Annotated in this window: 100 protein-coding genes and 1 pseudogene (1 of these 101 cut by a window edge); 39 read left to right on the forward strand and 62 right to left on the reverse strand. The window is 58.7% G+C overall.

What is annotated here, in order from left to right; all coding sequences use genetic code 11:
- The 3 genes from AC3WK5_RS10755 to AC3WK5_RS10765 all read right to left on the reverse strand — a co-directional run.
- Window positions 1–232, reverse strand: partial view of an ABC transporter permease subunit gene (locus AC3WK5_RS10755; protein WP_103314793.1) — the 5' end (the start) only. 2,051 nt of this gene lie to the left of the window's left edge; the window shows 232 of its 2,283 coding nt (coding positions 1–232); the start codon lies at window positions 230–232; its stop codon lies off the left edge, out of view.
- Window positions 233–515: 283 nt separating this feature from the next.
- Window positions 516–1,520 carry a phosphate ABC transporter substrate-binding protein PstS gene (locus AC3WK5_RS10760; RefSeq protein WP_054594764.1) on the reverse strand — a complete coding sequence of 335 codons (1,005 nt, stop codon included), beginning with the start codon at window positions 1,518–1,520 and terminating at the stop codon, window positions 516–518.
- A gap of 248 nt (window positions 1,521–1,768) precedes the next feature.
- Window positions 1,769–3,067, reverse strand: a complete 1,299-nt coding sequence (locus AC3WK5_RS10765; protein ID WP_103314794.1) for an MFS transporter — start codon at window positions 3,065–3,067, stop codon at window positions 1,769–1,771.
- Between the two features lie 366 nt (window positions 3,068–3,433).
- Here AC3WK5_RS10765 and AC3WK5_RS10770 point away from each other — a divergent pair, with 366 nt between their 5' ends.
- Complete coding sequence (locus AC3WK5_RS10770) at window positions 3,434–3,838, forward strand: acyl-CoA thioesterase (protein ID WP_019694314.1); 405 nt, start codon at window positions 3,434–3,436, stop codon at window positions 3,836–3,838.
- 73 nt (window positions 3,839–3,911) lie between these two features.
- Entirely contained in the window at window positions 3,912–4,811 is a 900-nt protein-coding gene (locus AC3WK5_RS10775) for a D-hexose-6-phosphate mutarotase (protein ID WP_103314929.1), read from the forward strand.
- Window positions 4,812–4,984: 173 nt separating this feature from the next.
- Here the strand turns inward: AC3WK5_RS10775 and AC3WK5_RS10780 are convergent, their stop codons facing one another.
- From AC3WK5_RS10780 to AC3WK5_RS10800, 5 genes are all read right to left on the reverse strand, one after another.
- Entirely contained in the window at window positions 4,985–5,521 is a 537-nt protein-coding gene (locus tag AC3WK5_RS10780; protein ID WP_019694316.1) for a DUF3299 domain-containing protein, read from the reverse strand.
- An 88-nt stretch (window positions 5,522–5,609) separates the two neighbouring features.
- Entirely contained in the window at window positions 5,610–5,858 is a 249-nt protein-coding gene (locus AC3WK5_RS10785) for a GlsB/YeaQ/YmgE family stress response membrane protein (protein WP_103314795.1), read from the reverse strand.
- Window positions 5,859–5,964: 106 nt separating this feature from the next.
- Window positions 5,965–7,047 (reverse strand): 5-(carboxyamino)imidazole ribonucleotide synthase, encoded by a 1,083-nt coding sequence (locus tag AC3WK5_RS10790; protein WP_103314796.1) that lies wholly within the window; start codon window positions 7,045–7,047, stop codon window positions 5,965–5,967.
- 11 nt (window positions 7,048–7,058) lie between these two features.
- A complete protein-coding gene (gene purE / locus AC3WK5_RS10795) occupies window positions 7,059–7,550 on the reverse strand; it encodes a 5-(carboxyamino)imidazole ribonucleotide mutase (RefSeq protein ID WP_019694319.1) in 492 nt (163 codons plus the stop codon).
- Between the two features lie 240 nt (window positions 7,551–7,790).
- On the reverse strand, window positions 7,791–8,699 hold the full coding sequence (locus AC3WK5_RS10800; protein ID WP_054594768.1) for a LysR substrate-binding domain-containing protein: 909 nt from the start codon (window positions 8,697–8,699) through the stop codon (window positions 7,791–7,793).
- 180 nt (window positions 8,700–8,879) lie between these two features.
- Here AC3WK5_RS10800 and AC3WK5_RS10805 point away from each other — a divergent pair, with 180 nt between their 5' ends.
- The 7 genes from AC3WK5_RS10805 to AC3WK5_RS10835 all read left to right on the forward strand — a co-directional run bounded on the left by AC3WK5_RS10805 (window position 8,880) and on the right by AC3WK5_RS10835 (window position 21,596).
- Window positions 8,880–10,304, forward strand: a complete 1,425-nt coding sequence (locus AC3WK5_RS10805) for an aspartate ammonia-lyase (RefSeq protein WP_103314797.1) — start codon at window positions 8,880–8,882, stop codon at window positions 10,302–10,304.
- 475 nt (window positions 10,305–10,779) lie between these two features.
- Complete coding sequence (locus tag AC3WK5_RS10810) at window positions 10,780–12,231, forward strand: alanine/glycine:cation symporter family protein (RefSeq protein WP_054594770.1); 1,452 nt, start codon at window positions 10,780–10,782, stop codon at window positions 12,229–12,231.
- A 97-nt stretch (window positions 12,232–12,328) separates the two neighbouring features.
- On the forward strand, window positions 12,329–13,333 hold the full coding sequence (locus AC3WK5_RS10815; RefSeq protein WP_103314798.1) for an asparaginase: 1,005 nt from the start codon (window positions 12,329–12,331) through the stop codon (window positions 13,331–13,333).
- A gap of 163 nt (window positions 13,334–13,496) precedes the next feature.
- Complete coding sequence (locus AC3WK5_RS10820) at window positions 13,497–14,489, forward strand: AraC family transcriptional regulator (protein WP_103314799.1); 993 nt, start codon at window positions 13,497–13,499, stop codon at window positions 14,487–14,489.
- Window positions 14,490–14,753: 264 nt separating this feature from the next.
- Window positions 14,754–15,785 carry a histone deacetylase family protein gene (locus AC3WK5_RS10825; protein WP_103314800.1) on the forward strand — a complete coding sequence of 344 codons (1,032 nt, stop codon included), beginning with the start codon at window positions 14,754–14,756 and terminating at the stop codon, window positions 15,783–15,785.
- A 12-nt stretch (window positions 15,786–15,797) separates the two neighbouring features.
- On the forward strand, window positions 15,798–16,898 hold the full coding sequence (locus tag AC3WK5_RS10830) for a polyamine ABC transporter substrate-binding protein (protein WP_054594775.1): 1,101 nt from the start codon (window positions 15,798–15,800) through the stop codon (window positions 16,896–16,898).
- A gap of 159 nt (window positions 16,899–17,057) precedes the next feature.
- Complete coding sequence (locus AC3WK5_RS10835) at window positions 17,058–21,596, forward strand: dermonecrotic toxin domain-containing protein (protein WP_103314801.1); 4,539 nt, start codon at window positions 17,058–17,060, stop codon at window positions 21,594–21,596.
- Window positions 21,597–21,637: 41 nt separating this feature from the next.
- Here the strand turns inward: AC3WK5_RS10835 and pdxR are convergent, their stop codons facing one another.
- A complete protein-coding gene (gene pdxR, locus AC3WK5_RS10840) occupies window positions 21,638–23,182 on the reverse strand; it encodes a MocR-like pyridoxine biosynthesis transcription factor PdxR (protein WP_103314802.1) in 1,545 nt (514 codons plus the stop codon).
- A 104-nt stretch (window positions 23,183–23,286) separates the two neighbouring features.
- Between pdxR and AC3WK5_RS10845 the strand changes: the two genes are divergently transcribed.
- The 3 genes from AC3WK5_RS10845 to AC3WK5_RS10855 are packed head-to-tail and all read left to right on the forward strand — an operon-like array spanning window position 23,287 to window position 25,054.
- Complete coding sequence (locus AC3WK5_RS10845) at window positions 23,287–23,916, forward strand: FMN-binding negative transcriptional regulator (protein ID WP_103314803.1); 630 nt, start codon at window positions 23,287–23,289, stop codon at window positions 23,914–23,916.
- Between the two features lie 2 nt (window positions 23,917–23,918).
- Entirely contained in the window at window positions 23,919–24,365 is a 447-nt protein-coding gene (locus tag AC3WK5_RS10850) for a GNAT family N-acetyltransferase (RefSeq protein ID WP_103314804.1), read from the forward strand.
- A gap of 17 nt (window positions 24,366–24,382) precedes the next feature.
- Window positions 24,383–25,054 (forward strand): GNAT family N-acetyltransferase, encoded by a 672-nt coding sequence (locus AC3WK5_RS10855; RefSeq protein WP_103314805.1) that lies wholly within the window; start codon window positions 24,383–24,385, stop codon window positions 25,052–25,054.
- A gap of 108 nt (window positions 25,055–25,162) precedes the next feature.
- Here AC3WK5_RS10855 and AC3WK5_RS10860 read toward each other — a convergent pair whose 3' ends face one another.
- Complete coding sequence (locus tag AC3WK5_RS10860; protein WP_103314806.1) at window positions 25,163–26,062, reverse strand: homocysteine S-methyltransferase family protein; 900 nt, start codon at window positions 26,060–26,062, stop codon at window positions 25,163–25,165.
- Between the two features lie 113 nt (window positions 26,063–26,175).
- Here AC3WK5_RS10860 and AC3WK5_RS10865 point away from each other — a divergent pair, with 113 nt between their 5' ends.
- Both AC3WK5_RS10865 and AC3WK5_RS10870 read left to right on the forward strand, forming a co-directional pair.
- Window positions 26,176–26,997, forward strand: coding sequence for an ABC transporter substrate-binding protein (locus AC3WK5_RS10865; RefSeq protein WP_103314807.1), 822 nt, complete (start codon window positions 26,176–26,178; stop codon window positions 26,995–26,997).
- A complete protein-coding gene (locus tag AC3WK5_RS10870) occupies window positions 26,994–27,830 on the forward strand; it encodes an amino acid ABC transporter permease (RefSeq protein WP_103314808.1) in 837 nt (278 codons plus the stop codon). Before AC3WK5_RS10865 ends, AC3WK5_RS10870 begins: the two co-directional genes overlap by 4 nt.
- Before the next feature lie 146 nt (window positions 27,831–27,976).
- Here AC3WK5_RS10870 and AC3WK5_RS10875 read toward each other — a convergent pair whose 3' ends face one another.
- Together AC3WK5_RS10875 and AC3WK5_RS10880 are read right to left on the reverse strand one after the other, a co-directional pair.
- Entirely contained in the window at window positions 27,977–28,282 is a 306-nt protein-coding gene (locus tag AC3WK5_RS10875; protein WP_103314809.1) for a hypothetical protein, read from the reverse strand.
- Between the two features lie 422 nt (window positions 28,283–28,704).
- Window positions 28,705–28,989, reverse strand: a complete 285-nt coding sequence (locus AC3WK5_RS10880; protein WP_103314810.1) for a helix-turn-helix domain-containing protein — start codon at window positions 28,987–28,989, stop codon at window positions 28,705–28,707.
- A gap of 345 nt (window positions 28,990–29,334) precedes the next feature.
- Between AC3WK5_RS10880 and AC3WK5_RS10885 the strand changes: the two genes are divergently transcribed.
- Window positions 29,335–31,530 (forward strand): autotransporter outer membrane beta-barrel domain-containing protein, encoded by a 2,196-nt coding sequence (locus AC3WK5_RS10885; protein WP_103314811.1) that lies wholly within the window; start codon window positions 29,335–29,337, stop codon window positions 31,528–31,530.
- Between the two features lie 499 nt (window positions 31,531–32,029).
- Here the strand turns inward: AC3WK5_RS10885 and oadA are convergent, their stop codons facing one another.
- Both oadA and AC3WK5_RS10895 read right to left on the reverse strand, forming a co-directional pair.
- The gene (oadA, locus tag AC3WK5_RS10890; protein WP_103314812.1) at window positions 32,030–33,838 is read right to left on the reverse strand and encodes a sodium-extruding oxaloacetate decarboxylase subunit alpha; all 1,809 of its coding nucleotides are present in this window, start codon (window positions 33,836–33,838) and stop codon (window positions 32,030–32,032) included.
- An 11-nt stretch (window positions 33,839–33,849) separates the two neighbouring features.
- Window positions 33,850–35,265 (reverse strand): acetyl-CoA carboxylase biotin carboxylase subunit, encoded by a 1,416-nt coding sequence (locus AC3WK5_RS10895; RefSeq protein ID WP_019694334.1) that lies wholly within the window; start codon window positions 35,263–35,265, stop codon window positions 33,850–33,852.
- A gap of 189 nt (window positions 35,266–35,454) precedes the next feature.
- On the opposite strand from AC3WK5_RS10895, the gene AC3WK5_RS10900 reads away from it, so the two are divergent.
- Entirely contained in the window at window positions 35,455–36,417 is a 963-nt protein-coding gene (locus AC3WK5_RS10900) for a LysR family transcriptional regulator (protein ID WP_054594786.1), read from the forward strand.
- Here the strand turns inward: AC3WK5_RS10900 and AC3WK5_RS10905 are convergent.
- Both AC3WK5_RS10905 and hexR read right to left on the reverse strand, forming a co-directional pair.
- Complete coding sequence (locus tag AC3WK5_RS10905) at window positions 36,359–36,568, reverse strand: PA3496 family putative envelope integrity protein (protein WP_081013719.1); 210 nt, start codon at window positions 36,566–36,568, stop codon at window positions 36,359–36,361. The genes AC3WK5_RS10900 and AC3WK5_RS10905 overlap by 59 nt on opposite strands.
- Window positions 36,569–36,791: 223 nt before the next feature.
- Window positions 36,792–37,658, reverse strand: a complete 867-nt coding sequence (gene hexR, locus AC3WK5_RS10910; RefSeq protein WP_007954250.1) for a transcriptional regulator HexR — start codon at window positions 37,656–37,658, stop codon at window positions 36,792–36,794.
- Between the two features lie 425 nt (window positions 37,659–38,083).
- Here hexR and AC3WK5_RS10915 point away from each other — a divergent pair, with 425 nt between their 5' ends.
- A complete protein-coding gene (locus tag AC3WK5_RS10915; RefSeq protein ID WP_103314814.1) occupies window positions 38,084–38,398 on the forward strand; it encodes a hypothetical protein in 315 nt (104 codons plus the stop codon).
- Window positions 38,399–38,482: 84 nt separating this feature from the next.
- Here AC3WK5_RS10915 and AC3WK5_RS10920 read toward each other — a convergent pair whose 3' ends face one another.
- Window positions 38,483–41,350 (reverse strand): putative bifunctional diguanylate cyclase/phosphodiesterase, encoded by a 2,868-nt coding sequence (locus AC3WK5_RS10920; protein ID WP_103314815.1) that lies wholly within the window; start codon window positions 41,348–41,350, stop codon window positions 38,483–38,485.
- Window positions 41,351–41,611: 261 nt separating this feature from the next.
- Between AC3WK5_RS10920 and uvrD the strand changes: the two genes are divergently transcribed.
- The 4 genes from uvrD (at window position 41,612) to AC3WK5_RS10940 (ending at window position 46,107) form a co-directional block, all read left to right on the forward strand.
- Entirely contained in the window at window positions 41,612–43,795 is a 2,184-nt protein-coding gene (uvrD, locus tag AC3WK5_RS10925; protein ID WP_054594789.1) for a DNA helicase II, read from the forward strand.
- 141 nt (window positions 43,796–43,936) lie between these two features.
- Entirely contained in the window at window positions 43,937–44,377 is a 441-nt protein-coding gene (locus AC3WK5_RS10930) for an EamA family transporter (protein ID WP_071552707.1), read from the forward strand.
- Between the two features lie 178 nt (window positions 44,378–44,555).
- Window positions 44,556–45,428 (forward strand): Tim44 domain-containing protein, encoded by an 873-nt coding sequence (locus AC3WK5_RS10935; RefSeq protein WP_103314816.1) that lies wholly within the window; start codon window positions 44,556–44,558, stop codon window positions 45,426–45,428.
- Between the two features lie 271 nt (window positions 45,429–45,699).
- Window positions 45,700–46,107 (forward strand): SMI1/KNR4 family protein, encoded by a 408-nt coding sequence (locus AC3WK5_RS10940; protein ID WP_019694340.1) that lies wholly within the window; start codon window positions 45,700–45,702, stop codon window positions 46,105–46,107.
- Between the two features lie 160 nt (window positions 46,108–46,267).
- Here the strand turns inward: AC3WK5_RS10940 and AC3WK5_RS10945 are convergent, their stop codons facing one another.
- On the reverse strand, window positions 46,268–48,031 hold the full coding sequence (locus AC3WK5_RS10945) for a cation:proton antiporter (protein WP_103314817.1): 1,764 nt from the start codon (window positions 48,029–48,031) through the stop codon (window positions 46,268–46,270).
- A 259-nt stretch (window positions 48,032–48,290) separates the two neighbouring features.
- Between AC3WK5_RS10945 and AC3WK5_RS10950 the strand changes: the two genes are divergently transcribed.
- Complete coding sequence (locus AC3WK5_RS10950) at window positions 48,291–48,773, forward strand: acyl-CoA thioesterase (RefSeq protein WP_019694342.1); 483 nt, start codon at window positions 48,291–48,293, stop codon at window positions 48,771–48,773.
- Between the two features lie 65 nt (window positions 48,774–48,838).
- Here the strand turns inward: AC3WK5_RS10950 and pdxY are convergent, their stop codons facing one another.
- On the reverse strand, window positions 48,839–49,711 hold the full coding sequence (gene pdxY, locus AC3WK5_RS10955) for a pyridoxal kinase PdxY (RefSeq protein ID WP_103314818.1): 873 nt from the start codon (window positions 49,709–49,711) through the stop codon (window positions 48,839–48,841).
- Between the two features lie 115 nt (window positions 49,712–49,826).
- On the opposite strand from pdxY, the gene AC3WK5_RS10960 reads away from it, so the two are divergent.
- On the forward strand, window positions 49,827–50,225 hold the full coding sequence (locus AC3WK5_RS10960) for a DUF3301 domain-containing protein (RefSeq protein WP_103314819.1): 399 nt from the start codon (window positions 49,827–49,829) through the stop codon (window positions 50,223–50,225).
- Between the two features lie 13 nt (window positions 50,226–50,238).
- Here AC3WK5_RS10960 and AC3WK5_RS10965 read toward each other — a convergent pair whose 3' ends face one another.
- Complete coding sequence (locus AC3WK5_RS10965) at window positions 50,239–51,210, reverse strand: CobW family GTP-binding protein (RefSeq protein ID WP_103314820.1); 972 nt, start codon at window positions 51,208–51,210, stop codon at window positions 50,239–50,241.
- A 27-nt stretch (window positions 51,211–51,237) separates the two neighbouring features.
- Here AC3WK5_RS10965 and AC3WK5_RS10970 point away from each other — a divergent pair, with 27 nt between their 5' ends.
- The gene (locus AC3WK5_RS10970) at window positions 51,238–51,594 is read left to right on the forward strand and encodes an NADH:ubiquinone oxidoreductase (RefSeq protein ID WP_103314821.1); all 357 of its coding nucleotides are present in this window, start codon (window positions 51,238–51,240) and stop codon (window positions 51,592–51,594) included.
- A 1-nt stretch (window position 51,595) separates the two neighbouring features.
- Here the strand turns inward: AC3WK5_RS10970 and AC3WK5_RS10975 are convergent, their stop codons facing one another.
- On the reverse strand, window positions 51,596–52,237 hold the full coding sequence (locus AC3WK5_RS10975) for a DUF1826 domain-containing protein (protein WP_103314822.1): 642 nt from the start codon (window positions 52,235–52,237) through the stop codon (window positions 51,596–51,598).
- Complete coding sequence (gene zigA, locus AC3WK5_RS10980) at window positions 52,237–53,445, reverse strand: zinc metallochaperone GTPase ZigA (RefSeq protein WP_103314823.1); 1,209 nt, start codon at window positions 53,443–53,445, stop codon at window positions 52,237–52,239. The genes AC3WK5_RS10975 and zigA overlap by 1 nt, the downstream gene beginning before the upstream one ends.
- A gap of 137 nt (window positions 53,446–53,582) precedes the next feature.
- Between zigA and AC3WK5_RS10985 the strand changes: the two genes are divergently transcribed.
- On the forward strand, window positions 53,583–53,960 hold the full coding sequence (locus AC3WK5_RS10985) for a glutamine synthetase (protein WP_103314824.1): 378 nt from the start codon (window positions 53,583–53,585) through the stop codon (window positions 53,958–53,960).
- On the opposite strand, the gene AC3WK5_RS10990 is transcribed toward AC3WK5_RS10985, so the two are convergent.
- Complete coding sequence (locus AC3WK5_RS10990) at window positions 53,957–55,168, reverse strand: N-acetylmuramoyl-L-alanine amidase (RefSeq protein ID WP_103314825.1); 1,212 nt, start codon at window positions 55,166–55,168, stop codon at window positions 53,957–53,959. The genes AC3WK5_RS10985 and AC3WK5_RS10990 overlap by 4 nt on opposite strands.
- 86 nt (window positions 55,169–55,254) lie before the next feature.
- On the opposite strand from AC3WK5_RS10990, the gene folE2 reads away from it, so the two are divergent.
- The 6 genes from folE2 to AC3WK5_RS11020 are packed head-to-tail and all read left to right on the forward strand — an operon-like array spanning window position 55,255 to window position 60,475.
- Window positions 55,255–56,151: a GTP cyclohydrolase FolE2 gene (gene folE2, locus AC3WK5_RS10995; RefSeq protein ID WP_103314826.1), complete on the forward strand. Its 897-nt coding sequence runs from the start codon at window positions 55,255–55,257 to the stop codon at window positions 56,149–56,151.
- Window positions 56,148–56,816, forward strand: coding sequence for a metal ABC transporter ATP-binding protein (locus AC3WK5_RS11000; RefSeq protein WP_103314827.1), 669 nt, complete (start codon window positions 56,148–56,150; stop codon window positions 56,814–56,816). The genes folE2 and AC3WK5_RS11000 overlap by 4 nt, the downstream gene beginning before the upstream one ends.
- The gene (locus tag AC3WK5_RS11005) at window positions 56,816–57,682 is read left to right on the forward strand and encodes a metal ABC transporter permease (RefSeq protein WP_054594803.1); all 867 of its coding nucleotides are present in this window, start codon (window positions 56,816–56,818) and stop codon (window positions 57,680–57,682) included. The genes AC3WK5_RS11000 and AC3WK5_RS11005 overlap by 1 nt, the downstream gene beginning before the upstream one ends.
- An 11-nt stretch (window positions 57,683–57,693) precedes the next feature.
- Window positions 57,694–58,578 (forward strand): metal ABC transporter substrate-binding protein, encoded by an 885-nt coding sequence (locus AC3WK5_RS11010; RefSeq protein ID WP_103314828.1) that lies wholly within the window; start codon window positions 57,694–57,696, stop codon window positions 58,576–58,578.
- Window positions 58,575–59,135, forward strand: coding sequence for a gamma carbonic anhydrase family protein (locus AC3WK5_RS11015; protein ID WP_103314829.1), 561 nt, complete (start codon window positions 58,575–58,577; stop codon window positions 59,133–59,135). Before AC3WK5_RS11010 ends, AC3WK5_RS11015 begins: the two co-directional genes overlap by 4 nt.
- 2 nt (window positions 59,136–59,137) lie before the next feature.
- Window positions 59,138–60,475 carry a dihydroorotase gene (locus AC3WK5_RS11020; protein WP_103314830.1) on the forward strand — a complete coding sequence of 446 codons (1,338 nt, stop codon included), beginning with the start codon at window positions 59,138–59,140 and terminating at the stop codon, window positions 60,473–60,475.
- Window positions 60,476–60,496: 21 nt separating this feature from the next.
- On the opposite strand, the gene AC3WK5_RS11025 is transcribed toward AC3WK5_RS11020, so the two are convergent.
- Entirely contained in the window at window positions 60,497–61,018 is a 522-nt protein-coding gene (locus AC3WK5_RS11025; protein ID WP_054594808.1) for a DUF3617 domain-containing protein, read from the reverse strand.
- 131 nt (window positions 61,019–61,149) lie between these two features.
- Here AC3WK5_RS11025 and cls point away from each other — a divergent pair, with 131 nt between their 5' ends.
- Window positions 61,150–62,589: a cardiolipin synthase gene (gene cls / locus AC3WK5_RS11030; RefSeq protein WP_054594809.1), complete on the forward strand. Its 1,440-nt coding sequence runs from the start codon at window positions 61,150–61,152 to the stop codon at window positions 62,587–62,589.
- Here cls and cfaB read toward each other — a convergent pair.
- From cfaB to AC3WK5_RS11065, 7 genes and pseudogenes are all read right to left on the reverse strand, one after another.
- The gene (gene cfaB, locus AC3WK5_RS11035; RefSeq protein ID WP_103314831.1) at window positions 62,586–63,773 is read right to left on the reverse strand and encodes a C17 cyclopropane fatty acid synthase CfaB; all 1,188 of its coding nucleotides are present in this window, start codon (window positions 63,771–63,773) and stop codon (window positions 62,586–62,588) included. The two genes, cls and cfaB, sit on opposite strands and share 4 nt — an antisense overlap.
- An 84-nt stretch (window positions 63,774–63,857) precedes the next feature.
- Window positions 63,858–63,968, reverse strand: a pseudogene (locus tag AC3WK5_RS11040) (HvfC/BufC N-terminal domain-containing protein); the annotation flags it as partial.
- Window positions 63,969–64,010: 42 nt separating this feature from the next.
- Window positions 64,011–65,921: a cation-translocating P-type ATPase gene (locus tag AC3WK5_RS11045; RefSeq protein WP_103314832.1), complete on the reverse strand. Its 1,911-nt coding sequence runs from the start codon at window positions 65,919–65,921 to the stop codon at window positions 64,011–64,013.
- Window positions 65,918–66,976 carry a protease modulator HflK gene (hflK, locus tag AC3WK5_RS11050; protein WP_103314833.1) on the reverse strand — a complete coding sequence of 353 codons (1,059 nt, stop codon included), beginning with the start codon at window positions 66,974–66,976 and terminating at the stop codon, window positions 65,918–65,920. Before hflK (AC3WK5_RS11050) ends, AC3WK5_RS11045 begins: the two co-directional genes overlap by 4 nt.
- Window positions 66,973–68,022 (reverse strand): protease modulator HflC, encoded by a 1,050-nt coding sequence (hflC, locus tag AC3WK5_RS11055; RefSeq protein ID WP_019694358.1) that lies wholly within the window; start codon window positions 68,020–68,022, stop codon window positions 66,973–66,975. Before hflC ends, hflK (AC3WK5_RS11050) begins: the two co-directional genes overlap by 4 nt.
- Complete coding sequence (hflK, locus tag AC3WK5_RS11060) at window positions 68,019–69,992, reverse strand: protease modulator HflK (protein WP_103314834.1); 1,974 nt, start codon at window positions 69,990–69,992, stop codon at window positions 68,019–68,021. Before hflK (AC3WK5_RS11060) ends, hflC begins: the two co-directional genes overlap by 4 nt.
- 170 nt (window positions 69,993–70,162) lie before the next feature.
- A complete protein-coding gene (locus AC3WK5_RS11065) occupies window positions 70,163–70,636 on the reverse strand; it encodes an Lrp/AsnC family transcriptional regulator (protein WP_054594814.1) in 474 nt (157 codons plus the stop codon).
- 144 nt (window positions 70,637–70,780) lie between these two features.
- Between AC3WK5_RS11065 and AC3WK5_RS11070 the strand changes: the two genes are divergently transcribed.
- Entirely contained in the window at window positions 70,781–71,410 is a 630-nt protein-coding gene (locus tag AC3WK5_RS11070) for a LysE family translocator (protein ID WP_103314835.1), read from the forward strand.
- Here AC3WK5_RS11070 and AC3WK5_RS11075 read toward each other — a convergent pair.
- The 6 genes from AC3WK5_RS11075 to AC3WK5_RS11100 form a co-directional block, all read right to left on the reverse strand.
- Window positions 71,407–73,554, reverse strand: coding sequence for a hypothetical protein (locus AC3WK5_RS11075; protein WP_103314836.1), 2,148 nt, complete (start codon window positions 73,552–73,554; stop codon window positions 71,407–71,409). The genes AC3WK5_RS11070 and AC3WK5_RS11075 overlap by 4 nt on opposite strands.
- The gene (locus tag AC3WK5_RS11080) at window positions 73,541–74,740 is read right to left on the reverse strand and encodes a DUF3142 domain-containing protein (protein ID WP_103314837.1); all 1,200 of its coding nucleotides are present in this window, start codon (window positions 74,738–74,740) and stop codon (window positions 73,541–73,543) included. The genes AC3WK5_RS11075 and AC3WK5_RS11080 overlap by 14 nt, the downstream gene beginning before the upstream one ends.
- Before the next feature lie 73 nt (window positions 74,741–74,813).
- Window positions 74,814–75,647: a class I SAM-dependent methyltransferase gene (locus AC3WK5_RS11085; RefSeq protein ID WP_103314838.1), complete on the reverse strand. Its 834-nt coding sequence runs from the start codon at window positions 75,645–75,647 to the stop codon at window positions 74,814–74,816.
- The gene (locus AC3WK5_RS11090) at window positions 75,641–76,795 is read right to left on the reverse strand and encodes an acyltransferase family protein (RefSeq protein WP_103314839.1); all 1,155 of its coding nucleotides are present in this window, start codon (window positions 76,793–76,795) and stop codon (window positions 75,641–75,643) included. The genes AC3WK5_RS11085 and AC3WK5_RS11090 overlap by 7 nt, the downstream gene beginning before the upstream one ends.
- Entirely contained in the window at window positions 76,792–78,096 is a 1,305-nt protein-coding gene (locus AC3WK5_RS11095) for a glycosyltransferase (protein ID WP_103314840.1), read from the reverse strand. The genes AC3WK5_RS11090 and AC3WK5_RS11095 overlap by 4 nt, the downstream gene beginning before the upstream one ends.
- Window positions 78,090–79,664 (reverse strand): glycosyltransferase, encoded by a 1,575-nt coding sequence (locus AC3WK5_RS11100; protein ID WP_256585107.1) that lies wholly within the window; start codon window positions 79,662–79,664, stop codon window positions 78,090–78,092. Before AC3WK5_RS11100 ends, AC3WK5_RS11095 begins: the two co-directional genes overlap by 7 nt.
- A 594-nt stretch (window positions 79,665–80,258) precedes the next feature.
- Here AC3WK5_RS11100 and AC3WK5_RS11105 point away from each other — a divergent pair.
- The 3 genes from AC3WK5_RS11105 to AC3WK5_RS11115 are packed head-to-tail and all read left to right on the forward strand — an operon-like array spanning window position 80,259 to window position 83,694.
- Window positions 80,259–81,056, forward strand: coding sequence for an ABC transporter permease (locus AC3WK5_RS11105; protein WP_103314842.1), 798 nt, complete (start codon window positions 80,259–80,261; stop codon window positions 81,054–81,056).
- Window positions 81,056–82,321 carry an ABC transporter ATP-binding protein gene (locus AC3WK5_RS11110; RefSeq protein ID WP_103314843.1) on the forward strand — a complete coding sequence of 422 codons (1,266 nt, stop codon included), beginning with the start codon at window positions 81,056–81,058 and terminating at the stop codon, window positions 82,319–82,321. The genes AC3WK5_RS11105 and AC3WK5_RS11110 overlap by 1 nt, the downstream gene beginning before the upstream one ends.
- Entirely contained in the window at window positions 82,318–83,694 is a 1,377-nt protein-coding gene (locus AC3WK5_RS11115; RefSeq protein ID WP_103314844.1) for a glycosyltransferase family 4 protein, read from the forward strand. Before AC3WK5_RS11110 ends, AC3WK5_RS11115 begins: the two co-directional genes overlap by 4 nt.
- 58 nt (window positions 83,695–83,752) lie before the next feature.
- Here AC3WK5_RS11115 and AC3WK5_RS11120 read toward each other — a convergent pair whose 3' ends face one another.
- The 5 genes from AC3WK5_RS11120 to AC3WK5_RS11140 all read right to left on the reverse strand — a co-directional run bounded on the left by AC3WK5_RS11120 (window position 83,753) and on the right by AC3WK5_RS11140 (window position 90,626).
- Window positions 83,753–85,783 (reverse strand): 2Fe-2S iron-sulfur cluster-binding protein, encoded by a 2,031-nt coding sequence (locus AC3WK5_RS11120; RefSeq protein ID WP_103314845.1) that lies wholly within the window; start codon window positions 85,781–85,783, stop codon window positions 83,753–83,755.
- Window positions 85,784–85,846: 63 nt separating this feature from the next.
- Window positions 85,847–86,470, reverse strand: coding sequence for a glutathione S-transferase family protein (locus tag AC3WK5_RS11125; protein WP_054594832.1), 624 nt, complete (start codon window positions 86,468–86,470; stop codon window positions 85,847–85,849).
- Window positions 86,471–86,600: 130 nt separating this feature from the next.
- A complete protein-coding gene (locus AC3WK5_RS11130) occupies window positions 86,601–87,503 on the reverse strand; it encodes a LysR family transcriptional regulator (protein ID WP_054594833.1) in 903 nt (300 codons plus the stop codon).
- A gap of 43 nt (window positions 87,504–87,546) precedes the next feature.
- On the reverse strand, window positions 87,547–88,869 hold the full coding sequence (locus tag AC3WK5_RS11135) for an ABC transporter ATP-binding protein (RefSeq protein ID WP_103314846.1): 1,323 nt from the start codon (window positions 88,867–88,869) through the stop codon (window positions 87,547–87,549).
- A gap of 14 nt (window positions 88,870–88,883) precedes the next feature.
- Window positions 88,884–90,626, reverse strand: a complete 1,743-nt coding sequence (locus tag AC3WK5_RS11140) for an ABC transporter permease (RefSeq protein ID WP_103314847.1) — start codon at window positions 90,624–90,626, stop codon at window positions 88,884–88,886.
- 1,315 nt (window positions 90,627–91,941) lie between these two features.
- Here AC3WK5_RS11140 and AC3WK5_RS11145 point away from each other — a divergent pair.
- Window positions 91,942–93,582, forward strand: coding sequence for an Nramp family divalent metal transporter (locus AC3WK5_RS11145; protein ID WP_103314848.1), 1,641 nt, complete (start codon window positions 91,942–91,944; stop codon window positions 93,580–93,582).
- Window positions 93,583–93,836: 254 nt separating this feature from the next.
- Window positions 93,837–94,022 carry a ribbon-helix-helix protein, CopG family gene (locus AC3WK5_RS11150; protein WP_103314849.1) on the forward strand — a complete coding sequence of 62 codons (186 nt, stop codon included), beginning with the start codon at window positions 93,837–93,839 and terminating at the stop codon, window positions 94,020–94,022.
- A 63-nt stretch (window positions 94,023–94,085) separates the two neighbouring features.
- On the opposite strand, the gene AC3WK5_RS11155 is transcribed toward AC3WK5_RS11150, so the two are convergent.
- Window positions 94,086–95,744, reverse strand: coding sequence for a SulP family inorganic anion transporter (locus AC3WK5_RS11155; protein WP_103314850.1), 1,659 nt, complete (start codon window positions 95,742–95,744; stop codon window positions 94,086–94,088).
- Window positions 95,745–95,906: 162 nt separating this feature from the next.
- On the opposite strand from AC3WK5_RS11155, the gene AC3WK5_RS11160 reads away from it, so the two are divergent.
- A complete protein-coding gene (locus tag AC3WK5_RS11160) occupies window positions 95,907–96,137 on the forward strand; it encodes a hypothetical protein (protein ID WP_054598207.1) in 231 nt (76 codons plus the stop codon).
- Here the strand turns inward: AC3WK5_RS11160 and AC3WK5_RS11165 are convergent.
- The 19 genes from AC3WK5_RS11165 to atpE all read right to left on the reverse strand — a co-directional run bounded on the left by AC3WK5_RS11165 (window position 96,128) and on the right by atpE (window position 115,338).
- A complete protein-coding gene (locus AC3WK5_RS11165; protein ID WP_103314851.1) occupies window positions 96,128–96,718 on the reverse strand; it encodes a metal-dependent hydrolase in 591 nt (196 codons plus the stop codon). The two genes, AC3WK5_RS11160 and AC3WK5_RS11165, sit on opposite strands and share 10 nt — an antisense overlap.
- Before the next feature lie 54 nt (window positions 96,719–96,772).
- Window positions 96,773–97,807 (reverse strand): fatty acid desaturase family protein, encoded by a 1,035-nt coding sequence (locus tag AC3WK5_RS11170; RefSeq protein WP_256585108.1) that lies wholly within the window; start codon window positions 97,805–97,807, stop codon window positions 96,773–96,775.
- 50 nt (window positions 97,808–97,857) lie between these two features.
- The gene (locus tag AC3WK5_RS11175) at window positions 97,858–98,964 is read right to left on the reverse strand and encodes a fatty acid desaturase family protein (protein WP_103314853.1); all 1,107 of its coding nucleotides are present in this window, start codon (window positions 98,962–98,964) and stop codon (window positions 97,858–97,860) included.
- Window positions 98,957–100,096, reverse strand: a complete 1,140-nt coding sequence (locus tag AC3WK5_RS11180; RefSeq protein ID WP_103314854.1) for a sterol desaturase family protein — start codon at window positions 100,094–100,096, stop codon at window positions 98,957–98,959. Before AC3WK5_RS11180 ends, AC3WK5_RS11175 begins: the two co-directional genes overlap by 8 nt.
- Window positions 100,096–100,713 (reverse strand): phosphatase PAP2 family protein, encoded by a 618-nt coding sequence (locus AC3WK5_RS11185; RefSeq protein WP_054594843.1) that lies wholly within the window; start codon window positions 100,711–100,713, stop codon window positions 100,096–100,098. Before AC3WK5_RS11185 ends, AC3WK5_RS11180 begins: the two co-directional genes overlap by 1 nt.
- The gene (locus AC3WK5_RS11190; protein WP_103314855.1) at window positions 100,710–101,993 is read right to left on the reverse strand and encodes a F390 synthetase-related protein; all 1,284 of its coding nucleotides are present in this window, start codon (window positions 101,991–101,993) and stop codon (window positions 100,710–100,712) included. The genes AC3WK5_RS11185 and AC3WK5_RS11190 overlap by 4 nt, the downstream gene beginning before the upstream one ends.
- Window positions 101,990–102,796: an MBL fold metallo-hydrolase gene (locus tag AC3WK5_RS11195; RefSeq protein WP_054594845.1), complete on the reverse strand. Its 807-nt coding sequence runs from the start codon at window positions 102,794–102,796 to the stop codon at window positions 101,990–101,992. Before AC3WK5_RS11195 ends, AC3WK5_RS11190 begins: the two co-directional genes overlap by 4 nt.
- Window positions 102,789–103,805, reverse strand: coding sequence for an NAD-dependent epimerase/dehydratase family protein (locus AC3WK5_RS11200; protein WP_103314856.1), 1,017 nt, complete (start codon window positions 103,803–103,805; stop codon window positions 102,789–102,791). Before AC3WK5_RS11200 ends, AC3WK5_RS11195 begins: the two co-directional genes overlap by 8 nt.
- Entirely contained in the window at window positions 103,802–104,809 is a 1,008-nt protein-coding gene (locus AC3WK5_RS11205) for a 3-oxoacyl-[acyl-carrier-protein] synthase III C-terminal domain-containing protein (protein ID WP_103314857.1), read from the reverse strand. Before AC3WK5_RS11205 ends, AC3WK5_RS11200 begins: the two co-directional genes overlap by 4 nt.
- A gap of 529 nt (window positions 104,810–105,338) precedes the next feature.
- A complete protein-coding gene (glmS, locus tag AC3WK5_RS11210; protein WP_103314858.1) occupies window positions 105,339–107,171 on the reverse strand; it encodes a glutamine--fructose-6-phosphate transaminase (isomerizing) in 1,833 nt (610 codons plus the stop codon).
- Window position 107,172: 1 nt separating this feature from the next.
- Complete coding sequence (locus AC3WK5_RS11215) at window positions 107,173–107,949, reverse strand: DeoR/GlpR family DNA-binding transcription regulator (RefSeq protein ID WP_103314859.1); 777 nt, start codon at window positions 107,947–107,949, stop codon at window positions 107,173–107,175.
- A gap of 213 nt (window positions 107,950–108,162) precedes the next feature.
- Window positions 108,163–109,530, reverse strand: a complete 1,368-nt coding sequence (gene glmU / locus AC3WK5_RS11220) for a bifunctional UDP-N-acetylglucosamine diphosphorylase/glucosamine-1-phosphate N-acetyltransferase GlmU (protein WP_103314860.1) — start codon at window positions 109,528–109,530, stop codon at window positions 108,163–108,165.
- A gap of 117 nt (window positions 109,531–109,647) precedes the next feature.
- Window positions 109,648–110,073 (reverse strand): F0F1 ATP synthase subunit epsilon, encoded by a 426-nt coding sequence (locus tag AC3WK5_RS11225; RefSeq protein ID WP_054594851.1) that lies wholly within the window; start codon window positions 110,071–110,073, stop codon window positions 109,648–109,650.
- Window positions 110,074–110,118: 45 nt separating this feature from the next.
- A complete protein-coding gene (atpD, locus tag AC3WK5_RS11230) occupies window positions 110,119–111,498 on the reverse strand; it encodes a F0F1 ATP synthase subunit beta (RefSeq protein WP_019694391.1) in 1,380 nt (459 codons plus the stop codon).
- A 27-nt stretch (window positions 111,499–111,525) separates the two neighbouring features.
- Window positions 111,526–112,386 carry a F0F1 ATP synthase subunit gamma gene (gene atpG, locus AC3WK5_RS11235; protein ID WP_054594852.1) on the reverse strand — a complete coding sequence of 287 codons (861 nt, stop codon included), beginning with the start codon at window positions 112,384–112,386 and terminating at the stop codon, window positions 111,526–111,528.
- A 50-nt stretch (window positions 112,387–112,436) separates the two neighbouring features.
- Complete coding sequence (gene atpA, locus AC3WK5_RS11240) at window positions 112,437–113,981, reverse strand: F0F1 ATP synthase subunit alpha (protein WP_054594853.1); 1,545 nt, start codon at window positions 113,979–113,981, stop codon at window positions 112,437–112,439.
- Window positions 113,982–114,002: 21 nt separating this feature from the next.
- Window positions 114,003–114,539: a F0F1 ATP synthase subunit delta gene (locus tag AC3WK5_RS11245; RefSeq protein WP_054594854.1), complete on the reverse strand. Its 537-nt coding sequence runs from the start codon at window positions 114,537–114,539 to the stop codon at window positions 114,003–114,005.
- A 12-nt stretch (window positions 114,540–114,551) separates the two neighbouring features.
- Window positions 114,552–115,022, reverse strand: a complete 471-nt coding sequence (locus AC3WK5_RS11250; protein ID WP_054594855.1) for a F0F1 ATP synthase subunit B — start codon at window positions 115,020–115,022, stop codon at window positions 114,552–114,554.
- Between the two features lie 58 nt (window positions 115,023–115,080).
- Window positions 115,081–115,338, reverse strand: coding sequence for a F0F1 ATP synthase subunit C (gene atpE / locus AC3WK5_RS11255; RefSeq protein ID WP_019694395.1), 258 nt, complete (start codon window positions 115,336–115,338; stop codon window positions 115,081–115,083).
- Window positions 115,339–115,343: the final 5 nt, after the last annotated feature.

Raw genomic sequence — 115,343 nt, forward strand, 5'->3', positions numbered from 1 at the left:
CGTCTTTGGCGGTCAGGTTGGCGCCCTGAAACAGTGGCGCAACGACGTAGCCAAGGAAGAAGAAGATCAGCGTGATCGCGCCGAGTACGGCGAGGCCGCCGACGAGGACGTACCAGCGGGTCAGGCGGTCTTTGAGCGCGCGGATGCGGCGCTTGCGTTGGAGCTCAGGCGTATTGAAGTCAATTCGCTTGGGGGGATTGGTAGTCATGGTGGAATTGGCCAGATCATTCATGCGCACACCCTAGCGATCCTGTATGACAGAAAGATGACAATGCAGTGACGCAACAAATCCGCCGCCCGTGTGAACTGGCAGCGGACTGGAAAATTGGGAGGTAGGAGCAATCTGTGGCGAGGGGGCTTGCCCCCGTTGGGGAGCGAAGCTCCCCCCCTAAAATCAGTCACCGCATTCTAAGCATCGACCGATTTACGACTGCTTCGCAGTCGAACGGGGGCAAGCCCCCTCGCCACACCAGCCTTGCTCCTACGGGTCCGGGGCGAACCCCGGACCTACGGTTTTACTTTTTTGCGACTTCAGCGCCGCCCTCTTGCAAACCCAGGTCAGCCAGTGCCTTGGCGGCAACTTTGGCTGGCAGTGGGATGTAGCCGTCTTTCACGACAACTTCCTGACCCTGTTTGGACAGAACCAGTTTCACGAACTCGGCTTCCAGCGGGGCCAGAGGCTTGTTTGGAGCTTTGTTGACGTAAACGTAGAGGAAACGCGACAGCGGGTATTTGCCGTTCAGGGCGTTTTCTTCGCTGTCTGCGATGTAGTCGGTGCTGCCTTTCTTGGCCAGAGCCACAGTCTTCACGCTAGCAGTTTTGTAGCCGATGCCCGAGTAACCGATACCGTTCAGCGAAGAGCTGATCGATTGCACGACCGAAGCCGAGCCTGGTTGTTCGTTGACGTTTGGCTTGTAGTCGCCTTTGCACAGGGCTTCTTCTTTGAAGTAGCCATACGTGCCGGATACCGAGTTACGGCCGAACAGTTGAACCGGCTTGTTGGCCAGGTCGCCGGTCACGCCCAGGTCGCCCCAGGTTTTGACTTCTGCTTTAGCGCCGCACAGACGAGTCGAGGAGAAGATCGCGTCGACTTGCTCCATGGTCAGGTGCTGGATCGGGTTGTCTTTGTGCACGAACACGGCCAAGGCATCCACGGCAACCGGGATAGCGGTTGGCTTGTAGCCGTACTTCTGCTCGAAGGCTGCCAGTTCGGTGTCCTTCATCTTGCGGCTCATCGGGCCCAGGTTGGAGGTGCCTTCAGTCAACGCAGGTGGCGCGGTGGCGGAGCCAGCGGCCTGAATCTGGATGTTTACGTTCGGGTATTCTTTTTTGTAGTTCTCAGCCCACAGGGTCATGAGGTTAGCCAGGGTATCGGAACCGACGCTGGACAGGTTGCCCGAAACACCAGTGGCTTTGGTATAAGCCGGGATGGCTGGGTCTACACCAGCGGCTACCGCGTTGGCAGTTGCAACGCCAGCAGCGACAAACGTCATTGCCGCCATCAAACGCTTCAGTTTCATGCCTTACTCCTAGCAAATAGGGTGTGTTAAGTCGGGGCCAAGTATCGGCAGGCCGTGTGAACACTCTATGACCTGAATATGACAATTAGATGAAAGGCCAGCATTCGACTTTTTACAGGATGATTCGCGTCGCCCCCATCGCGAGCAAGCTCGCTCCCACATTGACCGCATTCTTCTGAAAGAACTCGGTTAAAGGTGGGAGCGGGCTTGCCCGCGAAGGGGCAGGTGCAGTCGATAAAGAAGTCGGCTTAGCGGTTGTTCTTCCAGAGGTAACCACCCACCAGGATGCCGATGCTGCAAATGATCGCCACATAGTAGGCAGGCCCCATCGGGCTTTCCTTAAGCAGCAGGGTGACGACCATCGGGGTCAGGCCGCCGAAGATCGCGTAGGCCAGGTTGTAGGAAAACGACAGGCCGCTGAAGCGCACCACGGCCGGGAACGCCTTGACCATCACGAATGGCACCGCGCCGATCGTGCCGACGAACAGGCCGGTCAGCGCGTACAGCGGGAATAGCCAGTCGGGGTGATTGAACAGGCTGTGGTAGAAAGTCCAGGACGTCGCCAGCAGCGCTGCGCTGCCAAACACGAACACCCGGCCAGCGCCGAAGCGATCCGCCAGCGCGCCGGAGATCACACAGCCCAGGCTCAGGCACACGATAGCCACGCTATTGGCTTGCAGCGCAGTCGTGGCCGAGAAGTGATAAATGGTTTGCAGCACGGTCGGGGTCATCAGAATCACCACGATGATCCCGGCCGACAGCAGCCAGGTCAGCAGCATCGAGATGGCGATGGCGCCGCGATGGTCACGCAGTACCGCACGCAGCGGCACCTCTTCGGCCAGCGCCTTGCGCAGTTGCAGCTCGGCGAACACCGGGGTTTCGTGCAGCCAGCGGCGCAGGTAGACCGAGAACAGGCCAAACACACCGCCGAGCAGGAACGGGATCCGCCAGGCGTAATCAGCCACTTGTTCAGCGGAATAGAGGCTGTTGATTGCGGTGGCGACCAGCGAGCCGAGCAGGATGCCGGCAGTCAGGCCGCACGTCAGCGTGCCGCAAGCGTAGCCGATGTGTCGCTGCGGCACGTGTTCGGAAACGAATACCCAGGCCCCCGGCACTTCACCGCCAATCGCCGCGCCCTGGATCACTCGCATCAGCAGCAACAGGATCGGCGCCCACAGGCCGATCTGCGCGTATGTCGGCAGCAAGCCCATGATCAGCGTCGGTACGGCCATCATGAAAATGCTCAGGGTGAACATTTTCTTGCGCCCCAGCAGGTCGCCGAAGTGCGCCATGACGATGCCGCCCAGTGGCCGCGCCAGGTAACCGGCGGCAAAGATGCCGAAGGTCTGCATCAGCCGCAGCCACTCGGGCATGTCCGCCGGGAAGAACAACTTGCCAACCACCGTGGCGAAGAACACGAAGATGATGAAGTCGTAAAACTCCAGCGCGCCGCCCAAGGCGGAAAGCGACAGTGTCTTATAGTCGTTACCGGTCAAGGGGCGCGCAGGTTGCGCGGGTGTCGCGATGCTCGATGGCGCTGTGGTCATGGCAAGGGCTTCTCTTATAGTCAGATCCGCAACCCCAACAACGCTGGCAGGGGCTTGGGCAGGTTCGGCACGATAGCAAATTGTTCGAAAAAGCACAGGAAAGCGCGTATTTGGCAGTCAAAATGAGAACCCGATGGTCGTCTCGGAGTCTACCGATCGATATACTCGCAACCGTGCAACACTTTGTAAGGGGTTGCTGTGCGAAAACGTCGTTGGCCTTTGTCAGCCGGTTTCGCAGAGTTTCCCTTTAGCGCGCCTTATGGAAAACGTGACGAACGTAGTATGTTCGGGGCTGAATCGTTTTTCCCAAGACGGCTATTCACCCGCTACATATTCCAAGAGTCACGGCTCAGAGGCACCCTCGGCATGATAGAGCTCGAACAAGAAGATCCTATTCCGCAAGGCGATCTGGCCCTGCAAATCACCGCGCTTCCCCGCGAAACCAACGGCTTTGGCGATATTTTCGGCGGCTGGCTGGTGTCTCAGATGGATTTGGCCGGTACGGCGATGGCCAGCAAGGTCGCGGGCGGACGCGTCGCCACCGTGGCGATCGATCGCATGGCCTTCCTGGTGCCGGTCGCCGTGGGCGCGCAGCTGTCCTTCTATACTCAGGCAACGGAAATCGGCCGCAGCTCGATCAAGATGATGGTCGAGGTCTGGAGCGACGATCCACTGTCCAGCGAATGGCGTAAAGTCACTGAGGCGGTGTTCGTGTTCGTCGCCATCGATGGCAGCGGCCGCACCCGCTCGGTTCCGCCCAGAGCTCGTTAAACCGGGCGAGCGTTAAACCCGGCGGCCGTTTTACGGTCCATTGACGTCATTGATCCTGAACGAGATGTGCAACATGCCGACTCCCAACGTTGAAGCCGTGAAACTGGATGAACTGAACTGCTGGCGTATCCGCCACGGCCAGGCCGAATTGCTGGTGGCCCAGCAAGGCGCGCACATCCTCAGTTATCAACTGGCCGGGCAACCGCCGCTGATCTGGCTCAACGATGAGGCGGTGTTCAAAACCGGCAAAAGCATCCGCGCCGGTGTTCCGGTTTGCTGGCCGTGGTTCGGCAATCTGGACCGCAATCCGCCGAGCGTTCAGGCGATGCGCGTCAGCAACGAACCGCCAACCGCCCACGGTTTAGTGCGGGCGATGGATTGGGAACTGGGCGCCATTGAAGCCGAAGGCGAAAGCCTGAAGGTCGAGTTCGTCCTGCCCTACCTCGAAGGCGGCTTGCCGGGTTGGCCGTATGCGGTGGACCTGAAACTGAGCATTCGCCTGGATGAGCAACTGCATATCAACCTGACCAGCCAAAACCAGGGCAGTATCCCCGTCACCATCAGTCAGGCGCTGCACAGCTATTACGCGGTCAGCGATGTACGCAATGTGCACGTCGAAGGCCTGGACGGGCTGAGCTACATCGAAACCCTGGATAACTGGAAAACCGTGACTCAGACCGGCGATTTGCGTTTTGCCGGGGAAACCGACCGGATCTACCTGAATACACCGGCGCAATTGAGCATCGTCGATCCTGCCTGGGAACGGCGCATCGAGCTGACCAGCAGCGGCTCGCGCTCGGCGGTGATCTGGAACCCGTGGATCGCACGGGCGGCGCAATTCAGTGACATGGCCGACGACGGCTGGCAGCGCATGCTGTGCATCGAAACGGCGAATGTGATGGATGACATCGTGACCCTGGCGCCGGGGGCGAGTCATACGCTGGGCGTGAGCATCGCCAGCAAAACTCTTTAAGCAACACTGCGATCAACTGTGGCGAGGGAGCTTGCTCCCGCTCGGCCGCGAAGCGGTCGTAAAACCAGGCAATGGGTTCTGCCTGTCAGAACTCGATTGCTGGTGTTGGGACTGCTGCGCAGTCCAGCGGGAGCAAGCTCCCTCGCCACAAGTCTTGTGCAGAACTCCAGACCTTACAAATCCGACTCTTTGACCGCCCGTACTTTCGCCGCATCCAGTGCATACGCCGCATCGGCCAGGTCGTTGTTGACCTTCTCGATCTTCAGCGTGCCGGTGACCCACAGCGGTGTGTAGATATCGTCCAGCTTCAAGCCCTTCGGATAGCGCACCAGCACCAACTGGTTGGGCGGCGGTGGCGGCACGTGGATGCAGGCGCCCGGGTACGGCACCAGGAAGAACAGCGTGCTGCGCCCCTTGGCATCGGTTTCCAAAGGCACGGGATACCCGCCGATGCGGATGTTCTTGTCGTTCATCGACGCCACGGTCTTGGTCGAATACATCACCGCCGGCAAGCCCTTGCTCTGCTTCAAGCCACCCTTGTCGGTAAAGGTGCCGTTGGCTTCGGGCGAGTTGTGGTCGATTTCAGGCATGGCCTCAAGGGCTTTCTGATCCGACTTGGGCATCAGTTCGAGCCAGTCGGTTTCCGGCAGTTCGCCGGCATGAGCCAGGCCAGTGCCCAGCAATAAGAGAGTCAGCAGAAGACGGCGCATGAAATGTGCTCGGCAGAGGGGAGTCAGTAAATCGTCGAGCATTCTAGCCCTCTCTGCCCGTGCGGCAGAGAGGGCTTTGTCGCTTGAATCAGGTGTTTTTCTTGATCAGACCGTAGATCACCAGCAAAACAATCGCGCCCACCAGTGCACCGATGAAGCCCGCACCTTGGCCAGCCTGATAGATACCCAGCGCCTGGCCGCCGTACGTGGCCGCCAGCGAACCGCCGATGCCAAGCAGGATGGTCATGATCCAGCCCATGCTGTCGTCACCTGGTTTCAGGAAACGAGCCAGCAGGCCAACGATCAATCCGATGAAGATGGTTCCAATAATGTGCATGGCGTTTCCCTCTGAATGATGTGGGTATGCCAAAGCCTAGCCAGACTTTGGCATCCTGCCATCAGAGATCGGCGGCGACCGAAGGTTCCGTCGCTGCCAGATGAAACTATTCGGCAATCAGCGCTTCAACCTTGAGGATCTGCTGCTCCAGCGTGGCTTTGTCGGCGCAACGCAGGTTGGCGTGACCGACCTTGCGGCCGACCTTGAACGCCTTGCCGTAGTGGTGCAGATGGCAATCGGCGATGGCGATGACCTTCTCCACCGGCGGGACAACGCCGATGAAGTTGAGCATCGCGCTCTCGCCGACCTTGGCGGTCGAACCCAGCGGCAGGCCGGCAACGGCGCGCAGGTGGTTTTCGAACTGGCTGCACTCGGCGCCTTCAGTAGTCCAGTGGCCAGAGTTGTGTACGCGCGGGGCGATTTCGTTGGCCTTGAGGCCACCGTCGACTTCAAAGAACTCGAACGCCATCACGCCGACGTAATCCAGCTGCTTGAGCACGCGGCTGGAGTAATCCTCGGCCAGGGCTTGCAACGGGTGGTCGGTGCTGGCCACGGACAGTTTGAGAATGCCGCTGTCGTGGGTGTTGTGGACCAGCGGGTAGAACTTCGTTTCACCATCGCGAGCACGCACGGCGATCAGCGACACTTCACCGGTGAACGGCACAAAGCCTTCCAGCAAACAGGCCACGCTGCCCAGCTCGGCGAACGTACCGAGCACATCGGCCGGCGTGCGCAGGACTTTCTGGCCTTTGCCGTCGTAACCCAAGGTGCGGGTTTTCAACACGGCGGGCAGGCCGATGGTGGCTACCGCAGCCTCCAGGTCGGCTTGCGAGTGGATATCGGCGAAAGCCGGCGTCGGAATGCCCAGGTCCTTGAACAGGCTCTTTTCGAACCAGCGATCACGGGCAATGCGCAGCGCTTCGGCACTCGGGTAAACCGGAACGAATTGCGACAGGAAGGCCACGGTTTCGGCAGGAACGCTTTCGAACTCGAAGGTCACCAGGTCGACTTCATCGGCCAACTGGCGCAGGTGATCCTGATCGCCGTAATCGGCCCGCAGGTGTTCACCCAGCGCGGCTGCACAGGCATCCGGCGCGGGATCCAGAAAAGCGAAGTTCATTCCCAGCGGCGTACCTGCCAGGGCCAACATGCGACCCAACTGGCCGCCACCGATTACACCGATCTTCATCGTCAACAACCTCAGGCGATGCGTGGGTCTGGATTGTCCAGGACGCTGTCTGTCTGCTCAGCACGGAAGGTTTTCAGCACCGCGTGGAATTGCGGGTGCTTGGCGCCCAGGATACTCGCCGAGAGCAGGGCTGCGTTGATCGCGCCGGCCTTGCCGATGGCCAGGGTAGCGACCGGGATGCCCGCAGGCATCTGCACGATCGACAGCAGCGAATCGACGCCCGAAAGCATCGACGACTGCACCGGCACGCCCAGCACCGGCAGGTGGGTCTTGGCCGCACACATGCCAGGCAAGTGGGCCGCGCCGCCGGCACCGGCGATAATCACCTCGATGCCACGGGCCTCGGCCTCTTCGGCATACTGGAACAGCAGGTCCGGGGTGCGGTGGGCAGAGACCACTTTCACCTCGTAAGGGATGCCGAGCTTTTCCAGCATATCGGCGGTGTGGCTAAGGGTGGACCAATCGGACTTGGAGCCCATGATCACGCCAACCAGTGCGCTCATCGTCGTGCCTCTTCTCTCTGGGCGCCCGCAGGCGCGTCAAAAAACAACAAGCCACGCAAATGCGTGGCTTGTTGTACGAATTATGGCCAGACGAACCGGCCGAAGGCCGCGCAGTATACCTCAATGAAGCAGATAAACAGCCCCCCGCGCGACCATCTGTCATACGGCGCAAAGTACCGGTTTTATTGACTTGAAGGTCAATCCAATACAACACGAATCCCACACTGAATCTTCAGAGTCTCAAGGGGTTTGCGCGGCGCTGCCTTCCAGCTTGCGCCACAACAGCCTTACGTTGGCCTTGCGTACCAGCGCGCAGCGGTACAAACGAATTTCCAGTGGCACGTGCCATTGCGGGCCGCCGCAGACCACCAGCTCACCGCGCGCCAGTTCGGCACGCACGCTGAGCTGCGGCACCCAGGCAATGCCCAGCCCTTCCAGCGCCATGCTTTTCAGGCTGTCGGCCATGGCGGTTTCATAAATGGTGGTGAAACGCAGCGCGCGCTGGCGCAGCAGCATGTTCACCGAACGCCCGAGAAAAGCCCCGGCGCTGTAAGCCAACAGCGGCACGCTGGCCTCGCCTTCGAGGTCAAACAGCGGCTTGCCATCCGCATCGGCCGCACAGACCGGGAGCATTTCGGTGTCGCCCAGGTGCAGTGACGGGAAAATCTCCGGGTCCATTTGCATGGCCGCATCCGGGTCATAAAACGCCAGCATCAGATCGCAGCCGCCTTCGCGCAACGCGTGTACGGCGTCGCCGACGTTGGTCGCCACCAGCCGCGTCGCAATGTTCAGGCCTTCATTGCGCAATTGCGCGATCCAGCGCGGAAAGAAACCCAGGGCCAGGGAGTGAGCGGCCGCGACTTGCATCACTTCGCCCTGCCCGCCTTCGAGGTGATGCAAATGCCGCAGCACTTCGCCGAGTTGCTCGACCACCGTACGCGCCGTGACCAGAAACAACTGCCCCGCCGCCGTCAGTTCGATGGGCGTGCGCGAGCGATTGACCAGGGTCAGCCCCAGCGCGGCTTCGAGGCTGCGGATCCGCCGACTGAATGCCGGCTGAGTCACAAAGCGCCGTTCGGCGGCCTGCGAAAAGCTGCGGGTGGCGGCCAGGGCACTAAAGTCCTCGAGCCATTTGCTTTCCAGATTCATCACGCCCTCCCGGACACGCACCAATTTAGGTCACACGCTTGCCGTATACACGGCGTCACACGGGTATTATGCCGAATGTGCATAGGGCAGTGCTTAACAGCATTGGCCCAAAATTTTCCACAAGCCTAGCATTCGCAGCGTTCCGGCATAGACCGGGTCCATATCGAGATGATTTCTATCATGTCCTCCGCTGCATCTTTCCGCACAGAAAAAGACCTGCTTGGCGTACTCGAAGTACCAGCTCAAGCGTATTACGGCATCCAGACCCTGCGAGCGGTGAACAACTTCCGTCTCTCCGGCGTTCCGATTTCGCATTACCCGAAACTGGTTGTGGGTCTGGCAATGGTCAAGCAGGCTGCTGCTGACGCCAACCGCGAGCTGGGTCACCTGAGCGACGTCAAGCACGCTGCCATCAGCGAAGCGTGTGCCCGTCTGATCCGCGGCGATTTCCACGAAGAGTTCGTGGTGGACATGATTCAAGGCGGCGCTGGCACTTCAACCAACATGAATGCCAACGAAGTCATCGCCAACATCGCGCTGGAGGCCATGGGCCACAGCAAGGGCGAATACCAATACCTGCACCCGAACAACGACGTGAACATGGCCCAGTCGACCAACGACGCCTACCCGACGGCCATCCGTCTGGGTCTGCTGTTGGGTCACGACGCCCTGCTCGCCAGCCTCGACAGCCTGATCCAGTCGTTCGCTGCCAAAGGTGAAGAATTCAGCCACGTTCTGAAGATGGGTCGTACCCAGCTGCAAGACGCCGTGCCGATGACCCTTGGCCAGGAATTCCGCGCCTTCGCCACCACCCTGAGCGAAGACCTGGCACGCCTGAAGACACTGGCACCGGAACTGCTGACCGAAGTGAACCTGGGCGGCACCGCGATCGGTACCGGCATCAACGCCGACCCGCGTTACCAGCACCTGGCTGTTCAGCGCCTGGCACTGATCAGCGGTCAACCGCTGGTACCGGCCGCCGACCTGATCGAAGCGACTTCCGACATGGGTGCCTTCGTGCTGTTCTCCGGCATGCTCAAGCGCACCGCGGTCAAGCTGTCGAAGATCTGCAACGACTTGCGCCTGCTGTCCAGCGGCCCACGCACCGGCATCAACGAAATCAACCTGCCAGCGCGTCAGCCAGGCAGCTCGATCATGCCAGGCAAGGTCAACCCGGTTATTCCTGAAGCCGTTAACCAGGTGGCCTTCCAGATCATCGGTAACGACCTGGCACTGACCATCGCGGCCGAAGGCGGCCAGTTGCAACTGAACGTGATGGAGCCGTTGATCGCCTTCAAGATCTTCGACTCGATCCGCCTGCTGCAACGCGCCATGGACATGCTGCGCGAGCACTGCATCGTCGGCATCACTGCCAACGAAGCCCGCTGCCGTGAACTGGTCGAACACTCGATCGGTCTGGTCACCGCGCTGAACCCGTACATCGGCTATGAAAACGCCACCCGCATCGCCCGTATCGCCCTTGAAAGCGGCCGCGGCGTGCTGGAACTGGTGCGCGAAGAAGGCCTGCTCGACGACGCGATGCTCGCCGACATCCTGCGCCCGGAAAACATGATTGCTCCGCGTCTGGTACCACTGAAAGCCTAACGCTGTAGTTACTGCTCACCAGGTCGAGGGACTAGACACCTCTCACCTTTTGAGGGCTTGGGGATTTACTCCCTCAAGCCCTTTTTTTTCAGCACTTTTGCGGATTTTACGAACATGTTGAATGTTTTCAGTGCCGCAAAGATCGCAGCCTTCGGCATCTCCTACCGGGTTTGACAGATACCCGTAGAAGCTGCCGAAGGCTGCGATTTTTTGATTTTGCAGCGCTTTCGTTTCGTCGATTGCACCACAACTGTGCAGACGGACGGCACTCTCCTATGTATAGTGCCGGCCCTCTTCGCGTGAGCGGTCGTCGATAACGAGGCCCAAACCCATGCGAACCCCGAACTAATAACAACCCGCGAAATGGAACAGGGACGAACCTTCGACCCACCAGTTGTGCCACGCACAATCCGGTGTAACGCGATGTGTCGACCGCCCAGTATTCGCACACACAAAAAATAGCGAGGAATACTCCATGCTCGAAGTCATCAACGACTTCCTCTCAGGGAAAGTGCTGATCGTGCTCATTGTCGGGCTCGGTAGCTACTTCACGATCCGCTCGCGTTTCGTACAATTGCGTCACTTCCTACACATGTTCTCGGTCTTCAAAGAGAGCCTGCGTAGCAGCAGCGAGCAACTCAGCTCGTTCCAGGCCCTGATGCTCAGCCTCGCCGGCCGCGTCGGCGCAGGCAATATCGCGGGTGTCGGCATCGCCGTGACCCTCGGTGGCCCGGGCGCAGTGTTCTGGATGTGGGTGACCGCACTGGTCGGCATGTCCAGCAGCTTCTTCGAATGCTCCCTCGGCCAGCTCTATAAGCGCTGCGACTCCGAAGGTCAGTACCGCGGCGGCCCGTCCTACTACATCCAGCACGGCCTGCAGAAGCGCTGGTTGGGCATGATCATGGCATTCCTGTTGCTGGTGACCTTCGGGTTCGCCTTCAACGGCCTGCAATCCCATGCCGTGACCCACTCGCTCAATAACGCCTTCGGCCTGAACACCACCTACACCGGCCTGGGCCTGGCGGTGCTGTTGGGCCTGGTGTTTATCGGCGGGATCAAGCGGATCGCCAAAGTGGCCGACCTGCTGGTACCGGTGAAGACCCTGGTCTACATCGGCGTGACCATCTACGTGATCGTGCTGCAATTCGACCATGTGCCGGGCATGCTGATGACCATCGTCAAGAGCGCATTCGGTCTGGACCAGGCCTTCGGCGGTCTGATCGGCAGCGCCATCGTCATGGGCGTGAAGCGCGGCGTGTTCGCCAACGAAGCCGGTCTGGGCAGTGCGCCTAACGTCGCAGCCGTGGCTTCGGTCGAGCACCCGGTCGCACAAGGCGTGGTTCAGGCGTTCAGCGTGTTCCTCGACACCTTCGTGATCTGCACCTGCACTGCATTGCTGATCTTGCTGTCGGGCTTCTACACACCAGGCTTCGAAGGCGACGGCATTGCCCTGACCCAGAACTCCCTGGCCGCCGTAGTCGGTGATTGGGGCCGGATGTTCATCAGCGTCGCGCTGGCGTTGTTCGTGTTCACCTCGATCCTCTACAACTACTACCTGGGCGAGAGCAACCTGCGCTTCCTGGTTGGTGAAAACCGTAAGGTGCTGATCGGCTACCGCGCATTGGTACTGGCGTTGATCTTCTGGGGTGCGATCGAAAACCTGAGCACCGTGTTCGCCTTCGCCGACATCACCATGACAATGCTCGCGTTCGTGAACCTGATCGCCTTGTTCCTGCTGTTCAACGTTGGCATGCGCATCCTGAATGACTACGACGCTCAACGCCGCGCCGGGATCAAGACGCCAGTGTTCGACTCCAGCAAATTCCCGGACCTGGACCTGGACCTCAAAGCCTGGCCAGCCAACCCGCCAGCCGCAGCTCCAAAATCTGAAGCCGAGCCGCAAGGCGTGACCGCAGCGCAACGCTGATCGGTTAAAACCGGGCGCATCCCCTGCGCCCGACGTGACACAGCGTGCGACCGGCGTCATGCTCGGTCGTACGCTGTCATCGTTCAGGAGACCCCACATGATTCCCGCAACTTATCCTGCTGCGCAGCACGTCATGGTGCTCTACACCGGGGGCACCATTGGCATGCAAGCCAGCGCTAACGGCCTGGCACCGGCGTCCGGTTTCGAAGCCCGGATGCGCGACTACCTGCATAGCCAGCCTGACCTGGTAGTGCCGAACTGGCGCTTCCGAGAAATGACCCCGCTGATCGACAGCGCCAACATGACCCCGGCCTACTGGCAGCGCCTGCGCGACGCGGTCATCGAAGCAGTCGAGGTCGACGGCTGCGACAGCGTGCTGATCCTGCACGGCACCGACACCCTGGCCTACAGCGCCGCCGCCATGAGTTTTCAATTGCTCGGCCTGCACGCACGGGTGCTGTTTACCGGTTCCATGCTGCCGGCCGGCGTGCCTGACAGCGATGCCTGGGAAAACCTCGGCGGTGCGCTTGTCGCCCTCGGCCAAGGCCTGGCACCGGGCGTGCAGTTGTACTTCCATGGCGAGCTGCTGGACCCGACCCGTTGCGCAAAGATTCGCAGCTTCGGTCGGCACCCGTTTGCTCGCCTGCAACGCCAGGGTGGCGGCGTTAAAGCGCCTACCCTGCCGACAGCGCTTGAGTACCGTCAGAGCAAGCAACTGGCCAAGGTCGGCGTGCTGCCACTGTTCCCCGGCATCGACGCGCAGCAACTCGATGGCGTGCTGAACAGCGGCATTCAGGGTCTGGTGCTGGAATGCTTCGGCAGCGGCACCGGGCCGAGCGATAACCCCGAGTTTCTCGCCAGCCTTGCGCGCGCGCGGGATCAGGGGGTCGTGGTGGTCGCGATCACCCAGTGCCATGAAGGCGGGGTTGAGCTGGATGTCTACGAGGCCGGCAGTCGCTTGCGTGGCGTGGGCGTGTTGTCCGGCGGCGGCATGACCCGTGAAGCCGCGTTTGGCAAATTGCATGCGCTGTTGGGTGCAGATCTGGACACGGCAGAGGTTCGACGGTTGGTTGAACTCGACCTTTGCGGCGAACTTAGCTGACACACTACACAACCTGTGGGAGCGGGCTTGCTCGCGAATACGGTGGCACATCCAACATTGATGTGACTGACACTCCGCTTTCGCGAGCAAGCCCGCTCCCACAGGATTGTGGCTCGGCATACAACTTGCTGCTCTTCCAGCACGCTCAAGGCTGGAAGCCACCATGCTCCACTCCCACCTCACCACCCTCAACGCCGTTTCCCTGGTGCTCAACGCGTTCAAGGCCGATGGGCTTTCAAGTGAGGCGCTGCTGGCCGGCAGCGGCATCAGCGCCGCTGATCTGAGCCGCGCCGACACGCGAATCACCACCAACCAGGAAATGCAGGTCTGCGCCAACGCAGTCGCGCTCAAGCGTGACATCGGCCTGGAACTGGGCCGGCGGATGCATGTTTCGTCCTACGGCATACTCGGTTATGCCCTGCTCACCAGTGCCACCTTCGGTGACGCCTTGCGCCTGGCACTGCGCTATCCGGCGCTGTTGGGAACACTTTTCGAGCTAAGCCTTGAGGACGATGGCGAGCGCATCTGGTTCGCCGCCGCCGATTATCGGGAAAATCCGGCGCTGGCAGTGTTCAACGCCGAGTTCTGCCTGGTCTCGCTGAAAGTCATCTGCGACGACCTGCTCGGCCATCCACTGCCGCTGCTGGGTGCCCGTTTCGAACATTCGGCACCGGATTATCAGGCCAGCTACGCGATGCACTTTGATTGCCCCCTGCGCTTTGACAGCACCGATAACGCCTTCGCCTTCGACAAACACTGGCTGGACCAGCCCTTGCCGCTGGCTGACAGCATCACCCATCAGGCCATGGCCGAACGCTGTCGCAAGCAGAACACCGAATTCACCGGACGCCAGGCGTGGCTGGGGCGGATCCGCCAACTGCTCACCGCCCAACTCGACGCCGCGCCAGGCCTTGAAGGGTTGGCCGAGCAGATGAACTGCTCGGCGCGAACTCTGCGTCGGCACCTGAAGGATCTGGGGTGCAGCTATCAGGAATTGCTCGACGAACTGCGCTTTGAGCGCGCCAAGCAGATGCTGTACGAAGACCAACTGCCGATTTACCGCATCGCCGAGGCGTTGGGCTTCAGCGAGACTGCAAGTTTCCGCCATGCGTTTGTGCGCTGGAGCGGGGTGGCGCCGAGCCAGTTCAGGCCCTGACGCTCTCCTGTGGCGAGGGAGCTTGCTCCCGCTGGTCTGCGCAGCAGACCCGAACTGAACACTGCGTTCTCCATATCAATAACGGTTGCCGGTTTTACGACTGCTGTGCAGCCGAGCGGGAGCAAGCTCCCTCGCCACAAAGGGGCGAATTTCGGTCACAGGTTTTGGCCATATTGATCCCCTTTTGGCCTTTCCTGCCGTTCTCTGAATCGCCGCACGCCGCAAGACTGTGTTCAACCGAATCAGCCTGCGGAGAACAAGAAAATGCTGACGATTTACTCGGACGATCACCACCTGCACCACGGACGCTGCGAATTGATGGACGGGCAATTGATGCCCTGCTTCGAAATGCCATCGCGAGCCGACCACGTACTGGCACGCGTTCAATCCCGTGATCTGGGGCCGGTGCAAGCGCCGCAGGATTTTGGTCTGGGGCCGATCCAGCGCATCCACAGCGACGACTACCTGACGTTCTTCAAAGGCGCATGGCAGCGCTGGACCGAGTTTGAACGCGACGGCGATTTGCTGCCGTACACCTGGCCGGCGCGCACCCTGCGCACGGTCATCCCGAAAAGCCTGCACGGCCAACTCGGTTATTACAGCTTCGACGGCGGCGCACCGATCACCGCCGGCACCTGGCAAGCAGCGTATAGCGCGGCGCAAGTCGCGCTGACCGCCCAGGCCGCGATCCAACGCGGTGCGCGCAGTGCGTTTGCCCTGTGCCGTCCACCGGGACATCACGCCGCCAGCGACTTGATGGGCGGTTATTGCTACCTCAACAACGCCGCCATCGCTGCCCAGGCATTCCTCGATCAAGGCCACAAGAAAGTCGCGATCCTCGACGTCGACTACCACCACGGCAACGGCACCCAATCGATTTTCTATCAGCGCAGCGATGTGCTGTTCACCTCGATCCACGGCCACCCGGAAGCTGAGTTTCCATTCTTCCTCGGTTACGAAGACGAGCGCGGCGAAGGCGCGGGTGAAGGTTTCAACTTCAACTACCCGCTGCCCGCAGGTTCCGGCTGGGACACCTGGAGCGCGGCGCTGGAGCAGGCCTGCAAAGAGATCGAACGCTACGGCGCCGACATTGTGGTCGTGTCCCTCGGGGTCGACACCTTCAAGGACGATCCGATCTCCCAGTTCAAGCTCGACAGCCCGGATTACCTGGCGATGGGCGAACGCATCGGCGCCCTCGGCAAGCCGACCCTGTTCGTGATGGAAGGCGGCTACGCGGTGGAAGAAATCGGCATCAATGCCGTGAACGTTCTCGAAGGTTTCAAAAGCGCCCAATGAGGAATTAGAACAATGAATCAACTCAAGCGTTTTATCATCCCGGCTCTGTGCACAGCAGTTCTCAGCACTGCTGTGCATGCTGAAGAGCGCACCTTGCGGGTCTACAACTGGTTCGACTACATCACCCCCAAGGCACTGGAAGACTTCAAGGCCGAGAACACCAAGGTCAAATTGGTCTACGACATTTTCGACACCAACGAAGCGCTGGAAGCCAAACTGCTCACCGGTAACTCCGGTTACGACGTGGTGGTGCCGTCCAACGTGTTCCTCGCCAAGCAGATCGAAGCCGGGGTATTCCAACCACTGGACCGCAGCAAACTGCCGAACTGGAACCACCTCGATCCCAAGCTGATGAAGCTGATCGAAGCCAACGACCCGGGCAACAAATTCGCCGTGCCGTACATGTACGGCACCATCCTGATCGGCTTCAACCCGGACAAGGTCAAGGCCGCGCTGGGCACCAACGCACCAGTGGACAGCTGGGACCTGATCTTCAAGGAAGAGAACATCAGCAAACTCAAGCAGTGCGGCGTGGCCCTGCTCGATTCTCCGTCGGAGATCCTGCCGCTGGCCCTGCAGCACCTGGGCCTGGACCCGAACAGCAAAAAGCCGGATGACTACGTCAAGGCTGAAGCATTGCTGATGAAGATTCGCCCGTATATCACCTATTTCCACTCATCCAAGTACATGGCCGACATCGCCAACGGTGATATCTGTGTCGCCGTCGGTTACTCCGGCAGCTTCTCCCAGGCCGCCAACCGCGCCAAGGAAGCCAAGAACGGAGTGATCGTCGATATGCGCCTTCCGAAAGAAGGCGCGCCGATCTGGTTCGACATGCTAGCGATCCCGAAAGGGGCGAAAGATCCGGAAGACGCCTACACCTTCATGAACTACCTGTTGCAACCGAAAGTCATCGCGCCGGTCAGCGACTTTGTCGGCTATCCGAACCCGAACAAGGACGCCACGGAAATGGTCGACCCGGCGATCCGCAGCAACCCGAATCTGTACCCGACCGAAGCGGCCATGAGCACGCTCTACACCCTGCAACCGCTGCCGCGCGACGCGGAACGGGCGCGGACCCGGGCCTGGACCAAGATCAAGTCCGGTACCTGAAACGCTCACGCCGCTGAAACCGAAGACCCGCCTGTGTGCGGGTCATTTTTTGGCCAGCACATAATTAGTTACCACCCTGCATTACCCACTGCCCACTACCTTCGGTGCCATGACCAGGACTTGTCTTTGCGTCCTGGAAACCACACGAAGGAAGCGAACATGACTGATAACGTTCCTCTAGAGACATCCGGCGACACCACGCGCCTTGTAGAGAAAAGCGATCTGGTCACCCTGACCAGCCACGGCCCAACCCTCAACCAGATTGCTTCGAACCTGATGACTCAGGCGCTGAAAGAGCTTTATCCAGACCTGGACATTGACCCGGACCACGCAATGATCGCAACACCACAATGGCTCCAGGTTGATAACCGGATCGAGGTCGGCCCCTTTCGATTCGAATCACTGACGCACGCACTGATCCGCCATAGCTTTAACACGACAAAGGCCAATTACATCGAAGGCGAACACTTTCTCACCCTGGAGCGACATGCCAAAGATCCGATTCATCTCGCCGTCAGCATCGAGGAAGTCGCCGGCGTGCTCAATGACTCAGCACCGTTATTGTTTGTCGAATTCCAGGCGCGGCAGTTGGATTTCTGGAACCAGAAGGGACACAGGATCGCGCGCTGGCAGGAACTCTCCGACACACTGCGCAAGGCGCTGAACATACGACAGGTCAACGGTTGGAATGCCGATGAATGCGCCATGGCGCGGGAGATTTCCATGGCTCCCGACAAAGCCCTGCGCAGCCCCGTGAACAGCGACTTTTCAGCGATCCAGGCGTGCCTGATCGACATAGACACCATCGAGAATGAGGTTGCCAGCCACCTCCTGGTCGGTGGTGCTCTGGTGCTCAAGGCAACGTATCGCAAGCGCGAACTGATCGTGATGTACACCATCGAGCGCGCTTACGAGTCTTTCGACTCAATGGAACAACTGGGTAATTCGCTTCCAGCACGCCTGGAAGATCAACTGGCAGGGCGCGACCTGAAATGGCGGCTTTACGAGCCCGACGGGAATATCTTCGATCACATGGCCTGGGCACTGGTGTCGTCGCAGCTCGATGCCATCGATGCACTCCGATTCCTGGAGGCGCCAACAACCGATGTGCTTGCTTCCGAGGTCGAGATCGACACCACGGAACACGTACGGATCGAGCAATTGGCTGCGGCGATTCCCGACTGGCTGCGCAACGCATCGTTCAGCGATATACAAGACTACAGTCGTTACGTCACGGCGCTGGGAAAGGTGTATCGCCAGCCCGACTACAAGGCTGCCAAAGACGAGATCCCGTCTATCACCTCATACGCCCAGCGCCTGATGAGCGAAGCGATCATCGCCGACCCTCACGCCGTCGGTGCGGCGGACCTGGTGCTGGATGAGTTGCGGATCAAGATCACCGATAGTTTCACCGTCGACGATCTCACTCTCCCCGATCCCCGCAACCAGCACACCGAAACGCTCGCCGACTTCGCCCTGGAGAACGAGGCGCCTTACCTGGCGAGCATCTTCTTCAAAAATGCCCGGCAGGTTCCGGATTGGCTGACGCCAGAATTCCTCACAACGTTGTCGGCTCGAGTCAATATCGGTGAGGTCTATCCCGCACTGATCAAGCGCAAGCTGATTGATGACCTGGTTGAATCCCGACGCCAGGAAAATTTCCATATCGACCAGCTGCGTTTGCTATTGCCGCTCATGGCACTGGAAAGCAAGGTCAGGCAAGAAGCGGGCATTGATGAGCACGGCTATCGATACATCCGTGAGCTGCTCAACCCCGACACGGAGACAGCGCAACCGATCGCTATCTACCCCCTCTCGATGACCCCGCAGCATCGCTTGATCAGCACCAGCGACACGGTTGCCAACATGTACATCATCAGCCCTCGAAGCGCCGAGAGCGGCGCTTGCCTGCTTTATCGTCCGATGCTGGACCCGCCACTGATGCAGTTCCCCTCCCGGCAAAATTTGCTGTATGCCTTGCACCAACCCGGTGAACTCCGAGATTCGGTGCTGGCATGGCTACCCGACAAGGCCCTGAGCTTTGAATACGCTCAATATGTTTTCCCTGTAGGTCTGCCGTCCCCCTGGTTGGTGGCCGAACAGGTTGTCGATCCATTGCTGAGGGTGGACAGGTTCGGACACGTGATATTCAAATACGAGGAGATAACCGGCAACATTCTTTCGACACTGTTCAAAAACAACGCACAGACGATCGTCGATTTGGCTGACCGTCAGTCGCAATCAAATGCCGAACGGCGCTGGCGCTTGTTGAAAGACAGCAGCTGGGCGCTGTTCAGCGTCACCTCAAACTTCCTCAGTGGTGCAGTCGGAACCGCTGTCTGGGTCTGGCAGACCATCAACGAAATCCAGCAGGCACTCGATGCCCGAGATCAGGGTGACAGCTTCATCGAATGGACTTCCGTGGCGGATATTCTGCTGGCACTCGGGATTATCCTCAGCCATCACGCCGTGATGCGGCGCAAAACGGCATCGGGCAAACTGCAACCTGCACTGCCGATAGAGGAGCAGATAAAACCACCTACCGCGCCGCTCACCATTGCATTGGACCCCACCCCGCTTGTCGCTGAACTGCCACAGAGCCATCGCTCCTCGGTTGAGGTCGCGGGATCCGTGCCGCGCCGCACCATTTCGACGCTGGGCACCTACCTGGACACCCTCAAAGTCTCCGCGCCAAACCTTGCCGACACAGAACTGACCACGGTCAATGAAGCACCTCCCCACCTCTACCAGCTCAACGACAAGATCTATGCACAGGTCGGCGAACGCTGGTTCAACGTCATGCTGGACGCCGACGCTCAGGTCATTCTCATCGACCCCAAAGACGTCACGCGAACCGGCCCCCTGCTAGTCCATAACCAGCAAGGTCAATGGTTCGTGGACACCCGACTGCGCTTGCGCGGCGGCGGCCCGAAAAATCGCCTCAAAAGCATGAAAGCGGCCAAAGAGCAGCGTAAACATGAACTGGAAAACGCACTGGACTCATTCAAGACCCAGGAACCTGCGAAGGCAAGGGAGCTGGCAAGAGCGCAAACAGATTTGCTGACAGCCAACGGCGATGCCTACGACCGAATGCTCGGGGTTTACGCGGAAAAACTGGAAGTCTTGATCAATAGTTATGAGCAAGCACTCGAGCAACTGCGAGAGTGGCGCACGCTCGGCGGAACAACAGGCTATACCTACGACTTGCTACGCCTGAGCACGGAGATGCAGAAGCATCTTTCGCTCTGGTTTACCGCAAAAAAACACCAGTATATCCAAGCCACCAGCGCATTTACGCAAGCCCCCCAGCCGGACACAGCGATCACACGGCAAACCTACATTGACAACATCCGGCGGGCGACAGACCTGAGCCACGCAATGGTCGAGAAACTTGAACTCTCGCAAACGGCACTTCAAGGAATGCATGCGGCGGGAAGGCCGGGCATAGCTGAAGCCATAAAAATCAGCAAGCTGCTGCCTTCATTCTCGGCACTGGAACTCAAGGCAAACGAGATAGGCATGGCGCAAGAGCTGTGTATGCAAGAGCAGGCCAGCCCGACAATGTCCCAGGCCCGTAACGCCGTCGGCAGCATTATCGTGAGCGCCGCCGAGGCCGCTCATCGGGTTGCGGACCTGATGAACATTGCAGGCGGTAACGCTGCCCCACAAGAACGTATTGAAGACTTCGGCGGACTTGTCGATACCTTTGCCGACACCGATCAAAGAATCCTGGAGCTACCAGACACCTACCCCCACCTGTTCAAACAGCCTCAACTCGATCATCTGCGAAAACTGATCGAAGAGTTTTCACGACTGGCACACACCCAACTGCATACGTTGCTGCCCGAAAGTGAAGTGTTGATAACGCAGGGCTCAACAGAACCCGCACGTCCCGGCCCATCACGCCTGCCGGTAAAAGTTAGCAAGACCCGCCCTCGCGATCCCGGTAATAGCGAAGTCACCAAAGCCAAGGAGGCTCCACTCAAGGCAGTCATGCCAGGTGTCAGCGTGCAGCCAACGCCGGTGCTGAGCGATACCGACATCATCGAGGCCGGTCTTGAGCAGAGCCTGGATGTTCAGCCATTTATCGAGCGCACCCGCAAAGACGCTTTGCGACCGCGACGCATCCCCGCCGACATGCAGGATCTGTTCGATCAGTACGCACTCAAACTGGAACAAAACGCCACGAGCGTTGATCTGGCCATGATCAGGAGCAAAAACGCCGAAGGTACCCTTCCGCCAGTGGCCACCCTGAGCCTGGAACTGCGTCAGGCGGCAATCAAGGTAAGAGAAGCGGGCATCAGCACCCGAGCGGGCCTGTACAAAGAGCGCAAGCCCACGCAAAGCAGCTTCAAATGGATGCACGAAAACGAGCAGGTTCGAATCACCCGAAACGAACAAGGCCGAATCCAGACCAAACAGCTCGGGGACTACTTTCAGGAGTACCGGATTCTGGATAAGGCGAACAATGATCAGGCGTTGTGGGTGGCGCATTTCCACTACGAAACCCTCAGGAGTCCAGCAGACACGCCCGCTACTGCTCACCTGAAAGTCGCGGACAAATACCTGGAGACGCTCCCTCCTGAACAGCGGCGACTGTTGACCTCCGTCGAACCCATTGATGGTGTGCTACGGAAAATAGTCGACCCGAGCCTGCGCAAACTGTTTCTGGATCTGGAACCCCAGGCAACGCCATGAAGGACGGACGCTGATCGCGACTCCATCCTCCGCCTCCAGCATCACCAGACCTTTTTCAACCGCCCGAGCGCTGCGCGGATCGCCTCCTCGGGCACCGCCGCGAAACCCAGCACCAGCCCGGCGCGCTGGTCTGGCGGGGTGCATGACTCCGGCAGCCAATAGCGGCTCAGGCCACTGATCTCGACATCGACACTCGCCGCGGCGTCGATCAATTCACGTTCACGGGCCTGAGAGTCGACCGCCACCGTCAAGTGCAGACCCGCCGCGACACCTGGCAGGCTGCCAACCCCCGGGATATCCACAGGCCATCCGGCCAACAGCGTGTTGCGCCGACTCAAGGCCGCGCGCCGCATACGGCGGATATGCCGCTGAAAGTGCCCGGTGGCCATGAACTCCGCCATCACTGCCTGAGTGCTTACCTCGGAATGGCGCACATCCACCGCACGACGCTGGGCAAACGCCTCTACCAGGCCCATCGGCAACACCAGATAACCCAGGCGTAATGCCGGAAACGCGACTTTGCCGAAGGTGCCGACGTAAAGCACCCGGCCCTGTCGATCCAACGCCGCCAAGGGCGCCAGTGGGGCGCCGCTGTAGCGATACTCGCCGTCGTAGTCGTCCTCGATGATCCAGCCGTCAGTGCGCTCAGCCCAGGCGAGCAATTCCAGACGCCGCGCCAGGCTCATGATCACCCCGGTCGGATATTGATGAGACGGCGTGACATAGGCCAATCGGCAGTCGCTCAAACCCGCGAGCTCGGCGCAATTGATGCCGTCGTTGTCCACCGAGACCCCATGCAGCCGCGCCCCGGCTACGGCGAAGGCATGCCCAGCCGCGCGATAGCCGGGGTTCTCCACAGCCACCCCATCACCGGGCTCCACCAGCAGCTGTGCACAAAGGCTAATCCCCTGCTGTGCGCCACTGGTGATCACAATTTGCTCAGCACTGCACTGCATGCCGCGCGCACTGCGCAGATAGGCCGCGATCAATCCGCGCAAGCGTTCGTCACCTTCGGGCGCGCCGTAACACAGCTGCTGTAAATCCGGCTTGCGCCAGAAAGCCGCGTTCAGCTTGGCCCAGACCTCGAACGGGAACAGGTCAAAGGCCGGTACACCGACCCGAAAAGCCCTCGGCGGACCACCCGCGGGCCTGGTCAAATGATGCTTCTCGATCCGCTCAAAAGCACCGCTGTGGATAACTTTACTGGATGTAACCACAGGTAAATCCAGCATTTTTGTGGATAACCCTGTGGATAAGCCTGTTGGTAACCCTGTGGATACTTTTGTGGATAATTTTCTCGCGGGCAACGCGGTTTGCGGCAATTGCGCCACGTAGGTGCCATCCCCCACCCGTCCCTCGATGAAACCTTCGGCATAGAGTTGATCGTAGGCACGGACCACGCTATTGCGCGAAATCGACAACGCCGCAGCCAGATCGCGGCTGGCAGGCAAGCGTGTGCCACTCACCAGCCGACCGTCGAGCACACGCAGGCGTAAGGCCTGATAGAGCTGACGACTCAAGCCCTGACGGCGATCGAGTTCGATACCCGCCGGGTTGAACGACAGGGACAGCGGCGGGTTGTTCATGGCAATGGAACCCCGTTAATGGACCTACGAAATTTGCTGTTAATGGCTCTTACAACAGACCAATAGCCTGCCTAGGATAAAGGCATTCGCCAAGGAAAATATCCATGTATACCCCCAGCGCATTTGCCATCGAAGACCTTCCCGCACTGCATCAGCAGATCCTCGACACTCGCCTGGCGATCCTCGTCACCCACGGCGAGCAGGGCTTGCAGGCCAGCCATGTGCCGCTGCTGCTCAGCCCGGAACAAGGGCCGAATGGAACCCTTTACGGCCACTTGGCCCGAGCCAATCCACAGTGGCAGGAGCTGGAAGCCGGGGCCGAGGCGCTGGTGATTTTTGCTGGTGCCGATGCTTACGTCAGCCCGTCGTTCTACCCCAGCAAAGCTGACCACGGTAAAGTCGTGCCGACCTGGAACTACGTGGCGGTGCACGCCTATGGCAACGCCGAAGTGTTCAGCGACGCTCCTCGCCTGCGTAATCTGGTCAGCGCCCTGACCGATCGCCATGAACACGACCGCACCCAGCCGTGGAAAGTCGACGATGCGCCGGCTCATTACATTGATGGCATGCTCAAGGCCATCGTTGGCTTTGCCTTGCCGATCCAGCGCCTGGAAGGCAAGCGCAAGCTCAGCCAGAACCGCAGTACCGCAGACATCGCCGGCGTGCGCGAAGGGTTGAGCGCCAGCGCCAACCCGCACGACCAGGCCCTCGCCCATTTGATGCCAAAGGAATGATCATGAGCCAAATTGAAATTCGCCGCGTTACCGCCAACGACCACGCCGCCTGGCAACCGTTGTGGCAAGCCTACTTGCGCTTCTACGACACCGAATTGCCCAACACTGTTTATCAGAGTACATGGCAACGCTTGCTCGACCCGAACGAACCCACCAACGGCGCCCTTGCCTGGCTCGATGGCAAGGCAGTGGGTCTGGTGCACTTCATTTACCAGCGCTCGAACTGGAGCATCGAAAACGCCTGCTATCTGCAAGACCTGCTGGTGACCCCTGAGCAGCGTGGTACTGGTATCGGTCGATTGCTGATCGAATTCGTCTATGCCACGGCAAAGGCCGACGGTTGCTGCAAGGTTCATTGGCTGACCCACGAAACCAACGCCACCGCGATCCAGCTCTACGAGCGCATTGCCGAGCGTCCTGGTTACATCCAGTTTCGCAAAGGCCTTTAAGGTTTAAGGAGAGCAACATGTCGACTTCACTCGCTGACTGGAAAGGCGCTCCAGCGCCCTCGGTTCAACTGATCGAAGGACGCTTCATTCGCCTGGAAAAACTCGACCCGGCGCGCCACGCCGACGGCTTGTTCAAAGCCCTGCAAGGCCCGGGCGCCGACCCGAAGCTGTGGGATTACTTGCCTTACGGCCCGTTTCCGGAGCGTAGCGCGTTCAACGATTGGCTGAACAATCACGCCGCCAACAGCGACCCGTATTTCTTCTGCATCGTCGACCGCACCAGCGGCGATGTGCAGGGCATGCTCAGCCTGATGTCGATCGTCCCGGCCCACGGCCGCATTGAAATCGGCCACGTCACCTTTGGCGCAGCGATGCAGCGCTCACCGAAAAGCACCGAAGCGGTGTACCTGCTGGCCAAAGAATCGTTCGCCCTGGGCTACCGTCGCCTGGAGTGGAAGTGCAACAACGGCAACGCCCGCTCCAAATACGCCGCCGAACGCCTGGGCTTCAGCTTCGAAGGCGTGTTTCGCCAGCACATGGTGGTCAAGGGCCAGAACCGCGACACCGCGTGGTATTCGATTCTGGATTCGGAATGGCCGGCGATTGGTGCGGGATTTGAGAAGTGGCTGTCGGATGAGAACCAGACGGATTCGGGGCAGTTGAAAACGTTGGTGGAGTGCCGGAGCTAAAAGGCCCAACAACAAAAGATCGCAGCCTGCGGCAGCTCCTACAGAGGAATATGTACATCCTGTAGGGACTGCCGCAGGTTCGGGCCGCGTTCGGACGATCTTTTGGCTTCACGCCAACTTCTGCGCCAACACCGCTATATGCTCCGGGCCAATCCCGCAGCAACCACCGAGATGGCTGGCGCCGCGCTTCTGCCAATCGGCTGCCCAATGCAGGTAACCGGGCGGATCGAGGTCTTCGCGCAACGGGTCCAGACCATCATTGGCCGTGGCCTCTTTCGGTTGCGGCGGGAAGGCGTTGGCGTACGCACCGATGTGGACTTTCACACCCAAACGCTCGAAGGTTTCCCGCGCAGCATCAATCGCCGCACCGATTACTTCCGGCTGGCTGCAGTTGAACAGCAGCGTCTCGACCCCCAGCTCTGCGGCCACCGCAGCGGCATCGGCCACCGGTTCGCCTGAACGCAAACGCGGTACTTCGTCCGTGTCTTCATCCTTCAAGGTAAACGACAACCAGAACGGCTTGCCGTCCTTTGGCAAACCGGCATGAATAGCCCGCGCTTCGACAATCGAACTCTGGGTTTCGGCCAGCCACAGGTCAACATGAGGCGCTAGCCCCGTGACCAATGGCGTCAGCAATTCAGTCACCCGGGCAGCATCAAAAAGGTCCGGACGATAGGAGCCAAACAGCGGCGGCAATGAACCCGCCACACGCACGGGTTGTTTAGCCGCGTCGGCTGCACGCCGTGCAAGCTCACCTGCCAAGGCCGCGAGCGCCTGACCTTCAGCTGCAAAACGTTCTTCACCGATATGAAACGGCACCACCGCGTAGCTGTTGCTGGTGATCACGTTTGCACCGCTTTCGATATAAGCCGTATGGACGGCCTCAACCGCTTGCGGTGCTTCGCTCAACGCCAGCGCGGACCACTCAGGCTGCCTGAACGGCGCGCCTCGGCGTTGCAGTTCGCGACCCATACCGCCATCCAGAATTACCGTGCTGCCTGCGTCCATATATTTTTTACTCATATGCTTATGAAAATAACTCACTATCAGAGTCGTTCTTATAACTATTAAATACGCACCATTCCGTTAATAACAAACTCTTTTTTAGTCAGGAACTGCCCGTGAAACTTCAACCGCTACTGGCCCTGGGCCTGACGATTCTCGCTGCTTCTTCCCAAGCCTTTGCCGGTGCCACACTGGATCGTATCGAGCAAAAGAAAGAGTTGGTGGGCGTGCTGATGGAAAGCTATCCGCCGTTCTCGTTCCTCAACGATCAGAACCAGCTCGACGGTTTCGACGTCGATGTGGCCAAAGCCGTGGCGGACAAACTTGGCGTCAAACTGCGTCTCGAAACGCCGTCCTGGGATGTGATCGCTGCCGGGCGCTGGAGCGGTCGCTATGATATCTGCATCTGCTCCATGACCCCGAGCAAGGCCCGCGCCGAAGTCTTCGATTTCCCGGTGGAGTACTACGCTTCGCCAGCCGTGATCGTGGTCAATGCCAAAGACGATCGCATCCATGGTGCCAAAGACCTGAGCGGCAAAAAAGTCGGCCTCACCAGCGCGTCCAGCTACGAAAGCTACCTGAACAAAAACCTGGTGATCGAAGGCGCTGAAGACACCCGATTGCAGTACCCGTTCGAGGACGTGCAGATCGCCCCGTATGACACCGACAACGTCGCCTTCCAGGACCTGAGTCTGGGCGCTGGCGTGCGACTGGATGCAGTCCTCACCAACCTTGTAACCGCACAACCGCGCCTGACCCAGGACCAGCGCTTCAAGCTTGCCGGTGAGCCGCTGTACTCGGAACCCAACTCCGTGGCCATCGAAAAGGGTGATGCCCAGTGGGATGGCAAAGTGCGCGAAGTCTTTGCCCAGTTGAAACAGGACGGCACCCTGACCCGGCTGTCGCAAAAATGGATCGGCGCCGATATCAGCAAATGACTTCTTTCCCCCGCCCTCCTCAGCCACCGCAACCGGTGGCTGAGTCATTGCTCAAACGTGTCTTTGGTTTTCGTACGCGCCTGTACCTGACCTGGGCGACGATGCTGGGTCTGTTCGCGAGTTTCTTCCTGAGCTTCGACCTGAAGTTTTCGATCATTCTCGACAAGCTGCCGAACCTGATCGGCCTGCATCTGGCGCCCAACGGCTTCTTGCAAGGCGCTGCGCTGACACTGTTTTTGTGCCTGTGCTCGATTGTCGCCTCATCACTGCTGGGCTTCATCACCGCCCTGGCGCGGTTGTCGAAGAGTGCCGTGGCGTTCGGCATCGCCAGTTTCTACGCGTCGTTTTTTCGTGGCACGCCGTTGCTGATTCAGATCCTGTTGATCTACCTCGGCCTGCCGCAGCTGGGCATTGTCCCCGGTGCCATTGCCGCCGGGATCATTGCGCTATCGCTGAATTACGGTGCGTACCTGAGCGAAATTTTCCGCGCCGGCATCGTCGGTGTACCGCATGGCCAGCGCGAAGCTTCCCTGGCGCTGGGGATGCGCGAGTCGGTGATCTTCTGGCGAGTCACCCTGCCACAGGCCATGCGCACCATCATCCCGCCCACCACCAACCAATTCATCTCGATGCTCAAAGACTCATCACTGATCTCGGTGATGGGCGTCTGGGAAGTGATGTTCCTGGCGCAGTCGTATGGCCGTTCCAGTTACCGCTACATCGAAATGCTGAGCACGGCAGCGATCATTTACTGGCTGATGTCGATTGGTCTGGAGTTGATTCAGGCACGGATGGAGCGGCATTACGGGAAGGCGTACAAGCAGCGGAGCTAAGGGTTCAGCTGATCGTACGCCGAATCTTCACTACGCCAACAATTGGCAATTGATCGAACCGGAGAAAGCGATTTGCAATCGACAGCAAATAAAGCTGCGTGGATAAACAGCTTTATTTGAATAGAACTACCTCTTCTGCTGAGTGGTTATCCCTTCGCGGGCTCGCCTGGAGCTGACTCCGTCGGCCCGCAATTGCGACTTAGCTTCCACCCCAACGCATCCAGTGCGTCACAACCGTCCTGAATCAACAAATGCGCGGCATTGGCGAAGTGCTCCAGGTCGTAGCCTTCGGCATCCTTCACGCTCAGGCAGCTCACGCTGTTAAGCAGATTTCGACCGATCTTGAGACGGTGAATGGCGGTTTCGAAAAGATCACAGGCGTCGGCGTCGAGGTTGATGAACAGCGTAGGGTCGAGACTGAGGTTGCTTTGGAGAGGGGAAAAGTTGGGCATGATCTAACTCCGGTAGTTTGCAAGGAATGGCTCCTGGTGTTTGACCGGCTAAGATCAGTCACGGCCTGAGCGGTGACACAAGGACTATAGGCGAGCAAAAAGCGATGCAAAACCCGGTTTCCGCATCTCGGAGTCGTCCTACGCGAATGAGAGAAATGACCTTTTGAAACAGGTTAGCTATGAGGTCGCCCTCGCGGGCAGCCCCAATGCCGGCAAGTTACGCCGTTACGCGAACCGTAGCAGCTGGCGAAGCCTGCGTTCGGCTGTGAAGCAGTCGCAAATAGGCGATATGCAGTGTTCCTGAAAGGATGAAGTTTGGCATTTTGCGAGCGCTACGCACTCGAACGCAGCCTCGCAAGCTCGACAGCTGCTACGGGGAATATATTGAAGCCGAAGCTCCTTAACTTACCGGAGGGTCGCCTCTAGTCTCGATTGATAAAACGACGAACCTTCACAACCCCCATTCGAAACCCAAACGGTCTGAACACTGCATTCAACGACTTCAGCGTCTGGTTCCCTTCCCCGTGCTCGATATGCACCAGCGTGCGCACCGAAATTTTGCACATCTTCGCAAACTGACTCTGATGCAACCCCGTAACCTCAACCCGCAAACGTCGGACCGCCTCACCAATCTCCAAGGTGCCGTCAGCCAATCCTTCCTGAATGCTTTCGAGTAGAGCCCCTCGCTCAAGTACCGACATTCCCATGTTCATCGACTCCGAACCAATCCAACCCACCCTCCGACTATGCAATTTAATGCAGATATTGAGACTAAACACAGATAAAACATGCATTAAATTGCATATCAAAGCGTTTTTCAGTGCGAAAGAGCGGTGGCAGACGAGTTTCCGAGCCTTCGCCAATCGACACATCCGAGAACGTCGTAAGGAAAAACGTCAGCATAGGGAGGCCAATAGTCATATGGCCTCCTGGACGTGCCCTTTGCTACAACCGAAGCTCCAGCGCCTTGCACAAGAGCAAGAAATACCCGGCATCGGGGCATGTGCCCGCCCTTTTAAAGTTCGACCTCCCCAAGGAAGAGGTCGCACTCAATGCCCATTTTGCACGCTCATCGTCCACACCATCTCGCCCTGGCAATCGCGCTCGCACTAAGCGGTGTCGACATTGCGATTGCCCAGCAGCTTTCCATCAATGCCGAACCCCATCAGATCGAGACGCCAGTCGACCCGTTCGCACGGCTTCAAGCATTCATCAAGGCGACCGATACCACCCCAACCAAGATCACCAAGGCTTACAAAAAAGGTCCCGACGGTATCGCCCTGCAGCTGGACGACGCCAATGATCTGGTGATCGTACTCAACCGCGGAAGCTTCAACGGGGTGGTTGACGGAGGTGGTGGTCAAAACGTATTGCAGCTCGACGCCAAGAACGGCGGCACATTGGATGAGAGCCGCAACTTTACCGTGCTGCATGCCAAACAGGGCGATTGGATACTGACCGGTTCCAAGGATTTCAAGGAAAGTACGCTGGTCGATAAAGGCTCCACGCTAACCAACAATGGAGGTGTTGCAGGCGGTGCAGAAACCCGAGGCACGCTCATCAACAACGGCTGGATCGGTGGCAGCGCAAACGTCCTCCACGGTGGCCATCTGAGCAACATGGGCGACATCAAAGGCCATGTGGTCGTTGGCGAAGGCGCAACATTCAGCGGCAAAGGCAACGTCGGTAGTCTGAATGTGCATGGCGGCTTCGTGGTCGACCGTTCGCAGGGCGCAGCGCAGATCAACGGTGATTTGAAACTGTTCGAAAGTGCCGAGTTGTCCTATGAGATCAACGCCGACGGTAGCGCCGAAACCATCATAGTCGACGGTACCGCAATACTCGAAAGCGCGAGCCTGACAGTCAATGCGATGGACGGCGAATACCCGCTCACACGACGCTACACAGTGCTTGAAGCGAACAAGGTCGAAGGTGAGTTTGGTAAAGTCAGCAGCAACCTCGCCTATATGACGCCAACCTTGGCCTACACCGACACCCACGTGGGCCTGATCTATGCCCGCAACGACGTGCCACTGGAAACCTTTGCCACGACCGAGAACAGTCGGGCACTCGCCAATAGCCTCGAACCCGAGCAACAGAGCGCCCCGGTTGCCGCAGCGCCACACGATGAATCCCCGCCCACTCCAGCAACCGCCGATATCGCGCCAGCGCTTCTGCCAAGCCCACCGGATGAACATCAACCAGCACTTACTCCTGCGATGAATACCGCCATCAATGCCCTGCTCACCAGCAACACCGCAACGGCCGCCATAGCGCTGGAGCAACTGGCCGGCGTCAGCAACGCCAATCTCGCCAGTGCCACTTTGAGCAGTGTCCGGCCGGTCAGCGCGAGCATGCTTTCGACCCTGCGCGAGTTGAGCAACGATGCGAGCCTGCAAGATTTCTCGGCAACCGGTCACGATACCAACGGCAGGGTCTGGGTCCAGGCCCTGGGCAACTCCGCAACCCATGATGACAAACTGGACGACAGCGCCCTTCGGCAACGCACTCACGGCATCGTGGTGGGGGCCGACTGGTCACTCGATAATGAATGGCGCGCGGGCTTACTCGGTGGCAAATCACAGACTCGCCTGGACGGGGTGCTGCTGGACGGCGATCTCGACAGCTGGCACCTCGGGGCCTATGCGCTGCGTCAAAGCGGCCCGCTGACCTTGCGACTGGGGGCGACTTACAGCAGTCATGACGGAACCACCAAACGCAATATTGCCTTCGGTCGTTACAGCGACCAGCTCAAAGGCAGCTACGACGCCAGCAGCCAGCAGGTTTTCGCCGAAGTCGGTTACAACCTGAGCAGTGGCGCCCTGCAGGCCGAGCCTTTCGCAAGCCTGGGGTATGAACATTATCAACGCGACAGCTACCGGGAAAAAGGTGGAGATGCTGCGTTGAAAGTCGACAAGCAAACCCTACGCAACTTCAACAGCATCTTTGGCCTGCGCCTGGCACACCGCAGCGACCTGGAAAACGGCATGCGCCTGACCCCGCGTATGAGCGCTGGCTGGAAGCACACCTATGGCGATGTCAGCAGCCATGTACGTCAGACTTTTTTGGCGGGTAGCGAGTCGTTCTATGTCGAAGGCATTCCACTGGATCGCAACAGCCTGACACTGGAAGCGGGGTTGGACTTGAGGGTCTCGAAGCATCACGCTCTGAGCGTTGCCTACAACGGTGAGATGAGCAGCAACAGCCACGAAAGCGGCGTGATGGGTCAGTGGCGGATGAGTTTTTGATAAGGACTGGATGGACAAACACCTGTCACTTCTGACAGTAGACGACCTTATAACCTGCAGCCTAGCCTATTTCCCTGAAGCAGGTGTCGACTACTTGCTCTGATTTCAGTTCTCCATCGTTAAGGAGTTTCCGTGATGAACAACGAGACATCATTAGTAAGTCTGCCTGCAACAGCAAAAGCGGGTGATTTCATCTCACTAACGCATGAAAAAGTCCAGAGTATGACTGGAGTTTATTCAATCCAATTTGTACCTCTAGCGGGAGGAGCGGTACACGTAGCAAACATCTGCCGTCAGTCTGAAAGCTATGCGTGGTTCACAGTCCCTTATGTACAGCCAGGCGAGTACAACATAAAAGGCACATACCCGGCGCAAAGCCCGATAAAAGATCCGCTAATCGGAACACTGAGGATCGTTGTCTAGCAGTTCCTTGCACATGGACAAAAAAAGGGGGGCACATGCCCCCCCGAGGTAAAGCGTTGCAGTCGAGGCTGTTAAATCAGCCTTCGATCTCGATCAGTATTTCGCCCGGATTGACCCGGTCGCCCTTGGCCACGTGGATGGCGGTGACTTTGCCGGCGATGGCCGCTTGTACTTCGGTTTCCATCTTCATCGCTTCGGTGATCAGCACCGCCTGGCCGGCTTTCACGGTGTCGCCTTCCTTGACCAGCACATCGACGATGTTGCCTGGCATGGTGGTGCTGACGTGGCCCGGTGCGCTGGCTTGTTTGCGCTTGCTGCTGCCGCCGCTGACGAATTCGTTGAGTGGCTCGAACACCACTTCTTCCGGCATGCCGTCGATGGACAGGTAGAAGTGACGCTTGCCTTCGGACTTGACGCCCACACCAGTGATGTCGACGCGGTAGGTTTCACCGTGAACGTCAATGACGAACTCCGTCGGCACACCTTCGCCGCCCGCCGAGGTCACGCCGCCGGCTTCCGGAATCGGCAACAACACTTCCGGAGTCAGGGTGCCGGCTTCGCGTTCTTCAAGGAACTTGCGCCCGATGTCCGGGAACATCGCATAGGTCAGTACGTCTTCTTCAGACTTGGCCAACGCACCGATTTCGCCGCGCAGCTTGGTCATTTCCGGCTTGATCAAATCCGCCGGACGGACATCGATGACTTCTTCGCTGCCGATCGCCTGACGGCGCAACTGCTCGTTAACAACACCCGGCGCTTTGCCGTAACCGCCTTGCAGGTAGAGCTTCACTTCGTTGGTGATGGTCTTGTAGCGCTCACCGGCCAACACGTTGAAGAACGCCTGAGTACCGACGATCTGCGAGGTCGGGGTCACCAGCGGTGGGAAGCCGAGGTCTTCGCGAACCCGCGGGATTTCGGCCAACACTTCGCTCATGCGGTTCAGTGCACCCTGCTCTTTCAACTGGTTGGCGAGGTTGGAAATCATCCCGCCCGGCACCTGGTTGACTTGCACGCGAGTGTCGACGGCGGTGAATTCACTTTCGAACTGGTGGTACTTCTTGCGCACGGCGTAGAAGTACAAACCGATTTCCTGCAGCAGCTCCAGACTCAGGCCGGTGTCGAACTCGCTGCCCTTAAGGGCGGCAACCATCGACTCGGTGCCCGGGTGGCTGGTGCCCCAGGCGAAACTGGAGATCGCGGTGTCGATATTGTCGGCACCATTTTCGATGCCCTTGAGTTGGCACATCGCGGCCAGGCCGGCGGTATCGTGAGAGTGGATGAACACGGGCAGCGATTGCTCGCTTTTCAGTGCTTTGACCAATTCGCCAGTGGCGTACGGGGTCAGCAGGCCGGCCATGTCCTTGATCGCCACGGAGTCGCAACCCATGGCTTCCATTTGCCTGGCTTGCTCCACGAACGCCTCGATGGTGTGCACCGGGCTGGTGGTGTAGGCAATGGTGCCCTGGGCGTGTTTGCCGGCCGCTTTCACCGCTTCGATGGCCACCCGCAGGTTACGCACGTCGTTCATCGCATCGAAGATGCGGAACACGTCAATGCCATTCACGGCCGCCTTGGCGACGAAGGCTTTGACCACGTCGTCGCTATAGTGCCGGTAGCCCAACAGGTTCTGGCCGCGCAGGAGCATTTGCAGACGGGTGTTAGGCAGCGCCGCACGCAGTTTGCGCAAACGCTCCCACGGATCTTCTTTGAGGAAGCGTACGCAGGCATCGAAGGTCGCGCCGCCCCAGACTTCCAGCGACCAGTAGCCGACTTTGTCGAGCTTGTCGCAGATCGGCAGCATGTCATCGGTGCGCATGCGGGTCGCGAGCAGCGATTGGTGGGCGTCGCGCAGGATTGTGTCGGTTACGTGGATTTTCTTAGTCATTGGAATATTCCTCACAGGCCTGCGTGGGCGGCAATGGCGGCGGCGATGGCCAGGGCCAGCTCTTCGGGTTTGCGCTTGATCGAGTAGTTGGTCAGCTCAGGGTGGCTTTCAACGAAGCTGGTGTTGAACTGACCGCTACGGAATTCCGGATTACGCAGGATTTCCTGGTAATAGGCGGCAGTGGTCTTGACCCCTTGCAGACGCATGTCGTCGAGGGCGCGCAAGCCACGGTCCATCGCCTCTTCCCAGGTCAACGCCCAGACCACCAGTTTCAGGCACATGGAATCGTAGAACGGTGGAATGGTGTAACCGGTATAGATCGCCGTGTCAGTACGGACGCCGGGACCGCCGGGTGCGTAGTAACGGGTGATCTTGCCGAAGCTCGGCAGGAAGTTGTTTTTCGGGTCTTCGGCGTTGATCCGGAACTGCAGCGCAAAGCCGCGGTGCTGGATGTCTTCCTGCTTCACCGACAGCGGCAGGCCGGAGGCAATGCGGATCTGCTCACGGACGATGTCGATACCGGTGATTTCTTCAGTGATGGTGTGTTCCACCTGCACCCGAGTATTCATCTCCATGAAGTACACCTCGCCCTCGGCGAGCAGGAACTCCACGGTGCCGGCGTTCTCATAACCCACGGCCTTGGCCGCACGCACCGACAAGTCGCCAATGTAGGCGCGCTGCTCTGGTGTCAGTTGCGGGCTCGGGGCGATCTCGATCAGCTTCTGGTTACGACGCTGGATCGAGCAGTCACGCTCGAACAGGTGCACCACGTTGCCAAAACTGTCGCCAAGGATCTGCGCTTCGATGTGCTTGGGATTGACGATGCATTTTTCGAGGAAGACTTCCGCCGAACCAAAGGCCTTGGTCGCTTCGGAAATCACCCGCGGGAAAGCTTGTTCGAGTTCATCGCGGCTGTTGCAGCGACGAATCCCGCGACCGCCACCACCGGAGGTGGCCTTGAGCATCACCGGGTAACCGATGCGATCGCCTTCGGCCAGGGCTTCGGCGATGTCGGCGACGTTGCCTTCAGTGCCCGGCGTAACCGGTACGCCAGCCTTGATCATGCTGCGGCGGGCTTCGGTCTTGTCGCCCATGCGGCGAATGACTTCTGCCGACGGACCAATGAATTTGATACCGCGCTCGGCGCAGATATCGGCCAGCTCGGCGTTTTCCGAAAGAAAGCCATAACCTGGGTGCAACGCGTCGCAACCGGTTTCCACCGCGAGGTTCACCAGCTTGCGCGGGTTCAGGTAACCGGCCAGTGGCTCGGCACCAATGCTGTGGGCTTCATCGGCACGTTTGACATGCAACGCATGGCGATCGGCGTCGGAATAGATCGCGACCGAACGAATGCCCATCTCGGCGCAGGCACGTACGATTCGTACGGCAATCTCACCACGGTTGGCAATCAGGATCTTTTTTATCACTTGGAGGTTCCCTTGAGCCGGTTGCTACCCACGACCTTGGACTGGGTCGGCGCGTGACTAAATGTTTCAAGCCAGTCGCACAGTCACACTAGCCCGCTCAAGGGATTAACAAAAATCAATAATAATTGGGTCAGGCATAAGTAAAGACTTATAGTTGAAGAGCCCACCCGCGACCAGAGTGTTTAAATAATGCGTAAGTCCTTGATGCGTATGACATTACGCCAGCTTCAGATCTTCAACGAAGTCTGCGATTTGCGTTCCTACAGCCGTGCAGCTGACGAAATGTCGCTCACACAACCGGCCGTCAGCCTACAGATTCGTCAGCTTGAAGAGCTGATTGGTCAGCCTTTGTTCGATTACGTCGGCAAAAAGCTCTACATGACCGAAGCGGCTGAAGCGTTACAGCGCGCCAGCCGGGACATTTTCGGGCGCCTGGAAAACCTCGATATGCAGCTCTCGGACATGCAAGGTTCATTGCAAGGTCAGCTGAAACTGGCTGTGGAATCCAGCGCCAAGTACTTCGTACCGCACTTGTTTGCCGCCTTCAAGCGCCAGCACCCGGAAGTGAACCTGCAACTGACGGTGGTCAACCGTGGACAGGTCATCCGACGGCTGTCCGACAACCGTGACGACCTGGTGATCATGTCCATGGTGCCGCAGGACATGGGCCTGGAGTTTTTGCCGTTCCTCAACAACCCGATCGTTGCCGTGGCGCCACCGGATCATCCGCTGTGCCACATGGGGCCCTTGCGCTTGCAGGATCTTGAGCCCTACACATTGCTGTTGCGCGAGCCCGGTTCCGGGACACGGCTGGCGTGCGAGGAGTATTTCAAAGAAAAGCGCGTGCACTTCAACCAGACCCAGGAGGTCTCGTCGGCCGAAGCCCAGCGCGAATGCGTAGTGGCGGGTCTGGGCGTGGCTTTATTGACGCGCCACGCCCTGAACCTGGAGTTGGCGACCGGCGGACTCAAAGAGCTGCCGGTCGAAGAGCTGCCGTTGTACCGCAGCTGGTGCCTGGTGCAGGCCAAAGCCAAACGCCTGTCACCGGTAGCGCATGCGTTCCTGGGGTTTATCCGCAGTGAACGGGCGCAGATCAGCGCGCTGGTTGAGCGTTTCGACGCGAAGCTGCCGGTGTTGCCTGCCAATAGTTGAGTTCCAGATCCGGATATTCACCGATCTCGGCCAGAAGCTGGCGGTGCTCGCAGCGATCTTCAATCGCTCGGCGAAACGCCATGCGACGCTGGTCTTCTTGCTGACGGCGGGTTTTGACAGCGCTGTTGCGTTCTTCGTAGTGCTGGGCCATTTCGAGTCTCCCAAGGCGAGTACGGGAGTTTCAAGATAGGCGCGGGGGATGACGGTTTGGCGGCACGGGGATTACAGACAGATGAAAATTTGTTCGATTTCTGTGGCGAGGGGGCTTGCCCCCGTTGGGTCGCGAAGCGGCCCCAAAGCTTTTGCGACTGCTGCGCAGCCGAACGGGGGCAAGCCCCCTCGCCACAAAAGATCCTCGTCACACTATCGTCGGATCAATCGTCGAGGGCTTTTACCGACTTGGGTGACAGACGCAAGCTTCGAAGGCTGCGTTTGACGCTCTTGAGGTGGTTGACCAGGCTCGGCCCGCGCGCCATGGCCACGCCCATGGCCAGCACGTCGATCACCACCAGGTGTGCGATACGCGAGGTCAGCGGTGTATAGATCTCGGTGTCTTCGTGCACATCGATCGCCAGGTTGACGGTCGACAGCTCGGCCAACGGCGTCTGACTCGGGCACAACGTGATCAGCGAGGCACCGCTTTCACGCACCAGGTTGGCGGTGATCAACAGGTCCTTGGAGCGGCCGGACTGGGAAATGCAGATCGCCACGTCCGTCGGCTTCAGCGTGACCGCCGACATCGCCTGCATGTGCGGGTCGGAATAGGCCGCAGCCGTCAGCAGCAACCGGAAGAATTTATGCTGGGCATCCGCCGCAACGGCGCCGGACGCCCCAAAACCATAGAACTCGACGCGCTGAGCCTGGGACATGAGCGTCACAGCCCTCTGTAACTCCAACGGATCGAGCTTCTCGCGAACTTCCATCAGGGTGTGCAGGGTGGTGTCGAAAATTTTCAGGCTGTAGTCGGCGACGGAATCGTCTTCGTGAATCGCGAACTGCCCGAAACTCGCCCCTGCTGCCAGGCTTTGCGCCAGTTTCAGCTTCAAGTCCTGGAAACCCGAACAACCGATGGCCCGACAGAAGCGCACGATGGTCGGCTCGCTGATGCCGACGCTGTGGGCAAGATCGGCCATGGAACTGTGCATCACAGCCGCAGGATCAAGCAGCACATGATCGGCGACCTTGAGCTCCGACTTGCGTAACAGATGGCGTGACTGGGCGATGTGCTGCAACAGGTTCAAAGGGCAGGACTCATTGTTATTGGCTGACGCCGGGGATGTAGCAATTTTGTAGTTATACTACAAGAATTCGCTTTTTGCCTGTTCAATCCGTAACTCAATGCCTGTGCTGCCCACGGTTTTGGCCATGCATACCCGATGTAGCTGCCTTCGCACGTTACCCCATCCGCAAGCAGCCGCTGTCGTTTTCAAGCCCCTTGACACGCTTTCATCCCTTATCTCAACTTGAAACGACAACGCCCCCTCTCTGCACTCACTGCCGACACCTGCACTTCGCCCAACTAACAAAGCCAATCCACACCCAACTAACTCTCAACGCATGAACACGCTCACATCTTGAACAACTATGCCACTCCACAAATAAAATACTTCGCGCTAATAATGGCCGGGCAGGAAGCACTTTAATTCTAACTTATGGAATATTAAACATGACCATTAAAAATAGTGACTGGGTAGCGCAGATCAACCGTATGCCGGGTGACCTTTTTCTCCGCACTTACGGAACCGTGACCGTGGCGCATCCCGGCATTATACCGACATTGGTGCCGAGCCCACTGCAAGACAAGTCCTTCGACCTGAGACTTGATCTGGAACTTAAAGATTCTGGTGACATTACAACTCAGGTCGAAACAGAAAAAGCCGTCACCTATAAAAACCTGGGCGACTCACATGTCACCGGCGTCAGTATCTTCTTCGAAGGCAAACTTCTTCACCATATTAAAGACGTCATGATCACCCATTAAGATAAAAGACACTTATTACTCCCGGGTCTTTTCCTGCCAGGCTAATCACATTAACTGGCAGGCTTTTTTCGTACGTAAAAAAACTCACTCTGGGCGCTCCCCTCTTAACAAGCTTGCAAGCTTGAACGCCTCCACCGGACGGCTGATCAGGTAGCCCTGCACCTCATCGCAGGACTCAGCCTCAAGGAATGCCAACTGCTCTGCAGTTTCCACGCCTTCTGCTACCACTTTCAGCGAAAGCCCATGCGCCATGGCAATGATTGCCCGGGTGATCGCCGCATCTTCCCCGCCCTCGCCCAACCCACGGATAAACGCCTGATCGATCTTCACGTAGTCCACAGGAATGCGCTTGAGGTAGCTCAGCGACGAATACCCCGTGCCAAAGTCGTCGATCGCCAGTTTCACACCAAGATCACGCAATTGCTGGAAGGTCGCGATGATGTGTTCGACGCTGTCCAGCAATTGGCTTTCCGTCAGCTCCAGCTCGAGGTAGTGCGGCGCCAGACCGGTTTCTTCAAGCACCTGGCGCACCAGGCTGACCAACTTGCCCTGACGCAGCTGGTGGACCGACAGATTGACCGAAACCCGAATCGGCTCCAGCCCCTGACGCTGCCACTCGCACGCTTGCCAGCAGGCCTGGCGTAGCACGAACTCGCCAATGGCGCCGATCAACCCGACCTCCTCTGCCAACCCGATAAAATCCCCCGGCGGCACCTGACCCATGGTCGGATGATCCCAGCGCACCAACGCTTCGGCGGCATTCAGCCGGCCAGTCGCGAGGCAGAGTTTCGGCTGGTAAAACACCTTCAACTGCTTTTCTTCGATGGCCTTGCGCAGTTGGTTCTCCAGCTGCAAGCGCTCAAGGGTGCTGGCCTGCAGGCTGTCGGTGTAGAACTGGAAGTTGTTCCCGCCCAGATGCTTGGCATGTTGCATGGCCATGTTTGACTGGCTGACCAGCGCGGAAATTTCTCGCGCGTTGTCCGGCAACATGCTGATGCCCATCGACGCACTGACCACCAGCTCATGCCCTTCAACGGTCAGCGGCAAGCGCAGCTTGGTCGACAATCGGGTGGCGACCCGCGCCAGGCTCGACAGGTTGCCATAAGCGTCGAACAGCACCGCGAACTCGTCGCCGGACAAGCGCGCAATGGTGTCCGCCTCCGGCAGCGCATTGACCAGACGCCGAGCGATTTTCTGCAGCATCTGATCGGCAACTTCATGGCCGAGGCTGTCGTTGAGCAATTTGAAGCGGTCCAGGTTGATGTGCAGCAACGCCAGGCTCCGGCCGCCCTGGCGCACCCGTTGATGGGCTTCATGCAGGCGCTCGCGGAACAATGAGCGGTTGGCCAGGCCGGTCAGTTCGTCGTAGTGGGTCAGGTAGCGCATGCGCTCTTCAGATTCGCGCCGGGCTGACAGGTCGGCGAAAAAGCCCACGATATGACTGACATTTCCCCGAGAATCGCGCACTACATTCAGTTGCAGCCATTGCGGATAGAGCTCGCCGTTTTTGCGCGCCTCCACCAACTCGCCCTGCCAACTGCCCTGCTGTTCCAGTGCCTGATGGATCACCGAATAATGCCGCCGCGCGTCACGACTGCACGGCAACTCGACCACATTGCGCCCCAGCAAATCTTCAATCTGATACCCGGTGACCCGGCTGAACGCCTGATTGACCGCGATCAAGGCGTAATCCGGATCGAAAATCACAATACCTTCGCTGGCCGCTTCAAACACTGTCGCCGACAGTTGCCGCTGCTCTTCAAGCCCTTTGCTGATGCTGATGTCACGCCGGGTACCGACCATCCGAATCACCCGTCCGTTGGCACCTCGCTCCACCGCCCGACCGCGGTCTTCGATCCAGACCCAGTGGCCATCGCCATGGCGCACGCGGTATTCGATCTGATAATCCTCGGTGCGGCCCTTCAAATGCTCGACCAGCGCCCGCCGCAGCGGCGGCAAGTCCTGAGGGTGCAGGCGCGGTTTCAAATGACTGAGCATCGCCGTGACGAATTCCGGCTCAATGCCGAACAACTCCTTGAGTTGGGTGTGATGCACCTCATCGGTTTGCAGGTTCCAGTCCCAGAGACCCAGCTCACTGGCCTTCAACGCCAGCGCCAGCCGCGCTTCGCTCTTGCTCAGGGCCTTGTTGGCGGCGTCCAGTTCGCGGCTACGCTGGGCGACACGGCTTTCGAGGCCGACCTGAGCTTCACGCAACTCTTCTTCGGCGTGGCGGCGCTGTTCGATTTCCCGCGCCAACTCCTGATTGAGCTGCTCGCTGCGACTTTGCGCCTGCTGCAAGTGCTCGATCAGTGCCTGATTCTGGAAACGCCGCATCAAGCCGTGCTGGATCAGCCGGTTGACCTGCCACGCGACCACACTCAGAGAGCCCAACAGAATCAGCCCGAGCCAACCCCAGCCTTGCTGCTGTTCATCGCCGCCCCAGAACAAATAACCGATCGCCGGTAACAGACACGGCAAGGTGAACGACAGGAAGGCCGGCAGGCTCACCGCATAGGCGACACTGGCCGAGAGGGTTGCCGCGCCGATCAGGCCGAATACCCAGGCTTGTTGCAGGAAGCTGTCGGTGGGCACCAGGGCAATACCGGCACCGGCCAGCGTCAGGCCGGTCATGGCCGAACCCAGCAGAAACATTCGACGCCAGACTGGCTGCGCCTGACGACTGGGCATCGCCGAGTCGAAGGCTGCGACTTGAATCACCCGCAGCGCCACCAGCGACAGTAACCAGATCAGCCAGATGCTCACCAGGAAGTAGCGCTGCGGGCTCCAGAGCAACCCGGCGCAGACCAGACCATTGATCAACATGAACAGCGTGGGCAGCAACGAGCCCTGATACAGCAGACGCGTGCGCTCGACCGCGATCTCCATGGCGTACTGTTTGCGGATAACCCGCGGTTCCACAGAAGGGCCCGACAGGCTGGGGCTGAGGGTCATAGGCAATATTCTTGTTCTTATAAGGGTGAGCGTGATGAGCCCGAAATGTCGACGGAGCATACACAAGCAATGGCCCGGACCAAACTGCTCCAAATCATAAAACCGACAAAACAAATGGCCCGTTGCCAGCGTTCAAAACCACAGAAGCGCGGCCCATCAGGGCTTGCGACGAATGACTGACCGGTCGTCCCCTATGCTTCTTTCATCGGTTAATGCAAAGCTCGGTTTGCCCGGTGTGGCGTGGCGCCCTAGAATGCCCTGATGCGCGATGATCTCTCCCTTCTGCTGAACTCTCTCAACGATGCCCAACGTCAGGCCGTAGCTGCCTCCGTGGGTCGTCAGTTGGTCCTGGCCGGTGCTGGTTCCGGTAAAACCCGTGTGCTGGTGCACCGTATCGCCTGGTTGATCCAGGTCGAAAACGCCTCGCCACACTCGATCCTGTCGGTGACGTTCACCAACAAGGCCGCCGCCGAGATGCGTCATCGCATCGAGCAGCTGATGGGTATCAACCCGGCCGGCATGTGGGTCGGCACCTTCCACGGCCTGGCGCACCGCTTGCTGCGGGCGCACTGGCAGGAAGCCGGCCTGAGCCAGACCTTCCAGATCCTCGACAGCGATGACCAACAGAGGCTGGTCAAGCGGGTGATCCGCGAGCTGGGACTCGACGAGCAACGCTGGCCGGCGCGTCAGGCCCAGTGGTTCATCAACGGGCAGAAAGACGAAGGTCTGCGCCCGCAACATATTCAAGCCAGTGGCGATCTGTTCCTGGCCACCATGCGCAGCATCTATGAAGCCTACGAGGCCGCGTGCTTGCGTGCGGGCGTCATCGACTTCTCCGAGCTGCTGCTGCGCGCCCTCGACCTGTGGCGCGATCATCCGGGCCTGCTGGCGCATTATCAGAAGCGTTTCCGCCATGTGCTGGTGGACGAATTCCAGGACACCAACGCCGTGCAGTACGCCTGGTTACGTCTGCTGGCCAAGGGCGGCGACAGCCTGATGGTGGTTGGCGACGACGATCAGTCGATCTACGGCTGGCGCGGCGCGAAAATCGAGAACATTCACCAGTATTCGGCCGACTTCCCGGACGCGGAAGTCATTCGACTGGAACAGAACTACCGCTCCACCGCCGGGATCCTCAAGGCTGCCAACGCCTTGATCGCCAACAACACCGGGCGCCTGGGCAAAGAGCTGTGGACCGACGGCGGCGAAGGCGAAGCGATCAACCTGTACGCCGCGTTCAACGAACATGACGAAGCACGCTACGTGGTGGAAACCATCGAAAGCGCGCTGAAAACCGGCATGGCACGTAGCGATATCGCGATTTTGTACCGCTCCAACGCCCAATCGCGGGTTTTGGAAGAAGCGCTACTGCGCGAACGCATTCCGTACCGCATCTATGGCGGCCAGCGCTTCTTCGAGCGGGCTGAAATCAAGAACGCCATGGCATACCTGCGGTTGCTCGAAGGTCGCGGCAACGATGCGGCGCTGGAACGGGTGATCAACGTTCCGGCCCGTGGCATTGGCGAAAAAACCGTCGAAGCGATCCGTGATCACGCTCGTCACAGCGATGTGTCGATGTGGGAAGCCATGCGTCAGCTGGTGGCCAATAAAGGCCTCACCGGTCGTGCAGCCGGCGCCCTGGGTGCGTTCATCGAGTTGATCGAGCACCTGGCGACCACCACCGCCGAAATGCCGCTGCACCTGATGACTCAGACCGTCATCGAGCAGTCCGGCCTGATCGCCTATCACCAAGCGGAAAAAGGCGAGAAAGGTCAGGCGCGGGTAGAAAACCTTGAGGAACTGGTCAGCGCGGCGCGCAACTTTGAAAGCGCCGAAGAAGACGAAGACCTGACGCCGCTGGCCGCGTTCCTCGGCCACGCTTCGCTGGAGGCCGGCGACACCCAGGCCGACGAGCACGAAGACAGCATTCAGTTGATGACCTTGCACAGCGCCAAAGGCCTGGAATTCCCTTACGTGTTCCTGGTGGGCATGGAAGAAGGCCTGTTCCCGCACAAGATGAGCCTGGAAGAGCCCGGCCGCCTTGAAGAGGAACGCCGCCTGGCCTACGTCGGCATTACCCGGGCCATGCAAAACCTGGTGATGACCTACGCCGAAACCCGACGCCTGTACGGCAGCGAAACCTACAACAAGGTTTCACGCTTCGTACGCGAAGTGCCTAAAGGCCTGATTCAGGAAGTGCGGCTGTCCAACAGCGTCAGCCGTCCATTCGGTGGCGGCCAGAAGCAAAGTTCGAGCAGCATGTTCGCTGGCACGGAAATCCCGGAAACCGCGTTCAGCCTCGGTCAGCAAGTGCAACACGCGGTCTTCGGCGAAGGGGTGATCCTCAACTTTGAAGGCGCCGGTGCGCAGGCCCGGGTGCAAGTGAACTTCAGCGAAGGCAGCAAGTGGCTGATGCTCGGCTACGCCAAGCTCGAAGCCATCTAACGGCTGTCTGCTTGATCGTTCCCACGCTCCCGCGTGGGAACGCATCCTGTGACGCTCTGCGTCACTTCCAAAGCGGACGCAGAGCGTCCATGGCGGCATTCCCACGCAGAGCGTAGGAACGATAAACGGTGAGGAACACACATGGGCTCGGGCTTCTTTTCTTCCTGGACATTCTGGGCCCTGCTGTCGGCGGCTTTCGCTGCGCTGACGGCGATTTTCGCCAAGGTCGGCATCGAAAACGTCAACTCAGACTTCGCTACGCTGCTGCGCACGATCGTGGTACTGGTCAGCCTGGCCTTGATTTTGTACGCAACGGGCCAATATCAGTCACTGGGATCGATATCCGCCAAGAGCTACCTGTTCCTGCTGCTGTCCGGCCTGGCAACCGGTGCCTCGTGGATTTGCTACTTCCGTGCGCTGAAACTCGGGCCAGCCTCGCTGGTAGCACCCGTCGACAAACTCAGTGTGGTGCTGGTCGCCGTGTTGGGCGTAGTGTTGTTGGGTGAGCGGCTCGACCTGCGTCAATGGGGCGGAATCGGTCTGATCACGGCGGGTGTGGTGATGTTGGCGTTGCGACGTTAAACAACGCTCCTGCTCTATCTATCCACTTGTCCGACAGACAAATGTACAAGCGCCTCCTTGTATCGACGGAGCTGAACGCAGCCTGTCAGGCAAAAGCCCGAAACACTCTGCCGCTAGCCAGTGTCACTTCACCTGTGCAACATGGCGCGCGTGCCATCCACAAATGGGAATTCCCTTTATGAAACGTTTTCTTAGCATCGCCCTGGCGCTGTGCATCGGCCTGACGATGAGCCTCGACGCCAACGCCAAGCGCTTCGGTGGCGGCAAAAGCGTAGGCGCTGCGCCTACCCACCAGACCAGCCAAATGGCGCCGTCCTCGCCTGGCATGGGTTCTGCCGCCGCGACCGCCGGTGCTGCGGGTGCCGCAGGCGCTGCCGCCAAAGCTGGCGGTGCTTCGCGCTGGCTCGGCCCTCTGGCCGGTATCGCTGCCGGCGGCCTGCTGGCCTCCATGTTCATGGGCGGCGGCTTCCATGGCATGCAGATTTTCGACATCCTGATCATGGCAGTCATCGGGTTCGTGATCTTCCGCTTCATCGCCGCTCGTCGCCGCAAGCAACAAGAGCATATGGCCCCTGCGGGCGCGCCAATGCAGCGTGAAGTGTATGAACAGAAGCCGGCCATGGGTTCGATCTTCGGCGGTTCGGCTGCCCCTGCTGCCGCTCGTCCGGTGATCAACGCTCCGGCCTGGTTCAACGAAGAGCGCTTCGTTGAAGCCGCACGCAACCACTTCCAGTCCCTGCAACAGCACTGGGACGCCAATGAAATGGACAAGATCGCCGAGTTCGTGACCCCGCAAATGCTGGAGTTCCTCAAACGCGAACGCGCCGATCTGGGTGACGGCTTCCAGTCCACCTATATCGACAACCTCCACGTTCAACTGGACGGCGTGGATGATCGCGCCGACAAGACCATCGCCACCCTGACCTTTACGGGCGTGTCGAAAACCTCGCGCTTCGACCAGGGCGAAGTGTTCAGCGAAAGCTGGAACATGGAACGTCCGCAAGGCGAAAACCAGCCTTGGCTGGTGGCTGGTATTCGTCAGAACGGCTAATACCGCACGGTTCTGTTTGGAAGATGCCGAGCTAAGATCAGACAAGGCAAAAACAGGTGAGGAAGCGGAGTTGACGTTAGTCAATGAGCATTCCGAGCCTGTTTTTAACGCCGGATGATCGACGCGCAGGCGTGTTCCAGACAGAACCGAGCATGCTGTAATGAAAACCCCGGACTTGTCCGGGGTTTTCTATTTCGCAGTTGCATCTATAGCGAGCTACTGTATAAACCGCCCCAACTAAACCGCGCCATTGAGCAAGAGGATCCCGGACGTGGAAGAAATCATCGAACAACTGCGAGAAGCCAACGAACCGGTACCGGTGCCCTTGGAGCTGCCTGACGAAGACCTGCTGGTGGAAATCGAAGAACAACTGTTCATCGATATCCCGTTCGTCTTCAGAGAATTCCTGCTGACCGTCAGCGACGTCGTGTACGGCAGCCTGGAGCCGGTGACTGTCACCGACCCGCAATCGCACACCTACCTGCCGGACGTTGCCGCCAACGCCTGGGATGCCGGTGTTGATCGCAGCATGATTCCGATCTGCCAGGACGGTGACAACTACTACCTGGTCGAAGAAGACGGCACCGTGGTGCTGTGGTTGGCCGAAGAAGAGCTGTTGGCCGAAGAAACCTGGGAATCGGTGTGGCACTGGGCGCGGGACGTCTGGCTGGAAAGCTGATCTGCCTTGGTCTGTAGCAGCTGGCGTAGCCTGCGTCCGGCTGCGTAGCAGTCGTAAAATCAGGCAAAGAGGTGTTTCAGGTTAACCGGGCGGTAGGGTTTACGGTCGCTACGCAACCGAACGCAGGCTACGCCAGCTGCTACGGCTCATTAACCAGTCCTCAATGCCCGGACGAGTCCTTGTGGTTGTCCAGGGTTTCCAGCAGGGCGACCTGCATCCGCGTGTGCACGCGGATGAACCAGCGCCAGAGCAAGGCCGCCACCGCGGCGGTCACGACGGCAATCAGCACCAGCAACTTGTTGGTCGGCAAGATACTGGCCGACAAGGCTGCCAGCAGCAGGAAAATCACCAGCAGCGAGAGTATCGGGATCACTTCGGCGATCACCCGACGCACTCGCTGCGTGTGGCGGCCCGCCATCTCCGGTTTCACGCCCATTTCCGCCAGCAACATCGAGAGCGCCTTCAGCTTGCGATAGGCGGCAATCAGGAATGGCAGCGACAGCAACAACGCCCCGCCCCAGATCAACGCCTTCTGCCAGCTCGGATCATTGATCCAGGCATGCAGATAGCTGGAAATCCGCTCGGCAAAAAAACTGCCCGAGAAGAAGATTGCCATCACCAGCGCCAGATTGACCCCGACCTGCAACAAAATCCGCCGAATCATCGACGCCAGCTGCGCACCCTCGCCCTGCGGTTGAATGCTGCGCAGCCACTCCCCATACATCCCCAACACGCGGCCCAAACGTTGCGGGATAACTGCAGCCAACTTCAACGAAAGCGGATCGGCGGCACGGATCAGGTACGGCGTCAGTAAGGTGGTGATGGCCGAAACAGCGACCGCCACCGGATAAAGGAAATCGCTGGTGACCTGCAAGGTCATGCCCAGCGCCGCGATGATGAAAGAGAACTCGCCAATCTGCGACAGGCCCATGCCGACTCGCAGCGAGGTGCGTCCGTCATTGCCGGCGATAAACGCCCCAAGGCCGCAAGAGAGCATCTTGCCGAGCACCACCGCGACGGTAATCACCGCAATCGGCCAGGCGTACTGAAGAAGAATCTGCGGATCGATCATCAGACCGATCGCAACGAAAAAGATGGCGCTAAACATGTCGCGAACAGGCTCGATCAGGCGTTCAATTTTCACCAGTTGCCGAGACTCGGCCATGATCGCGCCAATCAGAAACGCCCCGAGCACCATGCTGTATTCAAGCTTGACCACCAGCAGGCAAAAGCCAAAACACAGGCCAAGCACGGTGATCAGCAGCATTTCATGGCTGTCGAACTTCGCCACATAAGCCAGCAAGCGCGGCACCAGCAGGATGCCGATCACCAGCGCGACGATCATGAACAAAGAGAGTTTGCCGACCGTGGAAAACACCTCGCCGGAGCTCACGGTGCCGCTGACGGCGATACTCGAGAGCAAGGCAATAATGCCGATGCCGAGGATGTCTTCGACGATCAGCACACCAAAGATCAGCTGGGCAAAGCGCTGGTTCTTCATCTTCAGGTCGTTGAGGGCCTTGACGATGATGGTGGTCGAGGAAATCGCCAGGATCGCGCCAAGAAACAGCGAGTCCATGGTGCTCCAGTCAAACCAGCGGCCGATTTCGTAGCCGATCCAGATCATCAGCACGATTTCCAGGAACGCCGCGATAAACGCCGTGGCACCGACCTTGAACAGCTTGCGCAGGCTGAACTCCAGGCCCAGGCAGAACATCAGGAAAATCACCCCGAGTTCGGCGAGGGTCTTGATGGTTTGCTCGTCGTGGATCAACCCGAATGGCGGGGTGTGCGGGCCGATGATGAAACCGGCCACGATATAGCCCAGGACAACCGGCTGTTTGAGCCGATGAAAAACAATGGTCACCACACCCGCAACCAGCATGATCACTGCCAGGTCCTGAATAAAACTGATGGCATGCATGGCGAGGGCTCCTTGGCGCGTGGGTGTGCTGACGTCGTTGGGCGATTACCAGATCGGATGAAAGGGCCCTTGAGGTGGGCTTTTGAAGGGTAACACCGCGACTTCGGGCGCAAAGGCGGTGCAATATATAGAAACAGATCGATTCGGGCGTGACGGCCTTCATTGGCGTGGCGTCCCGTTAACGGTGGTTTTGAAAAACCAGCCAGGCACCCACAGAGGTGCTCCCGCAATCCCAGCCTTGAACCGTGAGTAGTGTGCTATGGAACCCGGAAACGCCCAGCTGTCGATGACGGTATTGATGACCCCCGACATGGCCAACTTCTCTGGCAATGTCCACGGCGGCACCCTGCTCAAATACCTCGACGAAGTCGCCTACGCCTGCGCCAGCCGTTATGCCGGGCGCTACGTGGTAACCCTGTCGGTGGATCAGGTGATCTTTCGCGAGCCGATCCATGTCGGTGAGCTAGTGACCTTTCTGGCTTCGGTCAACTACACCGGCAATACCTCGATGGAGGTCGGCATCAAGGTGGTGACCGAGAACATCCGCGAGCGCTCGGTGCGTCACACCAATAGCTGCTTCTTCACCATGGTTGCGGTCGACGATCAGCGTAAGCCGGCGGCTGTCCCGCCGTTGCAACCGCAGAACAGCGAAGATAAACGCCGATACGCCCAAGCCAAACAGCGTCGGCAGATTCGTCAGGAACTGGATCAGCGTTATCGCGAAATCAAGGCTGACGCCTGACACCGCGCCGATCGCAGCCTCTGTAGAAACTACCGCAGGCTGCGATCTTTTCCGCCGTGACGCCGTTACAAACTGATCGCCGTCGCCTCGAACTTCACCCGAGGATGGGCAATGCGGTCCTGGGCCCGCACCAGTTCCAGCTCGTAGCTCGCGCTGGCCTGGGTTTCCAGCAGCACTTCATGCACTGCGGACGCCGCAAACTCAAAGGCCGCGACCAGGCTGTCACCCAACAACACCCGCGCCAGGAACAGGCCCGACGTCAGGTCGCCCACGCCTACCGGCTGACGTGGAAACGCCAGCAATGGACGACGCAGATGCCAACTGCCTTCGGCCGTCACCAGCAACATCTCGAAGCTCTCCGGCAACTTGCCGGGATAGTCCAGATGCTTGACCAGCACCGCCTTCGGGCCACGCGCCAGCAGCGCGCGAGCCATCGCCAGGCAATCGAACAATGACTGCGGCTTGCGACCGGAGAAACTGTCCAGCTCCAACTGATTCGGGCACATGAAGTCCGCCACCGCCGCCGCTTCATCCAGCAGGAAGTCGCTGACTTCAGCCGGTACGATGCAACCTTTCTCCGCATGCCCCATCACCGGGTCGCACAGGTACAAGGCGCTGGGGTTGATCGCCTTGATTCGCGCAACGCCGCTAAGGATCGCCCGTCCTTGAGCGGCACTGCCCAGATAACCGGACAGCACGGCGTCGCAGTTGCCCAGCTCGCCAATCGCCGCAATCCCTTCCACCAGATCAGGAATCTGCTGCGGCGCCAGCACTTCACCGGCCCACTGGCCGTATTGAGTGTGGTTGGAAAACTGCACGGTATTCAGCGGCCAGACGTTCACCCCGACCCGCTGCATCGGGAAAACCGCGGCGCTGTTGCCGGCGTGACCGAAAACCACGTGGGACTGGATGGCGAGCAGATGAGGAGTACGTTTCATGCGGGATATCCGTAAACCGATTGAAATTCGAGCCGCGCAGTATGCGACTAAACGGAGCCTGTACGACAGACCAGAGACACAGTTAAGCTGATACTAATTCGTTGGAGCACTGTTCATGCTGACCCTTGGAAATATCTTCGTGCTGATGCTGCTGGCGACCGGTGCCGCCTGGCTGTGGCACAACCATGGCTTGCGCGAGCGGGCCCTGGAACGGGTCAAGCGGCATTGCGCCAAACTCGACATCGAATTGCTCGACGGCAATGTGGCGTTGAAAAAAATCGGCTTCGTGAAGGACGCCAACGGGCGGCGACGTCTGGCCCGCGTGTATAACTTTGAGTTCACCGTGACCGGCGAAACGCGTCACATGGGCACCATTACCCAATTCGGTGCCCATAGCGCGCAAATCGAATTGGCACCCTACCCGGTCCCGCTCGAGGAAAAACCTGTGCTGCCCAGCGCCGAGGTGATCGAGCTGAGTCAATGGCGCCAGGACCACAACAAGTTGCGTCACTGAGCCCTGAACCGCGTTAAGTCAGGTTCACCCGGCAACTCGCAAGCTTCCCCTGCAGTGATTCGGCATCCTGCGGCTTATCGAAAATCAGCTCGATGCGCGAGTCCTGACGCCATTCACTGGGTTGCCAGCGCAGCGCGGCGTTATCCAGCGAATTGGCCGACACCCAACCCTCGGCGCTGTGGATAACCAGCTTGGCCCGGCGCCAGTCCAACACCGCCAGGCAAGCCTGGATCCGGGAAAGTTCGAACGACTGACTCGGGTGCCAACGCCAACCAATGCTCCAGCCACCTTCCTGCTGCTGGCTCAGGCTAATCGGCTGTGTCGGATCAGGCCAGACTGCCGGCATCTGCGCCAGACCTTTAGGCACGTTGAAGTTATCCACACCCTTGACCGCTCGACTGTGCACGCCCGGCAAGTCAGCCAATGCCAGAGCGCCCTGCTGCGTCCAATACAGCGGGCATTCCGGTAACTGCGCGGTGATGCGCTGGCGATCTTCATCGTTCAGGTGCTCGGCCTTGTTCAACAGCAACAGACCCGCGCTCGCTAGCGCTTGCTGCTGCGCCTCTGGCAGTGGTTTTCCGGCAGCCAGAGCTTGAGCGTCGAGCACCAGAACGCTCGGTTGAATCGCCAGTACGCCCTGCCACGGCGCTTCACTTAATTGCTTGAGCAATTGCGCCGGATGTCCCAGCCCCGAGGGTTCGATAAACAAGCGGTCCGGCCGTGATTTGCGCAGCAACCGCCCGAGGCCAATCTGAAACGGCGCACCATTCACGCAACACAAACAGCCGCCAGCCACTTCTCCCAGTGCGATACCATCGGCGCCCGTGGTCAGCAGCGCGGCGTCGAGACCGATCTGACCAAACTCATTGATAAGCACCGCCCAGCGTTCGCTCGCCGGCCGCTGTGTCAGCAGATGCTTGATCAGACTGGTCTTGCCGGCGCCTAACGGTCCGGCGATGACGTGAGTAGGAATGTTCTGCAACATGTTCGACGGTTTCTTGGGAGGAAAAGGATGCGACTGATTAGCTTGTCGTTACTGCTGGCCTTCGCTTCGGGCGAGGCGTTGGCCCAGGCCTGCGTGGTTCACAGCCAGGCGGAGCGGCTCGACGTCAAAGTCTGTCAGCAGAACCGCAATATCCCGGAAAAAATGTTCCATGACGGTTTCTGTCAACCAAACCTCGCGGGGCAGAAGATCGACGTCGCATTCCTCGACCAATGCCCCAGCGGTGCCTTCGGTGTGTGCAGCAACGCTCAAGTTGCCAATATGCCTTACCGACAGGATATTCACTATTACGGCGTAGCCACAGACGCCGCGTACCTCAAGCCGTATTGCGAAAGCCAAAGCCAGGGCGCTTGGCTCACGCCTTGAATCAACCGAGCCAGTCGAGAGTCAGGATCAGCCGACGCTCACCCGGCGCGGGTTGCGGCGAACGATGAATCAGCCCGAAACCCTCGTTGCCGTGCCACTTCTCGCCCTTGAGCAACGCCACTTCACCACAGAGCATTTGCTCACAGCCCTGCGGCTCGGCCTCCGCTCTGGCCAGATTCTTACGATCCATGGCGCCCTCTCTGAGCCACTGACTGCCGATGCCGGCGTAGGTGGTAATCAGCCGCACCGGCACATGATCGACATGAAAACGCGGGCACATGGCGTTATCCAGCACCCGCAAACGCAAGCCGATACGCGTCGCGCCCAGCAAGCAGGCAAACGCGCTGACCAACCATGAAACATCGGCGATAAACCCTTCGTGGCCCTCCAGGTCACTGTAGCTTTCGGCCAGGCCACGCAGATTGGGTTCAGCGTCGTCAGTCGCCAATTCCACCACCAACGACTCGGCCAGCGGCTCGTTCAGCGATAACAGCAATGCGCCGAAGTCAGCGATATGTGCCGGCAAACGACGCTGCCAGAGCGCCAGGTTGGTGCCGTCTTGAAGTATCTGCGTGAAGACGTCTGGGGTTTGCCCCTGTACCTGACGAACCACCGGGCGCGCTTTCAGACTCGGCGCCAACATCAGGCCGCCTCCTCTTCGAGCCATGGACCAAACGGGTCTGCCATCAGGCGCCAGCCTTCGACACCGAGGGACATTTCGTCATCGTTGAGCAGGCAGTTATCGAGGTGCGCGGTGAGTTGGGCAAAGTCGATATTCTGGCCGATGAACACCAGTTCCTGACGGCAATCACCGGTGGCTGGGGTCCAGTTTTCCATGATCGCGGCGGTACTTTCCTGATCCTGTGGCCACTGCGCTTTCGGTACGAAGCGCCACCAGCGACCGGCAAATCCGTGACGCATCAAGCCACCGGCCTGCGACCAGCTACCGGCGTCCTGATGCTTGCTGGCCAACCAGAAAAAGCCCTTGGAGCGCAGCAGTTTTCCGTTCACCCACGGCTGATCGATGAAGCTGAAAAAGCGCTGCGGATGAAACGGTCGACGCGCCCGATAAGCCATGGAAGCGATGCCGTACTCAGTGGTTTCCGGCACATGCTCACCGCGCAATTCCTGCAGCCAGCCCGGTGCCTGAGAGGCTTTTTCAAAGTCGAAGCGGCCGGTGTTGAGGATCTGTTTCAACGGTACTTCACCCATGACCATCGGGATAATGTGCGCCTGGGCGTTGAGCCGTTTGAGGATCGCGATCAACTCTTCGCGCTCTGAACTGCTGATCAGATCGATCTTGCTGATCAGCAGCACGTCGGCGAATTCGATCTGCTCGATCAGTAAATCCGTGATCGAACGCTCATCTTCCTCGCCAAGGGTTTCACCCCGTGATGCGAGGCTTTCGGCGGCCTGGTAATCAAGCAGAAAGTTCATCCCGTCGACCACCGTGACCATGGTGTCGAGCCGCGCGATGTCGGCCAGGCTTTGGCCTTCTTCGTCGCGAAAGGTGAATGTTTCCGCCACGGGAAGAGGTTCGGAAATACCGGTGGACTCGATCAGCAGGTAATCAAAGCGACCGTCCCTGGCCAGCTTGCTGACCTCTTCCAGCAGGTCTTCGCGCAAGGTGCAGCAGATACAGCCGTTGCTCATTTCGACGAGTTTTTCTTCGGCGCGGTTCAAGGTGACATCGCGCTGGACTTCGCTGCCGTCGATGTTGATTTCGCTCATGTCATTGACGATCACCGCGACCCGAAGATTCTCGCGGTTGCGCAGTACGTAGTTGAGCAGCGTGCTTTTGCCGGCGCCGAGAAAGCCGGACAGCACGGTAACGGGGAGACGATTGGGCATCAGGTGTTCCTCATCGGGAGTGGCCGGTCAGGTGATTTTTTAATGTTATAGTATAACAACATAAACACGCCAATCCCCTCTTGCCCCCAGCGACGAAGGACGCAATGCTTGAGCCCGTTCGCACCATGAGAAAACCCATGCACAACGCCTTGAAATGCACACTGTTGAGCCTTTCGCTGTTGGTCGCGGCAAACGCCTGCGCGCAGGCATCGAGCCAGGCGAAGTGCACGCGCAGCGCCAATCTGCTGGCCTGCGTAGACCCGGACGGCAACTCTTACAGCGTCGCTACGGCGGGCAGCACGACCTACATGCGCGGGTTTGAAGTGAGCGGTAAACGCTATTGGGCGCAGACCAGCAGCCGTTATGGCCAACTGACGTTCTTCACCGGCTTGGCGTCGGATGGCGAAGCCTGGGTCGGTTACAGCCGCCGCGTTGGCTGGACCACCCTCAATCGGTTTTCCAGCTCCGGCGGTTCCAGCGGCAAGTTCACCTGTAGCCGACTGACGGGCTGCTAGACCTGCGATTTTTGCTGCGACTGCTGCCAGGCCATGTAGCTGTTCATCGGTGGATTCTTCTGAAAATAGCGCTGCAAGCCTTCAAAAAGGCCATCGGCTACCGCCTTTTGATGCCGCGCCGTCACCAGCCTCTGGCTGTCGCGGGCGTTGGAAATGAAGCCGGTCTCGACCAGGATCGATGGCACATCCGGTGACTTCAGCACCGTAAATCCGGCCTGTTCCACACGTTTCTGATGCAACGTGGTAATGCCTGCCAAGCTGCCAAGTACCGTGCTGCCAAGCTGCAAACTGGCGGCGATGGTGGCGTTCATCGACATGTCGAGGATTACTCCGGCGAGCATCGGATCCTTGTCCTTCAAGTTGAGCAGACTGCTCGCCCCCAGCAAGTCCGCGCCGTTTTCCCGTTGCGCCATGAATCGTGCCGTGGCCGAGGTCGCGCCACCTTCGGACAATGCATAAACCGAAGCGCCAGAAGCCGTGAGCCGTGGCGCCGCGTCGGCGTGCACCGAGATGAACATGTCGGCCTTGTGCGTACGGGCGATCTCCACGCGCTTGCGTAGCGGCACGAAGAAGTCGTCGTTGCGCACCAATTTCACATCAAAACCTTTTTCGCGCTTCAAGCGCTTGGCCAGCAATTGTGCGATGGACAGCACCACGTCCTTCTCGCGCTCGCCTTTGGCGCCAATTGCGCCGGGGTCCTTGCCGCCATGGCCAGGGTCGACCACGACGATGATGTCGCGCTTGGGGTGAGCCTTGTCAGCCGGTGTTTCACGCTGGACCAAAGGTGCCGCCGCAGCGATCTGCACGGGCGCGGCGTTGAGCAGGTCGAGCACCAGACGATGGCCCTGCCCGTCCTGTGGCGGCAGTTGAAAACTATTGAGCCGCACCGGACCGGTAAGGTCGAGCACGATCCGCGTATCGCCTTGTCCGAAGTGCCCGGAACGGATCGAACGAATCACCGTGTTGGTGAGCGCCAATTGGCTGAAGTCACCGCTGAGCTGCGCACCGCTCAAGTCGATGATCAGTCGCTCGGGCGCGCTCAACGAGAAGGTTTTGTACTGCACCGGTCCGCTCAGATCGAGTACCAGGCGAAGCTTGTCATCCGAACGCCAGAGCCGTGCATTGCGGATCTGCGTGGCCGACACGCCGAAGGGTAAAACCAGCGCAGCGCTGGCCAACAACAGGTTGAGCAATTGTCGCCTGTGCATAGTGAAAGACCGCTCGAGAAAAAGGTATCGTCGACTGTATTGTTATAATATAACATGGCAAAATATTTCCAACGATGGACCTGCTCATGAATGCGCTGACTTTGCCGGATATCGCCGCGCAGGCCTCACGCCAAGCCTTGCCACTCGAATGGGTGGGCATGTGCGGCATTGCTCTTCCTGTTGTGTTCGACGGTCAGCGATTAAACGCAAAAGCCGACGCGGGCGTCAGTCTCGACGATGGCGAAGCGCGTGGCATTCACATGTCGCGGCTGTATCTGGCGCTGGAGATGCTTGAGCAAGAAAGCCTCACCCCGGCGTTATTGCGGCAAGTTCTGCAACGTTTTCTCGACAGCCACGAGGGTTTATCCAATGCCGCTTACCTGCGCATTCACGCTGATTTACTGCTCAAACGCCCAGCCTTGATCAGCCCTTTGGCCGGCTGGAAAAGCTATCCGATCAGCATCGAAGCGCGCTTGGAAAACACAGTGTTCCACGTGGAACTTAAAATTGAGGTTTCTTACTCGTCCACTTGCCCCTGTTCAGCTGCGCTTTCGAGACAACTTATTCAGCAGCAATTCATCGATGACTTTGCCAACAAGCCGTTGCAGCACGCCGACGTTTTGACTTGGCTCGGATCATCAAAAGGCATCGTCGCGACGCCCCACAGCCAACGCAGCAGTGCGCAATTGCGGCTACGACTGGATGACTATCTGGACGATCTGCCCTTGATCGCGGCGATCAATGATGCCGAAGCCGCGCTCGGCACCGCCGTTCAAGCCGCAGTAAAGCGTGCCGACGAACAAGCCTTCGCTCTCGCAAATGGTCAGAACCTGATGTTCTGCGAAGACGCTGCACGACGTTTGAATCTGGCATTGAAACGCTCGCCTGGCATCAAGGCTTTTCAGTTGCGCGTGGTTCACGCCGAAAGTCTGCACGCCCACGATGCAGTCGCTGAAAGTCGTTGGAACTGGGAGGCCGCATGATTCGCTGCCAAAGGCTCCGCTGGGGTGCGCCCGGCCAACCACTCACTCCCGCCCTCGATTTCGATTTACCCGGCGGAAGCCTGACCGCAATCATCGGTGCCAACGGCTCGGGCAAAAGCAGCTTGCTGAAAGTCATCGCCGGTCTGCAAAAGCCGCTAGCAGGTAAAGTCGTCCTCGATGTTTCACCACGAGGTGGCTTGTCCTTTTTGCCACAACAACAGCACCTCGACCGACAGTTCCCCATCAACCTGCAAGAGTTGGTGAGTGCCGGATTCTGGGGCAACAAACAAACTCCGGACGTTCGCCGCCAACGCCTCGACAGCGTGCTGAACGACTGGTGCCTGAACGGTTTGGAACAACGCCCGTTGATGGCGCTGTCGGGCGGCGAATTGCAACGCGCCCTGCTCGCTCGTCTGAGCCTCGCCGAAGCGCCACTGTTGCTGCTCGACGAACCTCACGCCGCACTGGACGAACTCGGCCAGGCGCTGCTGTGGAAACACATCCACACCTGGCACAACGAGGGCCGAACGCTGGTCGTGGTGTGTCATGACCTGGCTGCGGTTCGCCAACACATTCCTCAAGCATTGCTGATCAAAAGCTCGGGCTGTGTCCTGGCGCCGAGCCGTGAACTGATCCTCCAGCAACCACATACGCAGGTGGCGTAATGCTCGTCGCTGCACAACTTTGGCAACCGTTCCACGAATTCGTGTTCATGCGCCGAGCTCTAATCGGCGGTCTGGTATTGGCTTGCAGCACCGCACCGCTTGGGGTGTTTCTGATCCTGAGGCGCATGAGCCTGATCGGCGACGCAGTGGCTCACGGCATCTTGCCCGGCGCCGCGTTAGGGTTTTGGTTTGCCGGTTTGAGCTTGCCGGCGCTGACCATCGGTGGCCTCGGTGCGGGGCTGAGCATGGCCGGATTGGCAGCGTGGATCACTCGCCGAACTGGCCTTCGGGAGGACGCCAGCCTGGCGGCGATCTACCCCATCTCGCTGGCCAGTGGCGTGCTGATTCTGGGGATCGCCGGCAAACGCCTCGACTTGCTCCACCTGTTGTTCGGCTCGGCATTGGCTGTCGATGGCCCAACATTAACCGGCATGCTCTGGGTCTCGGGGATCAGCCTGATCGCCATGGCGCTGATCTATCGGCCACTGCTGCTGGACACCCTCGACCCACTGTTTCTGCAAACCGTCAGCCGTCTCGGCCCTTTGGCACACGGCGTGTTTTTGACCCTGGTGGTGCTGAATCTGGTGATCGGTTTCCAGGCCATCGGCGCACTGATGGTGGTCGGTTTGATGATGTTGCCGGCCGCTGCTTCACGCTTCTGGAGCCGTCACTTGCCAATGTTGATGGCCATCGCCGGGGTGCTCGGCTGCCTCTCGGTATGGTTCGGTCTGTTGCTGTCGTTCTACTACTCGCTGCCCAGCGGCCCGGCCATCGTGCTGGTAGCCGGCGCGTTGTACCTGCTGTCCGTGGTATTCGGTCCGGTGCACGGACTGCTGCGGCGCCCGCCTTTGCTCACATCCCAATGAGGTGTTTCCCGATGCGCGCTCTACTTGTGCTGTTCAGTGTGTGGTTGTCGATGTCGTTATCAACGGCATCGGCGGCAGAAAAACTGCCGGTGGTCACCAGCTTCAGCATCCTTGCCGACATGGTTCATCAGGTCGGCGGCGAGCACATCCAGATCACCAACATGGTCGGCCCGGACGCTGACGCTCACACCTACGAGCCCACTCCGGACGACGCCAAGGCCCTGCTCAAGGCCAAACTGATCTTCAAGAACGGCCTCGGTTTCGAGCCATGGCTGGACCGCATGGTTGCCAGCACCGCCACCAAAACCCCGGTGATCACCACCAGTCGCGGAGTGATTCCAAGGAGCATGAACGAGGACGGCGAGCCCCTCCCCGACCCCCACGCCTGGCACAATCTGGCGAATACCGAACTCTATGTGAACAACATCACCAAGGCGCTGATCGCCGCAGACCCGGCGAACAAAGCCGACTACGAACACAACAGTCAGACCTACCTGAAGCAGATCTACCGTCTGCTGGCCGAAGCTAAAGCCAAGCTCGGCGCACTGCCACCGGGAAACCGCAAGATCGTTACCTCTCATGACGCCTTCGGCTATCTGGGTCAGGCGTACGGCATCGACTTCATGGCGCCTCAAGGCCTGTCCACCGAACGCGAACCGTCTGCCGCCGAAGTGGCCGCATTGATCACCCAGATCCGTCAGGCCAAGGTCAAAGCGGTGTTCATGGAAAACATCAAGGACGCCCGCCTGCTCAAGCAAATCGCCGATGAAAGCGGCGCGCATATTGGCGGCACCCTGTACTCGGATGCACTCGCCGCCGAAGGTCCGGCCAGTACCTTTGCCGGGCTGTTTGAATACAACCTCAACACGCTATACGAGGCCTTGAGCACGCCATGATCCGCAAAAACCCGTCCGGTGATTTGCCGCGGATCGCCGAGTCCGCATACGTCGATAAAACCGCGATCATCTGCGGCAAGGTAGTGATTGGCGAGAACGTCTTCGTCGGTCCCTACGCAGTGATCCGCGCTGATGAAGTCGACGATTCGGGCGAGATGGAACCGATCACCATCGGCGCCAATTCAAACATTCAGGATGGTGTGGTGATCCACTCCAAATCCGGTGCCGCTGTAACCATCGGCGAGTTCAGTTCCATCGCTCACCGCTCCATCGTCCATGGCCCCTGCACTGTCGGGAACCGGGTGTTCATCGGTTTCAACAGCGTGCTGTTCAACTGTGCGGTCGGCGACGGGTGCGTGGTGCGGCACAACTCGGTAGTCGACGGGCGAGACTTGCCAGCCGACTTCTACGTACCGTCCACCACACGCATCGGCCCCAAAACCGACTTGTCGCAGTTCCCGCCGGTCAGCATCAGCGCCTCAGAGTTTTCTGAGGACGTGGCGCGCACCAACGTCGATCTGGTGCGCGGCTACAAAGCCCTGCAGAACGAGTTTTGAGCATGAGCAGCGTGCTGATTCGCAACGCTCGACTGGTCAATGAAGGCCGCGAGTTCGACGCCGATCTGCTGGTAGATCACGGGCGCATTGTGAAGATCGCCAGCAGCATCGAAGGTGAAAACGCAACGCTGGAAATCGACGCCAATGGCCAATGGTTGCTGCCGGGAATGATCGACGACCAGGTGCACTTTCGTGATCCGGGTGCACCGAACAAAGGCAGCATCTATACCGAATCGCGGGCAGCCGTGGCGGGGGGTATTACCAGTTTCATGGACATGCCCAACACCCGACCGGCAACCCTGACGCTCGATGCTCTGGCCGAAAAAAAGCGCCGGGCAGCGATCCACTCGGTGGCCAATTACGGCTTTCACTTCGGCGTCAGCAACGACAACCTCGACACTGTCGCAGCACTCAACCCCTGCGAGATCGCCGGGGTCAAAGTCTTCATGGGCGCCTCTACCGGCAACATGCTGGTGGACGACCCGAAAATTCTTGAACGGCTTTTTGCCGAGGTTCCGACGATCCTGCTAGCCCATTGCGAACACACGCCAAGCATTCAGACCAACGAAAACAACCTTGCCGAACTGTTCGGGGAGAACATTCCCGCTGCGGCTCATCCGCTGATTCGCGATGCCGAGGCGTGCTTTCGCTCCTCCTCAATGGCGGTCGATCTGGCCAAACGACACGGCACTCGATTGCATGTTTTGCACCTGACCACTGCTCGCGAACTGGCCTTGTTCGAAGACAAACCGCTCACGGAAAAACGCATCAGCGCCGAAGTCTGCCTGCATCACTTGCTGTTCGATGATCGCGACTATCTGCGCCTGGGTAATCTCATCAAGTGCAACCCGGCGATCAAGACTCAAGCTGACCGCGATGCATTGCGCCAAGCGTTGCTCAGCAACCGACTGGACATCATCGGCAGCGACCACGCGCCCCACACCTGGGCTGAAAAACAGTTGCCCTACCGACAGGCACCTTCCGGGTTGCCGCTGGTACAACACGCCCTCCCCGCGCTGCTGGAACTGGTGGCCGATCAGTTGATTCCACTGACCACCCTGGTGGCCAAAACCAGCCATCGCGTGGCGGACCTGTTTGCCATACCGGATCGCGGTTACCTGCGTGAAGGCTATTGGGCCGACCTCGTTTTGATCAAACCAGAGCCTGCCGGCAAAGCTGTTTCCCGGCAGCCGATTCTCGCTCAATGCGGCTGGACACCGTTCGCCGGGCAGCACTTTCGACACAGCGTCAGCACGACATTGGTTTCGGGGCAAATTGCCTGGTACGCCGAACGTCTTTATGACAACTGCCGGGGGTTGCCTCTGCGGTTCATGCGCTAAATCGCGTTTTACACAATGCCTTTAGGCACGAGGTTTGACCGTCCCGCAATCCTGCCCCAACCATACGGCACGAGTATCCATGCTGCCCTTTTGCTGAATGCCGGTGGCGTTGAACGTACCGTTGACCGTGGTGTTGAATTCGCGATCGCTAAGGAACGTAGCAACACCGGCGCCCTGGGCTTTCGGGCAGCTGAAGCGGAATTTCCACTGGTTGCCGCTGCGGTCGGTGACCTGCTGCGTGCAGCCTGACTGTGGGTCTTGCAGGGGAATGGTGTCGGATTGAACCTGTGCCTGGGTCAGGCACACACGAATCCCTTTACCCCCCATGGTGATGCCCTGTTTCTCCAGTGCAGCCTTTTGTGCCGGCGTCATCTGGCTGCCCAACTGGTTAAGGATCAACTGCAGATCCGGGAGGTTCTGGTCATCGACCTTCATGTTGCTTGAGGTCAACTCCCACAAACCCGGTTGCAGCATCTGCGCCTGAGCGACCACAGGAAGCGACAAGCCAACAGCCATGGCCAAACCCAGCAGACGTACGTTCATCGAGTAACTCCTAGACAATAGTGCCCGTTAGACGTCGCCAATCTACTTCGGTTGCATGTCTAATTAAATAGCGACATTCACCGTGGAACATGGTCTGTTAAGCATTGAATTGTCAGGAGCATGATTGCCCCATGGATTTTTTTGGACCCCATCTTTTCGCGTATCTGATCGCGCTCATCCACTCACTGGGCACGATCGCCGCCATTCACGCCGTATTAACCGTCAGGACCGCTCAAGGCTCGATTGCCTGGGCCTTGTCACTGGTCTTCATACCTTACCTGACGCTGATCCCTTATCTGGTCTTCGGTCGCAGCACCTTCGACGCTTATATCAAGGCTCGTCGGCAGGCCAACGAAGAAATGCACAAGGCCATCGCCGACCTGAACTGGCGTCCGTGGATCGAGGAAGCGCTGACCGCCCGCGCCTCCAAAGCCTACACCTCGTTGCGGGCGATGCCGAAGCTGGGGCGGATGCCGTGCCTGGCAAACAATCAGGTACGGCTGTTGATCAACGGCCAGGCAACCTTTGATGCGATTTTCGAAGCGATACGCACCGCCCGTGAAGCCGTGTTGATTCAGTTTTTCATCGTCCATGACGACCAGCTCGGCCGACGCCTGCAAACACTGCTGATGGAAAAATCCGCTGAAGGCGTCGCTATTTACCTGCTCTACGATCGGATCGGTAGCCACTCCCTGCCTCACAGCTATGTTCAACCCTTGCGTGATGCCGGGGTGCAGGTCGAAGCGTTTGCCACACGCAGTGGCTGGCTCAATCGGTTCCAGGTGAACTTCCGTAACCATCGCAAGATTGTCGTGGTCGACGGCGCGCTGGGCTTTGTCGGCGGGCATAACGTCGGTGACGAATACATGGGCCAGAAACCACCGCTGGCACCGTGGCGCGATACGCACATCGCCGTCAGCGGCCCCGTGGTTGCGTGCATGCAGGAGTCTTTCGCGGAAGACTGGTTCTGGGCCTCCCGAAAACTGCCACCGCTGATACTGCCACAGAGCTACCCCGATGACGGCGTGCTCTGCCAACTACTGGCCAGCGGACCGGCGGACCCTTACGAAACCTGCTCGCTGTTTTTCGTTGAAGCCATCCACTCCGCGACCGAACGCGTGTGGATCACCAGCCCGTATTTCATACCCGATGAAGCGGTGTTTGCCGCACTACGCCTGGCGGTGCTGCGCGGTGTCGATGTGCGGCTCCTGTTGCCATCTCGACCGGATCACCGGATCGTCTATGCCGCCTCCAGCCTGTACGCTTTCGAAGCGGTACGCGCCGGGGTTCGGGTATTCCGTTACCAACCGGGCTTCCTGCATCAGAAGGTCGTGCTGATCGACAGTGAGATCACGGCCATCGGCAGTGCGAATCTGGACAACCGTTCGTTCCGGCTCAACTTCGAAGTCATGCTACTGACCGTCGACAGCGAATTCGCAGGTTTGGTGGAACACATGCTCAACGACGACTTTGCTCAGGCCCACGAAATTGCCAAAGGCGAAAGCCGGAAGACCCACCGCCTGCAACAGCTTGGCATGCGGGTCGCCCGGCTTATCTCGCCGATCCTTTAAGGGTTGTAGATATCGTCACGCGTCCACGGTAGCTCATGGCTGCCGTCGGGGTGGGTCTTGACCGCGAGGATCTGGTGCAAGTTGATCCAGCCCCGCGCGAACGCATAGGCGCAGCCTGCCAGATACAGTCGCCAGATCCGCAACGCCTGCTCCGGCACCTCTTTGGAAGCGGCTTCAAGGTTGTCCTCCAGCCGCTCGCTCCAGTGGTCCAGCGTGCGTGCGTAATGCAGACGCAGGCTTTCGACGTCGACGATCTCCAGCCCCGCTTCACTGATTTCAGCCGAAATCATCGACAGGTGCGGTAATTCCCCGTTAGGGAATACGTAGCGCTCGATGAAATCACCCGCTCCGCGTCCGACCGGCCGGCCATCTGTGTGCTTGGCGGTAATGCCATGGTTCATCACCAGGCCGCCTTCACGCACGGCACCGAACAATGTCTTGCAGTACTCCGCCAGGTTGGCGTGCCCGACGTGTTCGAACATGCCGACACTCACGACTTTATCGAACCGCCCATCCTGAGGCAGATCGCGGTAATCGAGCAGTTGTAGCTCAACCTGATCCTGCAAACCTTCAGCGATCACCCGCTCCCGGGCCAATGCCAACTGCTCCTTGCTCAGGGTGATGCCAAATACTTTCACCCCGAACTCCCGCGCCGCATAACGCGCCAACCCTCCCCAACCGCAGCCGACATCCAGCAGGTATTCGCCGGGTTGTAGCCGTAGTTTGCGACACAGATGGCGGAATTTTGCTTGCTGGGCCTGTTCCAGGGTTTCGCTGCCGGTTTCGAAGTACGCGCAGGAGTACGCCATGTCACTGTCGAGCCAGAGCTGATAGAAAGCATTCGAGAGGTCGTAGTGATAGGAAATCGCCGCTGCGTCGGTGGCTTTGTCATGGACAGAGCGCACCGGCTGCTGGCCGTCGGCATCATCCAGCAACGCTTGGCTCCACTCATCACATACCCGGATCACATCGCTGATCTGGCCTTCAAGTTCGAGCTTGCCCTCAACGAAAGCGGCGCCCAGCAGGTCGAGGCTTGGGTGGGTGAATTGAGACACCATTTGTGGGTCCTTGACCACAATCGTGACGCTGGGCGCAGGGCCCAGATTAAATTCATGGCCGTCCCAGAGTCGCAAGCGAAGCGGTAATTGCAGATTCTGTAAGGCCGGTGGCAGTTGCGCGAGCATGAATAGTCCCCCTTGTTTCAGACGTCTGATTTGAGGGTAGACCATTGTGGAAAATTAGCTGGCTATCGATTTAATAGCCTTTTCCTATGAGTCACGATAGAGCAACAAGCTGTCGTAAACCCACTGTTTCAGCCATGTAACGGCCTGAAGAGGTGCGCCCTCTTCACAGTTGACTGTCAATTGTGCGCACAGTTCGCCAGCTGCTGCAGGTCGCGTTACGAACTGACCGGCACGTCCTCAACCTTCTTCTTTCAGCTTCAGCAGCGGCTCCTGGAACCGCAACAAACGCCCGGCATTGCCCAACACCAGCAACGTGCTCAGGTTATGCAGGACCGCAGCGATCATCGCCCCTGCCGCTCCCAGCCAGCCAAACGCGGCGAACGCGACGATCGCCAGCGTCCAACCCAGACCGATGATCACATTGACCTGCAAGGTCTGCCGGCACTGGCGGCTCAGGCGTACGCAAGTCCCGAGTCGACGCAGATCGCTGCCGATCAATACGATGTCGGCCGAGGCCAGGGCGATGTCTGCCCCGCCCGCGCCCATGGCCACTCCGACCACGCCGGCCTTGAGCGCCAACGAATCGTTGATGCCGTCGCCGACCACCATCGGCCTGAAACCATTGTCGATTTCAGTCAGGACGCGATTGAGTTTGTCTTCCGGCAAGGCTTGCGCCTCGACATCGCTGATGCCGACTACATGGGCCAGGCTGTGGGCGACGCTTTGTCGATCACCGGTCAACAACAACTGCCGGCCAAGGCCCAGTTCGCGCAGTTCTTTCATGGCAAAGCGCGCTTCCGGTTTGACGCTGTCAGCCAGCAACAACCACGCGAGGAAACGTCCATCCAACGCCAGACCGGCAATCGGCCCATCGTGCACCGGCACCGTCGAGGTGGCGATGCCCAACTGCGCAAACAGCTCGGGTCGGCCGAGCGCCGCTTCGCCCTGTTCGGTCATCGCCACCACACCCAAACCCTGGCGTTCCCGAATATCCGACAGCAACAGGAAATGCTCCTGAGCGACCAACCCGGCCAATGCCCGACTGACCGGATGGCTACTGGCCGAACCGAGGCTGGCGGCCAGTTTCAGCAACGTGCTGCGGTCCTCGACCGGGCTGTCGATCGACTGCAAACGCAACGTGCCAAACGTCAGGGTGCCAGTCTTGTCGACCACCAACGACGTCAGGTCCGCCAACTCTTCGAGGAATGCCGAGCTGCGAATCAGGATGCCATGGCGCGCAGCCACCGCGATCCCGGCAATCGCCGTGGCCGGGGCCGACAGCACCAATGCACATGGGCACGCGGCAACCAGTACCGCGAGCATTGCTTGCGCATCATTGGTGACGAACCAGGTCACTGCGGCCAACAGCAACACCAGCACCATGTAGCTGCCGGCATAGCGTTCCAGCAATCGGGTGATCGGTGGCTTGGAGCGCTCGGCGCTTTGCATCAGCGCAATGACTTTGCCGAGGGTCGATTCGTTGCCGGTGCGGGTCACTTCCAACCGCAGCAAACCATCGAGGTTGATCGCCCCGCCGAATACCTGCATGCCGACGGTGGCCTCAAGCGGCACCGACTCACCGGTAATCGGCGCAGTGTCCAGGCTCGCTTGACCGGACAACACCCGCCCATCCGCTGGGACTCGATCGCCTGCGCGCACTTCGACGATGTCTCCAGCCTTCAGCGTAGCGTTGTCGATTTCGATAATCGAGCCATCGGCCTGAACCTTGCGTGCGTGGCTGCGCGTCAGACGGCCCAGCGCGTGGATCGCTTCCTGAGAGCCAATCACGCTGCGCTCTTCCAGGACATGGCCGAAGATCATGATGATTGGCAACAAGGCCGCGGTCAGCAGATCTCCCGTCGCCCAGGCGCCCATCATCGCCAAGGCGATTAGTTGATCGGTGATCCCGTGCAGGCTCGGGTAACGCAGGCTGTACCAGGCCGAACGCATGACCGGAACGGCCACCAGCAACGAAGCCAGCCCGAGCAATAACTGACTGACACCGGTTTGCTCCGGCGACAACCAGCGCCAGACCAGCCCCAGGCCGAGCAAGCCCAAAGCGAGCATAGCCAAGGTCAACTGACGTGCGGCGCTGCGTTGTTCAGCCGTGCTCAACATGCTTGGCGCGGCGGCGGTTTGAACGGTCATTGTTCGGCTCCCTGAATGATCAGGCGGGAATCGTCTTTAGGGTTGACCGTGGTAACCGAACCGGCCTGACCAAGAATTTTCGGCATACGCTCGCGATAGATCCGCAGGAGCATTTCCGGGTCGCTGCCCTTCTGTTGCGCCTGCGCCAGGCTGAGCACCGTGGCGGTGTCGGCCGACGCTTTGGCCAGGCGTTCGCTGGCTTGAGCGTGAGCGACTTGCAGTGTGCGGTCAGCTTGTTGGGTCGCGGTCTGAGTAAGTTTTTCGGCTTCAGTACGTGCGTTCGCCACGGCCTTATCTGCCTGCTGACTGGCAGTCAGTACCGCGTTGAAAGCATTGACCGCCGGTTCGGGCAGACTCGATTGCACGTCGACCCGGGCGACTTCGATCCCCAGTCCCAACCCCGTCGCGGCTAACTCGGCCAAGCGCTGATTGATCCCTTGCACCAGATCACCGCGCAGACGTTCGCGACGTTCAGCGGCCTGATTGTCGGCACCGATCAACTCCGGCCGAGCGACCAGAATGGTGTCCAGGTCTCGTGCAGCCGTCAGCGCCACCGCACTGCGAGTCACCAAACGGTCCAGCGCCGGCAGCACATGCTCACCCTGCAGGACGAAGGGGTAAGGCTCGGTCACTTTGTAAAACACCCGAACGTCCAGTTGCACCACGCCCGAATCGCCAGTGAGCAAATACCCAGAGCCGGCCAGCGCATCGCTCAGTGGATTGGCAAAACTCGCCACACGCTCACCTTGCAGCGCAGCATCAGAGCGCAGCAGATTTTCCACCCGCCGTTCGATCACTCGATCCGCTGCCGGCAACAAAATCACCTGCTCGAACGGACGCGGCCACGCCAACAGCAGGCCGGCGTTCTGGATGCGATCCAGTGCTCCGAAGTGCAACACCACAGCGCGATTCTGCGGATCAATCTGCCGCACATTGGAGAAAGCCCAGACCAACGCAGCCAACACCGTTACGGCATAGAGCGCGAGAAAAGCCAGGCGACCGGCCTGAATCCACGGGCTGTCGAGTTCATTTGTTCCACGTGGAACCACACTCATGGCTGCGACCCAGACTTGTTATCCAGCGTCGGCGGTCCATCAACCAACACTCGGAATGGCGCAGCATCGGTACGCAGAATCAGCTTTGTGCCCGGCTTTACCATCGTGTCCAAGGTGTCCAGCGAACGCAGCAAGTTGTACAACTGCGGCGAACCCGCGTAAGCCTTGCCGTAGATTTGCGCGGCTTCAACCCGCGATTGGGCCTCAATGTCCGCGGCCTTCACCGTGGCGTCGGCCTGGACGATCCGTGCATCGCGCTCGGCGGCTGAGCGGATTTGCGCCGCCTCTCGCTTGCCGATGGCCGTGCGTTCGGTGGCAATGGTTTCACGCTCGGCGCGCATACGGTCGACGGTGGCAGTCAGGGTCACTGACGGCAATGTCAGCCGTTCGATACCCACTTGCAGCACACGCACGCCGTAAGTGGTCAGCAGTTGCTGATCGATCTGCTTGCGCAGTTGCGCCTCGAAATCAGCGATATGCACTTGGTTGGCGTCGGTGTTCACCAGGTTGGCCAGGTCGAAACTGCTGGCGGTAGTTTCCAGCGCCGAGCCGACAAACGTACGAATCTGCCGCGCTGCTTCGTCCGGTTGGTTCTGCACCGCTCGCATGAAGCGTTGCACATTGTCTGGATCACCCTGCACCTGCCACGCGACATAAGCCTGAACGATGATCCGCAAACCATCGCGTGTGCCCACGTCCTGCAAACCGCTGGAGGTGGTGCGCAGGCGCAGGTCGACCGGAATCGCCGCCTCGAACGGTGTCGGCCAGCGCCAACCGAGGCCGGGCTCCAGCAGCACCCGCGAAGGATTGCCGAAACGGGTAATCACCGTCGCCTCGCCCGAACGCACTTGCACCAGGCTCGCCGCTGCAATGGCAAACAGCACCAGCAGCGCCGCCCAGCCCATGCGTCGCCACGGGAAGGGGCCCGCCTCTTGCGGGTCGCCATGGTGATGATGGTGATGGCCGTGATGATGCCCGCCATGGCCATGGTCGTGGCCGGCGTGGTCGTGATGATCATGCGGCTCGTGGGAATGCGACGGGCTCAATTGGCGGCTCCTGACTGAACGGGTTGACGTGACGGCGAAGTGTCAGTCGGTAAGGTGGCAGGTAACGTGTAGCTGCGTAAGTCGATGGTCGGCGTACTGTTGCCGCCCAGACGATGATCGAGGACCAGTACTTTGGCGTTGGCTAATCCTTGGCTCAGTTGTGCGAAATATTGCTCCAGCACAAAGGCCCGACCGGCTACGGCGTAGGCTTTGCGCTCGGCAGCGAAGCGCAGGTCGGCGGCCTGGGCCGTAGCGTTGACTTCGCGGGCCGTGGCCAGCGCCTGGTCATGGGCGACACTGGCCTGCAATTGCGCCTGATTGGTCTGCTCGGCAGCTGCGCCACGCTCGCGCGAGATCAATGCTTGCGCGCCGATCTGCGCCGCTTGCACGCCGTGATAGGCGTTGGCAGCGCCGGCCGGAGGGTGAATCGCTTCGACGACCGTGGCGAGGATTTCCACGCCACTGTCGAGTTTCTGCAAATCAGCCTGCACGGCACGACCAATGTCTTCGGCGAGCCCTACCCGATCTGCGCCGAGCAAACCGTCGAGGGTCCGCGAGGCGAAATCGTGCACCAGAATCCGGCTCGCGGTGCTGCGAATCAGTGTGGGTACATCGGTGCTGTTATAGGTCGCCGCCAACGCGGCCTGATCGCTCAAACCGATGCGGTAGACAAAACGCACGTCCATGTTGACGATCTGGAAGCTCTGTTTATCGTTACTGCTACTGGCAATCACCTGGGACTTGTCATTCACGTGGCTGGCGTCCCACAACCGGTTGGCAATCGCCGGCGCGGGCCCTTCCGCAGGATCGGCCACCGTCACCGCTGGCGTGTCACCGACGCTGGTCGCCAATTCGTGAACCACACCATTTTCGACACTCAGCACCCGCCCCAACGGCCAAGGCAAACCGGCATGCAAACCCGGGCCAAACACCTGCACCGGCTTGCCAAAGCGCTCGTAGATCCCCCGCCCTTGCAGCGGTATTTCGTGAATCCCGGTGAGCAGCCAACCCACGAACAGCACCACGCTCAGCACAGGCAAGAAGGCCCGACGCATGTAAGTGAAAGCCCAGATCTGTCGCAGATCGATACCAAAGCGGTTATGCAATTCGTGCTGCAACGCCAACAAAGGTTGTGGCGGCCAGCGCAACATGTCCGCCACAAAACTGCGCGCCAGCAACGTCGGTTCGAGCAGATCGCGACGTGGACTGAACAACGACAACACCGCACGCAACAATAATTCTGCGGCGACCAGCCCCGGCAGTAGACCGATCAACACCGCCAGACGCACTGGCCAGACAGCCGTTTCGCTGCTGAACAACAGGCAGAATGCGCCGGTCACCAGACAGATGATCGCCACGCGAGTGAGCTGCGCCAACTGCCCGGCTTCGGGCCATTCAGCAGAATTTTCCTGAGTCAGTTGGCGTTCGCACACCAGCAAGCCGAACGCCAGCAACAACGATAGTGCCGCCCCAACGCTGGCCGAAAGACCCAGTGCAGCGGCGGGTAATGTCAGGCTCCAGAATTGTTCGAGGCTGAACAACGCCAGCAATGACCAACCGGCCAGCCACAACGTCGGCGCGCCGATCTGCGCCAGCAATCCGGTCCAGCGCTCACCCGCTCGCGCCAACAGTCGCTCATACCAGCCGAGCGCCTCGATCGGTTCGAGCTGTTCCGCAGCCAGCACAACCACCGGTTCAACCAGCGCCCGCGCCCGCCATTGGGTGATCCACCAGGCCGATTGCAAACCGGCCACCACCACGATCAACGCCGAGGACTGACTGACCAATAGCGGCGGCCAGATCGATTGCGGTGCAAACAGCCCGACAAAAAACGCCAACAACAATCCTGCTGCTGCGAGACTCGCCAGGCCGATGCCCACCCGCTTCAACCGACGTCCGTGAAACACCGCCTGCTGAAAACGCGGCAGTCCTTCCACGTTCGTCCCCTCAGCCTCCAGATCGACTTGCATACCACCTCAGTACTTGCTGTTACGTGAACCAGACCTGTGGATAAGTCGTCAGGCCGTTGCATTTTTTGCAAATCGTTACGATATAACGATGGTAGTGAATTTTCGGCTCCCCGCCCATCACCCAACCCGCACCTATAAAGATGAAAGCGTAGCCGGGCTGAGCAAGGGCATCAGCTCGGCAAATGCCCCAGCGGTAATGGCCCCGGGGTTTTTACCGTATGAATTGCGAAGTTGCTGCGGATATCACTCACACCCGGCAGCTTGAGCAGGCTGCCGGTCAGGAAGCGCTCATAACCGCGCAAATCCGGCACCACCACTTGCAGCAGAAAATCCGATTCGCCTGACACCAAAAACGCCGAAATCACCTCGGGCAATGCCGTTACCGCCAGACGAAACGCTTCGGCCTCTTCATCGTTGTGGCGCTCGACCTTGACCCCGACAAACACGGTCAACCCCAGCCCCACTTCGTCGCGGTCGAGGTTGGCTTGATACCCGCGAATCACCCCAGCCTCTTCCAGCATTCGCACCCGACGCAAACACGGCGAAGCTGACAGGCCGATCTCGTCCGCCAGTTGCACGTTGCTCAGGCGACCGTCGCGTTGCAGCGCGGCAAGGATTCGGCGGTCGTAGGCGTCCAGTTTCATGGTTTGGCAGTTCCCGACTGTTTTTATTCATTGATTGGCAGAAGCTGCCAAGTCTAGCTGTTTCCAGCCGCGACTACGCAACCACCTGCCCTGCCCTTCGGCCCTAGACTTTGATCACCGAATCGCTAACGAATGGGGTGCAGCATGGCAGAGCTCTGGATGTTCTTTTTGGCCTTGGCAGTGGTTTACCTGTTGCCCGGCCCGGACATGATTCTGCTGCTGCAAACCGGTGCCCGACAGGGCAAAGCCGCCGCGCTGGCCACCGCCATTGGCCTGGCGATTGCCCGGGGTTGCCACGTTGCGCTGGCAGCGCTGGGCCTGGCGACGCTGTTCAAGGCTGCACCCTGGACCTTTGAAGTGGTGCGCCTGGCTGGTGCGGCCTACCTGCTATGGCTGGGGATTCAATGCTTGCGCTCAAACATGCTGCCGAATCTGAACGCCAACGGCACAGCCGTTGCGAAACTTGCGTGGCGCGCGGCGATCCAGCGCGGCTTGCTAACCAACCTGCTCAACCCCAAGGCGCTGCTGTTTTGCTCGGTGCTGTTGCCGCAGTTCATCGACCCGCAGGCAGGGCCGGTGCTGACGCAGTTCGCGACCCTGGGCGTGTTGCTGGTGGTGGCCGGTTTGCTGTTCGACAGTGGTTACGCGCTGATCGGTGCCTGGCTCGGTCGCTGGCTTGAACGCAGCCCCTCGGCGCAGCGCATGCAGCAATGGCTGTTTGGCAGCCTGCTGATCGGTTTTGCGCTGCGCCTGACGTTCGTTCAGCAGGCTTAACGATGGGCCTTGCGCTTGTGGCGATTGATCAGCAACAGGGCCAATGCCGTGAACATCACCACAGACCCCATTTGCAGCCACTTTTTATAGGGCCGCAAGGTTGAACGCACGGGCTCCAGGACTTGAGTCACGTAACGTTTATCGGCGTTCTGAAAGTCGGGATAAGGGCATTGATGCCCGAAGTTCATCGCCCAATCCACATAAGGTCCCTCTTTGACGTACCGTTGGTAGAAGGCCTTTTCCTCCTCAACGCTGGTACCAAAACCCGCCGCTGTGCACAAGACCGCCGCGAACGCCCCACTGCTGTGGGGCAACAGGTCCGCCGCCTTGCTAGCCAGGCCTGTAGCAATGTAACGGTAGTGGAAACGTTCGTCCGGTTTGGCTGCGCTGACCTGCTGGCGTTGCACCTCACCTTCGGAGATCAGCGGCCCGACTTTTAGCTCAGTTGTCTCAAGGCTGTAGTTGCCATCGAACGTGGCGTAATCCGGGGCCATTTCGTAACCGAGAAGCTCCATTCCCCAATGACGAGCAGCCATGCCTGCATTGAAATAAGCCGCTGCACGACGAGTGGGCCACCACGCTGATTCAGCCTCCTGGCGCAGCTCGGCGTAATGTTTGGCCTTGGCTTGCAACTCAGGATTATCAAAGTACCCCGGCGCTTCGTCGTAGCGCTCTTCACGCAGCAACCGACGCCCGAGCAAGTTCCGCAGACGTGCCGCGATCGGTACCGGCACATAACGCTCGCGCTCCTGCTGGGTCAACGGCGTTGGCGCTGGCACCTGACGATCGACAAACTGCTTCAATTCATCGACGGTAAGCACCCGTTCCGCGACAACAGCCGCGTCTTCCCAGTAGAGATCCTGGCTGCGATACAGCTGCTCAAAGGCTTGCAGGTAATCACCACGCTCCAGCGCCAGCAGCGCACTTTCACCGTCGACCCGGCAGCCGGGTTTGAGCGTTTCGTAGTCGCCACTGGACGCTCTTCGATCGCCCCAGTTTTCATCCTGCGGGAAGGCTTTGGCTGCCTTGGCATAGGCGCCGGCAGCCGCCGCTTTGTCACCCTCACGCAACGCCATTTTGGCTCGCAGCCACCAGGCCAGGCCGCCGTCACCGGCATGTTCGAGCAAGGCTTTGGCGGTGGCGTAATCACCGATCTGATAATTCAGCGCCGCCAGACGGTCGGCGTTATCCAGACTGCCAACGGTGCTCTGGACCAGCGACTTGATCATTTTTTGTTCAGCTGGCGGTTGTTCACCGTACGACCAGCCGACATGGCTGATCAACGCCGCCGTGACCAATTGCTGCACCGCTTTGCCTTTGAGTACCTCGTTGAGCTGCGCCTCCGGCATCTCGCCCAGTTCATTCATCAACTGCTTGAGCGAGCTGTAACCGACTTGCGAGCCTTGCAGGCTTTGGGTCGCGTAAAGCTCGACGGCAGTGTTCCAGTCACCCGCCAGACGTACCAACCGCGCTTCTTCACCAAGGCTGGCGACGCCCAATTCCTGAGGGTCGCTGAAACCCTCGATACTCAACTGGCGAGCCTGCACAAAGGCCTGACGGGCCTGTTGCAGACTCTCGCGGCGCCCAGCTTCGTCGAGGTCATTGGCCTCCTGACTGATGGCGAACAAGGCCCGTCCCAGCGAGTAAGCCGCCCAGGTGCTGCGCAACGCCCGCTGATCGGCCGGCAACGCCAGCACTTTGCGGAAATACTCTGCCGCCACGGCATGTTCGCCCGCGTTGAAGGCTACCGCTCCGGCGGTGTACAGGCTGAGTTCAGGCGGCAGGTTGGCGCCCTCGGCTTGCACTTGTTGCGCGTCCGGAAGTGTTCGCAACTGCGCTACCTGCGCGCGCTGAGCGTCGCTCAACCCCGTCTGCTCAGCTGTGTTTCGCGCCTGCACATACAGATCATTGTCAGCGCTGTAACCGTAGTCGACCTTCATTGCCTGCGCAGGCTTCAAACCGGCGATGGCTTTGCCCAGGCGATTCACTTCGAACCGGAAGCTGCCTTCCGGCAATTCGCCCAGGGTCTGTGTCCGGTCGCCGAGCAAGCGCAGCGGAAAATCAGGTCCGCAGGCCATCACGCTGCCCAGCGGCAGGCAGAGACTTACAGCGAGCAAATGACGCGGCCAGTTAGGGATAGACATGAGAACTTCCTTGATCAATTTTTGTGCAGCGCGCCCAACCAAGGGTGCGTTCGGCCTCTGCCGGCAATCGGCCGTCTTTGAGGCGGGTAAAGCTGAGTTGTCCGGGTGTCTGCTGCACGGCATAGCCGTTGAGCGCATCCACCGCATCGCATTCAGTGACCGCCAGCGTCACGCGCTCGGGCAGACCTGCGTCGAGGTTGCCGCGATTGCTCACCGCAATGTCGTACAGACCGTCATGGCTGGAAAGGTTCAGCTCGAGCTGACTGGCCAACCGATCCCCCCGCGCCACCGCGCGTAACGTTGCCAAGCTCCACGCGCGTCGGTCGCCCTTGAGCGGCAGACGAAACCAGATCAACCCGGCCAGATGGGGCGGTGGCTCGGCGCGCAATTGGCTGGCGAGTGTCGATAACTGGTGCGGATCAGCCAACAACTCACGGCGCAGCCCAACGCTCTCCAAAGGCACCTCACTTTCGACGATCGGCGCCCCGCCGTCCCCCGGCAGCAATGCGATACCGTAGGCCGGCAACGCCAGGTAGAAAGGTTTCGCAGTGATCCGACTCCAGCGCCCGGTCCATTGTTTCGCCTGGGCCGGATCAAACAACCCGTGTTCGGGACTGCTCACCGCGTGCACCTGCAACACGCTGCTGTCGACCACCGCCAGCAACCCCGGCAGTTCGGGACTGTCGAGCCAGGCCGGCAGTGCGGTGATGCTCAGTTTCAACGTAGCCGGCAACACGTTGCGCAATCCAACGAGAAACTCACGGTAGGCCGGCAAACGCGCCGCGCCGGCATCGTGGTCAATTTCGACGCCGGCCGGTGTCAGCCCCTGAGCCTGCCAATCAGCTACCACACGCTGGATCTGCGCTATGGTTTCGGTTTGATCCAGGCTCTTGAGCTGGCCATCGAGTCGAATCACCGCAATCAGCGGGCGACCATCATTTTTCAACAGCACCGGGTTGATTCGCGCGCGACGCCAGCCAGCCTGTGGATAAGTCTGCAAGGCCAACACCCGCAACGTCGAAAAGTCCCCGCGCGATTGAGCCAGAGCATCCTCATGGGCATCGGTCCATTGCCGCTGCCAGACGTAAAGCTGTTGATCGAGCGGCGGCGCGTCCTGCGGCTGGCAACCGTTGAGCAGCACAGCGATTAGCAATAGTGCGCAACGGACGAAAAAAGTCGCTGACATAAAGGCCTGTGGCTGAGTTAATCCCTTAACGCAAAAAGGGCCTCTCAGGGCCCTTGTTGCTCAGCAGGTTAGCCTACGCAGCCAACGGCTTGCGGGCAATGATCACCTGACTTTTCGCCACAACCGCGTCCAGCGCCTGCTTGATCTGCGCCCCGCGTGGTGAGTCCAGCACGGCCTGCCAGGTCTCGGCCCAGTGATGGAGCAGTGGATGATCGGGGTTAGCAAAATCGACGTTGGCTTCCCAAAACAACAGCATCCACATCGACCAGTAGAAGCCGTATTGGCTATGACTGATCAGTTCCAGGCCGGCATCGCTGACCATTTGCTTGAACTGCGCTTCGCTGATGATGCGAATGTGGTTGGGCTTCTGGAAATACTCGGGGCGCGCGATGTCTTTTTGCAGGTCTTCGGAACTGGGATGCGGGGCGCTGAGCAAATACAACGCTCCGGGCTTACCTACGCGCACCAGTTCGGCAAGGAACTGCGCCGGATCGTCGACGTGTTCGATGACTTCGGTGGACACCACCCGCGTCGCTGTTGCATCGGCGATCGGGAGCGGGTTGCAGTCGGTGATGTGGCACTCGACACCGCGCGCCGGTGTATCGCTCAGGCGCTGGCGAGTCGCTTCGACCTTGGCTGCGTCGATGTCGGCAATGATGATCTTCGCCCCTTGCATGCCGCAAAAATGCACGTTGCCGCCGTCACCGCAGCCGACGTCCAGCAGGATGTCCTCAGGAGTCACCGGGAAGCCGGTGAACAACTCGCCGGTTTGCTGATTGAACCAGCCGCTAAGGGCCGCATCGTACAGCCCCAGCGAGTACGGATCGACCTTGGCTGCGGGCACTTCAGGCTGCACAGGAGCGGGAGCAGGCGCCCTCGCCGTGAGTTTCTTCAAAAGTCTCAGCATGAGGTCACTCCAGAGGATGGGACGGCGGTTGGGGACGTGCCCAAGCGTTGCACCAGCGCAGCACCAAGATTACGCATGGGCATTTCGATAAAGCGATAATTGAGTTCACTCAGCAGGACGATCAGCCCGCCAGCGATCAATATTGTCAGGATCGGATGGCCGGCCGGACTGGGCAGACCGGCCGCCTGCAAGCGGAAGATGAATTCGCGGACCAACGAGTAGGCCGGGATATGAATCAGGTAAATCCCGTAGGAGCGGCTACCGATCCAGGTCATCAGACTCTTCAGCAATCCCCGAGGCATCAAGTAATCACGGTTGTAGGACGCCACCCAGACCAGCACCGCGCTGAGCACGGCAATCGCGCCGATACGATAGTCGGTGAACGTGAAGCGATCGGTGGCCAGCACACTCAGCGCCATCGCAATAATCAGCAGCACCGACACACCGGCCCAGGGCCGACGCAAAAGCGTTGGTTCCCAGCGTGCATAACCGGGTCGCGCGCTCCACATGGCCAACAGCACGCCAAGGGCCAGTGCGTCGGTTCGGACCACCATCAGAATCGGCGTGCGCAACGTCAGCAACTGCACCGCGACCAGCGCCAGCAATGCCCACACCAGGTGTTTGCGGCAGATCAGAATCAGCAGCGGAAACAACAGGTAGAACTGCTCCTCCAGCGACAGGCTCCAGTAGACGAAACTGATGCCGTACTCGTAGTGGTAGAAGCTGTCGGCAAAGCGAAAATTGGCATACTGCGCGATCCCCGCCAAGGTCGCCTGCAAATTGGCATGCAACGTGCCGAAGGCCCCGGAGCGGTTGAGAAATACGCAGGCCAGCAACATCAGCGCCAGCCACAGCCACGCCGACGGCAACAGTCGAAAGGCTCGACGCAACCAGAAGTTACGCGTCTGCTGCCAGTATTCCTGACGCGTGCTGCAGCCTTGCAACGCCGGTATCAGACTGCGAGCGATGACAAACCCCGAGATAGCGAAAAACAGATCGACGCCCCACCAGAACTCCCCGTGCGACGCAAAGCTCTCAAGCAATGGCGGTGAATTCGGGAACAAACTCCCTTTCAGGTGATGGAACAACACTGCGAGCACGGCAATCGCGCGCAGCAGTTCAATGTCCAGAATGCGCTGACGGCTCATACCTGAGAGGTTTCTGCGATCGATGCTTCAGGGGTTTCCAACAATTGCTGGAAAAAAGCCTGCAACCGTTGTTCGGCGCAAGCCTGACTACAGAACTTCTCGAGGCTGGCCACCGCCTGGGCGGACATCCGCGCATAGCACTCAGTATCACCTTTGACCACCTCATAGCTGGTGCGATAGGCCACACACAACGATGCCCAGTTGGTGATGTAACGCAACGTGCGAAAGGCCTTTCTCGGGTCATGAGGCCAGGCAGTCAACTCTTCAGTGGAGTCGATGAGAAACGCGTTATCTGTACTCAGGTAATCAATCATCGCGGTAGTGCGGGGCGCAACCGCGGGCTTGCCACAGGACATAAACTCCATCAACGGCAAGCACTGCCCTTCACCGTAGGAGGTGTTCACCACGTAACTGGTGGCTTGTACCAGACATTCGTAGTCCGCATCCGCCAGGTAACCGTAAATCAGCACGACTCTGCAGACGTACGGCTGGTTCTTATAGAGATGATGGAGGATGTCGGTCAGTGCTTCCTCGGCATCGTGATGAGTCAGCTTCAGTACCAGCGTAGCGTCTTGTACCTTGCGGAACGTCACGCAGAATGCGCTGAGCATGTCTTCCCAGTTCTTGCGTCCGTCACAAGGATTGAAGACCGAGGTATAAACCACGCCGTCGAGCACTAGCTCGCGTTCACGGGGCGGGGCCTTGAAGTCAATGCCAGTACCTTTGCGCAGGTGAGCTGGACCGAAGGCACGCAGGTCGAGTTGGCGACTGTCGACAAGTAGCCCTTTGATCTTGAGAGTAACCTTGGGTACGCGGGGTTGGCACAGCAGTTGCGCCCCGCGTGCCGCGAAGCGATCCCAGACCGGCGCCGGTACGGCGATCACCGGATAGTCGGCACCCATGGCATCGCGTACTGCATTTACCGTGTAGGTGGAATGGGTGATTGCCGCGCCGGTCGTGGCGAGTACGGTACGCCAATCGTTACAGGGCTCACCCGCGAAGCTCTCGTTGGGAATGGTACTGAATTCCCAGGCGAACACTGGAATGGTTGGACAGGCATAGTGTGTGGGTGTGCGATGGGGTGGCGAGAACGACAAAAACACACAGGCCTCGCCCTGCGCCTGGCATTCGCGATACATCGCATCGACCTCGACGTCCGGATCGCTGACTTCCACCACCCTACCGAGTCGCTCCAGCACCGGGCGGTACTCTTTAAGCACGAAGTAATAGCTGTACTCCGAACGGCCAAGGTTTTTGGCGATCGTGTGCTGATTGGTTTCAGAATAAATAATGATCAGCATGAGGCGTTGTCCGTCACGACCACCGGTGGCGCATTTTGCGCAGCCGGGCTTGGTCCGAAAAAGTCCGTAAGACGCCGCTGGACTTGCACGAATCCGCAATAGTCACGCATGCGTTCAATCGCAGCGTCGGACATCCTCCGATACATCTGCGGCTGCTCCTTGGCGATCCTGTAGCTGTTTTCGTATGCGGTTTTCAGCGAGCCCCAGTCGGGGCGCTGACGCAGGGTGCGGTAGATGATTCGTGTGTCCTGGGGCCAGATCGTCAGCTCTTCACTGGACCTGACGATAAACGCCACGCTGTCGTCGATGTAGTCCTTCATGGCGGTATGGTTCGGGGCGATTGCCGGTTTCCCGCAAGCCATGAACTCCATCAGCGGCAAGCACAGACCCTCGCATCGGGACGCATTGACGTAATAGCTCGCAGCTTCGTAGAGCCGGGCGTACTGCGGATCATCAAGATAACCGTGCATCACCACCACACGGCAGGCGAAGGGGGACAGTTGTGCCAACAGGGTCATCAACTCGCTGTAATAGGACGACAGATCATTCTGGGTAATCTTCAGCACTAGCGTGGCGTCATCGGTTTCGCGAAAGGCCCAGCAAAACGCGGTGATCAGCTGATGCCAGTTCTTGCGGCCATCCTGTGGATTGAACACCGTAACGTAAACCACTCCATCCACCTGGGTTTCGACCATGCCGGTGGTGTCCGGCAGATCCACTGGTGCAGGCTTGTGCTCGGGCAGCGACAGCGGGCCAGCGATACCAGGCAGGTACTTGGCGACTTTTGCATGTGCGGTGTCTGAGAGCAGATCGCGAAAGCCCTCCCAGTACCAGCGACTCAAATGCACCGTTCGACTGACCGAACCCGGTGAAGATTTACCCAGCACATCCAGACACCACAGGCGCAGAAAATGCCGAGAAATAATCAACCGACGCTTGAGCGTCAGAGGTGGAGGTAAAGCCGCATCAAAGGCAGCCTGCTGCTCGGGTGTAAGTGGCGCAGGAATCAGTGCATCAGCCGACAATCCAAGGATCCGCGTGTCGAGAATGCAGCCTTTGATCTCCAGGGTCGACCCCGTATTCAGTGGCACGCTACGGTGTTGGCTACGGATAGCAGAAAAGTCTTCCCACAGAGGCGTCGGTAGCACCAGTACCGGAAAATCTTCCCCCATCGCCTGACGGATAGCGTGGGCGGTGTGAGTCGAGAGCGTGATGACCCGACCCTGACGCGCCAGCATTTGGGTCCAGTCGTGTTGAGGGTTGGCATCCCATTGTTCATCAGGGATCGAGTCAAACTCCCAGGCCACCACGCAGACAGTCGGACAGATCAGGTCGACCGGAGTTTTCTGGGGTGGGGTGAAGGAGAGAAACAGACTTTCTTCGCCAGCCTGCAAAAGCTGTCGATACAACGGGTCTACGTCAGCGGTCGATGACACCACGTACACGCGTCCAAGGCTTTCAAGAACCGGACGGTAGGCCTTGAGGACGAAGTAGTAGCTGTATTCCGGACGGCCGAGACTCTGGCTGATCGAGCGGTCGTTTACGTCCGAGTAAAGAATGAAGTTCATAGCATCCCACGATGAAACCGCCATCCCGGCAGCCTCACTCTTATGACGGTAGCGCCACGGGTCGAGTCCGGCATCACCCGTACTCGCCCATCGTCTGCATACCTGTCTACGTTCTTGTTTTAGTGGTCAGCTTCACTTGGCCGAAAAACCGCCATAAGGGTCGCTGGGCAATCGTGACGAGAGGCATTCTAAACACATCCGTTGGCGATTCGTGAACAGCCCATCGAGAATAAATCTGGCTATTCTGACGAGAACTTACCGGTCACGATTGGACCTGTTGAAATTGCCACGCAATTGGCACAGATTGACGGCAAAACAACTACAACAAAAAACTTCGCTAGCCCGGCCGTTTCAATCAGTCCAAGAATTTTCCCGGGCGTCTCTTGAATGCATGAGAACTAGCTGAAGTTTGCTCAGTGAGGGACGGCTGCTTGAAAATGCATCTATTGGTAACGAACTCGAAAGGATTCGTTGGGCATCACCTCCGATCCTGTCCGGTTTCTCCTGATTCAGCGTGGGTGATTTCGGTTTCACAAAGTCACCTCGAACTGTCCCGATCCGAAAACCACTGCCCAATGTGGCGGGACGGCCAGCATGCTGATTAGTCTTTATCGTTCCCTGTGGGGCCATCGAGGTTTCATCCTTGGCAGCGTCAAGCGGGAGTTTCAAGCCCGTTATCGCAACTCGTTGTTCGGCGCCCTATGGACGGTGCTCAATCCACTGTCGATGATTGTTGTGTACACCGTGATTTTTTCCCACGTGATGCGTGCGCGATTGCCCGGTGTGGATGACGGCATGGCCTACAGCGTCTACCTGTGCGCAGGATTGCTGACCTGGGGACTCCTCTCCGAGATCACTCTGCGCAGCCAAGGCATGTTTCTGGAAAACGCCAATCTGCTGAAGAAAATCAGCTTTCCGCGCGCCTGCCTGCCAACCATCGTTTTGCTCAACGCCGCAATCAACTTCGCGATCATCATGACGCTGTTTGTCGGATTCCTGCTGATCAGCGGCCGCTTGCCGGGAATGGCATTACTGGCATTGGTGCCGTTGCTGGCCTTGCAGATTCTGTTCACCGCGGGTCTAGGGATGATTCTCGGGGTCCTCAACGTGTTTTTCCGTGATGTCGGCCAACTCTTCGCAATCTGCTTGCAATTCTGGTTCTGGTTCACCCCAATCGTCTATCCACTGGCGATTCTTCCAGAACCTGTCCAGCGTCTGCTCCATCTCAATCCACTGACAGCCCTGATGAGCAGCTATCAGAACCTGTTCCTCTATGGTCAATGGCCAGTCTGGGGCTCTCTTGTACCGATGCTGGTTGTTTCGTTGCTGCTGTGTGCAATCGGCCTGCGGCTGTTCCGCGTGCGTGCAGGTGAAATGGTGGATGAACTCTAATGGGACATATCCGCGTATCCGGCCTGGGCAAGGCCTACAAGCAGTACAAAAACCGCTGGAGCCGGCTCTTCGAATGGGTCGTTCCATTCTCCGGGCCCCAGCACCATCAACACTGGATCCTGCAAGGCGTCGAATTCGAAATCACCCCAGGTCAGGCAGTGGGCATCGTAGGGGCCAATGGTGCTGGCAAGAGCACCTTGCTGAAGATGATCGTAGGTACCACGCAACCTACCTGCGGGCGCATAGAGGTACGAGGACGAGTCGCTGCGTTGCTGGAGCTCGGCATGGGTTTTCACGCCGACTTCACTGGCAGGCAGAACGTCTTGATGGCTGGCCAACTATTGGGTATGCAAGTCGAAGAAATCGAGGCACTGATGCCTGAGATCGAAGGTTTCGCCGAAATTGGCGAGGCCATCGACCACCCGGTACGAACCTACTCCAGCGGCATGCAGATGCGCCTGGCTTTCAGCGTCGCCACCGCCCGCAGGCCCGACATTCTGATCGTCGACGAAGCGCTGTCGGTGGGTGACGCCTACTTCCAGCACAAGAGCTTCGAGCGGATCCGCAGCTATCGTCTGGCTGGCACTACGCTGTTGATCGTGTCCCACGACCGCTCGGCAATCCAATCGATCTGCGACACCGCCATTCTGCTGCAAGACGGCCACATGGCCATGCGTGGCAAACCTGAAGAAGTGCTGGACTACTACAACGCCCTGATGGCCGAACGCGAAGGTCAGATAGTTCGCCAGGAAATGCTTGCCACCGGGCAAGTGCGAACCATCTCGGGCACCGGGGAAGCCCGTATCCTCAGTGTGCAACTGCTTGATGAAAACGAACGCTCAGTGGAAGTAGCCGAAGTCGGCAAGCCAATGGTGCTGGAGGTTGAGGTCGAGGTTCTCAAGGACATCGAGCGAATGGTACTGGGCTTCATGTTCAAAGACCGCTTCGGCCAGATCATGTACGGCATCAACACCCACAGGCTGAATAAAGAACTGACTGATTTGAAGAGCGGGGAGCGGATTACCTACCGCTTTGCCTTCATCATGCGTCTGGGCAAGGGCAACTATTCCGTCAGCTTGAGCCTATCGCGCCTGGACTCCCACCTGGATCGCAACTTCGAATGGCGCGACTACGGGCTGATCTTTCACGTCATCAACAACCGCTGTGAAGACTTTGTCGGCTGTGCCTGGCACGACGCCAAGGCCACCGTCATCCGTCCTGCCACTGCGCCGTGCGAGTCGAACTCGCAGCAGGTAACACTATGACTCGCCTGCTAATTGAGTGTACTCATGTATTCGAACACCCCCAGGTGAACTCGGGCATTCAACGAGTGGTGCGCAATGTCATCAACCAATTGCCTGAGTCGGTTGAAGGTGTGGAATGCATTCCCGTCGTCATACTCAACGGAAAACTCTACCGGGTGTTGAACTTGGCGCCATTGGATACGCCTTTTTTCAACAGGTTGCTCTGTTTTGGAGCGAGACTGGAACACCTTTCCCATCGTTTTTACCAACGTTATGCAACGCTAGAAAAACGCTGGCCAATGAACCAGTCGCGTTTTGCCCGTCGGGCACTTTATGCAGGATACCGGTGCTGCTCCCTAGCGTGTTTCAGCGTGCCGTTGAAAATCACCGGGCTGATCAGCAAACGACAATTGCCAAGACGCTGCTTCCCACTTCAGCATCAGCCGAGTGACCATCTGGTGTTGCTGGACTCATCCTGGCAGGCCGATTTTTTCCCCATGGTCGAAAAGCTGAAATGTGAAGGGGTCGGCATCATCTCGATCATCTACGACCTGATTCCGCTGACTCACCCACAATTCTATGAAGCGCGACTGGTAAAGGTCTTTACCCAATGGTTTGACTGGATTGCCAGAACAGCCGATGCGTATGTTGCCATCTCAGCCACCGTGCGCGATCAGTTGCGCGAAGAGCTGCTTGAGCGGATCGGACCGGACAAGGTCAACACGCTCTGGTTCGATTACTTTTACTTGGGCTCGGAATTGGACTTGAGCGTACGGAGTGCAACGGTTGAACCCCGTATGGAACGCATGTTCGCAGTGCCAGACCCAGTGTTCCTGATGGTTAGTACTATTGAACCGCGCAAAAATCATGAATACCTGCTCGACGCATTTGAACAAGCCTGGGCCGAGGGCTCAAAGGCACGTCTTTGTATTATCGGAGGGATCGGCTGGAAGTGCGAATCGCTGATCTCTCGCGTGCGCAATCATCCTGAGCTGAACAAGCGGCTGTTCATGTTCAACAGCCTCACTGACACCAGCCTTGAATATGCCTATTCTCAAGCCACTGCATTGGTGTTTCCGTCCTACGTGGAGGGCTTCGGTCTGCCACTGGTGGAAGCCATGCAACGCGGCTTGCCTGTCATGGCCAGCGATATCCCGGTTTTCCGCGAAATTGGCAAGGAGTTCGTGGCGTACTTTGATCTGGATGATCCGAAAAACCTGGCAAGCCTGATTACCGGCTTTGAACGCAGTGGTGATTTCCCCGCCACTCGTAACATCACCGAATGGAGCTGGATTTGCTGGCGCGAAGCCAGCCAGCAAATGGCTGAGCGCGTTCAGCGTAACTTGAGAAAGGCGTCGGTTAGCAAGGAAAGACAACACGCAGACTGTCCATGAAGCCAAAGTTCCTGATGCCTCTCGCGGGCAAGACTACCTTGCCCGGTTTGCTTCTGACCTAGAGGTCGAGCACCAGCGGCTGCTGGCCCTCTGCCGGAACCGCACAGCAAATCAGCACTTCCCCCGCACCGGGTAACTCCGCCGGGGGCTGTGGATAACTCACCTGGCCGCTGATCAAACGGGTCTTGCAGGTGCCGCAGGAACCGCCGCGACAGCTGAACTCTGGCCGCAAACCTTGGCTTTCTGCCAATTCCAGCAAACTGCCGCTGTCTGGCTGCCAGCGAGCATCGACAGCCGAACGCTGAAACACCACCGCGACCGGGGTGGTGGCCGCTGGAGGCTGCTCGATGACTGCCACCTCCGGATCCGGCTGCCGACGCAGCGTCGAAGGACCAAAGGTTTCGGCGTGAATCCGCTGATCGCGGATATCCAACCCACGTAAATCGTCGTACAGCCCTTGAGTGAAACTGCTCGGACCACACAGGACAAAATCCAGCTGATCGTAGTCTTCCACCAACAGGATGGTTTTAAGCAGTGCGAGGTCGATGCGCCCGGTCAGGTCAAAATCCTCGCCTTCCAGGGCTTCGCGCTCCGGCTGGCTGAGCAGACGTAATACCCGCACTGCGTCATCCGCACCCTCCAGCAAGCGCTCAAGCTCAGCGCGAAATGGCTGATCAGCCAGGCTACGCGAACTCTGGATCAACCAGGTCGGGCGGGTACGCCGTGTGCGCTGGCCCTGGTAAACCACTTCACGGAGCATCGACAACAAAGGCGTGATACCGACCCCGGCCGCCAACAGCACCAGCGGCCGGCGTTCATTGGCGGCCAGCGTGAAATGCCCTTGCGGTGCGCGGGCTTCAATCAGGTCACCGACCCGAATGTGTTCGTGCAAATGTGACGACACCAACCCTTCACGTTTCACGCTGATGCGGAAGAATTCATCGGAGGGCGCACTCGACAGACTGTAAGTGCGGATATGCACCTGGCCATCAAGCGTGAAGCGCACCGGCAAGTGCTGCCCAGCCTGGAACAGCGGTAACCCGGCGCCGTCAGCCGGCTCCAGATAGATCGAACAAATGCTCTGGCTTTCCCGCTCGATCCGGGACACCCGCAATGGTCGCCAGTGATCGCCCAATGCCGCTGCCTGCAACCTGGCGGCAGCCTGTTCCCAGGTGCCGGTCAGCAGGCTGGTGGGCGAAACTCCATCGAAGCGCCAGCGCAACGCCAACGCTGCGGGTCGCCGAACCACCTGCTGCACATGCAGCTTCCAGAACCGTTCGGCACCTTGAAAGGCTTCGACTTGTGGGCCATCGAGGATGATTTCGGTACGACCGCTGACCTGCAGCAGATCGCCCGTAGTGAAATCGATAAACAGCAACCCCGCCCGCGGATTGAGCAGCAGGTTGCCCAAGGTATTGAAGTGCAGATTGCCAGCAAAATCAGGGATGGTCAGGCAGTCACCCTCGACCTGAACAAATCCCGTCTGGCCACCACGGTGGGAAACATCCACAGAGCGTGAGTTATCCACATCCACGTAACTGGCGACAAAAAGGGTGTCGGCATCCCGAATCATCGCCGTGGCCGCATCATCCAGCGAATTCAGACGCTGTGCGATGCGGGTCGATGGATCGGCCAATGGCACCGATTCGAACTGCCGCAATTGAATGTACTGCGGGCAATTACCGAAAGACTGCTCGACCGAGACGCTCAGGCCTTGCGCGCCAATCGTGCTGACCCGGCCGTTGATCCGGTTACGCCGCCTGGTGTGTAACTCGATCCCCAGCAAACCAATCGCCGCCCCGGCGTATAATTGCACCGGGTCGTCCAGTGTTGGCAGGCTGTCGAGTTGCAATCGCGCAGGTTCAGGGGAATGGGCGAAACCCGGTGGGCCTTCGAGGATACTCGCCCAAGGGTTACCGTCGGCGTCCACGGCACCGAACACCATGAACGGCAACTGACGATAGAACTGCCGATGCTGATCCGGCATTTGCTTGCGGATCACCTTGCGCCCGTGCGCTTCCATACGCTCGGCAACCCCTGCATGAGCCTGCAACTGTTTCTCGCCAGCATGCCAAGGTGAAAGCTCCATCACGGTTCTCCCCTGCGCACCCGGCGCAGTGTGAACGGCCCGACACTGCCGGGCCGTAGCGCTTCAGGCAGTTTGCAATCCGGCCACGGTGCGTGGCATGCCGACAAAACCGGGCAAGGCCTCGATCCGCGCCAGCCAGGCCCGCACGTTGGCATAGTCAGCCAACGACACGTTGCCTTCCGGCGCATGGGCGATGTAGCTGTAGGCAGCAACATCGGCGATGGTTGGCTCATCGCCAGCGAGATAGGTGGATTTGCTCAGTTCCTGATCAATCACTTTGAGCAGGTTGTGCGAACGGGTAATCACTTCATCGGCATTGTTAGGCGCACCAAATACCGTGATCAGCCGGGCAATGGCCGGACCAAAGGCAATCGGCCCGGCCGCTATCGACAGCCAGCGCTGAACCCTGGCCGCACCGACCGGGTCGGCAGGCAGCCAGCGGCCCTTGCCGTATTTCTGCGCCAGGTACACCAGAATCGCGTTGGAATCGGCCAGCACCACACCTTGGTCATCGATCACCGGGACCTGTCCAAAGGCATTGAGTGCAAGAAAGTCCGGCTGTTTGTGCGCGCCTTTCGCCAGATCGACGAAGATCAGTTCGGTTGGCAGCTCAAGCAACGAAAGCATCAGCTCCACACGGTGGGCGTGGCCGGAACGTGGGAAGTTGTAGAGTTTGATGGCGTGCATGGTCGACTCCGCGGCTGAATCGCGCGGTTCAGGAGAGAACTGCGCTAAGTGGCGCTATCTTCCACCTGCCATCAAAACAACAGAATAACCAGAAAACACAATCGATCATTTCACCCAGCGCAATAACACCTCAGGCGCGCAATGCCGGATGTTCACGCAATGCCTTCACCGCATAGTCCACGAAACTGCGTACCCGCACCGGCGCCTTGCGCCCGCCCTGATACACCACATGGATGGGCAACGGCGGCAGTTCGAAGTCTTGCAGGACGATTTCCAGCTCACCGCTGGCGACCTTGCTGGCCACCTGATAGGAAAGAACCCGGGTCAATCCAAGCCCCAGAGCTGCGGCCGTGATTGCCGCCTGATTCGCCGTGACGACCAGACGCGGTTCAGGGCGAATGCTCAACACCTCTCCGGCCTCGCTAAAGGGCCAGTTTCGCTGTTGCCCAATGGACGAGGTGGCAACGATCCGCGCTCGGCCCAGATCATTGGGATGCATTGGCCGACCATGACGCTTCAGATAATCGGGAGACCCGCAGATAACCCGCCGCACCTCGCCGACCAGAATGGCGTGCTGATTGCTGTCAGGCAGTTCACCGATGCGCACAGCGACGTCGATGCCCTCCTCGACCATGCTCACCACCCGGTCGACCAGCAACGCGTTGATACTGATGTCGGGAAACTGCTCAAGGTAACCAACCATCACCGGCGTCACGAACAACTCACCAAACAGCACCGGCGCGGTGATCGTCAGTTGCCCACGCGGCTGCGCATGACTGCCGGCAGCTGACGCTTCGGCTTCCTGAATATCCGCCAGAATGCGTCGACAGTCGTCCAGATAACGCTGACCGGCCTCGCTCAAATGCAGACTGCGCGTGGTGCGGGTGAGCAATTGAGTGCCGATACGCACCTCCAGCGCCGCCACCGCCCGCGTCACGCTAGCCGCCGACAACCCCAGGCGCCGTGCCGCCGCAGAGAAACCCTGCTCTTGCGCCACGGCGACGAATACCTGCATTTCCTGGAGTCTGTCCATGAGCTACCTGTTACATCGTCGTGTCCGGCCTTGAATGAGCCGGTTACAGACTGCCTTCGACATCTTCCAGACTGAAGGTTTCGGTGTTGTCGTCGTAGGAGAATATTTCGGCGTACCGGCCCCAACTGATCACGTTCTCCAGCGTTTCTTCTACCGCAGTGTCACTGAGCGAGTCTCCCAACTCCTGCTCGAAACGCACACGCGGCGCCCAATGACCACGTCGCTCCTGCAACACCTGGCGAATACGGGCGGCCAAGGGCACATACCGGAGCAGATGATCGGCAAAAATGGTTTTGCGCTCCTGGGTACCGTACTCCTCGAACAGCTTGCCCGCGTCGGTCAATTTGATGTCGGCGCCCTTGAGCTCGGCAAACCCCAGATGTTCGAGCATCTCCGCCACCGGAAACAGGTCGTCGACCTCCAGCAACAGGCGCTCGGCAACATTGGAGAGGCTGTCCTGCCCATAATACGGCTCGGCCGCCAGTGCAGAAATCAGACCGGCCATCAAGTTGGTCGACACTTCAGGCAACGGGCTGCCCAATTGCAGTTCGGCCTTGCCGGTTTTGGCATCGGCACTGCGCCGGTTGGTCATCAGTGCATAGATGTCATCGACCATTTTGCGAAAGGCCGGGTCCAGACGGTTGCGCGGGTGGGCGAACGGCACACGGATTTGTGCCACGACCCTGCCGGGGTTCGACGACAACACCAACACGCGGTCGCACATCAACACCGCCTCTTCGATGTTGTGGGTCACAATCAGGATGGACTTGATCGGCAGCTGGCCGCCGCTCCACAGGTCCAGCAAATCGGTTCTCAGGGTTTCTGCCGTCAGTACGTCCAGCGCCGAGAAGGGTTCGTCCATCAACAGCAAGGTCGGATTGACCACCAGCGCCCGGGCAAAGCCTACGCGCTGGCGCATGCCACCCGACAATTCCCGTGGGTACGCGTTTTCGAATCCGTCGAGGCCGATCAGGTCGATCGCTGCCAGTGCACGCTTGCGCGCAGCCTTGGGTTCAACCTGCAACGCCTGAAGACCGGCCTCAACGTTTTCCAGAACGGTCAGCCAGGGAAACAGGGCAAAGGTCTGAAAGACCATGGCCACGCCTTCGGCAGGTCCGGTCAATAACGAGCCGTTATAGCGAACCTCGCCTGAGGAGGGCAGGATCAGACCGGCAATGATCCGTAGCAGCGTCGATTTGCCGGAGCCGGAGCGACCCAGCATGCCGACGATTTCACCTTCGCGCAGGGTCAGATCGACATCGCTGAGTACCTGTAACTCGTCCTTGCCCTTGCCGAATCCTCGACAGACGTTCTTGAGTGCATAAATTTCGGAGTGCGCGCCTGTTTTTTCAGTCTGGCTATTCATCAAATCGACACCTGTTAATTCAGACGGAGTTTGTTTTCAGCGATGGCGTACAGCGGCCGCCACAGCACGCGGTTGAACGCCACGACAAAGAACGACATCACCACCACACCCAGGGTGATTTTCGGAAAGTCGCCAGCCGCAGTGGTCTGGGCGATGTAGGCCCCCAAACCGTGAGCGACAACCTTGTCCTGCCCCCAGGAAACGAATTCGGACACGATACTGGCGTTCCACGCCCCGCCCGAGGCGGTAATCGCACCGGTCACGTAATAAGGAAAGATGCCGGGCAGCATGACCTTGCGCCACCATTGCCAGCCGCGAATACGGAAATTGGTCGCAGCCTCGCGGAAGTCGTTGGGAAAGGCGCTGGCACCAGCGATCACGTTGAACAGGATGTACCACTGGGTGCCCAGCACGATCAGCGGGCTTAACCAGATATCCGGGTTCAACTGATAGCGCAGAATCACGATGACAAATACCGGAAACAACAGGTTCGCCGGGAACGCCGCAAGGAACTGGGCCAGCGGCTGGATTTTCTCCGCCAGATGCGGGCGCAAGCCGATCATCACGCCCAGCGGGACCCAGATCAGCGAGGCCACCAGAATCAACAAGGCCACCCGCAGCAGGGTGATGGTGCCCAGACCGATCACATGCCAAAGTTCGCCCAGCGTCACCTCGCTGCCAACGTAAATCACGATGTGATACAGCGCGTACAGGGTCATTAGCGCAATCGCCGAGCCCCAGACCCAATCGATAACTCTTGAAACCGTCGGACTGGCCTGAACGGCCACCGCTTTGGAACGTGGCAGGCTCAGGCGCATGTTGGTGATGCGCACGATAACCCGGATAAAAGGTCGCAACAGGCGCTGAACGACGCGGGTTCGCTGGATCAGATTCAGTACCCAGGACTCGGGAGCCCCGGCCTGTGAAGCCGTGTTTTCCATCCGGAACTTGTCCGCCCAGGCTACCAGAGGCCGGAACAGGAACTGGTCGTAAATCAGGATGACCACAATCATCGCCAGAATGACGTAACCCACGGCGTGCATGTCGCGTTGTTCGATAGCGGTCGCCAGATAGGAGCCGACGCCCGGCAAGGTGATGGTTTTGTCTCCCACGGTGATCGCTTCCGAGGCCACCACGAAGAACCAGCCACCGGACATGCTCATCATCATGTTCCAGACCAGGCCCGGAATGGCGAACGGCACATCGAGTTTCCAGAACTTTTGCCAGCCGGAAAGCTGCAGGTTGCTGGACACCTCTTCCAGATCCCGAGGCACCGTACGCAGCGACTGGTAGAAGCTGAACGTCATGTTCCAGGCCTGGCTGGTGAAAATGGCAAAGATCGCTGCGCACTCCGCGCCCAGCACACGCCCTGGAAACAGCAGCAGGAAAAATGTCACGGTGAACGAGATATAGCCGAGCACCGGCACCGATTGCAGGATATCCAGCACCGGCACCAGCAGCTTCTCTGCCCGCCGGCTCTTGGCCGCCAACGTGCCGTAGACCAACGTGAAAATCAGCGCCGCCACCATGGCCGCGAGCATGCGCAATGTCGTGCGGATTGCATATTCAGGCAGGTCGCTCGGGTCCAGTGAAATGACCTGCGTCTGCAACGTCGAAATTGGAGCCCAGGTCTCGCGCGCACCAATCGAGAAAAACAGCAGGAAGCCAATCACCAACGGCATGGCGATCAGGTCCCATCGGTTGGGAAGCAATCGTTGTGCCGTGGCCGGTATGTAATGACGCAATACCTTATTCATGTTCAGTGATTCCAGTAGCGTTCTGGAGGTGATCGTTGACCACCGATCAACAGGTTCTAGAGCAACCGCGCACAGAACGGCTCAACAAGCAGTTGAAGCACAGCTAAGTACACTCTAGCGGGGTAATAAAACGACGGAGGGAGGCCACACAAACGAACGCTACGGGGCGATGCAGAAAATGGTTCAGTGGCTCAGAACTCCGGGGGTCCGAACACACCATTTACCCTCTGCGCCTCACTTGGCATCTCAATGGGTGGCCCGCCGAGAATCGGCAGGATCCATGGCTGGAGTCTCCTGAACGGGAGTGAAAAGGACATTTGGACAGGAAAAGCACGACGTCATCCGGCCGCAGATTTTGCCTGTGGCACACGCAATCGAGATCAATGCCGACGCGCTGCATTTCCGGGGCGGATTGTACGTTTCAAATTGTTACAGAAACATAAACTTGACGTATTTTTTACGTATTTGTGAATGGCCACCATCCCCTTGGCAGAATCGATACCTGTCGCCGTACCCCAATTCCACGGGCCATCTGGTAGCGAGTGGGGGGTTGGATGAGCTGTGTTGACTTTCCCTGCTCGGCCCGCCAAAATTTACAACTTGTTACATCTGAGGTCATTTTTCTTTGGACAGTCATTGTTGTAAATCGGAGAAATTCTCCGTAAAAGCTCGGCACGACCTCAGCTAGATCCCCTTAGCCAACGTCTTGCCGAGAGCAGGACGTTGCGCGCATCAGTATCAAACTCCTTCGCGTAACTAAAACTTCAAACCTGAGCGGGCGGATTTTTCTGTGCGCTTCTAATCCGTACGTGCGCCTCGCGTTCGCTACGGTCACAGGTTTCTGACCCATCGCCTGCCTTCATTTGTGCAGTAGCGATTGTTTTAACGTGTTCGTACCGCCAGGTACGTAAAGGAGGGCGTCATGCCACCTGAAAGAAATCTACGGCCCTCTCAATATTTGAAGCTGTGCCGCCACGAAAAACATGAAGGAGAGACCACTTATGGACCCCAGTAATAGTAGTCCGGTCACTCTGACTGAAATGGCGGCGTCTAGCGGGTAGCAGTACAACCATCACTGGCTGATCTCCTTCCTGTACTTCCCCCCGCATTTCTCTCCGTGTGACCTCTTCACGACCCTGACCACTTTTGGTCGACGGTTTAGTGCCCGTTTATTTCGCGCCCCTGAGCGCCAGGACGCCTGATTTTCCACTCTGATCCAGCTTCAGGCTGTGGTTTTCAGAGGGAAAGCACCTGCGCACCTGACCGGCGGGAATCGAAAGCGGCATCCAGCGTTACGCTTTTGGAGAGATTCGTTATGTCCAACTTGAAGATTGAAACGGCTGTTCTTGACAGCGCCCACGCCGGAGACATCCGCGGAGCATTCGGTACCATCCGTCATGACGACATCGCCCCGCGCAAGGGTTGGTGGCAGCGCTTCAAAACACTGATGGCCATCCTCGGCCCAGGGTTGATCGTGATGGTCGGCGATAATGACGCCGGCGCATTCAGCACTTACGGCCAGGCCGGCCAGAACTACGGGACCATGCTGCTGTGGACCATGGCACTGTTGATTCCGGTGCTGTACGTCAATCAGGAAATGGTGCTGCGTCTGGGGGCCGTGACGGGTGTCGGTCACGCCCGACTGATCATTGAACGCTTCGGCAAGTTCTGGGGTGCGTTCAGTGCGATCGACCTGTTCATCCTCAACGCGCTGACCATTGTTACCGAGTTCATTGGCATCAGCCTCGGGATGGATTTCCTCGGTGTGCCCAAGGTGGCCGGTGTGTGTGTAGCAGCGGTGTTCATCATGCTCGCCGCCTGTACCGGCGACTTCCGGCGCTTCGAACGCTTCGCGTTGATCCTGGTGATCGGTAGCCTGCTGCTGGTACCGATTTTCGTGATGATTCATCCACCGATGGCACAAGTCGCTCACGACTTTTTCATCCCGCAACTGCCGACTGACGGCAAGCTGTCGGAAGTGTTGTTGCTGATCATCGGCATCGTGGGTACCACCGTGGCGCCATGGCAGCTGTTCTTCCAGCAAAGCTACGTGATCGACAAACGCATCACTCCGCGCTTCATCAAGTACGAACGCGCCGATCTATGGCTGGGCATTGCAATGGTGGTGATTGGTGCCGTGGCAATGATCGCTTTCACCGCGCAGGTTTTTGTCGGTCACCCTGAGTTTGGCCAGTTCACCGATGCCGGCGCCATCGCCACAGGTATCGCCAAATATCACGGACGTCTGCCGGGCGTGTTGTTTGCCATCGCGTTGATCGACGCCAGCATCATCGGTGCAATGGCGGTGTCGCTATCGACCGCCTACGCACTGGGTGATGTCCTGAACCTGAAACACTCGCTACACCGTAAACCAAGTGATGCCAAAGGCTTTTACCTGATGTACTGCGCCTTGATCGCCCTCGCTGCGGCGCTGGTGTTGATTCCGGGCGTGCCGCTCGGCCTGTTGACCAACGCGGTACAGACACTGGCGGGGGTACTGCTGCCAAGCGCCACCGTATTCCTGTTGCTACTGTGCAACGATAAGGAAGTACTGGGCCCATGGACGAACAAGCGCTTCACCAATCTCATTACTGCAGTCATTGTGGCAGTGCTCGTACTGATGTCGGTCATTTTGACCGCGGCGGTGGCCTTCCCGGATATGTCCGGTGAAACCATCACCAACATCCTCATCGGTGGAGGCCTGGTGGGGCTCGTCATCGCCATTGCGGTGAATGTGCTGCACGCTCGCGCAGAAGTCGACAAAGCGATGCTGCCCGAGAACACCGTTACCTTCACCCAACAAATGATGTACTCGTGGCGGATGCCGCCACTGGCACAGCTGAAGCCGATGGTACTGTCGCAACGAAACCGCATCTGGATGGGGGTGTTGCGTGGCTACCTGGTGGTGGCAATGGGTATGGTGATTTACAAAGTCATTCAACTGGCACTCGCATAAATCTGTGAGCAGGCGGGCCGAATTGCGCAAGCTTTCGTCCCGCCTGTAAAACAACCGCCATCCCTTTGTAAGCGTCCGAACTACACCGCCTTGCAACTCAAACCTTAATCCGTTTAAACCACTGATTCACGCGCTCGCACTACTCATTGATCACAGTCAAACCAACTAAACCATACGAACCTGAACGATGACAAACAAAGCCTCGGCCATTAGAATTTGATTATCATCGAACGCCTCAGGGTACTGCCAACTCCATGGAAAATAAGACTGCACGACTGACTGTGCTCATTGATCCCGTCAAGAAAAAAGCCCTTGAGGAGCTCTGTGCATCTCAGGACCTGACGCCTTCACAGGTCGTCCGTCAGCTTATTCGAGACTACCTGGAGACACATGGCGTGTCCTACTCGACCAAAAGCAAAATAGCGGTCAATGATAAGTAGTTCACTCGCCATGCGGCCGGCAGATCGGGAACCCGATTATCGCTCTGCCCACTAAAGCACCGCTCAGCCGAGGCGTGGCGCCTTGTCGATCTCGAAACTGCCCAATGCACCACTGAAGTCGGCATGATAATGCTCCGGACCGAGCGCTTGGAGTATTCCTGCTTTGTCCAGCTTGCCAAGAACCTTCTCGTTGGCTTCGCACAGTTTTACGACAATGCTGCGCTTGCGTAAGTGCTCAATGACTTCGAGCAGCGTTTGCAAGCCCGTTATGTCCATGAACGGCACTCGCTTCAGACGAATGATCAATGTCCCCGGATCGGTGTGCGTTTGGGCCAGAACACGCTCAAAGGTTTCTGCTGCGCCAAAGAAAAGCGGCCCTTCAATGGTGTACACCAAAACACCAGGCGGCAGACGAACGTGCCCATTGATCCGTAACTCAACCTCAAGCTCTTTTTCGACCATTTGCTGCACTTCGACAGAAGATGCCATCCGACGCATGAATTGCAGCATCGCGAGAATGACACCAATGTTCACAGCGATCGCTAAATCGCTGAAAACGGTCAGGCTGAAGGTGATGAGCAGTATCGCCACGTCGGCTTTCGGGGCACGCTTGACCATGCGCTGAAAATGCTTCAACTCGCTCATGTTGTAGGCGACCACGAACAGGATCGCTGCCAACGCACACAGCGGGATATTCGAAGCCAACGGCGCCAGGAATAAAATCAGCAATATCAATGTGAGCGCATGTACAAAACCCGCGATGGGACTGTTACCTCCATTGCGGATGTTGGTAGCGGTTCGAGCAATTGCACCTGTCGCGGCAAAGCCACCGAACAAAGGGGTGACCAGGTTAGCGATGCCTTGGCCGATTAACTCCTGATTGGAGTCATGCTTGGTACCGGCCATACCGTCGGCGACAACAGCAGACAGTAATGACTCGATAGCGCCCAACATCGCGATGGCGAACGCCGGGCCAATCAACTCAATCACTTGAGGCAGTGTTATTGCGGGAAGGCCGACCGCAGGTAATCCTTGAGGAATCCCCCCGAAAGCACTCCCGATCGTTGCAACGCCAGCGAACTGAAAAAATGACTGCAGCGCCGTCACGACGACCATGGCGATCAAAGGGCCAGGAACACGTCTTATGCCCGGTATTTTGGGGGCGGTGATCACCAGCACCAGACTCGAGAGTGCTAACAGTGTCGTCGCTACATGAAAGCTGGGGAGAGCCTGAACCAGGTGCCAGAGTCGCTCATGGAAATGCTCACCGCTGATTTTCGGCAAACCGAAGAAATCTTTCCACTGCCCGACCCAGATGATCACCCCAATGCCCGCGGTGAACCCAACAATCACCGGGTCGGGAATGAACTTGATGATGGCGCCAAGCTTGGTGATACCGAGCAATAACAAAATCGCCCCGGCCATAATTGTTGCGATCTGCAAGCCATCAACGCCGTATTTGGCGGTCACTCCAGACAAAATGACGACGAATGCCCCTGTCGGACCTGCGATCTGAAGACGGCTCCCTCCGAAAAGAGAAACCAGGAGACCGCTGACAATGGCTGTGTAAATTCCTTGCTCCGGCTTTACGCCTGAGGCGATGGCAAACGCCATGGCCAAGGGCAGCGCCACAACACCGACGATGACCCCGGAGACGATATTTCGAAGCCAGTGTTCGGGCCTCAACAGGCCCGCTTTCCAGGCTTCTCGTATCGCAATCATGACTGGCCCTCTCTGGTGGCATGTGCATACTATTTACATGAGGTGATAATAGTAAAGCCACTGAAATACCCTTTGCACAGCATCCGCGACGCTGAAAAAACCAGTGTTGAATGATCCAGAATCATGTTTGTGGACAAAATGAGTCCACGCTCGGAGATCCACATGAAACGCGAAGACGTCAAAACCAAACACGGTGAAGGCATGCACTTCGACACGCACGTGATAGTCAACCCGGCCAACACGCACGAGTGGATCATCCTGTTTAAAAAAGAGGTGGGGAGCAGTTATTTTCTGATCAATGACAATGAAGAAATCGAGTCATTTCGACAGCTGGATGACCTGATCCATGAGCTTCGGGAGATCGGCATCAAATCCGCTGAGATTCATTTCTGACTGCCCCTCCCCTGGCGGGGGATCATGTCGGTAGCGAGCGCTCCGCTGTACTTGGCAGGCCATATCCATCGGCCAGCAAGGAGAACAGCGGCCAGCCCCAGCGCGGGCAACCACACCCATAAAATCTCAGACTGCAGCACTGCCCAGCCGCGCAGACTCAGAAACTGCGTCAAACCGATGGGGGACACTTCGATCGGCCTGAACGGCATGAACCACCGTAGCTCACTGAAGGGCCAGAACAAGGCAACCCCGAGGCCACCATCGGTGCAAGCGTCCAGTAATGGATGAGACACGGCCGCCAGGAAGAGAAAGCTGATGCAGCGCCCAAGACTCGTATGCAGTGACTTATAAAACACACTCGCCAGACAGCTAATGACCAAGGCAAAGGCTATCGAATGGGCTGCACCGCGATGCCCCCAGGTGTCGGTATAGGCAATGCCCAGTTTGAATGAAATCACGTCGGCATCAGGTAGCGCGGCCAGCACCGCGCCCATGATCAATAACCTGGCGCTGATGTGGCGCCGCCCCATCGCCGCTCCAACAATAAGGGGCACGACAGCATGGGTGATAATGCTAGGCATGGAGCGTTGTTCCTCACGGTAATAACAGGAGTGAAGGCTGAAGGTCCTTCACGTTTAAACATCCGCCCCTTTGTTCGCGCCCATCGCACTGAGGAACCGCTGTTGGAGCCTCAGCATTTCACTGGGCCCGATACGCTGGTACTCAAGGCCGAAACGTGGAGCAACCTCGCTGATGAGCTGGCTTAAGGCCGGATAATGCCGGTGGCTCCAGTGCGGGAACAGATGGTGTGTCAGGTGCAGGTTGGCCCCGCCGAGCCAATACCCCAGCCAGCGCGGCGTTGTCTGCCAGTCAATGGTGGTAGAAAACACATGGCGATACCGGCCGTGGGGTAATACGCCACTTTCCGGCGCCTGGTAAAACTTCGCCTTCGCCCAATGAGTACCGATGATCAGCATCACGAACAGCAACGAGGAGAGCATTTGACTGCCCAGGTAAACCAGCACGATGTCGAGCGCGCTGATGGTCGCTGGTAAAACCCGGAGCGGGATCAACAGCGCCAATACCAGGTGCGTGCCTTTGCCAAACACAAACACACTCCAGCCGCGCACGCCGTGTTGCGCCATTCGCCTGGTCACCGGCGTTTGCCCCGCCCGGTCCAACCAGTCGAACAGAAAAATGTAATAAGGGAAGGTCATGGCCGCAACCAGTGGCCAGTAAAAGCGCTGCACCCGCATAAAGGGCTTCCAGCGCTGGAATGGGGTCTGGCGTAGAACACCATTGGGCTCAATATCGAGGTCGTAGCCCTCAACATTATTGTGCCCGTGATGAAAAATAACGTGCCGCACTCGCCAACAATCAGGATCAAGACCCAGCGGTATGCTGACCAGGCAATTGAGCCAGCGATTGGCCCTGCGTCGTTTGAAAAACGCATTATGGGACGCATCATGGACCACGTTGACCGTGATAAACATGGCCGTAAATATGAAGCCGAAGTAATAACCGCAGTAAGCCCACCCTGTGGATTGCTCCAGGCTCATGCCGTAAAACCCGGCACATAGCAGCACCAGCACCAGTAGCTTGGCGATCATCCAGGTATCGGCGAAACGATGATCATGGTGCGCCGCCAGATAGTCGCTGGCCGCCTGCATCAGTGCTTTATGCACATCAGCGTCATCGCGCTGGAATGCTAGCGGTTTCATTATTGGGGCACCTTGTCCATGGACGTCTCCTGCCCCATCTGGCGCAGGAACTGTTGCTGTTGCCTCAGCAGTTCGCGATAGCCAATACAGCGATAGTCCATGCCGTGTTGCACCGCCAACTGTTCAATGATCGCCGCCAGCGCGGGGTAATGACGATGACTCCAACCGGGGAACAGATGATGGGTCAAATGGTAATTCAGCCCACCGGTGAAATGGCGCAGCCAGGGCGGCGTGGTCAGCCAGTCGCAAGCCGTAGAGAAATTATGTCGATACCAGCCATGGGGCATCACCGCCGTATCAGGCGCACGATAAAACTGCGCCTGTGCCCAATGCGTACCAAGCAGCAAGTAAACCACCAACAACGACGCACACATCTGGCTCACGGCATACGCCAGCAGCACCGTCGACCCACTGATGCCATTGAGCTGACAAACAGCCAACGGCACCCCCAGCACCAATAGCAAATGGGTAACCTTGCTGACGACAAACAGCGTCCAGCCCCAGCGGCCCGGCAACACGTCTTTTGACTTGAGTGGCGTTTTTCCTAATCGATCCGACCAGTCAAATATCCAGGCGACATAGGGCAGCGACAACGCGGCGATCACCGGCCAGTAAAGGTGTTGATAGCGCATGTGTGCACGCCAACGCTGGAACGGAGTCTGTCGGAAGATGCCGTTCTCTTCCGTATCCAGGTCGTAATGTTCGACGTTGGCGTAGACGTGGTGAAAATCGACATGGCGCACCCGCCAGTAATCCGGATCCACACCCAACGGCAGCGTGACCAAGCGCCCTACCAGGCGGTTGGCCCAAGGTGCACGGAAGAAGACGTTGTGAGAGGCGTCATGATTGACCACCACGTTTAACAGCATTCCCATCATCACAAACAGGAAGTAGCAACCGACAAACGCCCACGCGTTGTGCTGCATCAGGCTCACGGCGTAGAACCCCGCGCACAACACCAGCAACACCAAGGCCCTGGCGAGCAGCCAACCATCGGCATAACGGTGGTCATCTGCCAGATAGGCGCGAGCCGCGCGCTTGAGTGCTTGATGAAAGGCCTGCTCGCCATCGGCGGGAAAAACCAGGGGCCTGAGCGACTCAGCCATGAGATTGCTCCACCGCAGGCGCAGCGTCGGATCGCCGCCGGGTGCAAGACCACAGCACCGCTACTCCGTGCACCCCAAGCGAGACAAGCACGACCTGCCAATACCCCTGTGACCACCTCAGCAGCCCGAGAAACAGCATTGGCAGCCCCAATGAAATTGCCAGCCACCCCATTACGCTCCAGGCGCGCCCTTGCACCATGCCCGCCAGCGCCACCGGTCCCAGCGCCAACAAGGTGAACAGCGCGACTTGCGGCCAATGAACGTTGGTGTAGCCGTAGCCATATTCATAGACATAGGCAATCACCCCGACAAACACCAGCAGCGCACCACTGAAAACGGTCAGGTTCGAGCAACGCCAGCGTCCCCCTTCATCGGACACGCTCACCGGCATGCGCATGTAACGCAACAACGGCAGATTGCTCGCCCAGAATGGGTTCGCAGACGGTTTGGCGCCACCCACGCCATAGTCGAACGGCGCTTGCGGCAGGCTGGGACAAAACGTGCCGAACAGTTTGTCCCAGAAGATGAAACTGCCGCCAAAGTTCTTGTTCGAGTAGGCCATATCTTTGACGTGATGTACCCGATGGTGGGCAGGCGTGACGAACACCGACTCCAGGACTCCCAACCTGGGCGTCAATGCACTGTGATTAAACAGTTGAATTGTGTAATGCAGGATGGACACCGTGACAAACACCGACAACGGTACGCCCAGCACAGCCAACAGCATAAAGAATGGGATGGAGGTCAGTGACGAGTACCAAGAGTTGCGTACCCCCAATGACAGATTGAAATGCTCGCCCTGATGATGAACCACATGCACCGCCCACAGCACACGCAAGTAGTGGTGTGCCCGGTGCAACCAATAAAAACCGAAGTCCCAGGCAAACAGTGCAAATACCCAAGTCAGTACCGGTGGCCATGACTCAAACAGCGAGAGGCTGAAGTGGCTGGTGACATAGCCGTAACAGGTGATTTCCAGTCCACGGAACAACCACAGCATGAGATGGCCGGAGTTCAGGTTGAACATCACGTCATGCCAGTTGACCACGTCACGCTGGCGCCACTGCACGACCAGCATCTCGCCAATCACCACCAGCAACATGAACAGGATGGGGAACGCCAGATCAATCATCACGCCACTCCTCTGACCGCACGATAGCGAATCAAACCAACACACCGCACCAGCCATCCAGCCACCAGTGCCAACAACGTACCGCTGACCAGGTCAATCAACAGGTGTCGGCGTAACTGCAGGATCGAAAAGGCAATCGCCACAGCCCATAGGATGAACAACACCGTTCTCACTTTGTGCCTTTCATCGCCAACTGCCCATACGGCCAGCACCGTCAGTGCCATGTGCAATGACGGTAAGCAATTTTGCTTTGAGTCGAACTGTGTTAATGCACTCAACACTTCAGAACTGAGGGTGGTGCCGTGATCGAGCGGATAGACCATGGTCGTCGGCCACAACACATAAACGACCCCCGCCCCTATCGCAGTCAGTTGCATGGCCCTGGCCAACCATTTAACCCGATCAAGCGGGGCAAGCAGGTAAGCCAACGCAATCATGATGAAGAACGACAGGTACAACCAAATGGCGTGCGGGCTGAATGGGATCAGGCGATCAATCAATGAGGGCGAGATGACAGTCCCCGCGTCTTGAAGACGGTCAGAGAGGTTGTAAACAACCCCCACAGATCCCCAACCCAGCAGCATGTGCCACAACCTTGGAAAGATTGCCTTGATCATGGATTCACCTGCCGAATGATTCGTCGTCTTTTCTGATCGAACGCTGGCATCACGGTCTGTACCGTCAGTTGCCACTCCAGTGGTTCGGTGGCGATCCCCTGTTGCTCGAACACTGCCACGAGTTGCGCGTGACACTGTGCCAACTCCTGTTGTGAACAGTCGGCAACGAGCTGTAAACGATGTTCGGCCTGTTGAATCAACCGGTAATCACTGGTCAGCGGCAACGCGTTGGCAATGGCCCGCGTGCACAGATCGGCAAATATCACCTGCGGCGTCCCCTGGCGATTGAGCAACAACAACTGGTCATCGCATCGACCTTCTATCCGTTCAATGGCCATGGTCGCTTGCCCGCACGGGCATGGGGTGGCCTTCCTGACCAGTACATCATCGAGCCGGTAGCGCACGATGGGTTGTGTGCTACGGGTGAAATCGGTGATCAACGGCGTAAAGCGATGCTCATCGATCCACTGTGGCTCGATGTAGAGAAACTCTTCATTCAAATGCAGCGTGCCATGGGAACATGAAGCTGCCAGAAAACCCTCGGTGGCCTGATACACCTCACCGATGTCAGGAAACACCTGCTCCAGTATCCGTCGATCATGCATGTCCAGGACTTCGGCTACCGAGATCACTTTCTTGACGTTGAGGGCCAGTTGCTGATCGAGGACCGCGAGCGCAAGCGCCCTCAACACCTGGGCCGGCGCGACAATGATCGTCGGTGCCTGCTGCTGCAAGCGCGGCAGTTGCGCCGGGAAAGGCGCAAACAGATCGTAGAACTCCAGGCTCAGCCAGCGGTTGTTCACGCTGTGGTAGAGGTTGTTGTCCGCACGTAAAAACAGCGCGACGCGTTCACCGGCAAAAATACCTTCGGGCAGCATCTTTGCCAGCATGCCACCGGCCCAGACCTGTTGCTCCCGCTCACTGACGACAAACACACCGCGCTGCCCCGACGTGCCAGACGACAACCCAACACTGTAGGCGCCGACCGTGGGGGTGAAGTCGCGTTCGGTTTCGCTGCGTCGGGCACACGCCAGTAACTGATCGCGCTGCAATTGGGCGGTGTTCATCTGGTCGAACTGCGCCATCATCAGCGCCTTATCCATCAGCGGCCACTCGGTCACCGACAGCGTGCTGTAAGGGCGAAAATAGGGACTCTGTGCAAGGACCCGTCGAGCGAAGCGCTTCAGCTGTTTTGCCTGATAGGCTTGCAGCACCGCGCGATCGGTGAAGCTCAAACGCTGGGTACGAAAGTAGTGCCAGAGGGTCTTCACCGGAATCATAGGTCGCCCTCATGACACAGACGGATGTCGACATGACCGGCCGCCCACAGCTGGTTCAGTCGGCGGAGCGTGTCGTAATAGACGCGGGAATCATCCATCAGCAAATTGGCCAATACCGAGGGTCCGCGCAAGGTTTGATAGCTCTGGGCAGACCATCCGGCGTCACTGGCCAACAACGTCCAGCCTTCGTCGGTGAGAATGAATGCGCCGATATGCCCCGCCGCATGGCCTGGCAAAGGCACCAGGAAGATCTGCCCTTCACTTCCCGGCAGTTCAAAGCCGTGATCGAAAGGCGCCAACTGCTCAGACAAGCCCACCCGTGCAAAACTCTCCATAAACTGCAGTCGTGCTTCAAAACTCTCCGGGATCAAGCCGGGAATGAAGGCCTGCTTCAGCGCCGCAAACCCACGCAGTGTCCGGGTTTGTTGCCAACCCTGGCCCGAGCAGATGAAATTGGGCTGGCTGAAATCGCGCAGCCCGGCAATATGGTCGGCATGAAAATGCGAAAGGATCAGCCCCTCGATGTCATTGCCCGCCAAGCCTGCGCTGCGCAGTTGCTCGAGCAATGACTCGCGTGGGTCGAAGTACACCGGAGTGACCTGACGGTACACACGAAAGAGGCCGGACTGCGTCTGCTCCTGGAAATGCGTCGAGTAGCCGGTATCCCATAGCCAGCGACGACTGCCTACCTCCAGCAGATAAGCCCGGGCCGGGAACTTACACACGCGCAGACCGGCCCCGCGTTGTGCCATGCAGGCGATATGGGTGCAGTAGCCCACCTCGAATTGGGTGACTTTAGCCATGAGCCGCCGCCCCCTGTTGCCTGAACCAGGCACCTGTTTGCTCGATCCCCTGCTCCATCGTGTAGCGTGGCGAGTACCCCAGTTCCTCAGTGGCGCGCACCTGGCTGAGTGTCATATCGAAATTCAACGCGGCGACGCTGTAGCGCGTCAGTTGCGGCTCTTTGCCCGTAGCGCAGCTCAGTAGCTCCAGCCCGCCGGCCAGTGCGTGCAAGAGCGGGTAGGGAATCGCCTGCAACTGATAGCGCAGGCCCAACTGTCCATGGAGCAAAAGATGCAGCATGTCAGCCAAGCGCATCGGCTGATGGTTGGTGATGTTGTAGGCCGCCCCGGAAGGCAAAGGGTTGTTTCGGCTCGCCAGGTCCATGGCGTGCACCACGTTGAGCACAAAGGTCAGGTCCAACAGCGCTTTGCCGCCGCCGGGAAGGCGCAACACGCCGCGATCGTGCTCAAGCCGGCTCAGCACCCTGGGCAGGATCACCCGATCATGTGGGCCGAACAGGCCACGGGGCCGCAAGATTACGTAGGTGGTGTCCGGATAGCGCGGCACCAGCGCCTGGATGGCCTGCTCCGCCGCGTACTTGCTGGCGGCGTAATGGTTGGCAAACCGTGGGGCGCGGTAGCTTTCGACAATATCTTGATGATGCTGGAAATCAAAGTAGATCGAGGGCGTGGAGATATGAACAAAACGCCGAACACCGGCACGCCCCGCTGACTCAGCCAGTTTTTGCGTGGCAACCACGTTCGCCTGGTAGAAATCTTCCCGGCGACCCCACGGCGAAGACTTCGCGGCGCAGTGCCAGACCGCATCACACCCGCTCATCAATGGCTGGCATTGCTCAAGGCTTGCATGGGTTAAATCCAACGCCGTAAAGTCGGCGCCCAGCTCACGCAGGGCGTTACCAACCTGGGTGTCGCGACCGGTGGCATGCACCGCATGACCGGCGTCGAGCAGCCACTGTGCTGCATTTCGCCCAAGCCCGCTGGTGGCGCCGGTCAGCAGTACCTTCATGGCAGCAGGACCATGCCGGCCAAGGATAAACCAGCCGCTGTGCCGATGAGCATAGCCGGCTCGGCGCGATTAAACCGTCCACTGGTGACCGCCGCGTGCAATGCCGTGGGGATCGATGCGGCCACCTGGTTGCCGTGATAGCGGTAGATATCCACCAACACGCTGGAAGAGACATTCAGGCGTCGACGCATATGCTCCAGCGACAGATGGCTGGCCTGATGCGGCACCACCGTGGCGATTTGTTCCAGGGTCAACCCGCTCGCCCCCAACAGACGAGCCAGGTAGTCCTCGATCAACGCCGAGGCTTGCCTGAACAATTGCTTGCCGCGCATCTGGAACAGGAAGTCGCGGTCGGTCATCCCCGCGCGCGGATTGCGTCGTGTGCCGCCCGCCCGTATCTCACAGAGTCCGCTGCTTTGGGGGTGCGTTTCAACCAGGCTGGCGAGGATCCCACTGGTGCCATCGCCCCGTTCAACGATGGCGCACGCTGCACCGTCGCCGAAAATCAGTGAGGATTCTTCATCGTCCCAGTCGATCCCGCGTGACGCCAGGTCGGCCGACACGATCGCGATGCGTCGGTAGGTGCCGGCATTTAACAGCCCTGCGGCGACCTGTAGCGCCGAGATAAAGCTCACACAGCTGCTATTGATGTCGAAACCGGGGGTGCCGGGCGCCAGCTGGGAGACCTTTAGGATGTGCACCGCCGTGCACGGCAATGCCTGCACGGAAATCGCCGAAGCCGAGATCAGCAAGTCGATTGATGCGGAGTCGATACCCTGGCGGTCCAGGGCGTCGTGAAGAGCGGCTGCCGCCAGCTCTGCCTGGCAGGCATCATCCGAGGCATGATAGCGATAGATAATGCCCGAACGCTTCTCGACATAGCCCGCGGGCTTGTTCAACAACCGATCAAGGTCGACCGAATCGACGCGATTGGGCGGTAGCGCCACGCCGGTGGCGATGATCTTGAGGGGAAGCAATGCGGGCGATGAAAACGGTGACTTCATTAAATATTCGACCTTGAATTCAGCAATGAAGGACGGAAGGCCGACAGACATCGGCACCGAAGTTGTTACTGCGCAGGGAGGAAAAACCGGAATTCGGCGAGGTCTTGCTCAGGGCACCGCGGTGGATAACCCACTCGGCGCGCAGCGCACAGACCACTAGAACCCACGAAAAAGACCCCAGCCAGCATATCGATTCCATCCATGGTGTGAGCGCTTGTTAGTTGTTGAGGAGACAGCGGGTATTTATAAAAACGAAGGAGCTTAGTCAGCCAAGGAGAGACGATTACCTCAAGTGCAGACACGGAAAAGTGTGGGAACTGTTCTCGAATGTCTATGACGTTTTCGGAAAAGTATTACATCGTACTCAGCGCGACGGAAACCTGATGAGCGGCGAGACCAAAAAAATGAAAACCCTTTTTATTTAAAGGGTTTTCATTGTGTCGTACTTAATGACTACTGTGTCAGACGTTAATTATTCTATGTCAGTGTGATTTATTGAAAACCACGAGCTCCTGATCGCCGCAATGACTTACTCCACCGTCACCGATTTTGCCAGGTTACGCGGTTGGTCGACGTCAGTACCTTTAAGCACAGCGACGTAGTACGAGAGCAGTTGCAGCGGAATGGTGTAGAGGATCGGCGACAGGATGTCGTGGATGTGCGGCATGTTGACCACATGCGTGCCTTCGCCATTGCTCATGCCGGCTTTTTCGTCAGCAAACACAATCAGCTGACCACCACGGGCGCGAACTTCCTGCAGGTTGGATTTCAACTTCTCCAACAGTTCGTTGTTCGGTGCCACCGTCACTACTGGCATGTCGTCGTCGACCAGCGCCAACGGGCCGTGCTTGAGTTCACCAGCCGGGTAGGCTTCAGCGTGGATGTAGGAGATTTCCTTGAGCTTCAGCGAGCCTTCCATCGCCACCGGGTACTGTGCACCACGACCTAGGAACAGCGTGTGGTGCTTGTCGGCGAACAGCTCGGCGACTTTTTCGACGGTGCTGTCCATCGCCAGCGCTTCGCCCAGGCGAGCCGGCAAGCGACGCAGTTCTTCCACCAGTTCGGCCTCCACGTCTTTGGACAAGGTGCCACGCACCTGACCCAGAGACAGGGTTAACAGCAGCAGCCCCACCAACTGAGTGGTGAACGCTTTGGTCGACGCCACACCGATTTCGCGACCGGCCTGGGTCAGTAGCGTCAGGTCGGACTCACGCACCAGGGAACTGATGCCGACGTTGCAGATCGCCAGGCTGGCAAGGAAACCCAACTCTTTTGCATTGCGCAGTGCCGCCAGGGTGTCAGCCGTTTCACCGGACTGAGAGATGGTCACGAACAACGAATCTGGCTGCACGACCACTTTGCGATAGCGGAATTCGCTGGCGACTTCGACCTGGCACGGAATCCCGGCCAGTTCTTCCAGCCAGTAACGCGCGACCATACCGGCGTGATAGCTGGTGCCGCAGGCGACGATCTGCACATTGCGGACCTTGGCAAACAGCGCGGCGGCTTGTGGGCCGAACGCTTGGACCAACACCTGATTCGGGCCAAGACGGCCTTCAAGAGTGCGTTGCACTACCGACGGTTGCTCGTGGATCTCCTTGAGCATGTAGTGACGGAACTCGCCCTTCTCGGCAGATTCGGTGTTATCGCGGTACTGCACCGCGTCACGCTCGACAACATTGCCGTCGATATCCCAGATCTGCACACTGTCACGGCGGATCTCGGCGATGTCGCCTTCTTCCAGGTACATGAAACGGTCAGTGACCTGACGCAGTGCCAGTTGGTCGGAGGCGAGAAAGTTCTCGCCCAGACCCAGGCCGATCACCAACGGGCTACCACTGCGAGCGGCGACCAGACGATCCGGTTGCTGCGCGCTGATAACGGCCAGGCCGTAAGCGCCGTGCAACTCCTTGACGGTGGCCTTGAGGGCAACGGTCAGGTCGGGGAGGTCTTTGAGTTTGTGGTTCAGCAGGTGGGCAATGACTTCAGTATCGGTGTCCGAGGTGAACACGTAACCCAGTGCCTTGAGCTGCTCACGCAGGGCTTCATGGTTTTCGATGATGCCGTTGTGCACCACCGCCAGATCGCCGGAGAAATGCGGGTGAGCGTTACGCTCGCACGGCGCACCGTGAGTCGCCCAACGGGTGTGGGCAATGCCGAGACGGCCAACCAGCGGCTCTTGCGCCAGGGCCTGTTCCAGTTCGCTGACCTTGCCCGGGCGACGCATGCGCTCGAGTTTTTCCCCGTTGGTGTAAACCGCCACACCGGCGCTGTCGTAGCCGCGGTATTCGAGGCGCTTCAGACCTTCGAGCAAAATAGCGGTGATATTACGTTCCGCGACTGCACCGACAATTCCACACATGCTATTTCTCCTGGCTGATTGCCGCGCATATCACGTTAATGCCGCGGGCCTGAATCTGATCGCGAGCCTCTTGCGGCAGGCGATCATCGGTAATAAGGGTATGGATGCTGCTCCATGGCAGTTCCAGGTTTGGAATCTTGCGGCCGATCTTGTCGGATTCGACCATCACGATCACTTCACGGGCCACATCGGCCATCACCCGGCTCAGACCGAGCAATTCGTTGAAGGTCGTGGTACCTCGTACCAGATCAATGCCATCGGCACCGATGAACAACTGATCGAAATCGTACGAGCGCAGGACCTGCTCGGCGACCTGCCCCTGGAATGACTCGGAATGCGGGTCCCAGGTTCCACCGGTCATCAACAACACCGGCTCGTGCTCAAGTTCGCCCAACGCATTGGCGACGTACAACGAATTGGTCATGACCACCAGGCCCGGCTGTTGGCCAAGTTGTGGAATCATTGCCGCCGTGGTGCTGCCACTGTCGATAATGATCCGCGCATGCTCACGAATCCGCGCCACCGCGGCTTGGGCAATGGCTTGTTTGTACAGGGAAACGGATTGGCTCGGGTCATTGACCAACTCTTGGGGCATGGTGATCGCGCCGCCGTATCGGCGTAACAACAAGCCATTGCTTTCAAGCGCCGCCAGATCTTTGCGAATTGTAACTTCCGAGGTTTCAAAACGCTTAGCCAATTCATCCACACTGACTTCGCCCTGCTCAGTCAGCAAGGCAAGGATATTATGGCGACGTTGTGGTGTATTGCGCTTTGACATGAGCTGGTAAGTTTCGATTCGAAAGATAACGAAAGCAATCAAAACCTATCGGCGAAACCTCGTCAAGCCGGCACACGAAAAAAGATCTGTGGATAAAAGCATCGCGGGCAAGCCTTGCTCCTACGGATCTCACCGTCTGTAGGAGCAAGGCTTGCCCGCAATGGCTATCTCACCAGCGCCACAGATACACGTCCCGAACGATCTGTGGATAACTCAGCTCTTCTGGACTTTCACCGGACGCTTCCAGCCATCGATATTCTTCTGTCGAGCCCGACCAACGGCCAACTGGGACTTATCCACAGTCGAGGTAATCGTCGAACCTGCCGCAGTGGTCGCGCCGTCCAGGATATCCACAGGCGCTACCAACGAGTTGTTGGAGCCAATGAATACGTCTTCACCCAGGACGGTCTTCCACTTGTTGACGCCATCATAGTTGCAGGTGATGGTGCCGGCGCCAATGTTGGTCCGCGCGCCGACTTCGGCATCTCCCAGATAGGTCAGGTGGCCGGCCTTGGCACCTTCGCCCAGATGGGCATTCTTCAGTTCGACGAAGTTACCCACATGCGCGCGGGCTTCCAGCACAGTACCCGGACGCAAGCGCGCGAACGGACCGGCATCGCTATCCTCGCCCAATACCGCGCCTTCGATGTGGCTGTTGGCCTTGATGACCACGCCCTTGCGCAGGGTGCTGTCCTTGATCACGCAGTTCGGACCAATGACCACGTCGTCTTCGATGACCACGCGACCTTCGAGAATCACGTTGATGTCGATCAGCACATCACGGCCGACAGTCACTTCACCGCGCACATCAAAACGCGCCGGATCGCGCAACGTCACGCCCTGGGCCATCAGGCGACGGCCTTCGCGTAACTGATAATGACGCTCCAGCTCTGCGAGCTGTTTGCGGTCGTTGGCGCCCTGCACTTCCATCGCGTCGTGAGGCTGCTCGGTGTCCACCACCAGACCGTCGCTGACTGCCATGGCAATCACGTCGGTCAGGTAATACTCGCCCTGCACATTGTTGTTGGAGAGCCGGCTCATCCAGTCCCCCAGATGACTGGCCGGCACCGCCATAATGCCGGTGTTGCCTTCAGTGATCATACGCTCGGCTTCACTGGCATCCTTGTGCTCGACGATAGCGGTCACGCGCCCATCAGCATTGCGCACGATACGGCCATAACCCGTCGGGTCATCGAGTTCGACGGTCAACAGCCCCATCTGCAGCGGCGCCACAAGCTTGAGCAGGCGTTGCAGGGTCGGGACTTCGATCAGCGGCACGTCACCATAAAGGATCAATACGGTATCGGCGGTAATGAACGGCACGGCCTGGGCCACGGCGTGACCTGTGCCAAGTTGCTGGTCCTGCAACACGAAGTTCAAGTCATCTGCTGCCAGACGCTCGCGTACCACGTCGGCACCATGACCGATCACCACGTGAATGCGCTGTGGATCAAGTTGGCGGGCGCTGTGGATAACATGGCCAAGCATGGAATTGCCCGCCACCGGGTGAAGCACCTTTGGCAGCGCCGAACGCATGCGAGTGCCTTGACCGGCAGCGAGAATAACGATTTCTAGAGACATGACTGGCAACCAATCCTGGGAGGTCAGCGGCTGCGACCAAGAGGTAATTTGCAGAAAAAGAAAAAGGGTAGCCGAGGCTACCCTTTTTAATCAATCACACAACAAGCGGGAGGCTTATCAGCCGCCGAACTTCTTGCGGATCTGCTGGACGGTGCGCAGCTGAGCTGTCGCCTCGGCCAGACGAGCGGCAGCGGAGCCGTAGTCGAACTCGGCGCCTCTTTCATGCAAGGCCTTCTCAGCAGCCTGAACGGCTAGCTGAGCGGAGGCTTCGTCCAGGTCGGCAGCACGTTGCACAGTGTCGGCAAGCACCTTGACCATGTTCGGCTGAACCTCGAGGAAACCACCGGAGATGTAAAACACCTCGGCTTCCCCGCCCTGCTTGATCAAGCGGATCGGACCTGGTTTCAGATTAGTGATCAGCGGAGCGTGACCCAGAGCGATACCAAGATCACCCAGCTCACCGTGCGCAATCACCATCTCGACCAGACCGGAGAAGATTTCCCCTTCCGCACTGACGATGTCGCAATGGACTGTCATAGCCATCTGCTTGCCTCAACCTAAATTAGCGCCCGTCGCCGGGCGCCTGGATTACAGTTTCTTGGCTTTCTCGATCGCTTCTTCGATGCCGCCGACCATGTAGAACGCTTGTTCTGGCAGGTGGTCGTAGTCACCGTTGAGGATGCCTTTGAAGCCAGCAATGGTGTCTTTCAGGGAAACGTATTTACCCGATGCACCGGTGAAGACTTCAGCCACGAAGAACGGCTGCGACAAGAAGCGCTGGATCTTACGAGCGCGGGATACCAACTGCTTGTCGGTTTCCGACAGCTCGTCCATACCCAGGATCGCAATGATGTCCTTCAGTTCTTTGTAACGCTGCAGAACATACTGAACGCCGCGAGCGGTGTCGTAGTGGTCCTGACCGATCACGTTCGGGTCCAGCTGACGCGAAGTCGAATCCAGTGGATCTACCGCTGGGTAGATACCCAGGGAAGCGATGTCACGGGACAGAACGACGGTGGCGTCCAAGTGGGCGAAGGTGGTCGCTGGCGACGGGTCAGTCAAGTCATCCGCAGGTACGTATACCGCTTGGATCGAGGTGATCGAACCGTTTTTGGTGGAAGTGATGCGCTCTTGCAGAGTGCCCATCTCTTCAGCCAGGGTCGGCTGGTAACCTACTGCAGAAGGCATACGGCCCAGCAGTGCGGATACTTCAGTACCGGCCAGGGTGTAACGATAGATGTTGTCGACGAACAGCAGAACGTCGTTACCTTCGTCACGGAACTTCTCGGCCATGGTCAGGCCGGTCAGTGCTACGCGCAGACGGTTTCCCGGCGGCTCGTTCATCTGACCGTAAACCAGTGCCACTTTGTCCAGAACGTTGGAGTCCTTCATCTCGTGGTAGAAGTCGTTACCCTCACGAGTACGCTCACCCACACCGGCGAACACGGAATAACCGCTGTGCTCGATGGCGATGTTACGGATCAGTTCCATCATGTTTACGGTTTTGCCTACACCGGCACCACCGAACAGACCGACTTTACCGCCCTTGGCGAACGGGCAAACCAGGTCGATAACCTTGATGCCGGTTTCCAGCAGGTCGTTGCCGCCAGCTTGTTCAGCGAAGGACGGCGCAGGACGGTGAATGCCCCAGCGTTCTTCGGTGTCAATCGGGCCAGCTTCGTCGATCGGGTTACCCAGTACGTCCATGATCCGGCCCAGGGTCGCTTTACCGACCGGTACGGAGATGGCTGCGCCGGAGTCCTTGACTTCCAGACCACGCTTCAAGCCCTCGGTGGAGCCCATCGCAATGGTACGAACCACGCCGTCGCCCAGCTGCTGCTGAACTTCAAGCGTAGTTCCGGCCGCGCTTTGTACTTCCAGCGCGTTGTAGATGCTCGGTACGCTGTCGCGTGGAAATTCCACGTCGATAACGGCGCCGATGATTTGAACGATACGTCCGCTACTCATAGCTGGATCCTCTGAATATTTGAACCGTTAAACCGCGGCAGCGCCGCCGACGATTTCCGAGATCTCTTGGGTGATCGCAGCCTGACGCGCCTTGTTGTAGATCAGCTGCAAATCGCTGATCAAGTCACCGGCGTTGTCGGTAGCGTTCTTCATTGCGATCATCCGCGCCGCTTGTTCAGCTGCGTTGTTCTCGACCACCGCCTGGTAGACCTGCGACTCCACGTAGCGGACCATCAAGCCGTCAAGCAGCTCCTTGGCATCCGGTTCGTAGAGATAGTCCCAGTGGTGCTTGAGTTCTTGATCCGGGGTCGCCACCAGTGGAATCAACTGCTCCACGGTAGGCTGTTGCGTCATGGTGTTGATGAACTTGTTGGACACCACGCACAGGCGGTCAATACGGCCGTCCAGGTAGGCATCCAGCATCACCTTGACGCTGCCGATCAGATCATTGATCGACGGCTCTTCACCCAGGTGGCTGATAGCTGCAACGACGTTACCGCCGAAGTTGCGGAAGAAAGCCGCACCTTTGCTACCAATCACGCACAGATCGATCTCGACGCCTTGTTCGCGGTTTACCGCCATGTCCTTGACCAAAGCCTTGAACAGGTTGGTGTTCAAGCCACCACACAGACCACGGTCACTGCTCACGACGACATAACCAACGCGCTTGATAGCACGCTCGATCATGAACGGGTGGCGATATTCCGGGTTAGCGTTGGCCAGATGACCAATAACCTGGCGGATGCGCTCCGCGTAAGGACGGCTAGCCGACATGCGCATTTGTGCCTTGCGCATTTTGCTGACCGCCACTTTTTCCATGGCGCTGGTAATTTTTTGCGTGCTTTTGATGCTCGCAATCTTACTGCGAATCTCTTTTGCGCCTGCCATGTAACACCTATCAGGTTAGCAAGCGGGAGCCTCTCGGCCCCCGCTGCGGCTTACCAGGTTTGGGTGGCCTTGAACTTCTCGATACCGGCTTTCAGGCCAGCGTCGATTTCGTCATTGAAGTCACCCTTCACGTTGATCTTCGCCATCAATTCGGCGTGATCGCGGTTGAAGTAAGCAATCATCGCCTGCTCGAAGCTACCGATTTTTGGAATCTCGATGTCTACCAGGAAGCCACGTTCAGCGGCATACAGGGACAACGACATGTCGGCAATGGACATCGGCGCATATTGCTTCTGCTTCATCAGCTCGGTAACGCGCTGACCGTGCTCAAGCTGCTTGCGAGTGGCTTCGTCCAGGTCAGAAGCGAACTGGGCGAATGCAGCCAGTTCACGGTACTGAGCCAGAGCGGTACGGATACCACCGGAAAGCTTCTTGATGATCTTGGTCTGAGCGGCACCACCCACACGGGATACCGAAACACCGGCGTTCACTGCAGGACGGATCCCGGAGTTGAACATGGCCGATTCCAGGAAGATCTGACCGTCGGTGATCGAAATCACGTTGGTCGGAACGAACGCGGAAACGTCGCCAGCCTGGGTTTCAATGATTGGCAGAGCGGTCAAGGAACCGGTCTTGCCAGTCACGGCACCGTTAGTGAACTTCTCTACGTACTCTTCCGAAACGCGGGATGCGCGCTCCAGCAGACGGGAGTGGAGATAGAACACGTCGCCTGGGTAGGCTTCACGGCCTGGTGGACGGCGCAGCAGCAGGGAAATCTGGCGGTAAGCCACTGCTTGCTTGGACAGATCGTCATAAACGATCAGCGCGTCTTCACCGCGGTCGCGGAAATATTCGCCCATGGTGCAACCGGAGTACGGTGCCAGGAATTGCAGTGCAGCCGATTCCGAAGCACTGGCAGCTACGACGATGGTGTTAGCCAAGGCGCCGTTTTCTTCCAGCTTGCGAACCACGTTGGCGATGGTCGATTGCTTCTGACCGATCGCTACGTAGACGCAGAAGATGCCGCTGTCTTTCTGGTTGATGATCGCGTCGATCGCCAGAGCGGTTTTACCGATCTGACGGTCACCGATGATCAGCTCACGCTGGCCACGGCCGACAGGGATCATGGCGTCAACAGCCTTGTAGCCAGTCTGTACAGGCTGGTCTACCGACTTACGCCAGATCACGCCTGGAGCAACTTTCTCGACCGCATCGGTCTCGGTGTTGTTCAGCGGACCTTTACCGTCAACTGGGTTACCCAGTGCGTCGACTACGCGACCCAGCAGTTCCTTACCAACAGGAACTTCAAGGATGCGGCCAGTGCACTTGGCGCTCATGCCTTCAGCCAGAGTCTGGTAAGAGCCCAATACAACGGCACCTACAGAGTCTTGCTCCAGGTTGAGGGCCATACCGTAGACGCCGCCCGGAAACTCGATCATCTCGCCGTACATTACGTCGGCCAGACCGTGAATCCGCACGATGCCGTCAGATACGCTGACGACAGTGCCTTCGTTACGGGCTTGGGAGGTCACATCGAGCTTTTCGATGCGGCCCTTGATAATTTCACTTATTTCGGAAGGATTGAGTTGCTGCATTGCTCTGCTGCCCCTTCAAACTCAAGATTTCAATGCTTCGGCAAGGTTCGCGAGTTTGCCGCGAACCGAGCCATCGATAACCAGGTCGCCGGCGCGGATGACAATGCCCCCTATCAGGGATTTGTCTTCCTCGACTTGCAGGCGCACTTCCCGGTTGAGTCGTGCACTGAGAACCTTGGCGAGTTTGTCTTGCTGTTCTTGGTTCAACGCGAAAGCACTGGTCACTTCAACGTCTACCGACTTCTCTTGTTCGGCCTTGTACAGGTCGAACAGAGCGGATATCTCCGGCAAAAGCGGGAGACGGTCGTTTTCGGCAACGACGTTGATGAAGTTCTGTGCCTTGGCATCAAACTTGTCGCCGCACACGTCAATAAACGTGGCGGCCTTGTCTGCGCTCGTCAGTCGCGGGGCCTTGAGCACGCGCTGCATGGTGTCGTCTTGCGACACTGCTGCAGCCAGGCCGAGCATGGCTGACCAAGAGGCCAGTTGCTGGTGGGCCTGGGCATGCTCGAAGGCTGCCTTAGCGTAAGGTCGGGCCAACGTGGTCAGTTCTGCCATGATCGCCCTCGCTTAAATTTCAGCAGCCAGTTTGTTTACCAGCTCCGCGTGCGCGTTTTGATCGATTGTGGCACCCAGGATCTTCTCGGCGCCGCCAACGGCCAGTGCACCCAGTTGGGCACGCAGCGCGTCTTTGACACTGTTCAGTTCCTGTTCGATCTCGGCCTGAGCCTGCAATTTCACACGTTCAGCGTCGACACGGGCTTTATCAACAGCCTCTTCGACGATCTGATTACCGCGCTTCTTGGCTTGCTCAATGATTTCGGCTGCCTGAGCTTTAGCTTCGCGCAGTTGTTGACCCGCTTTATCTTGGGCCAATTCCAGGTCGCGAGCTGCTCGGGCGGCAGCGTCCAGTCCATCCGCGATCTTCTTCTGACGTTCGTGCAAAGCCGCGATGACCGGAGGCCACACGAACTTCATGCAAAACAGTACAAAAATGAAGAACGCAACGGACTGGCCAATCAGGGTTGCATTAATGTTCACGCCAACACCTCGCTCGTTCGTTGTCCATCAGACTTGCTCAACTCGAAAATCCGAGTGATTAGTGAGCGAGTTGACCAACGAAAGGGTTCGCGAAGGTGAAGAACAGAGCGATACCAACGCCGATCATGGTTACGGCGTCGAGCAGACCGGCAACGATGAACATTTTAACTTGCAGCATTGGAACCATTTCTGGCTGACGCGCTGCGCCTTCCAGGAACTTGCCACCCAACAGGCCGAAACCAATTGCGGTACCCAGTGCGCCCAGGCCGATCAACAGTGCAACAGCGATAGCGGTTAGACCAACTACAGTTTCCATCTTTC

The sequence above is a fragment of the Pseudomonas sp. FW306-02-D09B genome (assembly GCF_058782685.1).

Excerpts from the sequence above, each read along its gene's own strand:
- AC3WK5_RS10760 (WP_054594764.1), bottom strand. The coding sequence starts at position 1,520 with ATGAAACTGAAGCGTTTGATGGCGGCAATGACGTTTGTCGCTGCTGGC.
- AC3WK5_RS10765 (WP_103314794.1), bottom strand. The coding sequence starts at position 3,067 with ATGACCACAGCGCCATCGAGCATCGCGACACCCGCGCAACCTGCGCGC.
- AC3WK5_RS10770 (WP_019694314.1), top strand. The coding sequence starts at position 3,434 with ATGATAGAGCTCGAACAAGAAGATCCTATTCCGCAAGGCGATCTGGCC.
- AC3WK5_RS10775 (WP_103314929.1), top strand. The coding sequence starts at position 3,912 with ATGCCGACTCCCAACGTTGAAGCCGTGAAACTGGATGAACTGAACTGC.
- AC3WK5_RS10780 (WP_019694316.1), bottom strand. The coding sequence starts at position 5,521 with ATGCGCCGTCTTCTGCTGACTCTCTTATTGCTGGGCACTGGCCTGGCT.
- AC3WK5_RS10785 (WP_103314795.1), bottom strand. The coding sequence starts at position 5,858 with ATGCACATTATTGGAACCATCTTCATCGGATTGATCGTTGGCCTGCTG.
- AC3WK5_RS10790 (WP_103314796.1), bottom strand. The coding sequence starts at position 7,047 with ATGAAGATCGGTGTAATCGGTGGCGGCCAGTTGGGTCGCATGTTGGCC.
- purE (WP_019694319.1), bottom strand. The coding sequence starts at position 7,550 with ATGAGCGCACTGGTTGGCGTGATCATGGGCTCCAAGTCCGATTGGTCC.
- AC3WK5_RS10800 (WP_054594768.1), bottom strand. The coding sequence starts at position 8,699 with ATGAATCTGGAAAGCAAATGGCTCGAGGACTTTAGTGCCCTGGCCGCC.
- AC3WK5_RS10805 (WP_103314797.1), top strand. The coding sequence starts at position 8,880 with ATGTCCTCCGCTGCATCTTTCCGCACAGAAAAAGACCTGCTTGGCGTA.
- AC3WK5_RS10810 (WP_054594770.1), top strand. The coding sequence starts at position 10,780 with ATGCTCGAAGTCATCAACGACTTCCTCTCAGGGAAAGTGCTGATCGTG.
- AC3WK5_RS10815 (WP_103314798.1), top strand. The coding sequence starts at position 12,329 with ATGATTCCCGCAACTTATCCTGCTGCGCAGCACGTCATGGTGCTCTAC.
- AC3WK5_RS10820 (WP_103314799.1), top strand. The coding sequence starts at position 13,497 with ATGCTCCACTCCCACCTCACCACCCTCAACGCCGTTTCCCTGGTGCTC.
- AC3WK5_RS10825 (WP_103314800.1), top strand. The coding sequence starts at position 14,754 with ATGCTGACGATTTACTCGGACGATCACCACCTGCACCACGGACGCTGC.
- AC3WK5_RS10830 (WP_054594775.1), top strand. The coding sequence starts at position 15,798 with ATGAATCAACTCAAGCGTTTTATCATCCCGGCTCTGTGCACAGCAGTT.
- AC3WK5_RS10835 (WP_103314801.1), top strand. The coding sequence starts at position 17,058 with ATGACTGATAACGTTCCTCTAGAGACATCCGGCGACACCACGCGCCTT.
- pdxR (WP_103314802.1), bottom strand. The coding sequence starts at position 23,182 with ATGAACAACCCGCCGCTGTCCCTGTCGTTCAACCCGGCGGGTATCGAA.
- AC3WK5_RS10845 (WP_103314803.1), top strand. The coding sequence starts at position 23,287 with ATGTATACCCCCAGCGCATTTGCCATCGAAGACCTTCCCGCACTGCAT.
- AC3WK5_RS10850 (WP_103314804.1), top strand. The coding sequence starts at position 23,919 with ATGAGCCAAATTGAAATTCGCCGCGTTACCGCCAACGACCACGCCGCC.
- AC3WK5_RS10855 (WP_103314805.1), top strand. The coding sequence starts at position 24,383 with ATGTCGACTTCACTCGCTGACTGGAAAGGCGCTCCAGCGCCCTCGGTT.
- AC3WK5_RS10860 (WP_103314806.1), bottom strand. The coding sequence starts at position 26,062 with ATGGACGCAGGCAGCACGGTAATTCTGGATGGCGGTATGGGTCGCGAA.
- AC3WK5_RS10870 (WP_103314808.1), top strand. The coding sequence starts at position 26,994 with ATGACTTCTTTCCCCCGCCCTCCTCAGCCACCGCAACCGGTGGCTGAG.
- AC3WK5_RS10875 (WP_103314809.1), bottom strand. The coding sequence starts at position 28,282 with ATGCCCAACTTTTCCCCTCTCCAAAGCAACCTCAGTCTCGACCCTACG.
- AC3WK5_RS10880 (WP_103314810.1), bottom strand. The coding sequence starts at position 28,989 with ATGGGAATGTCGGTACTTGAGCGAGGGGCTCTACTCGAAAGCATTCAG.
- AC3WK5_RS10885 (WP_103314811.1), top strand. The coding sequence starts at position 29,335 with ATGCCCATTTTGCACGCTCATCGTCCACACCATCTCGCCCTGGCAATC.
- oadA (WP_103314812.1), bottom strand. The coding sequence starts at position 33,838 with ATGACTAAGAAAATCCACGTAACCGACACAATCCTGCGCGACGCCCAC.
- AC3WK5_RS10900 (WP_054594786.1), top strand. The coding sequence starts at position 35,455 with ATGCGTAAGTCCTTGATGCGTATGACATTACGCCAGCTTCAGATCTTC.
- AC3WK5_RS10905 (WP_081013719.1), bottom strand. The coding sequence starts at position 36,568 with ATGGCCCAGCACTACGAAGAACGCAACAGCGCTGTCAAAACCCGCCGT.
- AC3WK5_RS10915 (WP_103314814.1), top strand. The coding sequence starts at position 38,084 with ATGACCATTAAAAATAGTGACTGGGTAGCGCAGATCAACCGTATGCCG.
- AC3WK5_RS10920 (WP_103314815.1), bottom strand. The coding sequence starts at position 41,350 with ATGACCCTCAGCCCCAGCCTGTCGGGCCCTTCTGTGGAACCGCGGGTT.
- uvrD (WP_054594789.1), top strand. The coding sequence starts at position 41,612 with ATGCGCGATGATCTCTCCCTTCTGCTGAACTCTCTCAACGATGCCCAA.
- AC3WK5_RS10930 (WP_071552707.1), top strand. The coding sequence starts at position 43,937 with ATGGGCTCGGGCTTCTTTTCTTCCTGGACATTCTGGGCCCTGCTGTCG.
- AC3WK5_RS10935 (WP_103314816.1), top strand. The coding sequence starts at position 44,556 with ATGAAACGTTTTCTTAGCATCGCCCTGGCGCTGTGCATCGGCCTGACG.
- AC3WK5_RS10945 (WP_103314817.1), bottom strand. The coding sequence starts at position 48,031 with ATGCATGCCATCAGTTTTATTCAGGACCTGGCAGTGATCATGCTGGTT.
- AC3WK5_RS10950 (WP_019694342.1), top strand. The coding sequence starts at position 48,291 with ATGGAACCCGGAAACGCCCAGCTGTCGATGACGGTATTGATGACCCCC.
- pdxY (WP_103314818.1), bottom strand. The coding sequence starts at position 49,711 with ATGAAACGTACTCCTCATCTGCTCGCCATCCAGTCCCACGTGGTTTTC.
- AC3WK5_RS10960 (WP_103314819.1), top strand. The coding sequence starts at position 49,827 with ATGCTGACCCTTGGAAATATCTTCGTGCTGATGCTGCTGGCGACCGGT.
- AC3WK5_RS10965 (WP_103314820.1), bottom strand. The coding sequence starts at position 51,210 with ATGTTGCAGAACATTCCTACTCACGTCATCGCCGGACCGTTAGGCGCC.
- AC3WK5_RS10970 (WP_103314821.1), top strand. The coding sequence starts at position 51,238 with ATGCGACTGATTAGCTTGTCGTTACTGCTGGCCTTCGCTTCGGGCGAG.
- AC3WK5_RS10975 (WP_103314822.1), bottom strand. The coding sequence starts at position 52,237 with ATGTTGGCGCCGAGTCTGAAAGCGCGCCCGGTGGTTCGTCAGGTACAG.
- zigA (WP_103314823.1), bottom strand. The coding sequence starts at position 53,445 with ATGCCCAATCGTCTCCCCGTTACCGTGCTGTCCGGCTTTCTCGGCGCC.
- AC3WK5_RS10985 (WP_103314824.1), top strand. The coding sequence starts at position 53,583 with ATGCACAACGCCTTGAAATGCACACTGTTGAGCCTTTCGCTGTTGGTC.
- AC3WK5_RS10990 (WP_103314825.1), bottom strand. The coding sequence starts at position 55,168 with ATGCACAGGCGACAATTGCTCAACCTGTTGTTGGCCAGCGCTGCGCTG.
- folE2 (WP_103314826.1), top strand. The coding sequence starts at position 55,255 with ATGAATGCGCTGACTTTGCCGGATATCGCCGCGCAGGCCTCACGCCAA.
- AC3WK5_RS11000 (WP_103314827.1), top strand. The coding sequence starts at position 56,148 with ATGATTCGCTGCCAAAGGCTCCGCTGGGGTGCGCCCGGCCAACCACTC.
- AC3WK5_RS11005 (WP_054594803.1), top strand. The coding sequence starts at position 56,816 with ATGCTCGTCGCTGCACAACTTTGGCAACCGTTCCACGAATTCGTGTTC.
- AC3WK5_RS11010 (WP_103314828.1), top strand. The coding sequence starts at position 57,694 with ATGCGCGCTCTACTTGTGCTGTTCAGTGTGTGGTTGTCGATGTCGTTA.
- AC3WK5_RS11015 (WP_103314829.1), top strand. The coding sequence starts at position 58,575 with ATGATCCGCAAAAACCCGTCCGGTGATTTGCCGCGGATCGCCGAGTCC.
- AC3WK5_RS11020 (WP_103314830.1), top strand. The coding sequence starts at position 59,138 with ATGAGCAGCGTGCTGATTCGCAACGCTCGACTGGTCAATGAAGGCCGC.
- AC3WK5_RS11025 (WP_054594808.1), bottom strand. The coding sequence starts at position 61,018 with ATGAACGTACGTCTGCTGGGTTTGGCCATGGCTGTTGGCTTGTCGCTT.
- cls (WP_054594809.1), top strand. The coding sequence starts at position 61,150 with ATGGATTTTTTTGGACCCCATCTTTTCGCGTATCTGATCGCGCTCATC.
- cfaB (WP_103314831.1), bottom strand. The coding sequence starts at position 63,773 with ATGCTCGCGCAACTGCCACCGGCCTTACAGAATCTGCAATTACCGCTT.
- AC3WK5_RS11045 (WP_103314832.1), bottom strand. The coding sequence starts at position 65,921 with ATGACCGTTCAAACCGCCGCCGCGCCAAGCATGTTGAGCACGGCTGAA.
- hflK (WP_103314833.1), bottom strand. The coding sequence starts at position 66,976 with ATGAGTGTGGTTCCACGTGGAACAAATGAACTCGACAGCCCGTGGATT.
- hflK (WP_103314834.1), bottom strand. The coding sequence starts at position 69,992 with ATGCAAGTCGATCTGGAGGCTGAGGGGACGAACGTGGAAGGACTGCCG.
- AC3WK5_RS11065 (WP_054594814.1), bottom strand. The coding sequence starts at position 70,636 with ATGAAACTGGACGCCTACGACCGCCGAATCCTTGCCGCGCTGCAACGC.
- AC3WK5_RS11070 (WP_103314835.1), top strand. The coding sequence starts at position 70,781 with ATGGCAGAGCTCTGGATGTTCTTTTTGGCCTTGGCAGTGGTTTACCTG.
- AC3WK5_RS11075 (WP_103314836.1), bottom strand. The coding sequence starts at position 73,554 with ATGTCTATCCCTAACTGGCCGCGTCATTTGCTCGCTGTAAGTCTCTGC.
- AC3WK5_RS11080 (WP_103314837.1), bottom strand. The coding sequence starts at position 74,740 with ATGTCAGCGACTTTTTTCGTCCGTTGCGCACTATTGCTAATCGCTGTG.
- AC3WK5_RS11085 (WP_103314838.1), bottom strand. The coding sequence starts at position 75,647 with ATGCTGAGACTTTTGAAGAAACTCACGGCGAGGGCGCCTGCTCCCGCT.
- AC3WK5_RS11090 (WP_103314839.1), bottom strand. The coding sequence starts at position 76,795 with ATGAGCCGTCAGCGCATTCTGGACATTGAACTGCTGCGCGCGATTGCC.
- AC3WK5_RS11095 (WP_103314840.1), bottom strand. The coding sequence starts at position 78,096 with ATGCTGATCATTATTTATTCTGAAACCAATCAGCACACGATCGCCAAA.
- AC3WK5_RS11100 (WP_256585107.1), bottom strand. The coding sequence starts at position 79,664 with ATGAACTTCATTCTTTACTCGGACGTAAACGACCGCTCGATCAGCCAG.
- AC3WK5_RS11105 (WP_103314842.1), top strand. The coding sequence starts at position 80,259 with ATGCTGATTAGTCTTTATCGTTCCCTGTGGGGCCATCGAGGTTTCATC.
- AC3WK5_RS11110 (WP_103314843.1), top strand. The coding sequence starts at position 81,056 with ATGGGACATATCCGCGTATCCGGCCTGGGCAAGGCCTACAAGCAGTAC.
- AC3WK5_RS11115 (WP_103314844.1), top strand. The coding sequence starts at position 82,318 with ATGACTCGCCTGCTAATTGAGTGTACTCATGTATTCGAACACCCCCAG.
- AC3WK5_RS11120 (WP_103314845.1), bottom strand. The coding sequence starts at position 85,783 with ATGGAGCTTTCACCTTGGCATGCTGGCGAGAAACAGTTGCAGGCTCAT.
- AC3WK5_RS11125 (WP_054594832.1), bottom strand. The coding sequence starts at position 86,470 with ATGCACGCCATCAAACTCTACAACTTCCCACGTTCCGGCCACGCCCAC.
- AC3WK5_RS11130 (WP_054594833.1), bottom strand. The coding sequence starts at position 87,503 with ATGGACAGACTCCAGGAAATGCAGGTATTCGTCGCCGTGGCGCAAGAG.
- AC3WK5_RS11135 (WP_103314846.1), bottom strand. The coding sequence starts at position 88,869 with ATGAATAGCCAGACTGAAAAAACAGGCGCGCACTCCGAAATTTATGCA.
- AC3WK5_RS11140 (WP_103314847.1), bottom strand. The coding sequence starts at position 90,626 with ATGAATAAGGTATTGCGTCATTACATACCGGCCACGGCACAACGATTG.
- AC3WK5_RS11145 (WP_103314848.1), top strand. The coding sequence starts at position 91,942 with ATGTCCAACTTGAAGATTGAAACGGCTGTTCTTGACAGCGCCCACGCC.
- AC3WK5_RS11150 (WP_103314849.1), top strand. The coding sequence starts at position 93,837 with ATGGAAAATAAGACTGCACGACTGACTGTGCTCATTGATCCCGTCAAG.
- AC3WK5_RS11155 (WP_103314850.1), bottom strand. The coding sequence starts at position 95,744 with ATGATTGCGATACGAGAAGCCTGGAAAGCGGGCCTGTTGAGGCCCGAA.
- AC3WK5_RS11160 (WP_054598207.1), top strand. The coding sequence starts at position 95,907 with ATGAAACGCGAAGACGTCAAAACCAAACACGGTGAAGGCATGCACTTC.
- AC3WK5_RS11165 (WP_103314851.1), bottom strand. The coding sequence starts at position 96,718 with ATGCCTAGCATTATCACCCATGCTGTCGTGCCCCTTATTGTTGGAGCG.
- AC3WK5_RS11170 (WP_256585108.1), bottom strand. The coding sequence starts at position 97,807 with ATGCAGGCGGCCAGCGACTATCTGGCGGCGCACCATGATCATCGTTTC.
- AC3WK5_RS11175 (WP_103314853.1), bottom strand. The coding sequence starts at position 98,964 with ATGGCTGAGTCGCTCAGGCCCCTGGTTTTTCCCGCCGATGGCGAGCAG.
- AC3WK5_RS11180 (WP_103314854.1), bottom strand. The coding sequence starts at position 100,096 with ATGATTGATCTGGCGTTCCCCATCCTGTTCATGTTGCTGGTGGTGATT.
- AC3WK5_RS11185 (WP_054594843.1), bottom strand. The coding sequence starts at position 100,713 with ATGATCAAGGCAATCTTTCCAAGGTTGTGGCACATGCTGCTGGGTTGG.
- AC3WK5_RS11190 (WP_103314855.1), bottom strand. The coding sequence starts at position 101,993 with ATGATTCCGGTGAAGACCCTCTGGCACTACTTTCGTACCCAGCGTTTG.
- AC3WK5_RS11195 (WP_054594845.1), bottom strand. The coding sequence starts at position 102,796 with ATGGCTAAAGTCACCCAATTCGAGGTGGGCTACTGCACCCATATCGCC.
- AC3WK5_RS11200 (WP_103314856.1), bottom strand. The coding sequence starts at position 103,805 with ATGAAGGTACTGCTGACCGGCGCCACCAGCGGGCTTGGGCGAAATGCA.
- AC3WK5_RS11205 (WP_103314857.1), bottom strand. The coding sequence starts at position 104,809 with ATGAAGTCACCGTTTTCATCGCCCGCATTGCTTCCCCTCAAGATCATC.
- glmS (WP_103314858.1), bottom strand. The coding sequence starts at position 107,171 with ATGTGTGGAATTGTCGGTGCAGTCGCGGAACGTAATATCACCGCTATT.
- AC3WK5_RS11215 (WP_103314859.1), bottom strand. The coding sequence starts at position 107,949 with ATGTCAAAGCGCAATACACCACAACGTCGCCATAATATCCTTGCCTTG.
- glmU (WP_103314860.1), bottom strand. The coding sequence starts at position 109,530 with ATGTCTCTAGAAATCGTTATTCTCGCTGCCGGTCAAGGCACTCGCATG.
- AC3WK5_RS11225 (WP_054594851.1), bottom strand. The coding sequence starts at position 110,073 with ATGGCTATGACAGTCCATTGCGACATCGTCAGTGCGGAAGGGGAAATC.
- atpD (WP_019694391.1), bottom strand. The coding sequence starts at position 111,498 with ATGAGTAGCGGACGTATCGTTCAAATCATCGGCGCCGTTATCGACGTG.
- atpG (WP_054594852.1), bottom strand. The coding sequence starts at position 112,386 with ATGGCAGGCGCAAAAGAGATTCGCAGTAAGATTGCGAGCATCAAAAGC.
- atpA (WP_054594853.1), bottom strand. The coding sequence starts at position 113,981 with ATGCAGCAACTCAATCCTTCCGAAATAAGTGAAATTATCAAGGGCCGC.
- AC3WK5_RS11245 (WP_054594854.1), bottom strand. The coding sequence starts at position 114,539 with ATGGCAGAACTGACCACGTTGGCCCGACCTTACGCTAAGGCAGCCTTC.
- atpE (WP_019694395.1), bottom strand. The coding sequence starts at position 115,338 with ATGGAAACTGTAGTTGGTCTAACCGCTATCGCTGTTGCACTGTTGATC.